Raw genomic sequence first — 114,040 nt, 5'->3', positions numbered from 1 at the left:
TGCACGCTGGCCGGAATTCAAGTGCGAGCGGGTCGCCTCGATCGAAATACTGCCTTTTGTGCGGAACAATCATCCCATTCTGGGGATAAACCCGACCAGCAAGGAGCCGCTGGTCCAGTTCGAATTCGTAGTGCCCTCATCTTCCGAACCCTACACATCGATCATTCAGCAGATGTACGAAAAAAGCGGTAAGCGTCCCGCTGACTGGATCCACATGACAGACTATTTTCAATTGGTTCGACGGATCGTTGCCACATCCGATGCTATCGGGATGGTTGCAAAACAGTTCACCGAGAACTCATGGTTTCGCGCCAATTTCGTGGCCTTGGAGGGAATCGGTTTATTCGATCCATTGACGCTTTGTTATGCTGTGCGTAGCCGCTGGCAGGTAAAACCGGCTGGCCGTGCGCTCGTCAGCCTTGTTCGTCAGGCATGGCGCACCGCATCATCGGATTAACGGCAAGGGGGCGGGGTGCGATCGGAAATCCGCTGCATCCGTCGCGATCAGCTAGAGCATTTCGCGCAGAAGTGGGAACCGGCTTTCCGGCAGGAAATGCTCTAGCAAATTGATCTTGGGCATTTTCCGAGTTGGCGGGTGATTCCACTCGCCTCGAAAATGGCCTAGAAGCTAATCGCCACTTCTCCGCCGATGACGCGCCCCCTGTTTAGCGGTGAAAGGCTTGCACCCGTGCCCCCGAAGGCCGCCGGCAAAGGTGTATCGCCGCCAATCGTCACCTCATTCAGGAGGTTTCGGCCATAGATGGAGAAGCGCCAGTGCTTGTTGTCGGTCGCCAATGTGAGGCTCGCATCGAGCATATCGGCGCCCTGAAGGAAGCCGACGTTGTTGTCGGTGAATGCCGCCTTGTCGCGATGCGTGAAGCTGACACGCGCCGTTGCTGTCCCCAATTCGCCAAGCTGCTGATCATAAGTCAGCCCCACGCCATAGGTCCATGGCGACAGCCTTGGCAATTTGAGCGCACGATCCACATCGTTGATGACGCCATCACCGCTGAGGTCGAACTGGACGTTGCGATACTGGCCATTCACGTAGCCGAGCTGACCCGAAATCACGAGGTTGGACAAAAGAAAAAACTGCCCCTCGGCCTCGACGCCTTTGATTGTGGCGTCGGCGGTGTTCCGTATGACCTGGCTGACGCCAAGCGGTCCGGGCAGGTTGATCTCGCGCTGCAGGTCCTTCATGCGATTGTAGAAGGCCGCCAGGTTGATCCGGTGGCGCCCGAATTGCTTCTTGGCGCCGAGTTCGAAACTGTCCTGGGTCTCTTGATTGAATGGCCCCGGCGGCACAGCGGGATCGGTGTTGCGCAAATTATATCCGCCGCTGCGGAACCCGCGCGTGTAAAGGCCATAAATCTGCGTGTCGTCATCCGGCTTCCACTGAAGGCCGATTTTCGGCGTAAACCCTCGCCATTTTGCCGCGTCGGCGAAATTGGTTGCACAGATCAGCGTGTCTAGATTGCAACCATTTGCGCGTAAGGCCGAGACCCGAACGGCTTTGCGTTCCCAACTATACCGCGCGCCGAGATTCAAGGTCAGCGTATCGGTGAAATGCCAGTCGGTCGAAGCAAAAATGCCCCATGTTGTCTGGTCTTGCGTACCCCCACCGGAAACGATCCGAGCACCGCCCAAAAGATTCCGCAGCTCGGCGTAACGAAGATCCTGGGAAAAATAGTATAGACCGGTTGTCAATTCGACGTCACCGAACCTTCCGGCATAACGAAGTTCGTCGCTGAGTTGATCCTGGTCGATTTCGAAAAAGGCATGAAAGAAGGACTGTGGTGTTCCATCGATATCAGCGCCCGCGGAGGATCGGAATTTCCGATAGCCAGCGATGTTGGTGAAGACGCCTTCGCCCAGACCGACATCGATGTTGGTTTCCACGATCGCCTGGTCCCATTTGGCATCATAGAAACCTGGGAAATTGATCGAAAACCTGAAGCTGTCGCGGGAAACAGCGCGTGACTCTGGACAGGGGCTCCATCGCTTTCGACATCGCCATGCTCATAGCGGAGATCCATTCGGAAGCGGTCGCCACCCTTGAGCGAAAGTGCCGGGCGAATGATAAGGTCATGTGATTTACCGAAGCTGCGATTGTCGAAGCGGTTGCGAAACCAGCCATTGTCGTCGCTGTAGTAGACGGCCAATTTGGCAGCCAAAACGTCATCGACGATAGGTCCGGTAACCGTGCCGCTTACGGTCTTTTTCAGTCCCGTTTCAATGGATAGCTTGGCTTTGGCTCCAAAATCGAAGCTGGGCCGCGTGGTCCGCACAACCACGGCACCGCCGGTAACGTTGCGACCGAAAAGCAAGCCTTGCGGTCCACGCAGAACTTCGATCCCCTCAAGGTCGAAGTTGTCCAGCACGACACCAGCGTTGATGCCGAGGTAAATACCGTCAGTGAAAACGCCTACGGTGGGGTCGATCGATGGGATCGTGCTGTTGATGCCGAGGCCCCGGATAGTGAAATTGGCATAGCCCGGTGCCGTACCCACATCCTCGAGCTGGACGTTGGGAACGTCGTAGCTCAGACTTTGAAGATTCTGGACGAACTTGGCATCCAGCTGCGCTTCACCAAAAGCCGTGACCGCCATCGGTACTTTCTGCACGCTTTCGCCATAGCCCTTTTTGGTGGCGGTAACGACAATGTCCTCAGCCAGCGCTTCCGTGGCGCTCCCGGTTTGGTCGTTCGCCTGGGGCGTTGCTTCCTGGGCAAATGCTGTTCCCGAGCACAACAACGCGGCAGAAGCCAATAGACATCCTCTCATGGCTGATCCTCTCTTCCCAGGAGATATTGTGTAGTTCATGCCGTTTGGCGGCATTTGAGGGCCGTCGTCCAATTCAATTCGCTGCAGAACTATTCCTGCTGCTCATCGATATCTGGCGGCAGCACGACGCCATCGGCAGCCCGACGGCCGCTCAAAAATATCATGGTAATTCATCGGGTTGATTACGCTCTCAGCGCCCGTTCTACCGCCTCAAGGCTGTCATTCAGCCCGAGCGGGTGCTCGGCATCCGTGAAGTCGACAATTCTACCCCAGTGCCGGGCGACATCATCGAGCGTGAACGCCCTGTCCGCTCCGAAGGCGTGCCCAAGCGCGCGCTCCCACCTAAGCTTGGCGATATAGCCGGCTCCAACTTCAAAAAGCCCTTTGGTTTCGCTGCAATTCTCGTGCGCAAGCCAACCGACCAATGGACTGATCGCTTCCGCTCTGAGATTGGCGAGAAACTCTTGTGGAAAGGCAGTCGCGGTCATACGCGATGCGGCGATTGGGGCGATCGTATTAACCTGGATGTTTCTGGACCGCCCCTCCTCCGCCAGCGCGTTCGCAAGCCCCAATATTCCGAGCTTGGCTGCGGCATAGTTGGCCTGACCGAAGTTGCCGTAGATTGCGGCTGCAGACGTGGTCATGACGATGCGGCCATAGCCCTTGTCGCGCAGTATCGGCCATGCTGCCTGCGTCACTGCCCGCGTCCCATTCAGATGGACCCGCTGAAGCAGTGTCCAGTCTTCGTCGGTCATTTTGTGGAAGCTCACATCGCGCAGGATGCCGGCATTGTTGATGACGACGTCAACGGTTCCGAAGTTGTCAACCGCGGCTTGGATGATCAGCGCGCCCTCCTCGACCGACGCATAATTTGCCACCGCCTGACCGCCCGTGGCTCGAATTTCGTCGACCACATTGTCAGCGGCTGTGGAGCAGCTGCCGCTCCCTTTCTCGTCGCCACCCAGATCATTCACCACCACCTTGGCTCCGCGCCCGCCAAACATCAGCGCGTACTGGCGCCCAAGTCCGCCTCCGGCTCCGGTCACAACCACTACCCTGCCATCGAAACGAAGCTCTTCGTCCATCGCTTGTCTGCCTCTTTTACCTGAGCGACGCATCTGCGCATTTGATCCTGTGCGAGTCAGGCACGCGGCTCCATTTCCGTCGACGCTGTCGTTTTCGTCTGAGCCTTACCGAAAGGCTTGAATGCCGGTCAGGGCGCGCGAAACAACAAGCTTTTGAATCTCCGTCGTGCCATCGGGGATGGGGCAAATGATCGCCTCACGCACCAGCCGCTCAACGATGAATTCGCGGGTGACGCCGTTGCCGCCATGGATCTGAAGCGCATCGCGCGTCGCTTCGATCGCCATTTCGGTGGCGTACCACTTGGCCATCGAGCATTCCGTCTCTGCGCGCGTGCCCGCCTGGACGAGGGATATTGCCCGGTGCGTCAACAGACGGGCTGCGTCGATCTTGGTCGCCATGATGGCGATCTTGTCGGCGATCAGCTGATGGCCGGCGATCTTCTTGCCATGCTGCGCGCGATCGCGAGCGTACGCGATCGCCTCATCCATTGCTCGCCGTGCGATGCCGATACTCCACATCGCCATATGGCAGCGGGCAATCTCGAACACTTGCAACGTATTGCGCAATCCATCGCCGACCCGGCCGATCGTGTTTGCCACCGGTACGCGGCAATCGGACAGGAATATCTGTGCAGTCGATTGGCCGTTGAGCGCCATCTTCTGGATATCGCGCACCTCATACTCACTCTCGTCACGATCGACCAGGATGTGAGTGACTTCATTTTCGCCAGTCTTGCACGTACAGATGAAGATGTCCGAGTAGGCTCCGTTGGTGATCCAGGTCTTTTCGCCATTGATGACCCAGAAATCGCCGTCTCGTACGGCGCGTGTCTTGATGGCGGCGACGTCCGAGCCGACATCGGGCTCCGAGATGCCGAGCGAAACGAACTTCTCGGCCGCGACGAGGTCGGCAAGATAGCGTTGCTTGATCGTCTCCGGGGCGAAGCGGCGGATGAGTTCTGCGCCAACCGCGTTGATGAAGCCGGGTATGGCCACATCGAGCGAGGAATAGGCGATCTCCTCGAAAATGAGCAGATGAGTGAGCCATCCCATATCAAGCCCGCCCCATTGCTCCTGATGCGGTGCGGTAATATGGCCATAGCCGGTCAGTGCTTGAGTCCATTCCTTCATGAGCGGTTTGGGGATGAATCGCTCCCCATGCCGGCGGATTTCCGGCTCAAGCTTGTTGTCGAGAAAGCGGCGGACGGTTTCCACCGCCATGCGTTGTTCATCGGACAGCTCAAAGTTCATATCGTGACCCCGTGTTTCCCTAGGCGCGCTCTGACAACTACCGGCCCAGGATCGTGACGGCGACCACCGCCTCTTCCACCCCGATGACACCTCCGCCGTTCTGCGCGATCGCGAACCGGGCATTCGGAACCTGTCGATCTTCCGCCTCGCCGCGCAATTGCAGCGCAAGCTCGTAGATTTGGCCGAGCCCGGTGGCGCCGATCGGATGTCCCTTGCATTCAAGCCCGCCCGACGTGTTTACCGGAATACGCCCACCCAGCGCCGTCTCACCGCGCTCTGCCGCGAGTCCGCCCTCGCCAGGCGGCGTCAGGCCGAGCGCCTCGATTTCAATGATCTCGCCAACCGCCGTGGCGTCATGCACCTCCGCGACGCCAATATCTTCTGGCCCCACGCCGGCCATCGCATAGGCCCGGTTCGCCGCAAGGCGGCTGACATGGTGGTCATAATCAAAGGGATCGCGCGCGGCGCCGGTTTGCAGCACAGACGCCAGGATTCTTAGCGCCCTGTCCGGGGCTGCCGACAGTTTGCGCCGACCGGCTTCGCTGCAGATGATCGCAGCGGCGGCGCCGTCGCTGATCGGGGAGCACATCGGCAGTGTGAACGGGTAAACGATCGGAGGCGCAGCGAGTACACTTTCGACGGTATATGGGAGGCGATACTGGGCAAGCAGATTGCGCGTCGAATGCATGTGATTTTTCGCCGAGACGGCCGCGATTTGCGCTTGCGTCGAGCCGTAGGTCTTCATGTGCGCGCGTGCCATCGCGGCGTATACATCCATGAAAACGCTGTAAGGCTGACTCGATGTCGTTCCTTCCGGAACATCGACGCCATTGCCCATGGCCAGCAGCTGCGCGCGGCCCGACTCGGTTTCATGCACGTCCCAAGCGCCATCGAATGCACTGAACATGAGCGCCTTGTCGGGCGAGTACATCTTCTCCGCGCCGAGCGCGAGTACGACATCCGCTGCCCCCGATCGAACATAGGCGGCGGCCATGTGCAAGGCCGTGGAAGCCGTCGCACATGCGTTTTCGACATTCACCACGGGAACGCTTGAGATGCCCATCGCTCGCGCCACGATTTCGCCGCGGATCATGTCCTGGCCCTCCATATGCCCCTGGACGCAATTGCCGAAGAAGATGGCTTCGACATCGCCGGCGGTGCATCCTGCGTCGGAAAAGGCCTGCGACGAAGCTTCGGCGCAGAGCATTTTCAGGCTCTTGTCGAACTGTTTTCCGAACGGGGTCATCCCAACCCCCATGACGAATATGTCGGTCATTCGTTGATCCATTCTTCCAATGTGTTCCGCATCCGATCAGGTCTCACCGGTCGGAAAAATCGGGCTTCCGCTTCTCCCGGAATGCCGCCAGTCCTTCGACAATGTCGTTGGACAAGGCGTAAGCAGCCATGGTTTCGAGTTCCTGACGCAGCCCGACTTCGAGCGAGCTATCCTGCGCAGCGCGGACTAGCTGCTTCATGTAGGCGAGCCCTGGCCGGCTCTTTTCTGCAAGAGATTCTACCAGCGCTTGCGCTGCCGCAATGAGATCCTCGGGAGCAACCAGTTGGGTCACGAGTCCGGCTTCCTTCATCTCGGCAGCCGAGATGGTCCCGCCGGTCATCATCAGATGTTTCGCACGCGCTTCGCCGATCTTCCTAGGGAGTCGAACCGACCCTCCACCGCCGGGCAACAGGCCGTAATTTGCATGGGCGTCGCCAAATCTGGCCGGGTGCGCGGCAATGACGAGATCACAGCACAACACCAGTTCCAAGCCGCCGGCGAGCGTAAGGCCGTTGACCGCCGCAATTATCGGAAGGCGCGACGTCTCGATCCTGTTAAAAGCCTGACCGAGCGGCGGCAGAAACAGATTTAAGCGTTCGGCGAGAGTTTGTCCGCCTGTTCCATCGCCAATTGCGAGCAGATCCGCGCCAGCGCAAAACGCCCGTCCGGCGCCGGTAAGAATGCAAGCGCGCACCGTCGCATCTGCTTCCGCTGCCTCGATCGCTGCGGCGAGTTCCTCGGCCAAAGCCAACGACAGACTGTTCAACGCTGCCGGCCGGTTGAGGGTCACCCAAAGCGCTGGGCCGCGTTGCTCAACCAGGATGTATTCATAGTCCATTGCAGTCTCCCGCGCGCCGGCAGGCGGTCACCGGAATAGAGGATGTGGCTAGGATGGCTGCGTCGGTCATGCCCCCGAAATGCGCCGGTCCTGGCCCGCCCAATAGGGCTCTCGAAGCTTTGAACGAAGCACCTTTCCGACATTGCTCAACGGCAGTGGCTCGGCGGTAAAAACGACCTTGCTTGGCTTTTTTTGCGGAGCCCAGACGCTGGCGCACCAAATCTATTATCTCGGTCTCCGTGATTTGTGCTCCGGGCTTGACACGCACCATTGCAAGCGGCGTTTCACCCCATTTTTCATGGGGCACGCCAAAGACCGCGACCTCGAGTACACCGGGATGGTCGGCAATTACGTTTTCGATTTCGGTGGGATAGATATTGAAGCCGCCTGACACGATCATGTCGTTGTTGCGATCGAGCAGATACAAAAATCCGTTTGTGTCGATCATGCCGACATCGCCGGTTTTGACCCAGCCATCTTCCATGCGCCGGGCGGTTTCCTCCGGATCGTTCCAGAATTCCTCCATCTGGCCATTTTCGAACCGTGCGACGATCTCGCCGGGCTCGTTTGGTCCCAGCACCTTTCCGTCCTCGTTACGGATTTCGATATCGGCGCCACTCATGGGACGTCCGACCGCCCGAATTGGGGCAGAACCTTCAAATTCGCCGAACCACTCGTTGGGCCCCATAGACGCGATGGGCAGGATTTCGGTCTGTCCATAGCCCGAATGAAGAACATGATTCCCGAATATCTGGCACGACTTGCGAAGCGTCGGCTCGGAGATCGGCGCTGAAGCACTCAGCAGAAACTTCAAATTCGGAAAGTGGCGGCTATATGCCCCGTCGTGATGCACTATGGCATTGAGCATGGTGGGGGCTACAAAGGCATGGCTGATCCGTTCCTGCTCGAGAGTGTCAAGAAAGGACGCTGGATCGAAGCCGTCCATCATCACGTTGCGGGCGCCGCAATACCAGGCCGGCACGAACAGGAAGCCCGATGCATGGGACAACGGGCCGACATGCAGAATGGCATCCCCTGGGGCCACTTGGGGGCCGATGCTGAAAAATGCGGCGGAGATCGTCATCCATGAACGGTGCCGATAGGCAACGCCCTTGGGTTTGCCCGTCGTGCCGCCGGTGTGGCGGATGACACAATAGTCCTCCGGCGCGACGACGGGATCAGGATCCCGGTCCGAGGCTGTCGCCAACCAATTCTCATAGTTGTGATCGCGGATAATGATCCGCTCAAGCGTCGGAGCTTGGGCATCCAGCCCCGCCAACTCCGAAGCCAATGCCTCATCGACCAGCGCCAACCGAGATCCGGTACTCGCGATCATATGGGCGTGCGCTTCACATCGGTTGCGCGCATAGAGAGGAACACGCGTATAGTTTCCAATGGCAGCCGCCAGTATGATGTCGGCGGCCTCGATGGAGTTCTTCTCCAGCGTAGCAATCCGGTCACCCGGTTGAAGGCCGCACTCCGCAAGAGCATTTGCGAGCTTCACGCCGCGCAACCAGGCTTCCGAGAAAGTCAACCGCCTGTGGCCGTGAACGAGAGCCTCTTGCTGGGCGAAATAACGTGCGGCGCGACGTATTTGCGTACGGACGTCCATCAGCCGCGCTCCTCTAAGGCGCTCGCCCACAATGGCGCAGTCGACACATAATAAACTGACATGCGATAGGCCTCTCCGGACTTCTTTTCGTAAGCATCTGTGTCTGCAGCATTGATCCAATCGTCCAATTCAATATTCTGCGATGCTATTCTTGCTGCTCATATTATCGTGCCGGATCATGTCGGCGGCTTTCTCGCCGATCATGATGCAGGTTGCATTGGTGTTGCCGTTGACGATTGATGGCATGATCGAGGCATCGGCCACGCGGATATTTGCGAGGCCGTGAACGCGCAGGCGGTTGTCGACCACCGCCATCTCGTCGGTGCCCATCTTGCATGTTCCCACCGGATGATAAGCATGATTGGCTTCTGCCCGGATATAGGCGTCGATCTCTTCATCAGTTTCAAGGTAGCGGTCAGGATAGAGAGGCCGTTTCATCATCGCCTTCATGCGATCCGAATGCAGGATCTCCTGCACGACACGGAAGGCATTGCGCAACGTCTTGAGGTCGTCGGGATGACTCAAGAGATTGAGGTCCATCTTGGGATCGGATTCGGGGTTTGAGTCATGTAAGGCAACCCAGCCGCGGCTCTTTGGGCGCCCAATATTGAGAATGATCGTATAGCCCCATTTCGTCATCAGCTTGTAGTCGCGCGCATGGTCGCGATAGGCGAGCGGCACGACATGGACCTGGCAGTCCGCCCGGTTCTGCCCCGGCGCGGATCGCAAGAAACCGCCTGCAGCCGTGGGCGGCGATGCCAGCCAGCTTTTCCTTTGCGTGAGATACTGGAATAGGTCTCGCACGGTCTTGAGCGCGCCAACGACATTGAGTGCGATCCCGAGCCGCTTCTTCGACTGGTAGACCAGCATCAGGTCAGGATGGTCGTGAAGATTCTGGCCGACACCGGGAATATCATGAATCACTTCGATTCCATGCTTCTCCAACTCATCACGCGGTCCGATACCGGAAAGCATCAACAGTTGGGGCGAATTATAGGCGCCGCCGCTGACAATGACTTCCTTTTCGCACGGGATCGTCTTCAACTGCCCGTCCTGGGAATACTCGACTGCCACCGCGCGGTTGCCCTCAAACCTGATACGATGGACGCGGGCATGTACTTCGACGCGGAGGTTGCCGCGCCTGCCCATCACCGGATCAAGGTAACACGCCTTCACGCTGGCGCGCTTCCCGTCCTTCACGGTAAACTGATAGATGCCGACACCTTCCTGGCTGGCACCATTGAAGTCCGGATTGGCTTGATGGTCCAGTCCAGTCGCCGCCTCGATGAAAGCATCATAGACATCGAATTCGCGCTTGCCGTTGGATACGTGAAGCGGTCCCGACGAGCCGTGAAACTCATCCTCACCGCGCTCATTATTCTCAGCCTTGCGGAAATAGGACAGGACATCGTTGTAACCCCAGCCGTCGTTGCCGAGTTCGGCCCAGTGGTCGAAATCCGACCGGTCGCCGCGGATATAGACCATCCCGTTCATACCGCTCGATCCACCCAGCATCTTCCCGCGCGGATTGTAGAGGCGGCGGTCGTTGAGCGCCTTTGAAGGGTCGGTGTTGAACCGCCAGTTGAGCGTATTGATCCGATAGTCTTGGATCAGCGCCGCAAAAGCGCCGGGCGTGGACACAAGCGGCGAGGTGCCTGGGCCGCCTGCCTCGAGCAGGCAAACGGTGACATCGGGGTCCTCGGACAACCGGCTGGCGATAACGCCGCCCGACGACCCACCTCCAATAATTACATAGTCAGCCATTTGCTTCCCTTGTCATTCGACCCATGCTGGCGACCCGGCGTCATGCAACATGCCAGCATCAACCGCCGCAGCCACGTCAGAGGATCTTTTCGAAGATGTTGAGTAGTCCTTCGGTCTTGCTCGAATAGGGTGGCAGAAGTTGACCAAGCAGGCTGAGTTTCGGCTGAGAGAACACCGGCTTGTAATGAGTGAAGCGCTCGAAACTGGCGACGCCGGTATAGGCACCGATGCCGCTCTGTCCGATGCCACCGAAAGGCAGCCGGCGCTGGAAGACGTGCATGACCGTGCCGTTGAGAGTCACGCCGCCAGCGTGCGTTTCGGAAATGATCTTGCGCCGTTCCTCACTTTCGTCGCCAAAATAATAGAGCGCCAGCGGGCGCTCATGCCGGTTTACGTAGCGAATGAGCTCGTCTTCGGAGCGATATGGCATGATCGGCAGGATCGGTCCGAAAATCTCCTCCTGCATCATCGCCATGTCATCGGTAACGTCGAGAACCGCCAACGGCACGATCCGATGCCGTTCAGGAAGCGTTCCATCGCCGTTGTCCGAGAGGTTGAGCACCGTCGCGCCCTTGGCTTCGGCATCATCGAGCAAACCTTGGAGCCGCGCGAACTGTCGGTCATTGATGATACTGGTGAAATCGGGGTTGCTTGCCGCGTTGGGGTAGCATTTGGCAACCTGAGCGCGGAGTGCGGCGACGAAGCTTTCCATCTGATCGACATGGACGAAGGCATAGTCAGCGGCGATGCAGGTCTGGCCGGCGTTGAGCAGCTTGCCGAACACTAAGCTTTCACAGACTTGTGCAAGCGATGCACCCTTGCCCACGATGGCAGGGCATTTGCCGCCAAGTTCCAGAGTAACAGGTGTAAGGTTGGCAGCCGCCGCTTCATAGACTTTGCGGCCAACCGCGGGTGAACCGGTGAAGAGAATATGGTCGAAAGGTAGGGCCGTCATCGCCTGTGCCATGTCGGGCCCGCCCTGGACAATCGCGAATTCCTCTTCGGCGAAATACCGGCGCACAAGCCGCTCGCTGGCTTCGGCGGCGTTGGCGGAAACTTCGCTCGGCTTTGCGATCACGCGGTTGCCGGCCGCCAATGCACCGGCCGCGCCAACGAATATGGTGCCGAGCGGATAGTTCCACGTGCCGAGAACGCCCACCACACCTAGGGGCTGGGGGACCAGGCGCGATGAACCGGGAAGGCCGAAGATGTCAGTCTTCACCCGCCGCGGCCTCAGCCACGTCTTCAGATTGCGGCGCGCAAATTTAATTTCCGATATGCCAAGCATCAGGTCGAGCAGGATAGTCTCGTAGCGGGATCGAATGCCGAAATCGGCGGCAACGGCATCGACCAATTCGTCTCTGTGCTGCTCAAATATCCGGCCAAGGCGCCCGAGCAGGTCCATGCGTTCTTCGTAGCTGCGCGAAACCTGCTCACGCGTCCCTTCGCGTTGGGTCGCGAAAATTCGTTCCAGCTCAGTTCTGTTCCGAGACGCATCCACGTTAAATCGTCCGGAGGCGCGCTGGCCGCTCGGCGCTGCTCGCCTGGGCGGTGCTTTCAGCTGCGCCGATCTCAGTGATCACAGCGCGCTCGATTCTGTACGCCGTGCCGATGAATGAGGGACCGTTGCCGGTGGAACGCATGATGGATGCTCCTCGGTCTGAAAGTCAGGTCGAAAAAATCGGGGGCAGCGGGCGGGAGAGGATGCCCGCCGCCCCCGTCGCAGCAGCGATCAGAACTTGACTGTCGCTTCGACGCCATAAGTGCGCGGCATGCCGCGGTTCAGATAATCGTAGCCGAACACGTTGAGGTTGAGGCCGTAGGTGTAGTAATATTTGTCGAACAGATTCTTCGCCCACAAGCTAACCGACATATTGTCGTGCGCATAGGTTAATCGCGCATTGGCGAGCCAGTAGCCCGGATTTGCGCATGTAATCGCCTTACCCGCGAGCGTTATGTTCGATCCCGCTGGGGGTGTATCGCACGGTGTCTGCCCATAATTCTTGAACGGATCAAAATAGTACTTGCCCATGTAGGACGCATCACCGCGCAAGGTCAGCTTGTTGGTGCCGTCATCGATCATATCCCAGTCGAATCCGGCCTGGAACGTAACCTCCGGCGCGTTCGGGAAGGGATTGCCGTTGACGTTCAATGTCGGGCTGGCCGGGTTTGCCGGATCGATCACATTGCCTTTGTACTTGCTGTTGAGATAGCCCAGCGAAGCATCGAAACGCAACGTATCGGCCACCTGCCAGGCGAGTTCGGCCTCGCCACCGAACAGGCGACCATTGGCGCTGCGCGTGAAGGTTGTAGCGCCGACCACCTGCGTTACTTGGTGATTCGAATACTCGTAGTAGAAGCCCGCGAGGTTAAGTTGGACGCGGCGATCGAACAGCCGGGTTTTGAGCCCCGCCTCATATGCATTCACCTTTTCAGGCTGGATATAATAGACTTGATTGACGCCCTGATAGGCAAGCCCGTTGAAGCTGCCGCTGCGGTAACCGCGACTGTACTGGAGATAGCCCATGATATCATCGGCGAACTCATAGCTGACATTGATACGGCCGGTTAGCCTGTTTGCCTTTTCGCGCTGCTCAAGCGGCGCGAGATTGGGGTTGTATGGATTGCTGTAGGGGATCAGGTTGACAACCGGCGTCGTACCGTCGAGCGCATAGAGGAAAGTGCTGCCGTTAAGGTAATTGACCTTATCCTGGGTGTAGCGTGCACCCACCGCCACGGTCAGCCGCTCGGTCGCTTTCCAGGTTACGTCGCCGTAGATCGCCTTCGAGGGGCGCGACACGTCAAAACGCTGTTCGCCGAGGATCGGGGTGAACGGAGGCGCGCCTGCCCCGGCGCAGCCCGCCGAAAAGCTACCCCCCATGCCGCCATTGCCCGTATTATTGATCGCGATGTCGGTCTGGAGTGCAATCAGCGAGCGTGCATCAAGGAAGCCGTTGGGATTGATCTCGATCGCGTCGCAGAATCCGGCATCGCCAGGCCCCAACGCCGGATTGGCGGCAAAGGCTGGGATATAGCGGATCGCGTCGGGCGTTCCGATTGCGGCGTTATTGTAGCTGCCCGGAAGACCGGCGCCAAGCAGCAGCGGCCTCAGCGCCCCGAAAAAGTCCGGGTAGTTGACCGTCTTGACCTTGTCCCTGCCATAATAAAGGCCGGCAATGATATCGAGGCGGTCGTTCGAATAGCTGAAACGCAGGTCCTGGTTGAAATTCTTGCTCGTCGACGTGTAGCCGATCGAGCAGAGATCGGCTGGGCCGCCATCGCAATCATCAGGATTGTTGATATAGTCGCCGGTGTCGTAGCCGGTAATCGAGGTGACGGAGAATTGGTCGCTGACATCCCATTTGATGTTGAGGGCTATCCCTTTCGACTTGCTGATGTTCTTACCTACCCGATCAACTGCGACCTCATTGTCACGCAGCAACCGCCCGCCTAGGAAAGGTTGCGGATCGTAACGCGAATAGCCGAGCGCATCCTGCCCGCCCGCGAGTTGACCACCTGCATAGGGCGCGGTGCCCCATGGATCGTCCTTCGCGGCATAGAGCTTCAAATTGATGTCGAGATCGGGATCGGGCCGGAAGCGGATCGAGATGCGACCGCCGATCGTATCGGTGGTCCCTAGGTCGCGCTCATTCCCAGGCAGTACATTGCGCTGCCAACCATCCCCTTTTGCAAAAGTACCGGCGACGCGGACGCCCAAGATGTCGGGAACCAGCGTCGCTTCAGCGGCGCCCTGCACCGTGAAAGTGTCGTAATTGGCATAGCCGGCGGTCAGATAGCCATTGGCCTCTCCCAGATCCGGCTTGCGCGTGAAGAAGCTGATCGCGCCACCCGTGGTGTTGCGACCGTAGAGTGTTCCTTGCGGTCCGCGCAGTACCTCGACCCGGTCGATGTCATAGAGTTGCAGGCCATGGCTCGCCCGGAAGCTCTGATAGACTTCATCGACATAGACGCCAACCGGCGACGCAGTGGAGGCGGAAAATTCGTTCGCCACTGAAATCCCGCGCAGCGAGAAATTCGGTTGGGTGCGACCATAGGGAGTGGTGACTTGCAGGCTGGGGATCGCGCCCATCAAGTCTGAGGTCTCCGTGATGCCGCGCGTGCGCAGCGTCTCGCCGCCTATGGCGGAAACGGCGGCTGGAACATCCTGCAAATTCTGTTCGCGCTTCTGCGCCGTGACGACGATTGTCTCAAGGCCACCTTCCTGCGCCTCGGGCTTTTCGCCCTGCGATGCAGCGTCCTGGGCATGTGCCGGCACTGCAAGCGCACACGCGATCGATAGCGCGGTGGCACAAAGCAAATTTGTCCTAAAGGCTGTGACCATGACTGTCCTCCCCACGGCATTTTTTGAGTTGGCGCCATTTGCCGCGCCTTGGGGCTCATCGTCCAATTCAATTTGTTGGCGAACTATTCCTCCCACTCATTGATTAAGGACTGATGAGCCTGCACCGCTGACGCTTCGTGGCGACGCAAATAACCCCATATATTTCATTGAATTAGTCACGCTGAGCGCGTCCATCGGGACGGATGCGCGCGTTCTGCTCGCCCCAATCGAGCCCTTCCAGACGATGTATCGGCGTAATTGGCGGTCCCGGCGGTTTCCCTTGTCGAGTTGCAAGGGGAATCAGCTATGATGAGATGTAGTGAGATACGGTTTCTTGGAGTTCATTCTACTATTCGCGGATGCATCTAAGTAGCTGATATTTCTAACAACTATGGCAGAAAACCGCGCCTCTAAATCGGCGGTTCTGACTTTTGAGGCTCATCGCGAAGCCGCCCGAAGGGGGCGTTGCCAATACGGCTGTCTCTGGTCGCTTGGTGGCAGGTGCTGGATGGGAGCGGAACAGCGCATGAATTGTGAGAACTCGATAGGATTCTTCTCGACATTCGACACTGCGGTTGCCGCGTCGATCACGTCGGCCCAGTCTTGGAGCATCCGCCTTCGCGGTGTGAGATAGAGCGCACTGTTGTAAGCGCCGCGCACCTCATCCTCGTCCTCGTGAGCGAGCGCCATCTCGATCCAATCCGGCTTGTAGCGTTCGGCTTCGTTCGCCCAGGTCGAGCCGAGCCCCCTAAACCCATGTACCGTCTGCCGATGGAGATACCCCATCCGATAACAGGCATAGATCATGGTGTTCTCGGAAATAGACTTTCCAGGCTTGGCTCCGGGAAAGAGGAACGCATCGTTCGTCGCCTGCAAGCGGCGCTGAACGATCATTGCGGCCTGGCGGGACAGCGGAACAAGATGCTCACGTTCCATCTTCATGCGCTCCGGCGACAGACGCCATAGCGGGTTCGGTCCATAGAGATCCTCGAACTCGTCCCTGGCCGCGAAGCGGGTTTCGCTGGTTCGGACCCATGTGAGCAAGGTGAACAGCAGCGCGTCACGGGTGATCTCGCGGCGGCGCGGCGTGTCCTCGCCGTCATAGGCGAAGATCGCTCGCACCAGCTTCGGAAACTCCGCGAGCGGCACGCGCGCCATGTGCCTGACGGGCGGCTTGGGCTTGAGCGCATCGTTGAGGCCGAGCGTCGGATCGATGGTCGCCCAGCCGCTCGCGATCGCGAAGCGATAGATCTGGCTGACGTTCTGCTTGAGGCGACGGGCGATATCGAGGGCGCCGCGCGCTTCGACCGCGCGGATCATCTCGAGAATCTCGGGCGGGTCGATTTCCGTGATCGGACGCTTCCCGATGACCGGAAAGACGTCGCGCTCCATCCGGTTGATGACGCGCAGGGCATGGGCCGAGTCCAGCCCTTCAATACGATTGGCGTGCCAGGCCCGCGCAATCTCTTCGAACAGCTTGAGCGCGGCCCTCTGCTTCTTCGCCCGCTTCCTGGCCTCGGCGGGGTCCTCACCCTGATCGAGCAGCCGCTTGGCTTCGGTCCGCTTCTCGCGGGCGATCGCCAGCGTGACGGTCGGATATTTGCCGAAGCTCAGCAGTTTTTCCTTGCCGTCGAAGCGGTATTTCAGGCGCCAGAGCTTCGATCCGTTCGGCTGGACGAGCAGGTGCAGGCCTTCTCCATCGGACAGCTTGTAGGGGCGCTGCCGCTTGGTGGCGTATTTGACCTCAAGTTCTTTCAAAGCCATCTGGGGGTATCGCCTGTTTTGGGGACAGCCGAAAAATACCCCCAAAATACCCCCAATCCAAATCGCCGTGGGTGGCCGCAGCCGGTCGCACCGGGACGCCGGCGTACGCAACGGGACGCGAAAAATATTTGATTTTCCTCGAAAAATGTCTGCCAGTGGCCTCAGTGGGTCACTGGTGGACAATCCGGGTTGGTAGCGGAGGAGGGACTTGAACCCCCGACACGCGGATTATGATTCCGCTGCTCTAACCAGCTGAGCTACTCCGCCATACCAGGCTCGCCACGCGCTCGGCGTGGCAGGCGGCGTCCTTTAGGTCGGGGTCGGCGCCTGGTCAACCTTGGAAATCGCCTGACCTTGCATCGAACCCGGTCAGCGCCCCTGCCCCGCTCAGCCGCGGAAAGGATAGTCGCGGATGAAGCGCCACAGGCCATCCTCGTAGGCGTAGAGACCCAGGCCGTGGAAACGGAACTGGCGGTGGTCGAGCGTAGGCCCCAGACTGGCCTGAAGGGCGCGTGCGGCCTCTCCTGTCACCTTGTTCTGGATGGTGATGTGGAGGCGCAGGCCTTGCCAATCCTGGCGCGTCAGCAGGCCGTGCATCCGCTCGGCGATCGCGCCATGAATTTCGACCATCCCCGGACTGTCGAGCGCGATGGCGGTGCCGCCGCCCAGCTTCATCAGGCCGGTGACGCGCACGTCGGGCGGCGGCCCGGCTGCCAGGCTTCCCAGCACTTCGCGCAGCTCCTGCTCGCAACTCGGCGGAAGCGCGTGAAACAGCGTGACGTGCGCGCGCAGCTTATTGCGCTCGGGCGGGAAATGCGCGCGCCGCAGGCCATCGGCCCAGGCCAGCACGTCGGGCGGCATTTCGGCCGTCACAAGCAGTGGAGTGCCTTGTGCCGTGCCGGGCGGCGGGCTCACACCTTGCCGGCCTGAAGCGCCTCCAGAACCTTTTCCGGGCTCGATTCGCCATAGGGATCCTCGTCGGTGCCGACATCGTTGATGCCGGGTTCCTCGAACCACGCGACGATCTCGTTGTCGTCCACCACCATCGCGTAACGCCATGAGCGCTGGCCGAAGCCGAGGTGATCTTTGTTGATCAGCATGCCCATGCGGCGCGTGAAGTCGCCGGAACCGTCGGGCAGGAGCTTGACCTTCTCCAGACCCAGATTGCGGCCCCACTGGTACATGACGAAGGCATCATTCACGGCGATGCAGTAGACATCGTCGATGCCGGCCTTGCGGAAATCATCGTAGAACCGCTCGAAAGCGGGGCACTGCTCGTTGCTGCAGGTCGGCGTGAAGGCGCCCGGCAGCGAAAAGATCACGATTTTCTTGCCGGCGAATTCTTCGCGCACCTTGAAGTCCTGCCAGCGAAAGGGATTGGGGCCCTCCACGCTTTCGTCGCGGACGCGGGTTTTAAGCGTGACATCGGGAATCGTGCGGTTGAGCATGGCGGACCTCCTGCAAGTGCTGGGACGATTGCGTCCTTCAAGTGCCGATCGGCCGCAAAGTTCCGCAAAAAACGCGAACGCGAAAGACGCTCGGGAGCGCCCGTCGCGCCGTCCCGGGCCCCGCCCAGGAAGGCGTTAAAGCTCCCCGCGCTTGCGGCGGATCGCGAACCACTTTTCGACGTTGCGGTTGTGCGCCTCGAGCGTGTCGGCGAAAGCATGCCCGCCGGTTCCGTCGGCCACCATGTAGAGCGCATTGGTCTTCGCCGGATTGAGCACCGCGGCGATCGACTGCTTGCCGGGATTGGTGATCGGGTGCTTGGGCAGGCCGACCATCGAATAGGTGTTGTAGTCGTTGACAGCCTGAATCTCGGACTGGCGGATACGGCGCCCCAGCGGCTTGCCCTTGGTGATCGGATAGATGATCGTCGGATCCGCCTGCAGCATCATGCCCTTCTTCAGCCGGTTCGAATAGAGACCGGCGACCATGCGGCGTTCGGAGGGCTTGGCGGTTTCCTTCTCAACGATCGAGGCCAGCGTGAGCGCTTCGGCCTTGGTCGAGACCGCGAGGTCCTTGCTCCGCTTCGCCCAGAGTTCGTCGAGCGTGCGGTTCATCGCCGCCTGCATCCGGCGCAAGACATCGGCGCGCGGCTCATCACGCTCGAAATCGTAAGTGCCCGGCAGGACGCTGCCTTCGTCAGGCACGGCAACCTCGCCCACCAATTGCGGCTGCGCCATCAGCCGCTCCTGGACCATGATCGAGGGCATGCCTTCCGGTACGGTCACGAAGCGGCGGATAACGTCGTCGCTCTGGATGATGGACAGGACTTGCCGCGCGCTGGCGTGCGCCGGAATGCGGAATTCGCCCGCCTTGATCGGCGAGCCGCCGCCGAACAACCGCGACCGCAGCTGAAAGCCGCGCGCCGAATCGATGATCCCTTCCTCAGCCAGTTTCTCCGAAACCGACGTGAGGCTGCCCCCGCTCGGCACGATGAAAGCCTGCTCCTTCTCGAGCGGTCCCGAACCGAACCAGCCGGATACGAACACGGCAGCCGCAATACCCAGCGCCAGTGCCAGAAGCACGGCCAGCAGGCAGCCGCGCCGCATCGCCATCAGTCAGGCTTTCGCATGACCAGGCTGGCGTTGGTGCCGCCGAAGCCGAAGCTGTTGTTCAGAACCGCGCGAACCTCACGCTTCTTCGCGGTGTGCGGCACGAGATCGACGCCCTGGCAGCTCTCGCTCGGATTATCGAGGTTGAGCGTGGGCGGCACGATCTGGTCGCGCAGGGCCAGAATGCAAAAGATCGATTCGACCGCGCCGGCGCCGCCAAGCAAGTGGCCGATCGCCGACTTGGTCGAGCTCATCGAGACGCCCGAGATGGCATCGCCGAACAGACGGCGGACCGCCCCGAGCTCGAGTTCGTCGCCGAGCGGCGTCGAAGTGCCGTGGGCGTTGATATAGTCGATGTCCTTGGGCTCCAGCCCCGCCTTGCGCAGAGCCATCGCCATCGAACGGTACGCGCCGGAACCTTCGGGATGCGGCGCGGTGACGTGATAGGCATCGCCCGAAAGGCCGTAGCCCAGCACTTCGGCGTAGATCTTGGCGCCGCGCGCCTTGGCTTTCTCGTACTCCTCGAGCACGACGACACCCGCGCCCTCGCCCATCACGAAGCCGTCGCGCGCGACGTCGTAGGGACGGCTGGCGCGCTGCGGTTCGTCGTTGAACGCGGTCGACAGCGCACGCGCCTGCGCGAAGCCGGCAATGCCGATCGGGCAGATCGTGCTTTCCGCGCCGCCCGCCAGCATCACGTCGGCATCGCCGTCGCGGATCATCCGCGCAGCATCGCCGATCGAGTGCGCCCCGGTCGAACAAGCAGTGACGACCGCGTGATTCGGGCCCATGAGCCCGTACTTGATCGAAACTTGCCCGGAGATGAGATTGATCAGCCGCCCGTGCACGAAGTGCGGGCTGACTCGCCCCGGCCCCTTGTTGGCCAGAACCAGGGATTCGCTCTCGATGCCGGGAAGCCCGCCGATACCCGAACCGATCGAGCAGCCGGCCATCAGCCGCTCCTCCTCGCTCATGTCGACGAGGCCCGAATCCTCGAGCGCCTGCCCTGCGGCATCGATACCGAAGACGATGAATGGATCGACCTGACGCTGGATCTTGTGATCGACCCGCTTGCTGGCATCGAAGCCATATTCGTGGTCGGCCGGCTTCACTTCGCAAGCGATGCGGCACTTTTGGTCGGAGGCATCGAACTTGGTGATCGGCCCCGCGCCCGACTTGGCGGCCAGAATGTTGGACCACACGGTCTCGACATCCGCACCCAGCGGAGTGACGAGGCCAAGGCCAGTGACGACGACGCGACGCATTGCTCTCTCCAGAAATACGACAGGCCCGCACCTCGTGGAAGAGGCCGAGCCCGCCGTTGTCTTTGACCTTGGTCCGGCCGGACGCTTCAGCAGCGTCGGACGGCCGGAGTAGCGGCCGAGCCGGGCCTGTTAGCCCTTGTTTTCCTCGATGTACTTGATCGCATCCGCAACGGTGCTGATCTTTTCGGCGGCATCATCGGGAATCTCGACGCCGAACTCTTCCTCGAAAGCCATGACGAGCTCGACGATGTCGAGGCTGTCCGCACCCAGATCATCGATGAAGCTTGCGTCCTCGGTGACCTTCTCGGATTCCACGCCAAGGTGTTCCACCACGATCTTCTTAACCCGATCGGCGGTATCGCTCATGTATTGGCCCCTTCTGAATGGGAGGTGATTTCGTGCCAAGCGCCCTAATGCGCAGGAAGTGCGCTGGCAAGTCTCGCGCGTAAAGTTGTCTGCAAGGCTTTTTCCAGACAGCGCCTAACCGGCTGCGGCAAGTGGTCCGCCCGCTCAGCTGCGATTATGCTCGCGAAGCTGACGTGCCCCTCTTTCGCGATCGTCGATCGCCTTGAGCCGGTCGCGCGCTTCGGACACGGACGCGACCGACAGCAGCCGTTCGTAGAGCGCGCGTGCCTGCGCATCGTCGCCCGCCGCTTCGGCGCAAAGCGCGACGTTGAACGCCGTGGCGATCTGCGTGGGGTTGGTCTGCGCCAGGTCCTGCCAGACCCGGCACGCCGCCGCCGGATCGGACTTGGTGAGACGCAGCGCCTGCTTGAACCGTTCGCCGTCGTCCTTCGAAAGCCCGTCGCGCTTTTCGAGCACGCGCACATCGTCGACGCGGTCATCGGGCGCGAGATCGTCACGCAGGGTCTTGGCGATGCGGCCCGCCAATTCGCGCGCGACCGACGAGCGCGAGGGCTCCTTGTCGTCGGGGCACACAGTGAGGGTCTTGCGTTCCGAAAGGTGCGAGCTCGAATAGAGCGGCTGCCCGTCGCGCGCGGTCAGACGCAGATCGGGCGAGAGCACATAATCAAGATTGCGGCAGTCAATCTTGCGATTTTCCTTGCGGACGCACTTGCCCTTCTCGTCCTCCTCGACGCAGACCTTCTTGCTGCGGGTGATTTTCGAGGTGCGCATGTCCAGCGAGGCGAAGCCGCGCAGCACGGCATCCGCGCCGGCGCCGTTCGGGATGACCTGGAACCAGGGACGCTGGTCGACGATGACGTCGTTCAGTTCGTCCTCGATCGCGAAAGCCAGCGCCGGGCCGTCGCGCCCGCCGAGGCTTTCCACTGCCAGTCGATTCACGAACGCCGCTTCGTCGGCACGAGCAGGATAAATGCCTGCCACTCGCAGAACTTCGGCCTGTGCAGGCATCGTTACCGTGACGGCCGCTACCAGACCGCAAACCCACGTCCTCATGGTCACCCCTCGCTATTCTCCCCTAGATCCAGAGATTTGCGATAAGCGCGGCGCGAGGTCAACGGTGAACGGGCGTTTGGCTTGGGGCGGTCCGGCAGTCTGTCAGATGATCGTCAGGCATGCCAATCCCGTCACGCTGAACTTGTTTCAGCATCCATGGTGCCTCCGGTCCGAACCTGAGCGGAACGCGAAATGGATGCTGAAACAAGTTCAGCACGACGGACGGGGGCGAGGAAGGAACCGAGGTCGTCTCGCGAACCCCGATCCCCGACCCCGCCTAACCGGCGTTGGGGGCGACGACGTTGCCCGAAGTATCCGAAGTGGCCGGCTTCACCGGCTCGACCACGCGCATGTGCAATTCGCGCAGCTGCTTCGTTTCGGCCGGGCTTGGCGCGCCCATCAAGAGATCCTCGGCGCGCTGGTTCATCGGGAACAGCGTAATCTCGCGCAGGTTCTGGACGCCGCACAGCAGCATCACCATGCGATCGACACCCGCGGCCATGCCGCCATGCGGCGGAGCGCCGTACTGGAACGCGCGGTACATGCCGCCGAACCGCTCCTCGACATCGGCCTTGGACAAGCCGACCTTTTCGAACGCCGCGACCATCAGGTCCGGGTGCTGGTTACGGATCGAGCCCGATGCCAGTTCGTAGCCGTTGCAAACCATGTCGTACTGGTAGGCCTTGATCGACAGCGGCTCTTGGGTCTCCAGCGCTTCCAGCCCGCCCTGCGGCATCGAGAACGGGTTGTGCGCAAAGTCGAGCTTCTTGTTGTCCTCGTCCCATTCGAAGAACGGGAAGTCGACGATCCAGCAGAAGCGGAACGCGTCCTTCTCGATCAGGTCGAGCTGTTCGCCCACCCGCGTGCGCGCCGCACCCGCGAGCTTGGCGGCCTGCTCTTCCTTGCCCGCCGCGAAGAAGGCGCCGTCGTCGGGGCCGAGGCCGAGCGCATCGAACAGCGCGGCCATCTTCTCGGGCCCGTGGTTCTTGGCGATCGGGCCGCCGAACTCACCGCCCTTGCGGGTCGCATAGCCGAGACCGGCGTGACCCTCGGACCGAGCCCATTCGTTCATCTCGTCGAAGAATTTGCGGCTCAGCCCCGCGGTGTTCGGCGCCGGAATCAAGCGCACGACACCGCCCGAGCCGACGATCTTGTCGAACAGGCCGAAGCCCGATCCCTTGAACTCATCGGTCACGTCGCGGATGATCAGCGGATTGCGCAAGTCCGGCTTGTCCGAACCGTAGTCGAGCATCGCCTTGGCATAGGGAATGCGCGGGAACTCGCCGGCGGGCGTCACCGTCTTGCCGTTGGCGAACTTTTCGAAGATCCCGGCCATGACCGGTTCCATCGTCTCCCAGATTTCCTCCTGAGTGACGAAGCTCATCTCGAGGTCGAGCTGGTAGAATTCGCCCGGCAGACGATCGGCGCGCGGATCCTCGTCGCGGAAGCACGGCGCGATCTGGAAGTAGCGGTCGAAGCCCGCCACCATCAGCAGCTGCTTGTACTGCTGCGGCGCCTGAGGCAGCGCAAAGAACTTACCGGGATGGATGCGGCTCGGCACGAGGAAGTCGCGCGCGCCTTCGGGGCTCGATGCCGTAAGGATCGGGGTCGAGAACTCGGTGAAGCCGATGTCCTCCATCTTGCGACGCGTCTCGCGGATGATCGCGGTGCGGGTCATGATGTTGGCGTGCAGCGTCTCGCGGCGCAGGTCGAGGAAGCGGTACTTGAGGCGGATGTCCTCGGGGTATTCCTGCTCACCCGCCACCGGCAGCGGCAGCTCCTCGGCGCGGCTGAGCACTTCGGCGGAGCGCGCGAAGACCTCGATCTCACCGGTCGGCAGGTTGGGGTTCACGGTCGCGGCGTTGCGCGCCTTCACTTCGCCCTCGATCGTGACGACGCTCTCGGTGCGCAGGCCTTCGAACAGCGCGAGCGCGGGGCTGTCGCTGTCCGCCACGATTTGGGTCATGCCGTAGTGATCGCGCAGATCGACGAACAGCACACCGCCATGATCGCGTTTGCGGTGGACCCAGCCCGAAAGCTTGACGGTCTGGCCGACCTCGGCCGCCGTGAGCGCGCCGCAGGTGTGGGTACGATAAGGGTGGGTCATGGTCTCGTGCAGCTTTTCGCGATGGATCGGATTGGGCAAGCCGAGGCCCCTAGTCGAGTGCCGTCGGGATTTCCAGTGCTGGCGAGCCCCAGGCGCCGCCCGGACCGCAACGGACACTGCGATCGAAAGGTTTGAGTAACTATTGCGCGTTACCCCACTTAAACCAAGCGGCTGCGATGGATGAACCATGCTTGCAGAAGCGACAATCGGAGACCTCGGCGAACGCGACTTTTTGCGGGAAATCGAGGAGCTGCTCCGCAACGACCGTACCGACGAAGCGCTCGACCGTATTTCGGAGCCAATGGCTCGGCATTGCCGACCGGGCGGAGTCTTGCCTGAAGCTCTGATCGACCTGAACGTCGCGGACATCGTGATCGGAGGCTGGGATGCGCTCGAGCCGCGGATGCGCCAGATCGATCGCGAAGGCTATCCCGTGACCGCGCTCGGAATCGAGATCACCGAACCGGCCCCGGGCTCCGAACCCGGATACCATCCTCTCATCGAGACCTGCTTCTATACCGACAGCGCCTATCCCTTCTCGGAGTGCGATCGCGAGGCGCTCCTCGAAGGCTATTCGTCTTACGGGACCGAATGGCAGGGATCTTGCGACGATTGCGACGCGACGATCACCGTGCGCGGACTTCACGAGCCCTATGCGGCAGTGGCAGCGCTGGGTGGGCGCATTCGCGATCCGGAACGCACCGCCAGCGAGGGCGAAATCCAGGCCTACATGCTTGGCGCGAGCTATCTGGCCGTGCTGGTGCATGCCGCTGTCCGCAAGGCGGTCGACGAAAAGGGCTTGCCGCGTCCGCTGGCGATCTTCGTCGCCGGAAACGGCAGCTATCCCGGATTCGATGCGCCGATTGCCACGCACTTCGACGTTGTGGGCGCGGAGCCGCCCCGTTCGACCTCCACAGATCCAGCAGCGTTCCGTCTCGACGATCGAAAGCAAAACGAGACAATAGAGGATGCCGCGCCGACAGACGGCGACGACACGCTAGATTTCGAACCGCAGCCCGACGAGGCGATGCTGGACCTCGGGAATGCGGACGACGCGCATCCCGACGAATTTTATGAACTGCCCGCGACGATGGGACATGTCAGCGGCAGTCAGTTGCGCAAACGCTTCGTCACCGACGAGTCGATCGCCCTCACGCAGGAGAGCGAGCCGGAGAGCCTGATCCAGCGCCTTCTGGGCAAGATCAAACCGCGAAGTTGAATCGGCTTCGCGTTAGGCGTAACGCGCCTGTCGCATGAAGATTCATCCGCTGATAACGACAAGCGACGAACTCGCCGCCCTTTGCGAACGCCTTGCCCGGTCCGACTTCGTCGCAGTCGATACCGAGTTTATGCGCGAGAACACCTATTGGCCCGAGCTGTGCCTGGTTCAGATCGCCAATACCGAGGAAGCTGCGGCGATCGATCCACTGGCAGACGGGCTGGACATGGCCCCTCTGCACGACTTGCTCACCGACAACGAGGACGTGCTCAAGGTTTTCCATGCCGGCGGGCAGGATGTGGAGATCATCTACAACCGCACCGGCCGCACGCCCCACCCGATCTTCGACACCCAGATCGCGATGATGGCGGTCAGCCAGTCGGAACAGATCGGCTACTCCAACCTCGTCGAATCGTGGCTGGGCATGACCGTCGACAAGGGCGCGCGTTTCACCGACTGGTCGCGGCGGCCGCTGACCGACCGGCAGATCGAATACGCGATCGGCGACGTTACCCACCTTTCCAAGATCTTTCCCAAGCTCCTCAAACGCCTGATGAAGACCGGGCGGGGCGAATGGCTGGATCAGGAAATGGAGAAGCTCGCCGATCCGGAAAACTATCGCAATGATCCCACGCAGGCCTGGCGCCGGGTCAAGGCCTCGGGCCGCAACGCGATGACGCTCGGGCGCTTGAAAGCGATCGCGCAGTGGCGCGAGCTGGAAGCTCAGGACAAGAACATTCCCCGGGGCCGCATCGCCCGCGACGAAACCATCGCGGACATTGCCAACCATCCCCCCAAGAAGCAGGCGGACCTCGCCAAAGTGCGCGGCCTTTCGCAGGGCTGGAAGGACAACGAGATCGGTAAGCGGCTGATGGCGACCATCGAAAACGCCTCCCCCCTTCCCGATGACGAGATGCCGACCCGCGCCCCGCGCGGCGCGCCGCTCGGCAAGGAAGGTGCGCTCGTGGCGGACCTGCTCAAGCTCCTTCTCAAGATCCGCGCGCGCGAAATCGACGCCGCCTCGCGGCTGCTGGCACGCAGCGAGGAACTGGAATTGCTTGCAGCCGGCGTGCGCAAGGACCTGCCGGTTCTGCAAGGCTGGCGCTACGACGTGTTCGGCAAGGATGCCCTCGATCTGGTCGAAGGCAAGCTCGCCTTCGCGGTGGAGAACGGCAAGCTCAAGATGACGCACGTCGACGACGTTAAGAACGACGACTAGGCAAATTCGCCATCCGGTCGGTCGCCGCTAAGTTTGTGCTTTCCATTGCCTAGGCAGGGTGACGGCCGCAAAACCTCAACGCCTATCTCTTGGCCTGGCCCGTCGGCTGCGGCATAGGCTCCGGGAATGACCGTCCACCAGCCCACGCTGAAGCAGCTGCAGTATCTTGTGTCGCTGCACGAGCACAATCATTTCGGGCGCGCAGCGGAGGCGTGTTTCGTCTCGCAATCGACGCTTTCAGCCGGTCTGCGCGACCTGGAAGCGCTGTTGGGCGTCGTGCTGGTCGAGCGGACCAAGCGCGCGGTGCGCTTCACCCCGCTGGGCGAGGCAGTGACGGCCAAGGCGCACCGCATCCTGCGCGAGACCGAGGAATTGTCCGAGCTCGTCCAGTCGAGCGGCAAGCCGCTCTCGGGCGAAGTGCGGATGAGCGTGATCCCGACGATCGCGCCGTTTCTGCTCCCGCGCATGCTGCCGCGCCTGCGGCGTGAACGCCCCAACCTCAAGCTGTTCCTGCGCGAGGAGCCCAGCGCCGCCGCGATCGAATCGCTGCACCACGGCCGCGCGGACTGCGTGCTGCTGGCCCTCCCCTACGCGACTGGCGACGTCGAGAAGGAAACGATCGAGCTCGATGCCTTCTACGTCGCCTTCCCCAAGGACGACCCGCGCGACCCGCCCGACGAAATCGCGCCTGATGGGATCGACGAGCACCGGCTCCTGCTGCTCGAGGACGGACACTGCCTCAAGGACCACGCGCTGGCCGCGTGCAACCGGCCCGAACTGCGCGCCAGCGCGACGATGATCGGCACCAGCCTGCACACGCTGGTGCAGATGGTCGACAATGGCCTGGGGCTGACGATGCTGCCCGAAATGGCGATCGACGCGGGGATCCTCGCCGGCACCAATGTCGTCGCGCGTCCGCTCGTCTCGAACAATGCCAATCGCGAAATCGCATTGATCTGGCGGCGCAATTCGCCGCGCGCCGACGAATTCCGGCTGCTCGCCGACGAACTGCGCGCGGGCTGAGCGTCAGCCGACGGCGGAAGGTTCGGCCCGCGCCGAGTGCCTGTCCAGCCGCAGCGCTAACAGGAACACGCCAAGGCCGGTCAGCGCCAGCAATGCGCCGATCCATCCGCTGGCGGTAAAGCCGTAGCCTGCGGAAATCGCCAGCCCGGCCAGCCATGGTCCGAGCGCGTTGGCGACGTTGAAGGCGCTGTGATGCGCCGCCGCCGCGAGCGCTTGAGCATCGCCGGCTACGTCCATCAGCCGCGTTTGCAGCACGGGGCCAAGGCCGCCGCTGCAGCCAACCAGGAACATCGAGAGGAGCAGCGACCACAAGTGTCCGGACATGAGCGGGAACAGCGAAAGCGTCACCGCGCTCCACAGGAACACCGCGATCGCAGTCTTTTCCAGTGCGACGTCGGCGGCCTTGCCTGCCACCAGGTTGCCCACGGTCATACCCACGCCGAACACGCAAGCGACCAGCGGCACGTAGGCCTCCGATTCGCGCGTCACCTCGATCAGCGTCGAGGCCGCATAAGTGTAGACCGCGAAGAGCCCGCCGAAGCCGATCGCACCCGACAGCAGCGTGAGCAGTACTTGCGGATTGCGGAACGCGCCCAGTTCGCTCAGCGGGCTGACCGCGGCGTGCGGTTTGCCGCGCGGGGCGAACACGGCGACCAGAGCCATGGTGACGAGCGCCAGCACGGCCACCACCACGAAGCCCGCTCGCCAGCCCAGCCACTGGCCCAGCGCATTCGCCACGGGCACGCCGATGATGGTGGCCACGGTCAAGCCCAGGAAAGTTCGCGAAACCGCTCGCCCGCGCTGATCGATCGGCACCAGCGAAGCCGCGACGAGCGAGGCGATGCCGAAATAGGCGCCATGCGGCAGCCCACTGATGAAGCGGAAGACGAGAAGGCTGGTGTAGCTGCCGGACGTGGCGCTCAGCCCGTTGCCGAGCGCGAACAGGGCCATCAGCGCAATCAGCAGAGTGCGTCGCGAAACGCGGGCGGCCAGCACCGCGATGACCGGCGCGCCGACGACGACGCCAAGCGCATAGGCGCTGATCGCATGCCCCGCCTGGGGCTCCGAAATGCCGAGATCTGCCGCGAAGAACGGGAGCAGGCTCATTGCCGCGAATTCGGTCGTGCCGATCGAGAAGGCGCCCATCGAAAGGGCCGCGATTATGAGCCACGGCGAGGCGGCGCGGGAATTCTGGTCCAAGGGAGGCTTTCGGTTTTGCAGTGCAGCAAGCTTGAAGGGTCGCAGATGGGACACCCTTGCCGTCAAATCCAGAGCCGGAGAACCGCTTTCCCTCGCACCTGCAAAAGATTGGGCGCAATCAGCCCGCTTCGACGCCGCGCTCGGTATAGTCGATGCGGATCCGCACCCAGGCCCCGACCTGAAGCTTGGAATTGATCTTGGGCGGGATCACCCGGAACTGCCACGCCGCTTCCTGAACGGCGCGGCCAAAACCCGATCCCCGCGGGGATTCGTCGATGATCTGGCAATCCTCGACTCGGTAATCCTCGATCGTGCGGCAGGCGATCACGCCCCAGCCGGTGTGCGCCCCCGAACGTGGCAAATAGCCGGCAAGCTGCGCATCGGTCGGTCGGCGATACCAGTCGGCATTGTAGAGTCGCACTCCGCCCGGTCCCTCGCCCGGACCCTGCATGGCGCGGCCCTGCCCGCCGCTCCCGTCGCCTTGCGCCACTTGCGCTCCTCGTTGCGGCAGCGCGCCGATGTCGGCAGCCGCCGCCTGCTTGCGATCGAGCCGGATGAACCCGGGAATGTCGTCGAAACTTTCCGCCCGATCCTCGCGCTTATCCGTAAGCTTGGGCGCTTTCGGCAGCGCGGGCGGCGGGGTGCGAGCGGTTTCGACGGCCTGCTCCGCCTGTGCCTTTTTCTTGGGTTCTGCTTTCTTCGCGGTCGCCGATGCGGTTTCGCCCGTCGCGAAAGTCGCGAGATTGGGGCGGCGCGTCTTGGACGGCGCGTGGGCCTGGAAAACCACCGCCAGCAAGGCAAGCAACGCCATCACGGCCAGCGACAGCGCGATCGATACGGCCCGCTGACGCGGCGATCCCGGGCGATATCCGGATGCTAGGGGTGGCACGGCGGCATCCATGGCAGCGATCGAAGTTATGCCTGCGATGGCGGAGGCCTTCGCCATGCCATCGCCGGGCCTTTCAGTCCATGTGCTTCAAGCCGGCGCGCAAATAATCCCAGCCGGTTATCAGCGTCAGCACTGCCGCCGCCCACAAGGTCGTGAGGCCAACGGTATGCGGCAAGTTCACCACGATCGGGCCGAGATCCAGATTCCACCACGGCGTCGCCCGCCCCAGGATCAGCGCCCCCAGCGAAATCATCTGGAACGCGGTCTTCCATTTGGCCAGCTTCGATACCGGCACCGAGACGCGCAACGGCCCGAGGAATTCGCGCAACCCGGAAACCGCGATCTCGCGCATCAGAATCACCAGGCCGGCGATCACGTGCGCGTCGCCCACATAGGGCCCGCGCAACACGCCTTGCGCGGTCAGCACCAGAATTACCGCCGCCACCATGATCTTGTCCGCGATCGGATCGAGAAACATGCCGAGCCGGGAGACGGCACCGTTGGCACGCGCCAGATAGCCGTCGAAATAGTCCGTGACGCCCATCAGGCAGTAGAGCGCGAAAGCCAGCCCATAGCCGAACTCCCAATCCGGCCACCACAACAGGAACGCCAGCAGCGGCACTGCGAAAATGCGCGAGAGAGTCAGCAAATTTGGCAAGGTCAGCATGTTCTAAGGCCCATAGCCGCGAAACCCTGCTCGGATAAAGTGCCGGCAGGGGTTGTGCCGGGCCAGAGTCGCATTAAGTGTCGCGCCGATACTGCACCCGGCCCGCGAATGCACGGCCCGATACGAGACCGATGACAACCTCGACAAAGCTGATCCGGGCCAGGCGATTCTTTCCTTTGTTCGTCACCCAGGTCCTTGGCGCGTTCAACGACAACCTGTTCAAGAACGCGATGGTATTCTTCGTGGTGTACTCGGTCTACAATTCCGAGACGTCGGAGATGTGGTTCAGCGCGATTGCATCGGGCATTTTCGCCGCACCCTTTTTCCTGTTTTCCGCGCTGGCCGGCCAGCTTGCCGATATGCGCGACAAGGCCAGGATCATCCGCATCGTCAAGCTGTGCGAGATCGGCATCATGTTGGTCGGCGCCACCGGACTGGTCCTGGCATGGCAAGGGCTCGCGGTCGAAAGTGCCGCGATTCCGCTGCTGCTGCTCGCGCTGTTCGCAATGGGCGTCCATTCGACGTTCTTCGGTCCGATCAAGTACGCCATCCTGCCGCAGCATCTCCAACCGGAGGAAGTGCTCGCCGGCACCGGTCTGGTCGAGGCCGGCACGTATCTGTCGGTGCTGGCGGGCACGATCGTCGCGGGGTGGATCGGGGTCGAACATGCCGCCGCGCTCGTCCTGGTCATCGCCGTGATCGGCGTCGTGACGGCGCGCAGCGTGCCCTCGGCGCCGCCGCTCGGAGCCATTGTCCCCGTCGACTACAATATTTTGCGATCCTCGCTGCGGCTGATCCGCGCGACCCTGCATGACCGCCGCGTGTTCCTGGCGATCGTCGCGATCAGCGTGTTCTGGGCGATCTGCACCATTCTGTTCGTACAGTTTACCCCGCTCGCCAAGAACGTTCTGTTCGCCAGCAAGGAAGTGGCCAGCCTGTTCCTCGTCATTTTCTCGGTTGGCGTCGCGATCGGCTCGCTGTCGATCAACACCCTGCTCAAGGGATCGGTATCGGCGCGCTATTCGCCGCTGGCAGTGATCGCGATGGGCGCCTTTCTAGTGCTGTTCGAGGCGATCTGCAGTGGCTGGCGTGTCGCCGATGAAACGCGGATGCTCGATGTCGCGAGCTTTCTGGTCCACCCGCTGGCGCCGATGCTGCTGATTGCCCTGCTCGGCATTGCCGTCTCGGGCGGAATGTTCGTGGTGCCGCTCTACGCCTTCCTGACGACTTTCGTCGAACGGAGCCAGACGGCGCGGACGATCGCTGCGAACAACATCGTCAATTCGGGCGCGATGACGATCGGCGCGATTGCGGCGGGGCTGCTGAGTCTGTTCGGGGTAGCGGTGGTCAAGCAGTTGCTCGTCGTCGCGGCCTGCTGCCTCATCTCGGCGTGGTTCGGCTACATGCTGCTGAAGGCGGAGCGGGAAGCCGCGACCGCCTGAGATTCACATGATGAACGTGGTGATCGCCACGAGGCTGCAGCAATAAGTAGTCAGGAAGCTGCGCCAGCCGCCGGACGTGAGCGCCGCGCCACTCCGCCGCATGCCTCCGTCGGCGTTTTCGACCGGCCCGCCGTGGCGGACGTGTGGCGGGAGGGACCGCAGGAACCAGTGTCTTGCGGATTCGTCGGTCAGGACCAGGGCACGTCGTTTTTGACTCATGCCCAAATGTTAAGAGATTGTTTACCTTTGTGCCAAGGCCCGCGGCCGGCTTATCCCGATACGGGACGTCTCGGTAATTCCGAGAGATCGCTCGGAACTTGATACGGTTCGCGGCAAATCACGGCTCGCTTCAAACGAAAAGGGCCGCCCAAGTGGACGGCCCTTTTCATTGGTATGCTGCTGGCGTCAGACTTTGTCGCCGAGCGCACCCTTGACTTCGCCCTTGACCTGCTGGGCTTCGCCCTTGCGCTCCTGAGCGCGGCCTTCGGCATCGAGACGCGGATTGTTGGTCGCTTCGCCTGCAGCCTGCTTCGCGTTGCCGGCTGCTTCGTTGCCGAGACCCTTGGCTTTGTCCTTGAGTTCACCCATGATTTATCTCCTTGCAATCGCGAGCGAAAATTCACTCGCTGCTTGCAATGAGGAACGGGCGAGCGCCCCATTTTGTTCCGTAATCCCGGCGATAAACTGGCTCAGGGCGGTCAACCGTTCTCCCGCTTCGACAGGGCGATGATGTACTTCCATTCCTCCGCGGTAATCACTGCCACGGACAGGCGGGAAAGCTTGATCAGTTCGATTTCGGTCAACTCCGGATCCGCCTTGATCTCTTTGAGCGTGACCGGCCGCGCGAGTTTGCGCACCGGCTTTACCTTGACCGCGGCCCACTTGCCTTCGGGATCGCTCGGATCGGCCAGACCGGCTTGGCTGATCTCGACGATGCCGACGATCTCCTTGCCGATGTTGGAGTGGTAGAAGAACGCCTCGTCGCCGACCTTCATCGCGCGCAGATTGTTCGCCGCCCGATGATTGCGCACGCCGTCCCAGGTGCCTTCGCCCTCGGCGACGAGATCGTCCCACGAGTAGGCGTCGGGCTCGGATTTCATCAACCAGTAGCTCTTTGCCATGCATCGCCCTTCGTTTTTGACTAGAGGAGGGTCGATAGACGATTCACCCGGAACAGGGCCACCATGGAACTTGCAGAAATCCCCGTCCTCAGCCTCGAGCGCGACAAGGACGTCCTTCCCGCCGAACTCGGCGCCAGCTTTCGCCGCTACGGCTTTGCGATGGTGCGCGATCACGGCATCGATCCCGGCCTGATCGCGCGCGCCTGGGACCTGACCGAGCAGTTCTTCGCGCTGCCGGCAGAGGAGAAGCAGCGCTACCACATCGCCGGCAGCGGCGGGGCGCGTGGCTACACGCCGTTTCGCACCGAAGTGGCCAAAGGGGCCTCGGTCAGCGATCTCAAGGAATTCTGGCACGTGGGCCGCGATCTGACGCCGGGACACCCCCTCGCGCCGACGATGCCGCCCAACGTCTGGCCCGAACGGCCCGAAGGCTTTCGCGAGACCTTCACCGAACTCTACCACGCCTTCGATACCGTGGGCGTGCAGCTTCTGCGGGCCATCGCCGTCAATCTCGGTCTTCCCGAAACATGGTTCGACCCGACCGTGGATGACGGCAACTCGGTGATGCGGCTGCTGCACTATCCCCCGGTGATCGAGAACCAGGACGGCGCAATCCGAGCCGGCGCACACGAGGATATCAACCTCATCACCCTGCTACTCGGCGCGCAGGAAGCGGGCCTGGAATTGCTCGGCCGCAATGGCGAGTGGCTTTCGATCGCACCGCCTGAAGGCGCGATGGTGGTCAACATCGGCGACATGCTGCAGCGCCTAACCAACGACGTGCTGCCTTCTACCACCCACCGGGTCCGCAATCCGAGTGGCGAACGGGCGCGCTACAGCCGCTATTCGATGCCGTTCTTCGTGCACTTGCGCAGCGATTTCGTGTTCGAGACCTTGCCGCAATGCATTTCGGCAGACAGCCCGGATCGCTATCCGGAACGGATTACGGCGGACGACTACTTGCAGGAACGCCTTCTCGAAATCGGCCTCAAGTCCTGATTCCCGGCGCTTTGCGCGCGATTTAACGGATATTTCAGTCCCGCTACGGTAATTCACGCATGAAACCACTGGGGCTCATGATTTGGATACGAAGCCGACACAGGCTGCTGGCGCGCCGCGAGAGAGTCTCGAAGGAGACGAAGCCGACCGTGATGTAATCGCGATTTGCATCGTCGCGGCGGCCATCATCCTGTTCGTGGGGATCGGTGCCACGGTCGGCCCGCAAGTGCTCGATTCGCTGCTCGGCCGCGGGCGCGCTCCGGATGCCGCTCTGGTCGATGCCTTTCTGCTGAATATCGCACTCATCATCTTTGGCTGGTCGCGCTATCGCGAGCTTTCCGAGGAAGTAAGCCGCCGGCGTCAGGCCGAACAACAAGCGCGCCTGCTTGCTGAAACCGATCCGATGACCGGATTCCTGAACCGCCGCAGTTTGGATGGCTCGGTCGAACGCGCGATCGAACGCGCCCGCGAGGACAACCAGTGCGTCGCGATGCTCATGCTCGATCTCGACAATTTCAAGCAGGTCAACGACACCAACGGCCACCAGACCGGTGACGAACTGTTGCGCGAAAGCGCACGGCGCATTGCCGAGGTGGCTCCGCCCGGCGCGATCCTCGCGCGGATCGGGGGTGACGAATTCGCCCTGGCATTCCCATTCTCCAGCGATCGCCTGGATCTGGTCGAACGGATTGCCTCCCGGCTGGTCGATCGTATCGCCCAGACCACGCAATGTGGCCCGACTCTGATCGACGTGACCGCGTCGGTCGGGATCGCGCGATCCGACCTCGCGAAGATGGGCGGCAAGCTCAAGAACGATACGCAAGGCCTGCTTGAGATGGCCGATATCGCGATGTATCACGCCAAGCGCGCGGGCCGGAATCGCTACTGCTGGTTCGAAGGCTCGATGGCGGACGAGATCCGTTTCCGCTTCGCGATGGAATCAGGCATTCGCGCCGGCGTGCCGCGCGGCGAGTTCGTCCCGTACTACGAACAGCAGATCGACCTGCAGACCGGCGAACTGACCGGCTTCGAAATGCTCGCGCGCTGGAATTCTCCCGAATTCGGGATCGTCTCGCCCGAGATCTTCATTCCGATCGCCGAGGAAATCGGTACCATCGCCGACCTTTCGGAAAGCGTGATCGCGCAGGCACTCGATGATGCCCGCGAATGGGATCCGTCGCTGACGCTCGCGGTCAATGTCTCGCCCGTGCAACTGCGCGACCCCTGGTTCGCGCAGAAGCTCCTGCGCCTGATGACCGCGAAGAACTTTCCGCCCGACCGCCTGGAAATCGAGATCACCGAAAGTTGCCTGCTGGAAAACGTCGCGCAAGTGCGCGCGCTCATCAGCAGCCTCAAGAACCAGGGCATCACCGTCAGCCTGGACGATTTCGGCACCGGCTATTCTTCACTCGCACAGCTGCGCAGCCTGCCGTTCGACCGGATCAAGATCGATCGCAGTTTCGTCAGCAACGTGACCGAGAGCGAGGATAGTGCCGCGATCGTGCATGCCATCGCCATGCTGGGACAGGGCCTGAGATTGCCGATCACCGCCGAGGGGATCGAAAACAGCGAGGTTCTCGAACATTTGCGCGCCTACGGGCCGCTCAAGGGTCAGGGCTTCTTCTACGGCCGCCCCTGCCCGGCCGCCGACATTTCGGAAATGCTCCGCGCACGAGGCCGCGTCACCGGCGGCGATGCGGCCATCGAGCCCCGCTCCGCTGTCGCTGCCGAAGCAAAGGCCGATGAGCCCGCGCTGCGTCACGCGGCCCAGTAGCGGACATTCCCCCCGTGCACTGGACCTTCGGCGGTCCAGCGCATAGATCGCCGGTATGGCGATCACGTTCACCAAGATGCATGGCCTCGGCAACGACTTCGTCGTGCTCGATGCGCGTGTGCAGCCGCTTCCGGCGATGACGGGGCCTTTGGCTGCCGCGCTCGCCGACCGGCGCACCGGCATCGGCTGCGATCAGCTGATCGTCGTCGAGCCTTCCGAGCGTGCCGACTTGCGCATGCGCATCTTCAATGCCGACGGCAGCGAAGTCGAGGCTTGCGGCAATGCGACCCGCGCGGTCGGAGTCCTCGAAGGCAGGCCGGCGCGGATCGAGACGCTGGGCGGCCTCCTCTTTGCAGAGCCCGATGCTGCCGGCATAGCGGTGGACATGGGCGAGCCGCGCTTCGATTGGGATGCGATCCCGCTCGCCTATGCGATGGACACGCTGACGATGCCGGTCGGCTGGGGCATGCTCGATGCGCCGGTCGCGGTAAATGTCGGCAATCCGCACGTGATCTTCTTCGTCGCCGATACCGATGCCGTCGACCTTGCCGATCTCGGCCCGCAGATCGAGCACGACCCGCTGTTTCCCGACCGCATCAACGTCAACGTCGCGACTGTCGTCTCGCGCCAGGCACTTCGCCTGCGCGTGTGGGAACGCGGCGTGGGCGAGACCCGCGCTTGCGGCACCGGTGCCTGCGCCACCGCCATCGGTGCCATGCGGCGCGGTCTCGTCGACCGCGAAGTCACCGTCTCGCTTCCCGGCGGCGATCTGGCGATTGGCTGGCAGGCCGACGGCCGCATCCGCATGACCGGCCCTGCCACGATTGCCTTCTCCGGCAGCTTCGAGCCGGCGGACTACGGAGTCGCGGCTTGGGTGTGACGGTGCATTCGCTGGGATGCCGGTTGAACCTCGCCGAAAGCGAGACGATGCGCCGCATGCTCGCCACGTCCGAGAACCTCGTCGTGATCAATTCCTGCGCGGTCACCGCCGAGGCGGTGCGTCAGACCCGGCAGGCGATCCGCCGCGCCCGGCGCGCGCAACCCGACGCGCGGCTGCTGGTGACCGGTTGCGCCTCCGAGATCGAGCGCGAGGCGATTGCCGCCATGCCCGAGGTCGATGGCCTCGTCGCCAATGCCGCGAAGCTCGATGCGCGTGCCTGGAACGTGCCGCATGTCACCCAGGCTCCTGCCGTTTCCGAGCGCTATTCGCGAGCTTTCGTCCAGGTCCAGAACGGGTGCGACCACGCCTGTACCTTCTGCGTCATTCCCCGTGGCCGTGGACCTTCGCGGTCGCGCAGTGTGGCGGAGGTGAACGCAGAGATCGCCGGGCATCTGGAAGCAGGATGCCGTGAAGTCGTGCTCACCGGCGTCGATCTGAGTTCGTGGAGCGTCGAGGGCGCGCGGCTAGGCGATCTCGTCGCCGCCATTCTCGCAGCGTTCCCCCAGCTGCCCCGGCTGCGCTTGTCCTCGATCGACGGAGCCGAGATTGACCCGCTGCTGTTCGACCTGGTCGCCGGCGAGGCCCGGGTGATGCCGCATCTTCACCTCTCGCTCCAATCGGGCGACGACATGATCCTGAAACGCATGAAGCGTCGCCACTCCCGCGACGACGCGATGGCGCTGGTCGCGGCCCTGCGCGTGCGGCGCCCGGACATCGCCGTCGGCGCGGACCTCATCGCCGGTTTTCCCACCGAGGACGCCGCGATGCATGAGGCCAATCTCTCGATCATCGCCGAGCTCGGCATCGTGCACGGCCATATCTTCCCCTATTCACCGCGCCCCGACACGCCAGCCGCGCGCATGCCGCAAGTCGAACGGGGCACGGTGAAAGCGCGCGCCGCCGAATTGCGCGAGGCCGTGGCGCGCGAACGCGGGCGCTGGCTCGAGGATCTTGTCGGCCGATCGCTCTCGGTCCTTGCGGAACGCGACGGAACCGGCCATTCGCCCTGCTTTGCCCCGGTGCGCCTCCCCGATGGCGTGGCTGCGGGCACGATCGTAGACGTGACGCCTGCCAGGGTGCTCCAAGGAATGCTTCAGCCATGAACGAACCTTCCGCCACCGACCCATGGTCGCAGCGGCTCTTCGGCGGCTTCCGCAAGACGTCCGAACGCCTGTCGCAGAACCTGGCCGGAATCGTCGGCGGCTCGCGCCTCGACGAAGGCCAGCTCGACGATCTCGAAGACGCGCTCATCATGTCCGATCTCGGCCCCCGCGCCGCATCGCGCATTCGCGCCAGGCTCGCCGATGCCAAGTTCGGCCCCGATGCCGACGAGCGCGCGGTGATGGAAGTGGTCGCGCGCGAGATTGCCGAGATCCTGCGCCCGGTCGCCAAGCCGCTCGATATCGTCGCGTTCCCTCGCCCTCAGGTGATCCTCGTGATCGGGGTGAACGGCTCGGGCAAGACGACGACGATCGCCAAGCTCGGTCATCTGTTTCAGGAACAGGACTACGCGGTGATGCTGGCGGCGGGCGACACGTTCCGCGCCGCCGCGATCGGTCAGCTTGCGGTCTGGGCCGATCGGCTGGGCGTCGGTCTCATCAAGGGCCCCGAAGGCGGCGATCCCGCCAGCATCGTCTACGATGCGGTGAAAGCCGCGACCGATCGCGGGACCGACGCGCTGATCGTCGACACCGCCGGGCGGCTGCAGAACAAACGCGAGCTGATGGACGAATTGTCGAAAATTCGCCGCGTGCTGGGTCGTCTCAATCCCGAAGCGCCGCACGACGTGGTCCTGGTCCTCGATGCGACCAACGGCCAGAACGCACTCGCCCAGATCGAAATCTTCAAGGAGGTGGCCGGCGTGACTGGTCTCGTCATGACCAAGCTGGACGGAACCGCACGCGGCGGCGTGCTGGTTGCCGCGGCCGAACAATACGGACTGCCGATCCATGCGATCGGCGTCGGCGAAAAGATTGATGATTTGCGCCCCTTCGACCCCGACCTCGTCGCGCGCGTCATCGCGGGGATCGCCTGATGAGCGCTGACGATACCAAGGCGGCCGCAAAGCCCAAGTCGTCCTGGGTCAACCTGCTGGTCGACTTCGGCCCGCTGCTGGTCTTCTTCCTCGTCTATCGCCATTACGCGCCGGCGGACAACGAGAATGGGCTCGGCATCGTCGTCGCCGTCACCAAGTCGACCATCGGCTTTATCATCGCGACGGTCGTCGCCCTGATCGTCTCGAAATGGCGGCTGGGGCGGATTTCGCCGATGGTCTGGCTTTCGAGCATCCTCATCATCGGCTTCGGCGGCGTGACGGTTTTGCTGCACGATCCGTTTTACATCCAGATCAAGCCGACGGCGATCTATCTGCTGTTCGCGGCAGTGCTGTTCATCGGCCTCGCCAAGGGCAAACCGATGCTGCGCTTCCTGCTGGAATCGGCGTTCGAAGGGCTCGACGAGGAAGGCTGGCTCAAGCTTTCGCGCAACTGGGCCGTGTTTTTCCTGGTTCTCGCCGTGATCAACACGGTGCTGATCTACACGGTCAGCTTCGGGACCTGGCTCCAGGCAAAAGTCTGGGGTTTCACCATCCTCTCGTTCCTGTTCACCTTCTCGCAGATCCCGATGGTCTTGCGCCACGGAATGGGTGCGGAAGGCGAAAAGGAAGTCCTGCAGAACCCGCCGGTCGACTGAGCGGGCCTACTTCAGCTTGGGGAAGAGCTGCTTCTCGCAGAAGTCGATGAAGCCTTCCTGATCGGGCCCGACGCCGAGCAGGACGATGTGATCGTATCCGGCATCGATCCACTGATTGATCGCCTCAAGATGCTTTTCGGGGTCGGGGCCGCAGGGGATCTTCTCCGCAATATCCTCGGGCCGCACGAACTTCGTCGCCGCATCGAACCCCGCGACATCGCGCAGCTCGCTGTTCACAGACCAGTCGAAGGCGCTGAAGGCGAAGCGCTCGTGCGCAGTCTTGATCGCCGTTTCGACGTCTGCGGCATAGGACATCCCGGCCTCGCCGTAAGACGGGCCATCCTTGCCCTTCGCCTTACGAAATCCTTCGATGAATTCGGCCTCGGGACTTGTTGCCATGATCCCATCGGCCACTTCGGCCGCGAGCGCGACGGATTTCTTGCCACTGACGCCGAGTGTCACCGTGATCGGCTCATCCGGCAGATCGTAGAGCTGTGCATGATCGAGCGAGAAGAAGTCGCCCAGATGGCTATGCACTCCGCCCGACCAGAGCTTGCGCATGATCTCGACCGCCTCGGCGAGCATGGCGTGCCGTTCGGGCGTCGAAGGCCATAGTTCGCCCGTCACGTGCTCGTTCAACCGTTCGCCCGCCCCGACCGCAAGGCTGAAGCGGTTGTCGCTCATCACCGCGATCGTGGCGGCGGCCTGCGCGATGATCGCGGGGTGATAGCGGATGATCGGGCACGTCAGCCCGGTGGTGATTTCGATGGTCTGGGTCGCATGGGCGATAGCCCCCAGCACGCTCCAGGCGAACGGCGCATGGCCCTGCGCCTCGTGCCAGGGATGAAAGTGATCGCTGATGGAGACGAAGTCGAACCCCGCCCGTTCCGCACGCACCGCATTCTCGACGAGCGCCTTGGGCCCGTGCTCCTCGGTCATGAGTTTGTATCCGAATTTCGTCATGGCAGCCTCCGCATTGCGTCCTGCCTTTGGCAATGCACAACGGCTGCAATGGTTCTCGAGAGCCAGTTGCCCTTGTGAGCAGGCAGGGCACTCAGCCCTCCTGCGTCCAGCTCTTAGATCTCCAGCTGGCTGCCGAGTTCGACCACGCGGTTGGTGGGCAGGCGGAAGAATTCCATTGCGCTGGCCGCATTGCGCATCATCCAGGAGAACAGCTTCTCGCGCCAGATCGCCATCCCCGGCCTGGCGGACGGCAGCAGGGTCTGGCGCGAGAGGAAGAAGCTGGTCTTCATCATCTCGAACGGACCACCGCAGATGGTCGTGCCCTTGAGCGCGGTCGGAATGTCGGTTTCCTGCATGAACCCGTACTTCATCGTCATGCGGTAGAAGCCCTCACCCAGGCTCTGGACCTCGAACCGCTCGGTCTCTTCGACGTAAGGCACATCCTGGATCGCCACGGTCAGCACCACCACGCGCTCGTGCAGCACCTTGTTGTGCTTGATGTTGTGCAGCAGCGCGGACGGCACGCCGGCATTGCTCGAGGCCATGAAGATCGCGCTGCCCGGCACGCGGGCGGCACTGCCATGGGCGCTCTTGGCGAAGACGTTGAGCGGCAGCGCCGCCTCGGTCATGCGTTCGCGCATCAGCCGGCGACCCTTGGCCCAGGTCGTCAGCAGGGTGAAGACGATGCCGCCGATCATCAGCGGGAACCAGCCGCCATCGGCCACCTTGGCGAAGTTCGCCGCGAAGTAGGCACCGTCGACGATGAAGAAGACAAGCACCACGGGAATGGCCACCCACAGCTTCCAACGCCAGATCATGGTCAGAAGCACGGTCATCAGACACGTATCGATCAGCATCGCGCCGGTCACCGCAATGCCGTAGGCCGATGCGAGGTTCGACGAGTTCTGGAAGTAGAGCACCAGCACGATCACGCCGGTCATCAGCGCCCAGTTGATCGAGGGAATGTAGATCTGGTGGTATTCGTCCTCGCTCGTGTGGCGAGTCGAAAGGCGCGGAATGAAGCCCAGCTGGATCGCCTGGTGGGTGATCGAGAACGCGCCCGAGATCACGGCCTGGCTGGCGATGAACGTGGCGCACGTGGCCAGGATCACCAGCGGCAGTCGCAGCGATTCCGGCGCCAGGTTGAAGAAGGGATTCTCCATTGCCTCGGCCGCGGAAACATCGTCGAGACCGATGATCATCGCCGCCTGTCCGAAGTAGTTGAGCAGCAGGCAGGGCATCACGAAGGCGAACCACGAAAGCCGCATCGGCCCGCGTCCGAAGTGCCCCATGTCCGAATAGAGCGCCTCCGCGCCGGTCACGGCCAGCACGACCGAACCCAGCGCCAGGAACCCGAGCATCTTGTCGGTCAGGAAGAACTGCACCGCGTACCACGGGTTGAGCGCCACGAGGACGCCCGGCATCTGGATGAGATGATAGATCCCCAGGACGGCCAGCGTCAGGAAGTAGATCGTCATCACCGGCGCGAACAAGGCACCGACCTTGGCGGTGCCGCTGCGCTGGATCATGAACAGCGCGATCAGCAGGACCAGCGCGATCGGCAGCACCAGCGGACCGAGCCGGGATTCGACCACCGTCAGGCCCTCGACGGCCGACAGCACCGAAACCGCGGGCGTGATCATACTGTCGCCATAGAACAACGCGGTCGCGAACACGCCGAGCAGCACGGCAATGCCGGCATAGCGCGACTTGCTGAGGCGTCCGGAAATCAGCGCGACCAAGGCCAGGCTGCCGCCCTGCCCCTTGTTGTCGGCGCGCATCAGTACCGAAACGTATTGCAGCGAGACGACCAGCGTCATCGACCAGAAGATCAGGCTGACGACACCGAGAATGTGCAGATCGTCGATCGCCAGCGGATGCGGGCCGACGAAGGTTTCGCGAAACGCGTAGATCGGGCTGGTGCCGATGTCGCCGAAGACCACGCCGATGGCGCCGAACGCGAGCTTGCCCACGTTCTTGCTGCGCTGCGCAGCGTGCCCCGCCGGCTCAACCGTGTCGGTTGCCGGATCGACGATCCGCGCCCCCGCCCCGCCGTCGGCGGACGTGCTGTCAGACATTGCTCGGGTTCATGACGCGGGTTGGCATAGGCCTTCGCTTCTGCGGATTCGGCGCGGTTAGCAGCATCAGAAGCACCGCACAACGCGCATCACGGTACCTGTCCCGCACCGGCTGTCCCCATCATGGACTGCTGTGCCATCAGCTGGTCGAGCCGGCCCATCTTCTCGAGTATGTCCGCGCGCAACGGGATGCCTTCCGGCAGCTTGCCCAGCAGGTCGGCCCAGATCGTCTTCGCTTCGGCAAACCGGCCGGACTGGGCCATGGCGAGCCCGAGGAAGTACGGCGGGCCGGCACTATCGGGCTCCACCAGCATGGCTTGGCGATAGGCGTAAAGCGAGGCAGGCGTCAGCAGACCGTCGGAATGCGCGACCAGCGAATTGCCCAGCGCCAGCCAGGCCTCGCCGTTCTTGGGATTCGCCTCGACCACCCCGCGCAGCACCGTGGCGGCATCGGCAAAGCGACCATTGCGCGCATAGCCATCGGCAATGCTGACCATCGAGTCGCGCGACAGCGGCCCTTCGTCCGCGACTCGGGTGCGCGCCTCGACGAGGGCGGCGGGATCGGTGAAGACCTGCTCGCCACCCCTCTTCGGCGCGCTGGGCTGATCCGGGCTGCCCTGAAAGCCATAGCCGGCAATCCCGAACAGCAGTGCAGCGCCGAGCGCTTCCCACGTCACACGCGGCGCCTTGAGCACGAAAGCGAGCAGCGCGAAGGCAACGATTGCCAGCAGGAACAGCAGCACCCAGCTCACGGCTTGCTCTCCCGCGCGAAGCGCCGGCGCAGCAACAGCACCGCGAGCGCGATCAAGACCAGCGGCAGCGCGAACAGCGGCCAGGTGAGCGAAGTGATTCGCGGCTCGTAGCTGACATAGTCGCCATAGCGTTCCATCAGCCAGTCGCGGATCTGGTCCGGGGTTTCGCCAGCGGCGATCCGTTCGCGCACCAGCGAGCGCATTGAGCCGGCGATCGGCGCATCGGAATCGGCGATCGACTGGCCTTGGCATTGCAGGCAGCGCAGCGCGACCATCAGATCGTGCGCGGCCTCTTCCTTTGCGGGATCGTCGAGCTGGCGATAGGCGTAAGGCGCGGTCTGCTCTTCCTGGGCGGCGAGCGGGACCGCCGAAACCATCAGCATGAGCAAGGCGAGGAGCGCTCTCATCGGCGCGCTTCCTCGAGCTTTTCGAGGATCATCGGAATCTGCTCGGCCCTGATCTCACCGATGTGCTGGTAGCGGATCACGCCCTTGCCATCGATGACATACGTCTCCGGCACGCCCGAAGAGCCCAGCGCAAGCTGCACTTGTCCATCGTCATCGGCGCCAATTCGCTGAAACGGGTCGCCGTAACGCGCGAGGAACTGCTTCAGGTCTTCCGTCCGATCCCGCACCGAGATGCCTTCGACCGGCACGCCCATCGCGGCCAGCCGTTCGAGCTGCGGCGCCTCGACCCGGCATGGCAGGCACCAACTGGCGAACACGTTGACGAGATGCGGCTCGCCGCCCTTGAGATCGGCACTGGCGAGGCCGGGGCGTCCGGGAAGGCCGGGCGGCAGATCGAACTCGGGCATCGGCTTGCCGATCAGGGTACTGGCGACATCGCGCGGTGCCGGCCGATACAGCCCGATCATGACCAGCGCGATGAAGCCCAGGAACAGCGCCAAGGGCAACCAGATCATCCAGCGGCTGGGCTTGTTCGCCGCGCTTTCGGGTTCGCCGGTCATCGGCCCTGCCTTTCGCGGCGATAGGCGATCTTGTCGCGCGCGACGATCCGCTTCACATCGCTCCAGGTGCGACCGATCACCGCGAGCACGCCGCCCAACGCGATCAGAACCCCGCCGTACCAGATCATCGATACGAAGGGTTTCCACCACAAGCGCACTTGCCAGCGGCCCGGGCCGCTCGCGGCGGGCGTCTCGCCGCCAAGGACGGCATAGAGCTGGCCGTTCCAGCGCGTGAGCAAGGCGGATTCGGTCGTCTGCTGGGGCGGCGACCAGAAGCTGCGCGCCTGCGGCAGGATCGTCGTGCCGCTGCCGCTTTCGTAGCGCGCCACCATCCGCGCCTCGAGCGCGGTCCAGTTGGGTCCCGCGACCGGCTCGACCGCTTCCAGCCGCACCTTCCACGGCCCTATCTCCGTGCTGTCGCCAGCCCGCATCGCGACGAGACGCTCGACCGAAAAGGCGCTTTCGCTGGCCATCCCGAACAAGGCGACGGCGATGCCGAAGTGCGCCACCACCATGCCCCAGGTCGCCAGCGGGGTGCGGCGCAAGTTGCGGCCGCGCAATGGCACCAGGCTGGCGATGGCGAGCGCCGGTGCGAGCGCCAGACCGAGGAACGGCAACACCTTCACATCGCTGAAGATCAGCAGCGCGACGACCGCGACGGCCAGCACGGCCGCCGGGATCAGCAAGATTTTGCGCACGCGGCCCAGCGAATCGCGCCGCCACCGCAGCAGCGGCCCCACCGCGAGGACCAGCAGCATGGGAATGAAGAAGATCGCGCCCATCGGATTGAAATAGGGCGGGCCGACCGAGACCTTGGTATCGAACGCTTCGGTCACCAGCGGATAGAGCGTCCCGAACAGCACGATGCCCAGGATCGCCGACAGCGCGACGTTGTTGACCACGAGCGCGCTCTCGCGGCTGACCGGCGCGAAGCGCTGTCCCTCGGTCACGGTTCCGGCGCGCAGCCCGAACAGAACCAGCGCGCCGCCGATGTAGATCGCGAGCAAGCCGAGAATGAAGCTGCCGCGTTCCGGATCGACGGCAAAGGCATGCACGCTGGTCAGAATGCCCGAGCGCACGAGGAAAGTGCCGATCATCGACATCGAGAAAGCGACCACGCCCAGCATCACGGTCCAGGCGCGCAAGGCGTTACGCGAAGCGAGCACGCTGGCGGAATGGAGCAGTGCGGTCGCGGCGAGCCAGGGCATCAGCGACGCGTTCTCGACCGGGTCCCAGAACCACCAGCCGCCCCAGCCAAGCTCGTAGTAGGCCCAGTACGAGCCTGCGGTGATGCCCAGCGTCAGGAAGATCCAGGCGCCAAGCACCCAGGGCCGCATCGCGCGGGCAAAGGCCGGGCCCACCTCGCGCGTGATCAGCGCGCCGATCGCGAAGCTGAAAGCGATCGAAAGCCCGACATAGCCGAGGTACAGCGTGGGCGGATGGAAGGCGAGACCGAGGTCCTGCAGCAGCGGATTGAGGCCGTTGCCTTCGACCGGCACGACCGGCAGCCGCTCGAACGGGTTCGACGAGATCAGCAGGAAGGCGTAGAAGCCCAGGCTGACGAATGCCTGCCCGGCGAGCGTCGCCAGCATCGTGCGCTCGGGCAAGCGGCGCTCGACCAGCGCGACGAAGCCGCCGGCAAGGCTCATCACCGTGACCCACAGCAGCATCGAGCCTTCGTGATTGCCCCAGGCGCCCGCGATCTTGAAGATCAGCGGCTTCATCGAATGCGAATTCATCGCGACCAGTTTCACCGACAAGTCGGTGTTCGCGAACACGAGGATCAGCGCGACGAAGGCGATGAGCGTCAGCAAGCCCTGAACCACCGCGACGGGCCGCACGGCGCCCGCCAGCGGCGCGCCGCGTTCGGTCAGCGCCAGCGATCCGGCAATCAGCTGGAACGCGGCCAGCGCGGCCGCAAGCCACAAGGCGGCTAGACCGAACTCGGCGGTCATTGGGTTTCCGCCACCACGCTCTTGGCCTGGGCCTTGGTCATGGCCTCCATTTCGCGCGGCACGTAGTTCTCGTCGTGCTTGGCCAAAAGATTGGTGGCGACGAACGTGCCATCGGTGCCCAACGTGCCTTCGGCAACCACGCCCGACCCTTCGACGAACAGCGAAGGCACAATGCCCGAGAAGCGCACTGGTACGCGCGCCTCGCCATCCTGCACCACGAAGGCGATGGTGACGCCGTCGGACTCGGTCCGCAGGCTGCCCTTTTCGACCATCCCGCCCAGCCGCACGCCGCGATCGGGCGCGGGCGGGTTGGCGACGATCTCGCTCGGCACGTAGAAATAGCTCGCCTGGTTGCGCAGCGCCCAGATCGCCAGCAGCGCCGCCGCGATCAGCACGACGAGCGCAATGCCCAGCAGCACCAGCCTCTGATGCTTCGGCTTGAGACCGCCCGCGGCATGCGTCGCCATCAGCGTTCCCTGCTCTTTTCACGGCGCGCTTCGGCGCGGCGCATCGACCACCACGCCCAGGCCACCATGGCCAGCGTTCCGACGATGCCGATGGCATAGGCTGCCCAAACGAAGGCCCATTGATCGAGGGTTTCGCGCATCAGCCTTGCGCCATCGCCTTGCGCCGCAACCGCGCCTCGGCCTGAATGTCGGCTAGGATGGCGCGCATCCGCGCCAGGATCACCCCGGCAAAGATCAGCGTGAACCCGAACGTTGCAATCAGCAGAGGCCACAGGAACGCGGGGTCGATCGCGGACTGGCCCATGGTGATGCTGGGCGGCTGGTGCAGCGAGTTCCACCAGACCACCGAGCGATTGATGATCGGGACGTTTACCGCGCCGACGATCCCGAAAATCGCCGCGACGCGGCCGCTGCTACCGCCCTCACCCCGCGTGGCATCCGCAAGTGCAATATAGCCGAAGTAAAGGAACAGCAGCACCAGCATCGACGTGAGCCGCCCATCCCACACCCACCAGGTGCCCCAAGTCGGCCGCCCCCAGATCGATCCGGTTGCAAGGCACAAAGCGGTGAACACGGCGCCCGGCGCAGCCGCCGCGCGCGCGGCGATCCCCGCCAGCGGATGGCGCCAGACGAGCTCGACCAGGCTCGCACCCGCGATCGTCGTCCAGCCCGCCATGCCGAGCCAGGCGGAAGGCACGTGAATGAAAAGGATCCGCACGGTATCGCCCATCAGCCGATCGGCCGGTGCGAAAAACAATCCGTAAGTGAGCGCAGCAGCCGTCAGAACCAGTCCGACGGCGAGGCACAACGGCGTCAGCCAGCGGGCAATGCGCAGAAAACGGGCCGGGTTGGCGAAGCCGTGCATGACAAGCCCGCTTCTAGTCTCCGCGCCGCCACTAGCAAGCCCCCGCCGCGCCGCCCCGTCGGGAAATCGACAGGGTTTCGCTAAGAATTACCGTCCGATCAGCCGCTGGGCCATGGCATCGGCCACTTGATCTGGCGAACGCCCGCTCGCGCCGGCCTCTTCCCAGATCGTATTCAAACGCACCGGTACTTCCTCGACCTTGGCATGAACCTCGGCGATGTCGCATGGCTTGCCGTCGCGACGGGCGAGATATTCGAGCGTGACCGCGATGATGCCGCCGCCGTTGATCACGTAGTCGGGCGCATAGAGCACACCGCGCTCCGCCAGCATCGGGCCGTGTTCCGGCCGCGCCAGCTGATTGTTCGCACCACCCGCCACGATCGGCGCCTTGAGCCGGGCAATCCCGACATTGTCGAGGATCGCGCCCAGTGCGTTGGGGCTGAATACGTCGCATTCGACGTCCATGATCGCTTCGGCGGCGACCGTCTCGGCGCCCAGTTCGCTGGCGAGTGCCGCCGCGCGGTCCGCATCGACGTCGGCCAGAGTCAGCCGTGCGCCCGCTTCGGCAAGCAGCCGTGCGGCCCCGCCGCCGACGCTGCCAATGCCCTGCACCGCAACATGCACGCCCTTGAGGTCGCGCCCCAGCTTGTGTGCCACCGCGGCCTGGATCCCCAGGAACACGCCCTTGGACGTGAACGGCCCCGGATCGCCGCCGGCGGCCTCCGCATCGGTCGATGGCAGGCCGGTCACATAGCTGGTGCGCTTTGCCACCGCGACCATGTCGGCTTCCGTGATGCCGACGTCCTCGGCCGTGATGTAGCGCCCGCCGAGCGCTTCGATCGCATCGCCGAATGCCGCGAGCATCGCGGGGGTCTTCGCTTTGTCGGGTCCTGCAACGATAACCGCCTTGCCGCCGCCCACCGGCAGGCCCGCCATCGCATTCTTGTAGCTCATCCCGCGCGACAGCCGCAGCGCATCGCGCATCGCGCCTGCCGGCTCCGCATAGTGCCAGAACCGGGTTCCGCCCGCGCCAGGGCCGAGGTGAGTCGAATGCAGCGCGATAATCGCGGTCAGCCCGCTTGCCCGGTCATGGACCAGATGCACGAGTTCGTGCTCGTCGAAATCGGGTTCGGTCCAGAAGGCAGGCACGCGTCGCTCCCAGTCATCAACGCATACGCGTGCTGGGGCATTGATGGGGCGATCGATGGGGTTCGAACCCACGACCTCCGGTACCACAAACCGGCGCTCTAACCAACTGAGCTACGATCGCCACACAAGCCTGCGCGCATGCAGGAGGCGCGCTGTTAGGCAAGCCCGCCCGACGCTGCAAGCAGCGATTGGCGAGGGCGAGCGCTCTCGCACAAGGAGGCTCTGTTGCAAAGCAAAAAGTTGCCCGGCAGCGAGCCTGCGCAATTATATTACGTGCGGGAAAAACGCAGTTCGATGTCGGGGCCAAAGTGCGAATCGGATTGACCCCCGCCAAGGCGAAGCTTGGCCACGCCATGGGCGAGAATGTTCAGGTCGTGGCCCGCAGTTCCCTGCAGCGCGCCCGCTTTCCCCAAAGCGGATCAGGTATTAGAAGGCCGACATGGACTCGAATCCCGAATCGAACCGGCCCGATACGATGTTTTGGACCGGCCCCTTCGCGGCGCAACCCAACGTTCGGGTGCGTCCGGAAGCTCGCCCGGTCGAGCCAGGCGAGGCTTCGATCGATCATCTCGCAGCACAAGCCATGCAGCGCGTCCCCTCGCCGCGTATCGAAATGTTCGTGAAGCGCGAATTTCTCGATGCCGACGAATGCCGCGATCTGATTGCGCTGATCGATGCGCAGCGACGGCCATCAACGGTGGCCAACCACAATGGCGACAACTATTTTCGCACCAGCGAAACCTGCGATTTGTCCTACGATCACCCGCCAGTGGCGTCACTCGATGCCAAGCTCGCGCAGATTTCGGGCATCGATCCGATTTACGGCGAGCCGCTGCAAGGCCAGCGCTACGATGTCGGGCAGGAGTTCAAGGCTCACACCGACTACTTCGATCCGCAGCAAGCCGATTACGAAAAGTACTGCTCGGTCGCTGGCCAGCGCACCTGGACCTTCATGATCTACCTGAACGACGTAGAGGCCGGCGGCGCGACGCGGTTCAAAGTCATCGACAAGATCATGCAGCCCGAGCGCGGCAAGTTGATCGCCTGGAACAACCGCCGGCCGGACAAGAGCCCCAACCCCGCGTCGCTGCATCATGCGATGAAAGTGCGGCGCGGGGTGAAGCACGTCATCACCCGCTGGTACCGCGAGAAGCCCTGGGGCTGAACCTCGCGGCAACAGCGGCGCCAGATCACATCGGCTTGGCGACCACCGCGCAAGCCACGCGATCGCCGGCATCGCCGGAAGGCTGGCTCATGTAATCGTCGGCCTTGGCGTGGATCACCAGTGCGGTGCCGTCCTGATCCCAGATCGAGTTCGGCGCGTCCTTGTCGAGGCTCACGCCGGTGTTGAGGACCTGAGTCATGATCATGCCGGAATCGTCCGCATATTGATTGGGCATGTCGCCGCCATGCGGGCCGCCTTCGACCATCAAGCCATGCTGGTCGTTGCCGGGATTGAAGTGGCCACCCGCCGTCGTGAACTTCTGGGCGGCGTCGCACATGCCCTTCTGGTGCAAGTGAAATCCGTGCTCGCCTTTCTCCAGGCCCATGACGTGCGCGGTCACCAGGACGCCCGCCGGGGTCTGTTGCAGCCTGACCATGCCGATTTCCTCGCCCGAGGTATCGATCACCGAGGCGGCGACCTCTTCGCCTTTCATGTCATGGCCGCTCATGTCGTGGCCGGTTTCGTGATGATCGGCGATTGCCGGGCCGGCGCCGAACATGGCGAGGGCTCCGAGGGTTAGCATCGAGGGTATCTTGCGCATCGTCGTCTCTCCTTCGGGTATGGTATCGAAAGCCGGTCACGCCACGATCGTTCCCATTGCCCTCATTCCCATGACAGCGGTTTGGCCACGTCCTCCAGGGATCTGCGCTCGGCATCGATGCCGATGACGCGCGCCACGCCTGCTGCGACAAGCATCAGCGCTGCGCCCAGGACGTAGCCCAGCAGGACCTGATCGCGCGAGCCGCTCTCGATCAGCGCGCCGAACAACCAAGGCGCCGCCACACCGCCGAGCCCCGTGCCCAAGGCATAGAAAATAGCGATCGCGAACGCGCGGATCTCGAGCGGGAACGATTCCGCCACGGTCAGGTACGCAGCCGAGGCCGCGGCGGACGCGAAGAAAAACGTGACGCTCCAGCACAGCGTCTGGGTCGTCGCGTCGAGCAGCCCGGCGCGAAACGCGAGACCGCTTGCCAAGAGCAGTAAGCCCGAGGCGGAATACGTGAGCACGATCATCGGCCTCCGGCCCCAGCTGTCGAAAAAGCGGCCGAGCACCAGCGGGCCAAGCACGTTGCCCGCGGCGAACGGCAGAATGTACCACCCGACCGACGGCGCCGGCACGTCATAGAAGTCGGTCAGCATCATCGCGTAGGTGAAGAAGATCGCGTTGTAGAAGAAGGCCTGCGCAATCATCAGCGTCAGGCCGTAGACGACACGGCGCGGGTAGATCCTCACCATCGTGCGCGCGACTTCGGCCAGGCTCGTCGCCGATCGGGGAGTGACTTTAGCGGCACGCGTTTCGACAGGGGGCAGAGCTTGGCCCTGCGCGGCCACCCTGCGCTCGATGTCGGTCACGATCGCATCGGCTTCCTCGAGCCGTCCGTGGATCGCCAGCCAGCGCGGACTTTCAGGAATGAAGCGTCGCAGCCAGATGATCACCGCACCAATCGCGGCGCCGAAGAAGAACGCCACGCGCCAGCCCAGATCGGGCCCGAAAACGCGCGGATCGAGCACGACCAGAGTCGCCCCGCTTGCAAGGGCGGCTCCGATCCAGAAGCTGCCGTTGATGACCAGATCGGTCCAGCCGCGCCGACGCGCCGGGATCAGTTCCTGGATCGCGGAATTGATCGCGCTGTATTCGCCGCCGATCCCAGCCCCGGTCAGAAAACGCAGGACGAAAAGGCTGGGCAAGTCCCAGGCGAAAGCAGTTCCCGCGGTCGCCAGCAGGTAGAGACCGAGCGTGACCGAAAACATCCGCTTGCGGCCCATCCGATCGGTCAGCCAGCCGAAGAACAACGCACCGGTGACCGCGCCCGCCAGATAGGCCGAATTGGCGAGCCCGACTTGCGAGGCATCGAGCCCCAGGCTGGCTTCGTCGCGCCAGGCCGCCGCCACCGATCCCGCCAGCGTGACTTCCAGCCCGTCGAGGATCCAGGTGATGCCCAGCGCCACCACGACAAGCCAATGAAACCGGCTCCAGGGCAGGCGCTCCAGCCGTGCGGGAATGGCGCCTGCGCGCTCGGCTTGGTGTTGCGAGATCGGCCTCGTCCCCGTCTGATGATGGAGCCATTAGAATGGATGAACCGGTAGCCTAGCGGCAGCAAGGCTCGGTGCAAGTCTCGCGGGCAAAACCCTAAACAAGGTTAACCCCGGGAAAAGGATGCCGCGTGACGGAGCCTTAACCCGCATCAGCGAAACAGGAGGACGGCGCATTCTATCGACGAGGACGGAAAGACTTTAAATGAACTATCCCCTGGCCCGGTTCGAAGCCGAACCGGACACCGACGAGAATCGCCGCCGAGAACCCCGCTTCAACGCCGTCTCAGACGCCACCATCACCAACATGACGGGTAAGACGGCCTCGACTTTGCTGATCGACATTTCGCTGCACGGAGCCTGCATTCGCTGCGACGCGGCATGGTTGCGGCCAGGCTCGTTCGTGAAGATCGCGATCACCGAGGACGACGAACTCGATGCCGTCGTGCGCTGGGTGCGTGACGGCTCGGCGGGGATGGAGTTTCTCAATCCGGTTCCGGCAAACCGCGAAGCCTGGCGCGCGATGATGGACGCCGAAAACTTCTAAGCGGTTCCGCATTCCAATCGGTTGTGCAGGCGCGCCCTGCGATCGCCCTCGAACGCGAAAGGGGCGGACCTTGCGGTCCGCCCCTTTTCGGTTTCCGTCTGATCGGAAACTCAGCCCTTCTTGAGCGAAAGCCCGCCGAAACGCTTGTTGAACTGCGCGACGCGGCCGCCATCCTGGATCTGCGCCTTGCCGCCAGTCCAGGCGGGGTGCGTCGTCGGATCGATGTCGAGCACCAGCGTATCGCCTTCCTTGCCCCAGGTGGAGCGAGTCTGGAACGTGGAGCCGTCGGTCATCTGGACCGTAATCGTGTGATAGTCGGGGTGGGTATCAGCCTTCATCGCGAATCTCTCTGCTTGGCCGGTTCCGACCGGCCTGCTCAAACGAAGGCGGGCGCATAGCCGGAGAGGACCGATTTGTCCAGCGTTGGAGTCTTTAGATGAACGCAAACCGCATCCGCGGTTTGCCGCGGCACCAGCCCACGCCCCCACCCGACCTCCCACTCAAGTATACTACCGATGGGAGGTCGGGTGGGGGCGCGGGCCGGTGCCGCAAGGTCCGCCCGGATGGGCGGACCGCACCAAACGAAGACTCGGCCCGATGCCGCGGGCAACCTGCGGATGCAGGTTGCCAATGGCAAAGACTCAAATCTTTCTCAACTATCCGCGATCATCGCGGTGAAGTTCACTTCGCAAGTGACTTTATCCGCAATCGAGGCCTTGCCCCAGAACTTGCAGACGCGGCTGCGCTTCTGGACGAAGCCGACGCGCAGATCGAGCAAGTGGCCGGGCTCGACCGGGCTGCGGAACTTCGCATCCTCGATCGCCATGAAATAGACCAGCTTGCCCGACCCCGCGAGGCCGAGGCTCTCGATCGCCAGGATACCCGCGGCCTGCGCCAGCGCCTCGATCTGGAGGACGCCGGGCATGATCGGACGGCCCGGGAAGTGGCCCTGAAAGAAGCCCTCGTTGAAGCTCACCGCCTTGACCGCGTGAATTTCCTGCTCGCCGATCGCGGCGACGCGATCGACGAGGAGCATCGGATAGCGGTGCGGCAGAGCGGCGAGGATTTTCGGGATGTCGTATCCCGTTTCGGCGCCCTTGCCGCTTTCTGCGTCCGCCATCAGCGGCCCTGAGGCTGAGTCGTGGTCGCCGCGGGTGCCGGCGCCTGGCCTGCCGCCGCAGCCTGCTGCGCGCGGGCCTCACGGATCTGACGCGGCTCCCATCCCGCAGGCGGAACGATCTGCGCCGACGGGATCATGGTGTTCAGCTCGGTCAGGATGTCCTGATTGAGGTTGTAGGCCGAAGCGTTCACCGCGACGATCGCCTGCGGGTTCAGCAGCAGCGAGACCTTCTTCTTGCCCATCGCGGCCTTCACCGCCTGGTCCAGCTTGTCCTCGATCTGCTCGGTCACGTAGGCGCGCGACATCGCGACCGGCTGAAGGATGCGCTGCAGTTCTTCCTGTCCGCTTTCCTGCATCCGCTGGATGGTGGCGGCCTGCTGCTGCAGCGAGGCCTGGTTCGGGTTCGCCGCCTGGCTATCGGTGTTGAACTTGGTGACCAGCGGATTGAGCTGCGCGGAGATCGCGTTGCGGCGCTGTTCGGCCTGGTCGATCTGCGCCTTGTACGTCGTCTGGCGCTGCGTCTCGGCCGTCTTGAAGGCGTTCGAGTTGGCGATAACCGCATCGAGGTTGGCGATGGCGAGGCCCTGCACGACCGTGCCGGTGGCCTGAGCGAGGACAGGCTGCGCGGTGAGTGCGGTACCGGCCGCAAGGGCCGCAGCGAGCGCCGTTTTCAAAAGCATTTGCATCAGAATTGGGTTCCCACATTGAAGTTGAAGGCCTTGGTGTCGTCACCGTCTTGTTTGACGAGGACCTTCGAGAAGTTGATCCGGAAAGGACCAAACGGCGAATTCCAGTTCACACCGATACCGATCGCGACGCGCGGCTTCCAGGTATCGCCGACGAAGAACTCCTGGAACGGGGCAATGGTATTGCCGCGCGCAGTATTAGCGTTGGTGCCAAGGCACGCTGGCGGCGTCGGGTTGGTCGGGCTGGTGACGACGCTGACCGAAGTCGCCGAGCAGTTCGCGTCGACAGTGTCGACCTGCGTATAGAGCGCTTGCCCCGCATCGTTGCGTTCGGGGATCAGCGTCGAGGTCGCGACGCGATCGAGCGTCGGGCGTGTCACGCCCCAAACCGCACCAGCATCGACGAAGATCGAAGGGCGCAGCCCCAGTTCGCGCACGCCCGAGCCCAGCGGGATCTCGAGTTCGGCGCGGCCGAGGTAGTAGTACTTGCCGCCCAGCGCGTCGTCGGCCCAGTCGCTGCGCTTGTCCGAAAAGCCGTCGCCGCTGTTGCCATCGATGACGCCGTCGCCGTTGCTGTCGATATAGGGCTTACGCAGCACGCGCGGACCCACGCCGCGAATGTCGAAACCGCGAATCTGCGGCTCGCCGAGATAGAACCGATCGGTCAGTCGGACATCGTCGACACCATCGATATTGCGGTTCTCGAAGGACTTGATCGCCCCGCCCTCACCGTTGATCGAGAAGACGAAGCCGGCGCCAATCGGCCAGTACTTCGAGGCCTTGGCAGTGAGGCGCCCGTACTTCACCGAACCGCCGAGCCCGGCGAAATCGGCACTTACCGAGGCAAGCAAGCCCCGCGTCGGCCGGATGCGATTGTCCAGCCGGTCGTAGATCAGCGAGGCGCCCAGGATCGAGCTGGTGCGCTTGCCGATCGCCTCGCACAGATAGCGCCCGGCGAGCAGCGGGTCGCACTGGTTCGGCCCGAGCCGATCGGAGAAGAAGATGCCGCGATCCAGCGTCACGTCATCGTAGTTGAGCGTGTAGCGCATGACGCCGGTCAGGTATTCGGTGAGCGGCAGACCGGCGCGAATCTGGAAACCCGTCGTCGCCTGGCGATAGGTCGTGTCGCGGCTGTTGGTGAAACGGAAGCTGTTGAAGTCGCGCCGGTAGACGTCGACGCCCAGCGACACGTTGCGATCGAACACGTAGGGTTCGGTAAAGCTGGCCTCGACGCTCTTGGTATAGCGCGAATAGCTGCCTGAAAGGCCGATCGTCTGGCCACGCCCGCGGAAGTTGCGCTGCTGCACCGAAGCCTGGAAGATGAAGCTTTCGAGGCTCGAGAAGCCCGCCGAAAGCTGCAGCTGGCCGGTCGGCTTTTCCTCGACGTTCGCTTCCAGCAGGATGCGGTCGGGCGCAGAGCCAGGCTTCTGCTCGACCTCGAACTTCTCCTGGAAATAGCCCAGCGACTTGATGCGATTGGACGAGCGGCGCACTTGCAGCGAGTTGAACGCGTCGCCTTCGGCCAGACGGAACTCGCGGCGCACGACCTTGTCCTGCGTCAGCGTATTGCCATTCACGTCGATCCGCTCGACGTAGACGCGCGGCGCTTCCTGGATCACGAAAGTCAGACCCATGGTAAGGTCTTCCTTCGAACGATCGTACTGCGGCCGCACGTCCGCGAAGGCGTAGCCGAAAGCGCCCGCTGTCTCGTTCAGCTTTTCGATCGTGTCTTCGACGAGCTTGGCGTTGTACCAGTCGCCCTTCTTCATCGGCAGCTGCTTGGCCAGCGCCTCACCGCTGAAATCGCGCAACTGGCTATCGACTTCGATGTCGCCAAATTTGTAGCGATCGCCTTCTTCCACCACGTACGTGATGATGAAGTCCTTCTTGTCCGGCGTCAGCTCGGCCACGGCCGAGACGACGCGGAAATCGGCGTAGCCTTCTGTCAGGTAGAATTGGCGCAGCTTCTGCTGGTCGAAGGCCATGCGGTCGGGATCGTAGCTGGTGCTTGAGGAGAAGATCTTGGTGAGACCCGTCTCCTTGGTCACCATCTCGCCGCGCAGCTGGCCGTCGGAGAACTTCTCGTTGCCGATGATGTTGATCTGGCGGACCTTGGACTTGTCGCCCTCGGAAATCTCGAAAACGATGTCGACGCGGTTCTGGTCGAGCATGACCATCTTCGGCTCGACGGTCGCGGCGTAGCGGCCCTGACGCTTGTAGAGCTCGATTATGCGCGCAACGTCGGCGCGGACCTTGGAACGCGTGAAGATCTGGCGCGGCGCGACCTTGATCTCGGGCAGGATCTTGTCGTTCTTGATCCGCTTGTTGCCCTCCAGAATGATCCGGTTGACCACCGGGTTCTCTTTGACCTGGATGGTCACGAAGCCGTTGTCGTTGGAGATCTGGACGTCGGCGAACAGCTCGGTCTCGTAGAGCGTCTTGAGCGCCTGGTCGGCGGCCGCGGCCGTGTAAGGCTGCCCCGCGCGCAACTGGACGTAGGAAAGAATCGTCTGTGGTTCGAGGCGTTCGGAACCAACGACCTGCACGACCTTTATGGTATCGCCCTGGGGCGTTACCGTCGGCGCGGTCGCTTGTGTTTCAGCGGTCGCCTGCGCTTCAGGTGGCTGAGCCGGGTCCGGGGCCGAGGCCGCGGCATCCTGAGCCTGTGCGACGACCGGCAGGCTGGCAAGGATCGTAGTCCCCAGCAAGGCTGCAGCAAGTCGCGACTTTCGCGCGGCACCGAAACTGCGAGCCGTATCCAATCCCATCATTCGAAGCCGTTCCCGTACACACCTTGCGCGGAGCCGTTCCCCTCCGCACTGGAGTAGGCCGCCTCCCCGCCAGCAATCGCCGCCCTCTGCCTGATGGGCAACGGCCAATCAAGCAGACAATCCGGGCGGAACTGTGATCGCTAGGAAATTCCTTGCGGCTATCCCCCGAAAAACGGGAGCGTAGCCAGATCGTTGAAGGTCACCACCAGCATGAGCGCCAGAACCAGGGCCACACCGGTCCGCACCGCCCATTCCTGACTGCGCTGACTCAGCGGTTTCCGGCGAACTGCCTCGGCCGCGTAGAAGGCGAGGTGTCCTCCGTCGAGCGCCGGAATTGGCAGGAGATTGATGAATGCCAAGTTAATCGAGATCAGCGCGACGAAGCCGACAAACTGGAACCAGCCCAGCGTGAACTGCTCGCCGGAGTACTTGGCGATTTTGATCGGTCCGCCCAGCTCTTTCACCGATCGCTCACCCGTCACGATCTGGGCGATGCCGGAAGCCATCATCTTCATGACGTCGAAGCTTTGAGTGAAGCCGAGCTCGACCGCCTTGATCGGATCGACTTGCACGACATCAATTGCGCCTGACCCTGCACCGATACCGAGTCGGCCGATGCGCGCCTCGTTACCGAAGCGATCGCTTTCGAGTTCCGAACGTATCTTGACCGGAATCGCCAGCTCGTCACCATCGCGCGATACCGTAATCACCACCGTGCGCCCCGGATACGGCACGACATATTGCGGGATCTCGGTGAAGCTCTCAATCGGGTTTCCGTCGATCGCGACGATCCGGTCGCCCAGGCGCACGCCGGCTTCCTGCGCCGCCGATTGCTCGGAGAACTCCGCCACTTCGGGCACCGCGACAGCGCGGCCGAGAGCGAAGTTGAAAGCCGCGAAAATCGCCACTGCGAACAGAAGATTGGTCAGCGGCCCTGCCAGCACGATCAGCGCGCGCTGCCACAAGGGCTTGGTCTGGAATTGCATGGCGCGATCGGCGTCGGACACCGAGGGATCCGCAGGTGCCGGCGCGCTCGACGGGTTCATGTCACCGGCGAACTGGACGTAACCGCCCAGCGGCAAGGCGCACAGCTTCCAGCGGGTGCCGCGTTTGTCGGTATAGCCAGCCAGCTCCTTGCCGAAGCCGACCGAAAAGGCATCTGCCTTCACGCCGAACCAGCGGCCAACGAGATAGTGACCAAGCTCGTGGATGACGATCAACGGCCCGAGCACGAGTGCGAAAGCGAGGATCGTCGTCAAAAGTGAGGGTGCGGCCATCAAGTCAGGCAGTCTCCATCAGCAGGCGCGCCCGCGAGCGCGCCTCGCTATCGACCGCGAGGACATCGTCGAGCGATGCCGGCGCGGAAGGAGCATAAGTTTCAAGGACATTGGCGACATGTGCCGCAATCCGGGTGAACCCAATCTGACCAGCCAGGAATGCCGCGACCGCGACTTCGTTGGCCGCGTTCAGCACGGCCGGTGCTGCGCCGCCCGCTTCCGCCGCCTCACGGGCCAGACGCGTGGCCGGAAAACGAACTTCGTCGGGCGCGGCGAAGCTGAGCGTGCCGATCGCGGCGAGATCGAGCGGATCGCACGTCGTGTTCATCCGCGCGGGCCAGGCGAGCGCCGAAGCGATCGGCACCCGCATGTCCGATGGACCGAGCTGCGCGAGCGTCGAACCATCGCGGTATTCCACCATCGAGTGGATCACCGATTGCGGGTGGACGAGAATGCGCAGTCGATCGAGCCCGACGGGGAACAAGTGAAACGCCTCGATCAGTTCGAGACCTTTGTTCATCATCGTCGCCGAATCGACGCTGATCTTGGCGCCCATGTCCCAGTTGGGATGGCGCACCGCTTCGACCGGAGTCGCGGCCGCGAGGCGTTCCTCGCTCCATTCGCGGAACGGTCCGCCACTGGCGGTGAGCGTGATCCAGCGCACGTCGGCCAGATCGTTACCGGCGAGGCACTGGAAGATGGCGTTGTGTTCCGAGTCGACCGGCAGCAGCGTGGCGCGGTGGCGCGCGACCGCGGCGGTCATCACTTCACCGGCGGAGACCAGCGCTTCCTTGTTGGCCAGCGCCACGGTGCCGCCCTGCTCGATCGCGGCCATGGTCGGCGCGAGCCCGGCGCAGCCGACAATGCCCGCGACGGTAAGGTCGACCGGACGCGCCGCAGCCTCGATCAGCGCGGCCTTGCCTGCAGCGGCTTCGATACCTGTGCCGGCGAGCGCGTCGCGCAGTTCCCCGAGGCAGCGCTCATCGCCAACCACGGCAATCTCCGCCTCGAACTCGCGTGCCAGCTGGGCTAACTCGGAGATACTGGATTGTGCGGTGAGCGCGACGACGCGCCACTTGCCCTTCTCGCTTCGCAGAAGGTCGGTCGTCGACGCGCCGATCGAGCCCGTCGCGCCGAAGATCGAGATCGAACGCTGGTTCACGAAGCCCCTATTACGCGTGAAATCATGAAGACGGCCCCAATCGCAATCGACACTGATAGCAGACCGTCCACCCGGTCGAACAGCCCCCCGTGACCAGGCAGCAGCCGCCCGGAATCCTTCACTCCCGCGCGGCGCTTCATCCAGCTTTCAAAGAAGTCCCCGGCTTGCGCGACGATGGCGGTCGCACTGCCGGCGGCCAGCAACGCCAAGACGCCGCCGACGGTCCAGTCGATGTACACGCGATTGCCTTCGCCCATCGTCACGATCAGCAGCCACATCACCAGACTGGCGCCAAACGCGCCGCCGATGAGCCCGGCCCAGGTCTTGGAAGGCGAGATCCGCGGCGCGATCTTGGGGCCGCCGAACGTCCGCCCCGAGAAATAGGCGAAGACGTCCGTCCCGATCACTGCACCCAGCAACATCAAGACCGAAAAGATCCCCGCCTGCGAATCGCGCAGCGCGATCAGCACTGCTGCCCCGATCGCGCAATAGATCGCCCCGAAGACGCGCCACAGATTGCGCCGCGTGCCTTTCTCGCGAAACAGCAGCACGAGCACCGACCATTCGAAATAGACGCCGATCGCGACGGCAGCGACGAACAGCGTCCACACGATGCCGCCGAGCCACAGCGCGGTGCCCGAGATGGCCAGCATGACGACCGCCGATCCGGCACGGCGCGGCAGGTCCGACGTGCGCACCGAGAGCGGCACGGTGACGTAGGTCTTGATGCGATCACGCTTCCGGGGCCTTTCAGCGTCCACCATAGCGGCGCTCCCTGCGCGTGAAGGACTCGAGGGCCTGGGCCAGATGATCGGCAGTGAAGTCCGGCCAGAGGGTCTCGGTAAAATAGAGTTCGCAGTAAGCCGCCTGCCACAGCAGGAAGTTCGACAGCCGTTCCTCGCCCGAAGTCCGAATGAGCAGATCGAGCGGCGGCAAGTCGGCCGTATCGAGTTCCGCCGCGATCGTCTCGGGCGTGATCGCGCCCTTGGCCGCCGCCTTGGTCGCCGCCCGCGCGATTTCGTCGTGCGCGCCGTAATTCAGCGCCACCGCGAGGATCGTGCCGGTGTTGGCCGCCGTTCGCGACAGCGCCCCTTCGATCAGTTCCACCACATCGGGACGGAACGCCTTGTAATCGCCGATGATCTTTAGGCGGATGCCGTTTTCGGCCATCTCGTCGAGGTCGGAAAGGATGAAGCGCTTCATCAGCGCCATGAGGTCGGAGACTTCCTCGTCCGGGCGGCGCCAGTTCTCGGTCGAGAAGGCGTAGATCGTCAGCGCTTCGAGCTCGAAATCGCGCGCGCCGCGCACCAGCCGCCGCACCGCTTCGACGCCGCGCTGGTGCCCCAGTGCGCGCGGCAAGTGGCGCTTCTTCGCCCAGCGCCCGTTGCCGTCCATGATGATGGCGACGTGCCTGGCCTTAGTGCCGTCCTCTCCCATCCGACAAACCGCCCCTCAGAGCCTTACTGGCTCAGGATGTCCTTTTCCTTGCGGGCGAATTCCTCGTCGACGGCCTTGATCATCTCGTCGGTGAGCTTCTGGACCTCGTCCTCGCCGCGCTTCTTGTCGTCCTCGGAAATTTCCTTCTTGGCCTCGTCTGCCTTGAGCGCTTCGTTGCCGTCGCGGCGCACGTTGCGGATCGCGACCTTGGCTTTTTCCGCATACTGGCCTGCGAGCTTGGCCAGTTCCTTGCGGCGCTCCTGCGTCAGGTCGGGGATCGGCAGGCGAATGGTGTTGCCGTCGTTGATCGGGTTGAGGCCAAGGCCGGCCGATCGGATCGCCTTTTCCACGGGGCCGACGTTGGACTTGTCCCACACCTGCACCGAGAGCATGCGCGGTTCGGGCGCGGAGACGGTCGCGACCTGATTGAGCGGCATCTGCGCGCCGTAGACCTCGACCGTCACCGGATCGAGCAGCGTGGTGTTGGCGCGCCCGGTACGCAGACCCGAAAGGTCATGCTTGAGCGCTTCCACTGCGCCTTTCATCCGGCGTTCGAGATCGTCCTTGTCGAATTTTGCCATGATTCAGGCTCCTTTCTGCACGATCGTCTTGGTTCCCTCACCCGAGAGCACGCGGGCAAGATTGCCCTTCTCCCGGATCGAGAACACGACGATCGGTATCTGGTTATCGCGGCACAGCGCCACGGCCGACGCGTCCATGACTTTGAGGTTGTCGGCCAGCACGCGGTCGTAATCGACCGTGTCGTAGCGCACCGCATCGGGATTGCTCTTCGGGTCCGAATCGTAAACCCCGTCGACGCTGGTGCCTTTGAGCAGGGCGTCGCACTGCATTTCCGCCGCACGCAGAGCGGCGCCGGAATCGGTCGTGAAATAAGGCGCGCCCACGCCGGCGGCGAAAATCACCACGCGGCCCTTTTCGAGGTGGCGTTCGGCGCGGCGACGGATCACCGGCTCGCACACCTGGTCCATCTGCACCGCCGACTGCACCCGCGTATCGACGCCGAGCTGTTCGAGCGCGTTCTGCATGGCGAGCGCGTTCATCACGGTCGCCAGCATACCCATGTAGTCCGCCTGGGCACGGTCCATGCCACGAGCGGCGCCCGCCATGCCGCGAAAGATGTTACCCCCGCCGATCACCAGGCACAGTTGCAGTCCGGTGTCCTTCGCCGCCTTCACTTCGCGCGCCAGCTCGGCCACGAATTCGGGATCGATCCCGAACTGCTGGTTGCCCATCAGGACTTCGCCCGAGAGCTTCAGGAGAATGCGCTTATAGGCTGGCTGAGGCATGCAGGATTCGAAACTCGCTGGCGGGGACGGGGCTGCCCCGCATTAGGAGCGCGCGGCGCGGATGCCAAGGGGGATGCCAAGGCTGCGGAAAACGAAAAGGGGCCGAGAGCTTCGCTCCCGACCCCAATCCTGACGTACTGGCCCGAAACGGGACCCCGGCCGCCGGCCTGGGGCCCGCGACCAGAGGCGGGCGATCAGCCCTGGACGGCTGCCGCGACTTCGGCGGCGAAGTCGCTGACTTCCTTCTCGATGCCTTCACCGAGCTGGTAGCGCACGAAGTCCTTGAGGACGATCTTGCTGCCCGCTTCCCTGCCGGCCTGGTCGACGACCTGCTGCACCGGAGTCTTGTTGTCCATCACGAAGACCTGGCTGAGCAGCGCGTTTTCCTTGGCGAACTTGGCAACCGCGCCTTCGACCATCTTTTCCTGGACGTTCTCGGGCTTGCCGCTCTCGGCCGCTTTCTCGGCCGCGACCTTGCGCTCACGCTCGATCATCTCGGGATCGAGATCCTCGGCGTTGAGCGCCATCGGGAAGGCGGCGGCGATGTGCATCGCCAGCTGCTTGCCGAGATCTTCGAGAACGTTGGCGGGAGCCTCGCTCTCGAGCGCGACGAGCACGCCGATCTTGCCGAGGTTGGGCGCAGCGGCATTGTGCATGTAGGGCACGACCACGCCCTGCGAGACGGTAACCGTCTTCATCCGGCGGATCTGCTGGTTCTCGCCGATCGTCGCGACGTTGTTGGTGAGCGCGTCTGCCACCGTGGTGCCGCCCGGATAGGACGCGGCCTTCAGCGCTTCGACGTCATCGCCCGACACGCCCAGAGCGGCCTGCGTGGTGTTGCGCACGAAGTCCTGGAACTGCTCGTTCTTGGCGACGAAGTCGGTCTCGGAATTGACCTCGACGGCCACGCCCTTGGTGCCTTCGACGGCAACGCCGACAAGACCCTCGGCCGCGGTGCGGCTCGACTTCTTGGCGGCAGCGGCAAGGCCGCGCGCACGCAGTGCGTCGACGGCGGCTTCGAAGTCGCCGCCGGTTTCGTCGAGCGCCTTCTTGCAGTCCATCATGCCGGCGCCGGTGCGCTCGCGCAGGTTCTTCACGTCAGCGGCGGTGTAAGCCATCGCACATTTCCTCTTTCATAAACTTGCAGTCGCGCGCCGGGCCCATGGACCCAGCGCGCGACAATCTCGTGACGGTGCCCCGCATAGGCGGGGCACGTAGAGCGATCAGGCCTCGGCGGTCGCCGTTTCGGCGGCAGGCTCGTCGAGCGCGCCCATGTCGATGCCCGAATCCTGCTGCGCACCGCGGCCACCCTTGGTCGCGGCCTCGGCCACGGCTTCGCAGTACAGGCGCACGGCGCGGCTGGCGTCGTCATTGGCCGGGATCGGGAACGCGATGCCCTGCGGATTGACGTTGGTGTCGAGCACGCCAACCACCGGAATGCCGAGAACATTGGCTTCCTTGATCGCGAGATCTTCCTTGTTGGCGTCGATCACGAACATCACGTCGGGAATGCCGGCCATGTCGCGAATGCCGCCAAGCGAAAGCTCGAGCTTGTCGCGTTCGCGCGTCAGCTGAAGGATTTCCTTCTTGGTCAGGCCGTGGGTTTCGCCCGAAAGCTGTTCCTCAAGGCTCTTGAGGCGCTTGATCGACTGGCTGATCGTCTTCCAGTTGGTAAGCATGCCGCCCAGCCAACGGTGGTTGACGAAGTGCTGACCGCAAGCGCGTGCCGCTTCGGCGATCGGCTGCTGTGCCTGGCGCTTGGTGCCGACGAACAGCACCTTGCCGCCGGCCTGGACGGTCGACGAAATGAACTCGAGCGCACGCGCCATCAGCGGCACGGTCTGCGACAAGTCGATGATGTGGATGCCGTTGCGGGCGCCGAAGATGTACGGCTTCATCCGCGGGTTCCAGCGGTGGGTCTGGTGGCCGAAGTGGGCGCCGGCCTCGATCAATTGCTGCATGGTGACGACGGGAGCCGCCATAATACGTTCCTTTCCGGTTGCGCCTCGAGTGAGGCGGCCTCTGGGATGCTGGAACCGTGCGGAGATCCCGCTGCGGCACCGGTATGGGTGCATCCCATGTGAATTTGCCGGGTATTCGTCACAGCGCGAATCGCTGCGACAGGCCCGGCGGCGCGGCGATAGCGGCATGAGATCGAGAACGCCAGCTTCAAATCGTCGCACGCGAACCTCGGTTCATCACGCGAAGCTAACGAATTGGGAACGAAATACGCGAAAATCCATTAAATTCAAGTAGCTGCCGACTGCTGACTGGCCGTCGAACGAGCGTGGTCCGGGCAGCAGATCGACGCCTGTTTTGCCGAATCGCCGTGCAGCCAGGTTTGCGGGAATGACAGGAAGTCTTTATGAACATGCTGGTTATGGTTCTGTTCCTCGGAGCGACCGCGTCCGCGCTGACGCTGTCGTGGATGTCCATCAGGGACGAACTTGGCGCTGTAGCAAGTCTGTGGGCGGCTGTTCGCCAAAGTGAACGAGAACAAGCGATTACCATCACGTATCCGGGCCAGGCATCCCTGTCGGATGGCATGGTCGCGTCGCAGCGCAGCTTGCGCCCCCACCGCCCGCGCTCGACGAAGGTGCCGTCGCATCGTCTGCACGCGTTTTCGCGGCTCCGCCGCGCCGCCTGAAACCAGCGCGGCGTAAGGCAAACGGTGGTCAGCCTCACGGCTCTGAGCAAATAACGCTTGACGCGAATAGAACAAAAAGAGAACAAGTGCCCTCTGGAACATTGGTAGAACGAATCGCGTTCCGCCGCAAGCAGGAGGCCTTCCATGACCGCACTTCTCGCCATCGCTTTTCCGCTGAGTTGCCTGCTCGCGCTGAAGCTGGCCCTGGGTTCGATGCGAAACGAGTGGTCGGCTGCCGCCCATGTCGTGAGCCGGGCCCGGGCAGAGGTGCGGCCGGTCTATGTGCGGCGAACCGCATCGGCCGTCAGTCGGGATCGAGCTGCAACAGGGCCGTGGGCGGTGCGGGCGCTCGGCTGTTGATCGCCCATGTGAGCGTCTGACCGGCTCCCCCGGCCTTCTTCGGCCCTTCGTCGGTGTTGTTGGCGAGGATCGGCGCATCGGTCGTGATGGTGAACGTACCATCGACGATCGGCGCAGGCGCGGGAGGATCCTCCGATTCGGTCTTAGATGCCATGGCGCCCGCCATCCGCGTGCCCATTGCCATCGCGCCGCCCAGAGCGTTCATGCCGCCGCCTGGAGCATAGCCTGGCGCATCGATCCGGACGCTTCCGTCCTTGCGCGGCGAAATCATCACCAGCGCATTGGCCCAGGCAAAGCCCTCGATGCTGGGAAAGACGAAATCGTGGTCGAGTTGCCCGGCCAGATCATATGCGACGTCGAACGTGCCGGCGCCCTTGTAGTCGACACGTCGCCACCCTTTCTGGCGCCGCAGCCGCTCCGCGATGACCTCGGGAGCCTTGGGATCGTCGAAATCGAGCCCGCCCATCATGGCCGCTGCGGCCGCGGATGATTGCCGCTCGCGTCGCTTCTGAGCCGCCCATGCGTCGCGCTGCTGCGCGATCTCCTCGCGACTACAGGGCCGCGTTTGCCCGGTTTCGGCATCGCTGCACGGCTTGGCCACGAATTCGCGATCCCGTTCGGACTTCATCAGGGGCAGAAAATAGAGCTCGCCCGAATAGGCGAAGCGGAACTGGCCATTGCGTCTTACGTCAAGTGACGAGGTGAACCGCCCCGGAGCAAGCAGACACGCCGCGAGCAAAGCGGTCAGCAAGACGACACCGGCCCGGGATGCTGCACGGCGTAAAGCAGTTCGATCCATCCCTATTTTCCTCCTTACTCCGCTTCGCGAGTCGCCACCGCGTAGAGCGCGACTGCGGCCGCATTGCTGACGTTGAGGCTCTCCATCGCTTCGCTGATCGGCAGCCGCGCCAGCGCATCGCAGTGCTGCGCGATATTATGGCGCATACCTTCCCCTTCCGCGCCCAGGACCAAGGCGACCGGTCCCTGAGGCAACGCCGAAGCCAGCGTCGCCTCGGCCTCTCCGGCAAGCCCGATCCGCCAGTATCCCGCCTCCGCGATCTCCTCGAGCGCCCGCGCGAGATTGACCACCTTGACCCAGGGCACGATCTCCAGCGCCCCCGAAGCGGATTTCGCGAGCGCGCCGGATTCGGGCGGCGCATGACGATCCTGGGTGACGATCGCACAGGCATCGAATGCGGCAGCCGAGCGCAGAATTGCGCCGACGTTATGCGGATCGGTAACCTGATCGAGGATCAGCAGCGGTCGCCCCGCCCCGGCATCGATCACGTCGGCCAGATGGAGGTCGTCGAGCGGATCGCATTCGAGGACCAGCCCCTGATGCGGCGCATCGCGCGCGACGAGACGCGCCAGATCGGGCGCTTCGGCCCATTCGATCGGAAAATCGTCCGGCAATTCGCCGTTGAGCGAATCGACGCCCTCGCGAGACGCCCAGAGCTTGTGATGGCGCCTGTCGGGATTCATGAGCGCCGCCTCCACAGCGTGCCGACCCCACAGCCGCACCATCCCGCGCGAGCCCCGGCCGCTGCCGCGCCCGCCGCGCATGCGCCCTGCCCTCCCTCTGAGCGCCCGATCGGGTTTGCCTGATCCGCGCTTCGTCATCTTTTGCCCCTTATGCACCGTGGCTGGTCGTGATTGAGCCCCGCTCCTGCCAGTCACCCCATTGACAGGCAAGGCTCGCTTCGCCATGAGCGCGCCTTCTCGGCAGGATCGCTCCCTTGGGAGCATGCGGAAAGCGCCCCGGCGCCGCCCGCGAATTCCTTCTAACCGGTGTGGACAGGTGGCCGAGTGGTTAAAGGCAGCAGACTGTAAATCTGCCCGCGCAAGCGTACGTTGGTTCGAATCCAGCCCTGTCCACCACCCCCCTTTCTCACAACATCTCCGAAAAGCTCCAGCCTTCCCCACACTGCGGCGCCTTGGAATGGTCTCCAGAAATGTGAGAACGAAAACGGGCGAACTCACGGCGGTAGCGGTCAAGGCTGCCATGGTGAAACCGGGCACCTATCAGGACGGTGACGGACTTTTTCTGAGGGTTGGGAAAACTGGTGCGGCTTCCCGGCTCGGACGACTTCAGCGCACTTGCTGTTTGCAGGCCCGGGCGCCGAGCGGGATGCGGCCGATTTACGGATGTGGATCGGGACTGCGGACTGTCCCGGGATCGCCGAGGTCGCATTCGAGCAGATCCCGGTCCCAATCGGCCAGGCTGGCCGCCGCCACGTACGTGCTCCGCAGGAATGCCAGTAGAGCTGCGTCCCCATCCTCGGCGGTCCGCACGGCCTCATAAGGCAGGATGAACTCGCCCAGGTCGGTGTTCCACGATGCGGCCGCCGGCCGCACCTCGGCATCGGCGAAACCGTCCGGCTCGGGATAGATGTACGCATAGAAGGCGGCGTTCTCGGTTCCGTTGCCGCCCGGCCAGAACCCGGCGGACGACACTTCCCGATCATAGGCTTCCTGGGCGACTTCGTCGGGCATCGCGGGGACCCCGCCGGCGTGGAGCGGCGCTCGCCGCCCGGAGAAGCGCGTGACCGCGAGGTCGAAGCTGCCCCAGAAAAGATGGACGGGGCTGCACTTGCCGAGGAACGCGGTGCGGAATCGCTTGAACACCCGGTCGATCGAAAGAAGCGCCTGATGGTAGCGCTCGACCGCGTCGCTGTCGTACGGGCGTTCGACATGGTCCTCGTCGAACGGCACCGGCGATGGCACCTCGTTCGGGTGCCGATCGTAGCGCGCGTTGCCGCCCAGTTCGGTAATCATGGCGGTAAAGGTATCGTAGAACTTCGCCACTGTCGTCGGTGTCAGCGCGAACGAAGCGGTGCGCCCGTCGCCGCCGGTGCCGACAACCTTATGGCTGATGAAATCGAAGACGATCTCGATGCCCGGTCCGTCGGGAATGAGCGACGTGGTCAAGCCACGCGGGGTGACGTAGAACGTCGCGTGCCAGGAGTGGTTGACCCACGGGGTCCGCGCCAGCCGGTACTTGCCGACGATCTGGGTGTAGAGTTGCAGGGCAGAACACGTTTCCTGCCATTGCGCATAGTCCAGCTTGGGCCAATTCGTGTGCAAGGCGACGTTCTCCTGCGGCGAAAGCTGGCCGCTGCGAACTGGCGGCTGCAACCGGCTTCTCATAATCCAGGCGGCGGGGTGTCAGCCTTTTAAGCAGCCCTGTGGGGTTCGCAAATGGGCGAACGGCGTTCGCGCCAGATTTGTTGCGTCACCCGGCGACGCGAATCAATACTGCAATCGACTCGCAACAATCCGGTTTTGCTAGGCCACAATCGTTCGATCCTCTATATATCGAGTGTAGACAAGACGCGGTTCCAACGGTGCAAAATGCGACCGTGCGGCTTGGTGGAGAACGTTCGATGTCATTCGTCCGCTTGAAAAAGAAACGAAGCCGCTGAACCGACAAGGTGCGTCGCGCGTCTTGCGTCAGGGGCTCCTTTCTACCCGCTTGAACCGCCTTTATTGGTTCAGGACTTCATCAAAATAGATCGAAAACGCAGTTCGACTGGTGGTCGGGCTAGCCTTTTCGCTGTCAGCACGACTTTCGGTCCGCATGGCGAAGGCCGGGTCAGGCGCGCGCTCGCGCCCTGCCTGTGTCCGTTCGCCCTGCGCCAAAGCGGAGCCGTGCTCGCAGCCAATCGTCAAGGAGATTTGAAATGGATGGCGTATTCAATGGCTTGATGGGCATCGGTGCGATTGCTCTCGGCGCGGTCGTCTTGCTGATCGTGTTCGGGATCATGCTGGCGCGGCTCTATCACCGTGCCAGCAAGGAGATCGCGTTCGTGCGAACGGGTGTCGGCGGCGAGAAAGTCGTGATGAACGGCGGCGCCCTGGTGCTGCCGATCTTTCACGAGACGATGCCGGTCAACATGAACACGGTGCGCCTGGCGGTCGAACGCAAGAACACCGATGCGTTGATCACGCTCGATCGGCTGCGGATCGATGTGAAGGCCGAGTTCTACGTTCGGGTTCGACCCGACGCCGGGGCGATTGCCATGGCCGCGCAGACGCTGGGTGCGCGCACGATGAATCCGGAAGCGTTGAAGGATCTCGTCGAAGGCAAGTTCGTCGATGCCTTGCGGTCGGTTGCGGCCGGGATGTCGATGAACCAATTGCACGAACAACGGGCCGACTTCGTCCAGAAAGTGCAGCAGGTTTCGTCGTCGGATCTGGCGATGAACGGACTGGAGCTGGAATCGGTCTCGCTGACCGGTCTCGACCAGACCTCGATCGAGCATTTCAACGCCAACAATGCGTTCGACGCCGAAGGCCTGACCAAGCTGACCGAGCAGATCGAGTTGCGCAAGAAAACCCGCAACGACATCGAGCAGGACACCCGGGTCCAGATCGAAAGCAAGAACCTGGAGGCCGAACGGCAGTCGCTGCAGATCGAACGCGACAACGAATTCGCCCGGCTCGAGCAGGAACGCGAGATCGAGATGCGCCGGGCCGAGCAGTCGGCTGAAGTCGCGCGGGAGCAAGCGGCGCGTGGCCGCGAGGCGGATGAGGCGCGGATCGAGGCCAAGCAGCAGGTCGAATCCCGGCAGATCGAGGCCGATCGCACGATCCAGCAAGGCAGGATCGCGCAGCAGCAGGCCGTCGAGCTGGCTCGTCAGGAGCAGCAGATCGCGATTCAGAACAAGAGCCGCGAGGAAAGCCAGGCCAAGGCCCAGGCCGACGAAGCCCGTGCCAAGGCCGTGGCCGCCGAGGAGCAGGTTGCGACCAGCCGCGACACCGAAATTGCGGAGAGGGCCAAGCGGATCGAATTGATCGAGGCGTCGAAGGAGGCAGAGCGTCAGGCGATCTCAGTCAAGGTCCAGGCCGAAGCGGACAAGGATGCTGCGTCCAATCGCGCCGAAGCCGCGAAGCGCGAGGCCGAAGGCGAAGCCGAAGCCGAGAAGCTGCGGGCCGAGGCGGCACGCGTACGCTTCGAGGTCGAGGCGGCAGGGCAGCGCGCCGTCAACGAAGCGGCGAACCTGCTGTCTTCGGACCAGGTCTCGCTGCAGATGAAACTCGCCTTGCTCAAGGTCCTGCCTGAGATCGTGCGCGAAAGCGTGCGGCCGATGGAAGCGATCGATTCGATCAAGATCGTCCAGGTCGATGGACTCATCGGCAAGGCGGGCAAGGGTGGCGAGACGGGCGCATCGCAGGCCGGCGGCTCGGGCAACCTTGCCAACGATGCGGTCTCGGCTGCTCTCGCTTACCGGGCGCAAGCGCCGGTGATCGACGGGCTGATGAAAGAGCTCGGGCTCAACGGCGCCTCGCTCGAAGCGCTGGTCGGGCAAATGCCGTCCGCGACCAAGGCCACGTCCGATGAAGGCAAGGCCACGGTGCAATGAACGGAACTGGGCGGTCGCGTCTCCGGCGCGACCGCCCTTTTCTGACCCTCGTCGATCCGCACAAGATATCGTGCGCCAATGATGGAGTTTGATGTGCTCGAGTTGCTGACCTCGACCGGGAACACGCCCTTTTCGGTTGCCCTTGCGGTCGTGGTTTTGCTCGCAGCCTTGCAGGTCGTCGGCCTTGGCGATCTCGCAGCCGGCGATGTCGACGTCGATGTGGATGGAGACATGCCCGTCGATGCGGGATTGATGTCGCTCGTCGGGCTCGGGCGAATTCCGTTTCAGATGTGGCTGATGATCCTGCTCAGCCTCTTCGGTGTGGTGGGCCTCGTCGGACAGTCCGCGCTGGCGCAAATGACCGGGTCCGCTTTGTCGCCATGGATCGCCGGTCCGGTTGCAGCGGCCATCGGCTTGGCAGGGACGGGCTATGTGTCGCGGCCGCTGAGCCGCATCCTTCCTCGCGACGAAACCACGGCCATCGATCTGTCCGCGCTGATCGGTCGCGAGGCGCAGATCGTCATCGGCACGGCGAGACCGGGCCACCCGGCGCGCGCCAGAACCACCGATCATTTCGGCCAGGTCCACCACGTGATGGTCGAGCCGGACAATCCGGGGCAGGCCTTCGTCGAAAACGAGAAAATCCTACTGGTCCGCCGCGATGGTGACGTGTTCAAGGCCATCACGCGGGGCGATCACTATCTGCCAAGGCTGGACTGACCCTGCGCCGACCGGAGACGCGGAGAGCCCCGGTATGACGACAAGACCAGTCCCAACTGAAATACGCACCTCATGCCTGCACACTGCACACATGGGCCACAACCCTATCGTCGGCGATAGGGTCGCCGCGCGCAGCGGATGGCCCGAAGTCCGGGCATTCCGCCATTGCGGGTCGCGCGCGAACCCCCTACATCCCATGAATGCCCGGAGAGATCGTCGATAATCAAGGCCGGGGCGAAGCCAGCTGGAGTTGGCCTGCGATCCATCCAGAGGGTCGCAAGTTCGGAGCCATTCCGGCGATTGCCTGCCTCATATTTCTCGTTTTGGGGTGGCCCTGGCTGGCCTGGCCCTTTGCCATCCTGACCGTGTGCGTGCTCGCTTTCTTTCGCGATCCCATTCGCGTGACGCCGACGAGCGACCGCTTCGTCGTCGCCCCGGCAGACGGCCTGGTGACTCTGATCGGCAAAGTCCCCCCGCCACGCGAACTGACGCTCGATGACGGCAGCGGACAAGGCGCGCTCGCCGCGAGCGAGGTCACCCGGATCTCGATTTTCATGAGCGTCTTCGACGTCCACATCAATCGCGCGCCGATCGGCGGCACCGTGCGCCGCGTGATCTACATCCCCGGCAAGTTCTTGAATGCCGATCTCGACAAGGCCAGCGAAGAGAACGAGCGGCAGCATATCCTGATCGAGCGAAGTGACGGTCGGCAACTGTGCTTCACGCAGATCGCGGGCCTCGTTGCCCGCAGGATCGTGCCTTTCATCAAACCCGGCGACATTCTTGCCGCGGGGCAGCGCGTCGGGCTGATCCGCTTCGGCAGCCGTGTCGACGTCTATTTGCCAGCCGGCACAGAACCGAGAGTGATACTGGGCCAGAAAATCGTAGCGGGTGAAACGGTGGTCGCTGAAATCGGCGAAAGTCCTCTGCTTCAGGGTGTAAACCAATGATGCCAACTTCCCATGAACCCGACATCGCCGACAGCCCCCTGGACGAAGCGCCAGAGGACGTTTCGCGCGGACGTCGGCTCGCAAGGGGCCTGAGCGCGCGTGCGCTGGTGCCCAATGCGATCACCGCTGCAGCGCTGTGCGCGGGCCTGACCGGTATCCGCTTCGCGATTGCCGGCGATTTCGAGAAATCGGTGCAGGCAGTCATTCTGGCGGGGCTGCTCGACGGGATCGACGGCCGCGCCGCGCGGTTGCTGAAAGCGCAGACCCGCTTCGGCGCCGAGTTGGACAGTCTCGCGGATTCGATTTCCTTTGGCGTGGCCCCTGCCCTGATCGTCTATCTGTGGGCCCTGCGCGATCTGCCCAGCATCGGCTGGATCGCGTCGCTCGCCTTCGCGATCTGTTGCGTGCTGCGTCTCGCCCGCTTCAATTCGCGGCTCGACATGCAGGACCAGCCGCACAAGCTGGCCGGCTTCCTGACCGGAGTTCCGGCCCCACTCGGAGCGGGGCTGGCCTTCCTCCCGCTCTATCTGTGGATCGCCAGCGGCGTGAGCGAGTTCGCCAATCCCGTTGCGGTCAGCGCCTGGATGGTGCTCATCGCGTTTCTCATGATCTCGAGCCTGCCCACGCTGAGTTGGTCCAAACTCAGGCCGCCCCGCGACGTGCGGATCGGATTTATTGCGATCATCGGCCTGCTGGCTGCGGCTCTGCTTACCGAGCCCTGGCTCACGCTCGCCTTGCTGACGCTGGGCTATGTCTTGCTGATTCCGCTGGGCATCTGGCTCTATTCGCGCAGGCAGAAGCGCGGCAGCCACTCCGCCACGCAACCGAGCAGTGACGCGCAAACGCCGCAAGCTTCGGAGTAATCGCCACGAACGGTGACGGGCGGGCATCGATTCGAAATCGGTCCGCCCGCGCCGGTAAGCACGCTGCGTGCCGGTCGTGCGAGACCGATGGCGTCGGGTCTGCCTTGATGGTTTGCCGGATCGCTCCGGCGCGAGACCTAGTTGACGGCGTCTTTCAGACCTTTGCCAGCCTTGAACTTCGGCTGCGTGGAAGCCGCGATTTCCATCGGCTCCCCGGTCCGCGGATTGCGACCCGTGGAGGCCTTGCGCTTCGACACCGTGAACGTGCCGAACCCGACCAGCCTGACGTCGTCACCCTTCTTCAGCGTTGCGGTAATGGAATCAAAGACGCTCTCGACCGCTTTCGTCGCGTCGCTCCGGGTCAGGCCGCTGGAGTCCGCGACAGCGCTGATGAGATCGTTCTTGTTCATTGCCACATCCCCTTGCCAACTTGAAAGCGACGCCGTCGGAATCGCCTGCCTCAAAGGCAAATTGAAACTGATTTCCCGACGATGTCAAAGTCAAATCCGTAATGGACGTTGCACGCGCGAGAATTGCGTTATCAAACCATTGTCGAGACAACATGGGGCGTCGCAGCAAAGCCGCGACGCCCCATATTCTAAACTTTAGTTTACTAACTTGCCCTCAGTGAGCAGTGGGCGCGGGTGCTTTACCAACCATGGCCGGAGCGGTCGACTGGCTCGCCAATTCGTCCGCTTCGGTCCACTCGATGGGAGTCAGCGGCTCGACCAGCGCCTTGGCCAGCACCTCGTCGACGTGGCGGACGGGAATGATCTCCATCCCCTCCTTCACGTTGTCCGGGATCTCGGCCAGATCCTTGCGGTTCTCTTCCGGAATCAGCACGGTCTTGATCCCGCCGCGCAGCGCCGCCAGCAGCTTTTCCTTGAGCCCGCCGATCGGCAGCACGCGTCCGCGCAAAGTGACTTCCCCGGTCATCGCGATGTCCTTGCGCACGGAAATGCCGGTGAGCGTCGAGACGATCGAAGTGACCATCCCGATCCCCGCCGAGGGGCCGTCCTTGGGCACTGCGCCTTCGGGCAAGTGGATGTGCACGTCCTTGTGCTGGAACACCGACGGTTTGACGCCGTAGGCGGGCGAGCGGGCGCGCACGAAACTGAAGGCGGCCTGGATCGACTCGCTCATCACTTCGCCGAGCTTGCCGGTCGACTTGATCGCGCCCTTGCCGGGAGTCAGCACGCTTTCGATCGTCAGCAGTTCGCCGCCCACTTCGGTCCATGCGAGGCCGGTGACGGCGCCCAGCTGGTGCTCCTCTTCGGAGACGCCGAAGCGGAACTTGCGAACCCCTGCGAAGTCGGCGAGGTTTTCGGGCGTCACCGTGACCTGCTCGGCCTTCTTCTCGAGGATCTGACGCAGCGATTTGCGCGCCAGACGCGCGATTTCGCGTTCCAGCGTCCTCACGCCGGCCTCGCGCGTGTAATAGCGGATGAGGTCGCGCAAGGCGTCCTGAGTCAGCGTGAATTCGTCCGGCTTGAGGCCATGCGCCTCGATCTGCTTGGCGATCAGGTGCCGCTCGGCGATCTCGACCTTCTCGTCCTCGGTATACCCTTCGAGACGAATGATCTCCATGCGATCGAGCAGCGCCTGCGGCAGGTTGAGGCTGTTCGCGGTGCACACGAACATCACGTCCGACAGATCGAAGTCGAGTTCGAGGTAGTGATCCTGGAACTTCGCGTTCTGTTCGGGATCGAGCACTTCGAGCAGTGCAGACGCCGGATCGCCGCGGAAATCCTGCCCGAGTTTGTCGATCTCGTCGAGCAGGAACAGCGGATTGGACTTTCCGGCTTTGCGCAGATTGGTGACGATCTTGCCCGGCAGCGAGCCGATGTAGGTCCGGCGGTGGCCGCGAATCTCGGCCTCGTCGCGCACGCCGCCCAGCGACTGGCGGATGAATTCGCGACCCGTCGCTCGGGCGATCGACTTGCCGAGCGAGGTCTTGCCCACGCCCGGAGGGCCGACGAGGCACAGGATCGGCCCCTTCAGCTTGTTGGTGCGCGCCTGCACGGCAAGATACTCGATGATCCGGTCCTTGACCTTGTCGAGCGCGTAGTGATCGGCATCGAGCACCTCTTGCGCTTCGGAAATGTCGCGCTTGAGCTTCGACTTCTTGCCCCAGGGCAGATCAAGCAGGACATCCAGATAATTGCGGATGACCGTGGCTTCGGCGCTCATTGGCTGCATCGACTTGAGCTTCTTGAGCTCCGACGTCGCCTTTTCGCGCGCTTCCTTGGAAAGCTTGGTCTTCTCGATCTTTTCCTGCAGCTCGGTAATCTCGTTGCCGTCCTCGCCTTCGCCGCCGAGTTCGTTCTGGATCGCCTTGAGCTGTTCGTTGAGGTAATATTCGCGCTGGGTCTTTTCCATCTGCCGCTTCACGCGGCCGCGGATCTTGCGCTCCACCTGCAGGACGCCGAGTTCGCCCTCCATGAACGAATAGACCATTTCCAGCCGCTTGAGCGGATCGGATTCGGACAGAACCGCCTGTTTGTCGGCCACCTTGGCGGACAGCTGCCAGGCCACCGTATCGGCCAGCTTGGCGGCATCATCGATATCGCCGAGCTGCTCGCCCGCGTCCTGCGAAAGCTTCTTGTTGAGCTTGGCATATTCGCGGAACTGATCGATCACGGTGCGCATCATCGCCGAGACCTCGGTCCCCGAGGCGCTGACCGGATCGATCCGCTCGACATCGGCGATGAGCATCTGGCCATCGTCCGATTCTTCCGCGCGCAACGCGCTCAGACGCGCGCGGTCCTGCCCTTCGACGAGCACACGAACGGTCCCGTCGGGCAGCTTGAGCAGCTGCAGGACGCTGGCGATCACACCGGTTTCGTAGAGGTCGTCCCGGTCGGGATCGTCGCAGCCGGGATCGAGCTGGGCGAGCAGGAAGATGTCCTTCTCGCCGGACATCGCCGCCTCGAGCGCGGCCACGGATTTCTCGCGGCCGACGAACAAGGGCACGACCATACCGGGAAACACGACGATATCGCGCAAGGGAAGAAGGGGAAGAGAGGTCACGGGCAAATCCATTGTCTGAAATGCGTTGAATGAACAAAACGCATTGAAGTCATCTAACCGGGATTATCCGGCTTCTTCCGGAATATGGTGCGGGTCCGGCAGGCTCGCAATGCCTCCGTGCGCAACGCCTGTGGACGCCTTGCCTACGGTTCGCTTCACTCGAAGGTGAAATCGACCATCATATCGCCCGAGATCGTTTCGAGCGCGGTGCGCACCGCTTCGCAATCGCTCGAATGGGGCACATGCGCGTGCACCTTGCCGCGGAACAGCAGTTCGCCCGACCAGGCGCCGTGCTCGATCTCGGTATCGAGTTCCTCGATATTCACGTTCAGACCCGCGAGCAGCCGAGTCAGTTCCGCAACGATCCCGGGCCGGTCCTGCCCGACCAGTTCGATCAGCAGCGGAACGCCGTCCGGCGGCGTCTCTTCGCCCGCCGGCACGAGCGAGACCGCAAGCCCGTCGGTGTCGATCGCCTGCACCGCCCGCTCGAGGCGACCCGCAGCGTCCGGCGTGATCTCGACCAGTACCGACCCGACGTACATGCCGCCGAGGCGGCTGAGATGGCTTTCCAGCCAGTTGCCGCCGGCATCGAAGATCGCATCTGCAACGGCCCGAGTGAGGCCGGGGCGGTCGCTGCCGCTGACAGTCAGGATCAGGCGCACGCTCATCAGACGATCGTCCCGATCAGAACGGCAGCTTGAAGCCGGGGGGCAGGCCCATACCCTGCTGTGCCTTGGCCATTTCCTCGTTGGCGACGCTGTCCGCCTTGACCCGCGCATCGTTGTAGGCGGCCGCGACGAGATCTTCGAGCATCGCCTTTTCGGAGGGCTGAATCAGGCTGTCGTCGATCGCGACGCCGACCACCCGGCCCTTGGCGGTGCAGCGGATCTTGACCAGCCCGCCGCCCGAAAGCCCTTCGATCTCGATCGCGTCGAGCTTCGACTGGGTTTCCGTCATCTGCTTCTGGATGCTCTCGGCCGCCTGCTGGGCGGCGGCGATCATTTCTTCCATGCTTTTCATCAGCGTCTCCATTTTCCGCGGCCGCCCTGTGCGGCTTCGCGCTCATCTTCGATCAGTTCGGCCTCGGGAAAGGCCGCGAATGCCGCTTCGACCAGCGGCGCGCGGCGGACGGCCTCCGCTCGTGCGGCGCCGGCGGCTTCCTCACGCTCGACCAGAGTCGGCGCGCCCTCGCCCGCGACTCGTTCGACTTGCCAGCGCTCGCCGGTCGCTTGCGCCAGGCCCTCGCGCAATTGCGCGGCGATGTCCTGTGTAAAGCCCGGTGGCTGCGCAAATCTGAGCAGGCCCGGCTCGAGCGTGACGACGCGGACTTGCATGCGCATCACGCCTGCCAGCGAAAGGCTGCCGCGCTGCTCGACGCGATCGACCAGCGCTTCCCAGGCGGTCTCGGACCGCGCGACGGGGGCCGGATCGCTGCCCGCAGGCGTGGGAGCGACTTGCGGAGCGGCGCGCGCCAGCTCCTCCATCCGCCGCGCGAGCTTGCCGGGATCCGGCAAGTCGGCCGCATGGAGGATCCGCAACAAGGCCATCTGCACCGCGACCAGCGGATCGGGCGCCGACTTCACCTCCTCGTGCCCCTTGAGCAGCAATTGCCACATCCGGTGCAACTGCCCGGCCGATAGCCGCTGGGCCCACTCGCCGATCGCATCGCGCTCCTCGGCGGACAAGGCATCGGGCTCCCCGCCGCCGACTTGCGCGACCGTGATGCGGTGCGTCAGATCCATCAGCCCGCGCACCAGCGCGAGCGGATCGACGCCCAGCGCGAATTGCCGCGAGACCAGTTCGAGCACCGCCGCTCCGTTGCCGCCGAGCAGCGCGGCCAGCAACTGGCGCTGCACGCTCTTGTCCGAAAGGCCGAGCATGTCGCGCACGCGCGCCGCCAATACGCGGCCATCGCCGTCGAGATCGGCATGGGCGATGGCCTGATCGAGAATCGAAAGGCCGTCGCGCACCGATCCTTCGGCCGCGGCGGCAACCATCGCCAGCGCCTCGTCCTCGGCACCGACGCCTTCGGCTTCGCAGACGTGGGCGAAATGGTCCGCCAGCATCGGCGCGGGAATGCGGCGCAAGTCGAAACGCTGGCAGCGCGACAGCACCGTCACCGGAAGCTTGTCCACTTCGGTGGTCGCGAAAAGGAACTTCACGTGCGCCGGCGGCTCCTCCAGCGTCTTGAGCAGCGCGTTGAACGCGTTGCGCGAGAGCATGTGGACTTCGTCGACGATGTAGATCTTGTAGCGCGCCGAAACCGCGGCGTAGCGAACCGCCTCGATGATCTCGCGCACGTCGTCGACACCGGTGTTGCTCGCCGCGTCCATCTCGATCACGTCGATGTGACGGCCTTCGGCAATCGCGACGCAGGGCTCGCATACGCCGCAAGGATCGATCGTCGGGCCGCCCTTGCCGTCAGGGCCGATGCAGTTGAGCGCCTTGGCGATGAGCCGCGCAGTCGAAGTCTTGCCGACGCCGCGCACGCCAGTCATCAGAAAGGCATGCGCCAGCCGGTCGCGCTTGATGGCATTGGCCAGCGTGGTGACCATCGCCTCTTGCCCGATCAGCTCGGAGAACGTCTGCGGCCGGTACTTGCGCGCCAGCACGCGATAGGGCTGAGCGGCGGGTTCGGCTGCCCGGACGGGTTCCGTCGGGATCGTCGCGGCCGGTTCAGGAGCCGGAGGAGTCAAATCGGCGGGCGCGGCCTGTTCCTTCACGCGGCTCGCGGGCGGCGGCGCGGGTTCGCCGAACATCGAGGATTGTCCTGCGGCCTCCAGTTCGGCGGCGCTGGGCGAATCGCTCTGATCGCCGTCATCCGGCTCGCCCCCGTCGTTCCAGGGCGGCGTATCGCCGAACATGTCGCCAGAATCGTTGATCGCGTCGTCCATCACCGCGCGAAGGTAGGCCTTCCCGCCGCGCTTGTCAGCGGCGCCGTCCCAATAATGCGCGAGGAAAAGGAGCCGGCCGACCCGCCGCAACCCGTTGTGGCTGCTTCCTTCCGGACCTGACCAGGTTGGCGGACGCAAGCGTCCGACCGACTCCCGGTCGCGCATATGGCGAAGCCGGACGCAGGACGCAAGTGGGCAGGACGCGCGGTGTCAGCGATGCCTGGCGGCACGACTCAGCGAAAGTTGTCTGCGTAAGCCTGGATCTTGAGGCGGCGCGGCGGGGTCGCGTGAACCACGGCCGCGATGCCGTAACGATCCGCATAAGCCTGCGCATCAACCTGGGTCGGAAACGTCAGGCGGATCTGCTGCTTCATATCGCCGGACCCGGCCCAACCCATCAGCGGATCGGGCTGCTTGGCTTCTTCGGGCGCGAACTCGAGGACCCACTGGTCCATCAGCGCCTTGCCCGACTGCATGGCGTTCTTCGGTCGCTGGTAGATGCGTGCACTCATGTCGCCAGCCATGCCCACGAAACGGGCTCCAAATCAAGTCCGTTTGGTGCGTTCGAAGGCATTTCGCGTCTTCAGGCTGGGATCTTCGGTCCAAGGCTCGTCGGGCCAGCGATGGCGCGGATAGCGGCCTTTCATCTCGCGCTGCACGTCGCGCCACGAGCCGCGCCAGAAGCCGGGCAGATCGCGAGTCGACTGGATCGGGCGGCCTGCGGGCGAGGTCAGCTTGAGCAGCAGCGGCTGAGCCGGATGGCCGAATCCGGGATGCGAATCGAGCCCGAACAGCGCCTGCACCCGCACTTCGACCGAAGGCCCCGCCTCGTCGTCGTAGTCGATCGCGTGGCGGGTTCCCGCCGGGCTGACGAATTCGCCCGGCGCAATCCGCTCGATCGCCTGCTGCGCGTCCCAGTCGAGCCGCGCGCGAAGCGCTTCGTGCAGCGCTTGCGAATCGATCGCGGCCAGGCTGCGCACCACCAGCGGAGCGAGCCATTCCTCCACGTTTTCGCGCAGCGCCGCCTCGCTCAACGCCTCCGCCCCGGCATAGGCGGCGCGACGCAGCAGCTTGCGGCTCGCGGGCGAAAAAGGCAGCAGGTCCAGCCCGTAATCGCGCACCCGATCGAGCAGAAACGCGCGCACGGCGTCGGCATCGGGCGCGGGATCGGGTCCGCTCGCGAGCACGATCGCGCCGAGCCGACGTTCGAGCCGCGCTTCGACGCGGCCTTGATCCTCGTTCCAGCGCAGGACCGAACGGCGCTCGATCCGGTCCGCGAACCAGTCCTCCACCTCGCGCGTCTCGAGAGTGAGCCCCGAAAGGATGCGCGCGCCGCGCGCCTGCCCTTGCGCGTCACCGATGACCAGCCACTCGGCAGACGCGAGCGGCGAGGCCGGATCGAGCTGATAGCCACGCCCGCCCGCGCTCAGCCAGGTCTCGCCGCTGCCATCGCGGCGCCGCGCCAGCATGTCGGGATAGCCCAGCGCGAGAAGAACGCCGGGAGGGACGCCGCCCTGCCCGTTCGCATCCGGCTGTCTCGCGTCCTGGCCGAGGAGCCCGAGCGCGCGCCGCTCCCACCCTTGTGCGAGCTTGCGCGCCGCGTCCGCTCGTGCCGACCGATCGCCGCTCCAGCGCGACAACCGGCGCGACAAGTCCGCATCCTGGCCACCCAGCCCGCGTTCCTGCAACAGCAGCGCGAGCCGCGACGCCTGCCGCGCTTCCCCCAGCCGCGCGCCTTCCAGCACCATCACCGCTTGCGCCGGGCTCATCGGCAAGTCCGCCGCTTTCTCGCCCAGCGGAGTGATCCGCGCTTCAGCATCGAGCACACCGAGGCCCTGCAGCGTGCGAGACGCAGCCGCCATCGCCGCGGGCGGCGGCGGATCGAGCCATGCGAGCGCGGCGGGATCGCTATTGCCCCACTTTGCGAGTGTCAGCGCGAGCGGGGCGAGGTCCGAAGTCTCGATTTCCGGCGGATCGAACGCGGCACGCCCGGCGTGGGCGGCTTCTTCCCACAAGCGATAGGCGACGCCCGGCCCCTGCCGCGCCGCGCGGCCGGCGCGCTGGTCGGCCGAGGCGCGACTCGCGCGGTGCGTCACCAGCCGCGTCACGCCCGCCGCCTTGTCGAATTCGGCGCGCCGCGAAAGGCCGGGATCGACGACCACGCGGACGCCATCGAGCGTCAGCGATGTCTCGGCGATCGCCGTCGCCAGCACGATCCGGCGACGGCCTTGCGGATCGCGGCGGATCGCGGCGCGCTGCGCCGACGGATCGCACTGACCGTGAAGCGGCAGGACGAGCGCGCCCGGCAGACGCTGGGTCAAGCGTTCGGCAGTCCGCTCGATCTCGCGCACGCCTGGCAGGAAGGCGAGAATATCGCCCTCCTCCTCGCGCCACGCCGTAAGGATCGCCGTGGCGGTCGCATCCTCGGGACGTTCGCCGGGCGCGGCGCCCAGCCACCGGATCGTGAGCGGATGGGCCTTGCCCTCGCTTTCGATGACCGGCGCCTCGGCGAGCAGCGCGGCAAAGCGCGAGCCGTCGATCGTGGCGGACATCACCAGCAGCCGCAGATCGGGCCGCAGCACTTCGCGACTCTCTATGGCGAGCGCGAGGCCCAGATCGCTGTCGAGGTGGCGCTCGTGCGCTTCGTCGAACAGCACTGCCGAGACGCCGGGCAATTCGGGATCGGCCAGAATGGTGGCAACGAAGATCGCCTCGGTCATCACCAGCACGCGGGTCCGCTCGCTGCGCCGCGTGTCGAGCCGCGTCGCATAGCCGATCGTGCCGCCCGCTTCCTCGCCCAGCGCGGAGGCCATTCGCTCCGCCGCGGCGCGCGCCGCAACTCGCCGGGGGGACAGCAGAATGACGCGGTCGTCGCACCATGGACGGTCGAGCAGAGCGGGGGCCACCGCGGTCGTCTTGCCCGCACCCGGCGGCGCAATCAGGACGGCAACGCCCGATCCATCCAAAGCTTCGAGCAATGACGGCAACACGTGCGTGATGGGAAGCGCGGTCATGGCGAGCCCCTTAGCGGTGCGCGGTCCCCCGCGCCACGGCGGGCTGCAAGGCGGTTAGCGTTAGCCAGGTTTTAACTATCAAAGGCTAATCCACTGCCATCCATGGGGGAGCACCGGATTAGTAGGGGGAACCGGGGACATGACATTGAGACAGGTACTTCGAGTTGCCGCTGGCATCGGCTTTTCGGTTCTGGCGACAATGGTGTTCATGATGATCGTGAGCAGCTTGCCGGGCTACGAAATCCCGGGACGCTTCTTCACGCTCAGCATGGCGTGCGCGGCCAGCGTCTCCGCGCCGGTCACCTTGCTCTTCGTCTATCAGGAAAACCGTATCCGCAAGCTGCATTCAGACCTGGAACGGGCCTATGCCAGTCTCGAGCGCACCGCTCGGACCGATCAGATGACCGGAATTGCCAATCGCGATACCTTCCTGACCAGAGTCTCGTCGCGCCTCGCCTCCCGCGACGGCTGGCTGATCGTCGCCGACGCGGACGATTTCAAGCAGATCAACGATACCTATGGCCATCCCGTCGGCGATCGGGTGATCGCCGCGATCGGCAAGGCGATCCGCGGCTGCGTGCGTGGCAATGACTTGTGCGGGCGCCTCGGCGGCGAGGAATTCGGGATCTTCATCGATTCGGACGATCCGAACGCCGCGCTGGCCGCTGCCGAGCGCATCCGACTGGCCGTTTCCGCGCTTGATTTCGCGGTCGCTCCCGGCCGCTCGATCTCGCCGACCATCAGCCTCGGGTTCGCCCGCGCTGCGAAGGGCCAGCTCGATCAGTCGCTGCGCGATGCAGATGAAGCCTTGTATGCGGCCAAGCGCTCAGGGCGTAACCGCACCGTTCGCCACGATCCCGCGCCTGTGCTTCGCCTCCATACCGCCTGAGACGTTGCGGGACGGCATGCCGGGTTTTCAGTAGCGGCGCGAAACCACGAAACGCGCCGCTTCGACCATCGCCGCGCGGGCTTCGCTCGGCGGGAAACAGGCGATCGCATCGATCGCACGCTGCGCATAGTGCCGCGCCCGCTCCCGAGTGGCGGCCACGGTCTGGTGACGCTCGATCAGCGTCACGGCATGCGCAAGGTCCTCGTCTTCCGCACGGAAGCCGGCGATGGCATCCTGCCAGAAGCGCCGTTCCTCCTCGTTGCCGCGCGCGTAGGCGAGAATGACCGGCAAGGTCATCTTGCCTTCGCGAAAGTCGTCGCCGCGCGCCTTGCCGCTTTCGAAGCTATCCGAATCGTAATCGATCGCGTCGTCGACCAGCTGGAAGGCAATGCCGATATTACGCCCGAAAGCATCGAGCGCCATTTCGTCCGCTTCGCTGCGTTCGGCGACGACTGCGGCGATGCGAGTCGCGGCGGCAAACAGCGCGGCCGTCTTCGAACCGATTATCGAGAGATAGCGCTCCTCGCTCGTCTCGATGTGGCGCTGCGCGGTGAGCTGTTCGACTTCGCCTTCGGAGATGATCGAAGACGCGCGCGACAGGATCTTCAGGACCTTGAGGCTGCCGTCCTCGACCATGAGTTCGAACGCACGCGTAAACAGGAAATCGCCCACGAGCACGGTGGCGGGGTTGCCGTAAACGATGTTCGCGGCGGCCTTGCCGCGCCTGAGATCGGACCCGTCGACCACGTCGTCATGCAGCAGCGTCGCGGTGTGGATGAATTCGACCGCGGCGGCGAGTTTGTGCTGGCGCGTCCCCTGATAACCGCACAGCTCCGCACCGGCCACCGTCAGCATCGGGCGCATGCGCTTGCCACCGCCCGAGATGAGATGGCCCGCAAGCGCCGGAATCAACGGCACCTCGCTCTGCATCCGTTCGAGAATCACCGCATTGACGCGATTCATGCCGGGGGCAGTGAGGGACAGGATCGGATCCAGCGAAGGCTGGCCGTCGCGCGGACGCAAGGCAACGATATCGGCGCTCATTGGCGATGCGCATGGAGCCTGGCGCGAGGCATGGCAAGCCCCCTTGGGGCCAGTTGCCCTTTGCGGCATACCCGTCGTCGTCGCCGTCGCCCTTCGCGCAATTGGCACGCAAGCCGGCCCGTGCTAGCGACGCGCCGCCATGATCGATCCCGCACAAGAACCCGATCCGGTGCTCGCCGGCTACCGCGCCAGCATCGACAACATCGATGCCGCGCTGATCCATATTCTGGCCGAGCGCTTTCGCATCACCAAGGCGGTCGGAGCGTACAAGGCGCAAACCGCGCTCCCGGCATCCGACCCGGGACGCGAAGAGCGGCAGATTGCGCGCCTGCGCAAGCTGGCCGAAGACGCCAATCTCGATCCCGAATTCTCCGAGAAGTTCCTGCGCTTCATCATCCAGGAAGTGATCCGCCATCACGAACAAGCGCGGGCAGGCGAACCGACGGCTTGATCTCGGGTGCTTGACGAGGGCCGCGCTACTTTGTGAACACAAGCTGCGCTGCGAGCGACGAGCCGTGGCCTTCCCGCGACCATGTGGCCCTCGACCGTCTTGAACCGGGGGAACGGCTGCCTGCCTGCACCGTTCTGGCTTCATAACAAGGAAGCAACTGGTCGCAGGAGTCCTGAATATGTCCGGCAACACCGTCACTCTCGTTCTGGCTATTCTCGTAATCGCGCTGATCGCCGCCGCCGTCTTCCTTTGGCAGCGTGGCCGTGCGCGCAGCGACAAGCTGAAAAACCGGTTCGGTCCCGAATACGATCGCACCGTCTCGAACGTCGGTGACGAGCGCAAGGCCGAAGCGATTCTTGCAGAGCGCGAGCGCCGCGTCTCCAAGTACACCATCCGCCCGCTCGATCCGACGATGCGCGATCACTTCGTCGCGACCTGGCAGAAGGTCCAGGCGCAATTCGTCGACGATCCGGCTTACGCGGTGACACGTGCCGACGATCTTCTGGGCGAAGTCATGACCGCGCGCGGTTATCCGATGACCGACTTCGATCACGCCGCCGAAGACCTTTCGGTGGATCACGCAGAAGTCGTGCAGAATTATCGCAAGGGTCACGAGATCAGTGTTCGCCACCGGGCGAGCGAGGCCAGCACCGAAGAGCTTCGCACCGCGATGATCCACTTCCGCGCGCTGTTCGACGACCTCGTCAACGAGCCGGACATGACCGGTCATCACCCGAACATTCAGGAAACCACTCCGAACTGACTCGCGCGCCGAAACCTCGCACGGTCGCTCGGCTCTGAGTATCGCGCCCGAGATCAGGCCGCGGATCGCGGCAGCGCGACTTTCACCAGCAGGCCGCCCAGGTCCTCGCTTTCGTCGAGCTCGACCGTACCGCCGTAAATCTCGGCGACGTCGCGAACGATCGCGAGGCCGAGTCCAGTCCCCGGCTTGCCGGTATCGAGGCGCGCGCCGCGATCGAAAATCCGCTGCCGCGCGCTTTCCGGGATGCCGGCGCCATCGTCCTCGACCCAGATTTCGCAGAAGGCCGGATCGTCGCCGGCATCGACCGTGACGAAAACACTGCCGCCGCCGTACTTCGCCGCGTTCTCGACGAGATTGCCGAGGATCTCCTCCAGATCCTGCTTTTCGAGCGACACCGTCGCCTCGGCATTGCCCGCCAGATCGAAACGCGCGGTCTCGTGCAGCCGTTCCACCGCGCGCAACACGGCTTCGAGACTGGACCAGACGCTGGCGCGCGACATGCCCGCAGCGCGCCGGCCGACCGCCCTGGCTCGCGCGAGATGATGGTCGATCTGGCGACGCATGACGGCAGCTTCGCGAATCACCGTGTCGGCGAGGTCGGGCGACTTCGCCGTCGCCGCGTTCATCACCACCGTCAGCGGCGTCTTGAGCGCGTGAGCCAGGTTCCCCGCATGGGTGCGGGCTTCCTGCGCCTGCTTGTCGGTATGCGCGAGCAGCGCGTTCAGCTCGTCGACCAGCGGCTGCACTTCCTGCGGCAGCGGCTCGTCGAGCCGGCTGGCGCCGGTCTTGCGCATCCGCGAGATGCCGCGCCGGACGTGGCGCAAGGGGAACAGGCCGTACCAGGTCTGCACGCCGGCCATGAGCAGCAGGCCGAAGCCGAGAATGACGAAGGAATAGAGCAGAATCGCGCGGAACGACTTGATCTGATCGTTCAAGTCCTCGCGGCTGGCGGCGACGGTGAACATCCATTCCGTGTCGCTGCCCGGCAGAATGATCGAGCGTTCCATGACGCGCAGTTCCTCGCCCCTGAACTGGCGCGAATCGTAGACGTGCGGCTGAGCGTCGAAGTGATCCTCGGGGGTTTTCAGGCTGCGATCCCACAGCGAGCGCGAGGGAAAATCCTCGTGCCCCGGCGCGTGGATCTGCCAGTAGAGCCCGCTGTTGGGCTCGAGGAAGCGCTGATCGCCGAGCGGGCGGTTGAAGAACACCTCACCGTCCGGGCCGATCTCGGCCGAGCCGATCATGCCGGTGAGCATGTAGCCCAGCTGCTCGTCGAAATTGCGCGTGACCAGCCCGGTCAGCGTCCGATCGAGGGCGACGCCACCGAGCAGCAGCAGGATGCAGATCCACCCCGCCGCGATCAGCATCATGCGCCGCGCGAGCGAGCCGGTGCTGCCTCGCTTGCGACGCGCGCCCGCTACGCTCTCGGGCGTCTCCGCCGGATCCGCGGAATCAGCCGCGGGGAGCGTCGGCGGGATCGTCGAGGCTGTAACCGAGGCCACGGATCGTGGTGATGACGTCGGCACCCAGCTTCTTGCGAATGCGCGTCACGAAGACTTCGATGGTGTTGGAATCACGATCAAAATCCTGATCGTAGATATGTTCAATCAATTCGGTGCGGCTGACGACCTTGCCCTTGTGGTGCATCAGGTAGGACAGCAGCTTGTACTCCTGCGCCGTCAGCTTGACCGGCTCGCCCGCGAGCGTGACGCGGCCCGACCGCGTATCGAGCCGCACGTCGCCGGCAGTCAGTTCGCTGGAGGTATTGCCCGAAGCGCGCCGAATCAGGGCGCGCAGCCGCGCGATCAGCTCTTCGGTCTGGAACGGCTTGGCGAGATAATCGTCGGCACCCGCGTCGAGCCCCGCGACCTTGTCGGACCAGCTGTCGCGCGCGGTCAGCACCAGGACGGGGAAATTGCGGTTCTCCCGCCGCCACATGCCGAGCACGGTCAAACCATCAATCTCGGGCAAGCCGAGATCGAGGATCACCGCGTCGTATTCCTCGGTCGAACCCAGAAAATGCCCGTCCTCGCCATCCACCGACAAGTCGACCGCGTAACCGTTCTGCTCGAGTGTGGTCTTGAGCTGGTTGCCGAGCGTTGGTTCATCCTCGACGATCAGGATGCGCAACTGAACATCTCCCCTATGTGCATTCTTGCCGAAATGGGGGGAAACGGCCGCCGAATCAAGCGACCTGCTTCGGCGCCGCCCTTAACGGGTCTGCGAAAGGACCCGCCCCGTGCGCGCATCGACATCGACGAAGTAGACCTTCCCCTTGTCGATGAACTTGAGCCTGTAAGCCATCGCCGCCGGGTCGTATTCCGGACCCAGGTACTGCATGCCAGACATGCGCGGCACGATTTGCCGCTCAATATCGCGTAGCGAGCGCACGTTGCCTGCTTCGCGTTCGCGACGCACCTCGCCTTGTTCACCTCCCTTGTCCGCATGGGCGGGAACGAGCGGAAGCGCCATCGAGAGCGCGAGAAGAGCAGTCCAGTATTTCATGATGCCGGGATGCATAAGCATCTGGCATTGAACAAGCACTGAATAGAGCGACCAGCATGGCTTCAGGCGATCACCGCGTCATTTCGTACTTCGCGAGGATGGTCGCGGTGGTGGCGACCTGACCCGGTTCGACAGGCGAGACGTCCTTACGCGACGCCGTCACGACGATCGGACTGGGAACATCGCCCCCAAAAACCTGGCTTTGCACGTTCTCCGAAACTTCGAGCAGTTTCACACCGGCAAAGCCTGCGCGCCGCGCGTAGTCCATGGCCAGCGTGCGGGCTTCGTCGAAAGCGAGGCCGCGCGCCTCGCGTTTCTGGGTCGCATCGTTTTCAAGGCGGAAACTGGGGCCAAAGAAGTTGTTCGCGCCGCCATCGGCCATCGCGTCGATCACCGCGCCCATGCGCTCGATGTCGCGGACCGTCACGGTCACCTGATTGCTGGCGTCATAGCCGACGAAGCGAGGCTCCTGGCCGTTATTGTAATGCGCGTATTGGACATTCAGGTTGAAGTTCGAAGTTTGGATGTCCTCGCTTCTGATTCCTGCCGCGCGGATGCGTTCGATCAGCGCATTCATCTTGCGTGCGTTCGATTGCAGCGCGCCCTTCGCGGTGGGCTCGCGCGTGGTCACGCCGGTGCCGATCGTGCCGATGTCGGGCTTGGCCATCACCGATTTGCTGACGCCGATCTCCACCACCGGACCTTCGCTTGTGATCTGCACTTCGGCCGCGCGCGCCATGATCGGGGCGGCAAGCGGGCTGGCGGCGGCGAGCAGAAGCAGGACAGCGGTTCTCATTAGGCACTTTCGCTTTGGCAAGGGGACCTCAAAAACGCCGCTCCAGTCGCCCGGTTCCCTGGTGTTCTGCGTCGCATCGCTTGCCAAGCCGACCATCCCGCTTGTATCGGCGCTTCCATGGCGACACCACCGATCCTCAGCTGGGAGGGCCTCGGCCTGATCCAGGGCTCGGGCTGGCTCTTCCAGGACCTTGACCTGCACATCGGCCTGCGCGACCGGCTCGCGCTGATCGGACGCAACGGCGCGGGCAAGACGACCCTGCTCAAACTGATCGCGGATCAGGTCGAGGCGGACCGGGGCAAGCGCTCGGTACAGCCGGGCACCAAGGTCGTGACGCTGGAACAGGACCCGTTCTTCACCGGCTACGACACCCTGCTCGATTTCACCCTGTCGGGTGACGACGCGCCGCCGCAGCACGCGGTCGAGGCCATCGCCGATCAGCTCGGCATAGACTTGTCGCGCGAAGCGGACAGCGCCAGCGGTGGCGAGCGGCGCCGCGCCGCCTTGTGCCGCGCGCTCGCCTCCGAGCCCGACCTGCTGCTGCTCGACGAGCCGACCAACCACCTCGACATCGCCGCGATCGACTGGCTCGAATCTTGGCTGCTGCGCTATGCGGGCGCGTTCGTCGTCATCAGCCACGACCGCACGTTCCTCACACGGCTGACCAAGTCGACACTGTGGCTCGATCGCGGCAGCTTGCGCCGCAAGGACGTGGGCTTTGGCGGCTACGATGCCTGGGAAGAGCAAGTCTACGCCGAGGAAACCCGCGCGGCCGAAAAGCTCGACGCGCGGCTCAAGCTCGAAGCACACTGGCTCGAGCGTGGCGTCACCGCACGGCGCAAGCGCAACCAGGGCCGGCTCGAGAAGCTATGGGAAATGCGCGCCCAGCGTGCCGCGATGATGAGCCCGCAAGGCGCGGCCAAGCTCGCCATCGTTGCCGACGATACCAAGACCAAGTCGGTGATCGTCGCCGAACACGTCACCAAGCGCTTCGATGACCGGACCCTCATCCGCGACTTCAACTTGCGCATCCAGCGCGGCGATCGGATTGGTCTGGTCGGCGCCAACGGCTCGGGCAAGACCACGCTGCTGCGCATCCTCACCGGCGAACTCGAGCCTGACGAGGGTGAGGTCATGCTGGCCAAGACGCTCGTCGGCACCGTGATCGATCAGCAGCGCAGCTTGCTCTCGCCGGAAAAGAAGCTGCGCGACGTGCTGGCCGAAGGCGGTGACTGGATCGACGTGCGGGGCGTGAGGAAGCACGTGCAGGGCTACCTCAAGGAATTCCTGTTCGACCCCGGACTGGTCGATGCCAAAGTCGGCACGCTGTCGGGCGGTGAGCGTTCGCGTCTGCTGCTGGCGCGCGAATTTGCGCGAATGTCGAACCTGCTCGTGCTCGACGAGCCGACCAACGACCTCGATCTCGAAACGCTCGATTTGCTGCAGGAAGTCATCGCCGATTACGACGGCACCGTGCTGATCGTCAGCCACGACCGCGACTTCCTCGACAAGACGGTCACGGTGACACTGGGCCTCGACGGGTCCGGCACGGTCGATATCATCGCGGGCGGCTATGCCGACTGGGAAGCCAAGCGCAAGACGCGCAATCAGCCAGGGAAGTCGGACAAGAAGGACAATGCGCCGGCCCCCGCCCCGCCCAAGCCCAAAAGCACCAAGCTCAGCTACAAGGATCAACGCGACTACGATCTGCTGCCCGCGCGGATCGAGGAGATCGACGCCGCGATCGCGCGCGACGAAGCCGCGCTGGCCGACCCCGATCTCTACACCAAGGATCCGGAGCGCTTCGCCAAGCTCACTGAAGCGCTGGACAAGAGCCGCGCCGAAAAGGACGCCGCCGAGGAACGCTGGCTCGAACTCGCGGAGCTGGTCGAAGGCTGAGCTGGCGCGGCGGGCCTCCCGCCGCGCGATGGAAGCCTGCCTTGGCACACGGGCATGGGCCGAAAGCGTCGGTGGCTGAACTCTTGGCAAGCGACCATGCCTGCCCCAAGATGCCGCCAATTGCCGCAGGGGGAACTCGACCAATGACTGGACTACAATCGCGTGCATGGCGGGCCGCCGCCCTCGTTTCGCTGGCGCTGACGACCGCGCCGGTCGCAATGGCGCAGGATATCGGCCAAGCCGTGTCCGCCGATTATGACGCCAAGCTCGAGGCGCTGTTCCTCGATTTCCACCAGCATCCCGAGCTTTCCAACATGGAAACGCGCACCGCCGGCATCATCGCCAAGGAACTGCGGGCAGCAGGCGCCGAAGTGACCGAAGGCGTCGGCGGCACCGGTGTGGTCGGTGTGATGCGCAACGGCGCCGGACCGACGGTGCTGGTCCGCGCGGATATGGACGGCTTGCCGCTCGCCGAGCAGAGCGGGCTCGCCTACGCCTCGAAAGTGACTCAAGTCGATGGCGATGGCGTCGAACGACCAGTGATGCATGCCTGCGGCCATGACGTGCACATCACCTCGCTGATCGGCACCGCGCGGCGGCTGGCGGCGATGAAGGATCGCTGGTCGGGCACCGTCGTGTTCATTGGCCAGCCTGCCGAAGAACGCGTCGCCGGCGCCGAAAAGATGCTCGAGGACGGCCTCTACAAGCGCTTCCCCAAGCCCGACATGGCGCTCGCCTTCCACGTCGGCGCGCCGCTCGCGACGGGCAAGATCGAGATCGCGCCGGGCCTCACGGCATCGAGCTCGGACTCTGTCGACATCACCATCCACGGCGTCGGCACGCACGGCGCCTATCCGCATGCCGGCAAGGACCCGATCGTGATGGGCGCCGAGATCATCATGGCGCTGCAGACGATTGTCTCGCGCGAGATCTCCCCGCTCCAGCCTGCCGTCGTCACGGTCGGCTCGTTCCATTCGGGCACCAAGCACAACATCATCTCCGACCGCGCCGAGCTGCAGCTCACCGTCCGCTCCAACGACAACGCCGTGCGCGACACGCTGATCGCCGCGATCGAGCGGATCGCTAAGGGCGTCGGGCGGATGAACGGCTTGCCGGAGGAGATGCTGCCCGAGGTCAAGGTCATCGAATCGACCAAGGTCACGATGAACGATCCCGCACTGACCGAACGCGTCGAGCAAGCCTTCGCCACGCATTTCGGCAAGGACGCGCTCGTCACCGATTCGCCGCAGACCGGCATGGGCGCGGAAGACTTCGGCGCCTTCGTGATGCCCAATACCGATGTTCCGGGCCTCTACTTCAACGTCGGCGGCACCCCGCAGGCCGAACTCGATGCGCTGGAAAAGGCCGGCAAGCCCGAACCCGCGCACCATTCGCCGACCTTCAAGATCGCGCCCCGCGCCTCGGTCACGCTCGGCACCGAGGCCATGACCGTGGCGGTGCTGGACTTGCTCTCACCGAAGGCGGTGGCGGCGAACTGATCGGCCCTTCTCGTCGTGATTAATCCCTCGCGGGGTGAAACTTCTCGGTGTCGCTGCGGTTGAATGGTCTTCGGGAGCTCAGTCCCGCCGATGCCATTCAGGAGACCGCATGCAACCGCCCCTTCGTTACAGTCCCAACGTCGAAGTCATCGAGGAGAACGAAAAGGAAGTCGTCGACGAACTCTGCGACACCTTCGACACGATCCTCGAGACGACCGCAAAGGACTATGGGCACGCCGTCAGAGCGGTCCACGCCAAGGCGCATGGCGTGCTCGAGGGCCAGCTGACGATCGATGACAACCTGCCGCCCGAGCTCGCCCAGGGCCTCTTCGCCAAGCCCGGCGTTCACAAGGTTCTTGCCCGGATCTCGACCAATCCGGGCGACATCCTGAGCGACAAGATTTCGCTGCCGCGCGGGCTCGCGATCAAAGTGCACGATGTCGAGGGTGAGCGACTTCCCGGCGCGGAAGGCACCGCGCAGGACTTCGTGATGGTGAACAGCCCGGTTTTCATGGCGACGAGCGCCAAGAAGTTTCTCGGCAACCTCAAGTTGCTCGCCCAGACCACCGATCGCATGGAAGGCGCCAAGGTCGCGCTGTCCACGGTGCTGCGGGGCCTCAATTCGGCGCTGGGCAAGGTCGGCATTGAGACGAGCGCGCTCGACGGACTGGGCGGCGCACGCAACGTCGATCCGCTGGGCGAAACTTATTATTCGACGACCCCGTTCCGCTATGGCGACTACATCGCCAAGTTCAGCCTGGTTCCGGTGTCACCCGAATTGATCGCCTTGTCGGGCGACGAGGTGGACGCCTCCGATGACGACGATGCCATCCGCACCCGCGTCCGCAAGGACATGCAGACGATCGACGGGACCTGGGAACTGCGCGTGCAGTTGTGCCGCGATCTCGATAAGCAGCCGGTCGAGGATCCGACCGTCGAATGGAGCGAGGAGGATACGCCGGCGCAACGCGTCGCCGTTCTCACGCTACCGCATCAGGACAGCTGGGAGGAGGATCGCGTCAAGCAGCTGAACGACGAGATGCGCTTTTCGGTCTGGACGGGTCTCGCCGCCCACCAGCCGCTCGGCAACGTCAATCGCGCGCGCAAGCCGGTCTACGAACACTCGTCCGGATTTCGCCAACGCTTCAACGGCTGCCCGATCCACGAGCCCAACGGGACTGCCTGATCCGGCAGCCCCGCCCGGGCTCGTGCCTCGTGTCCGGGATCAGGACTTCAAACGCTCCGCGATGCGCTGATCCACCCGCCGCTCGAGCAGTTCGAGCGGCATCAGCCCTTCGGTCAGGATCTCGTGGAACCACGGCAGGCTGAACTTGTCGCCCAGCTTCGCCTGCGCGCGCTGGCGCAGTTCCAGCCACTTGTTGTGGCCGATCTTGTAGCTGCACGCCTGCCCCGGCGTGACGCAGTAGCGCTGGATTTCGCTGAGGCTGCGGCCCTGCGTCAGCCCGACGTTGTCGATGAAGTACTGCGTCGCCCGCTCGCGGCTCCAGCGCTTCGAATGGATGCCGGTATCGACCACCAGCCGCGCGGCGCGGAACAGGAACGACTGGAGATAGCCTACCCGTTCGATGTCCTCGTAGCCGCCCAGTTCGTCGGCGAGTTGCTCGGAATAGAGCGCCCAGCCCTCACCGTAGGCGGAAATGAACAGCGTGCGCAGCAGAAGCGGCGTGCCTTCGGCATTGCCGGCGTAGCTCAGCTGCAAGTGATGGCCGGGAACGCCCTCGTGATAGGTCAGCGAGGGGAGCTGATAGCGCGGGCGGTCCTTGGTGTCCCTGAGGTTGATCCAGTAGATCGCCGGGCGCGAACCATCGAGCGGCGCACGATAGTAGTAGCCGTTGGATGCGCCCTCCTCGATCTCGGGCGGCACGCGCCGGATTTCGAGCGGCTCGTTGGGCACATCGGCGAACGCCCGCGGCAACCGCGCCTGCATGCCCTGGTAGCTCTTGTTGAGGTCGGCGAGCATCGCCGCGCGGCCCTCGTCGGTATTGGCATAGAGCTGGTCGGGGCTGGTGTTGAGCGCGGTGAGCTTGTCGCCCACGGTCGCGCCCGTCATGCCGCGACGCGTCAGGATTTCACTGAGCTGCGCGCTGATCTGTGCCACTTGCTCCAGGCCGATGCGGTGGACCTCGTCCGGCGAAAGGTCGGTGGTGATGCTGTCGCGCAAGGCCGCCGCGTAGAGCGCTTCGCCTTGCGGCAGCCGCCACACGCCATCGCCCTCGGGAGTCTGCCCGTGCAAGTCTTCGAGCAGCGCATATTGCCGGTCGAGCGCGGGATAAACTTCGCTCTCGACGATCTTCGCCGCGCGTGTGCGCCAGTCACCGGCGATGTCCTTCGCCTGCGCCCGCTCCGCCAGCGAATCGACGAGGCCCGAACTCGCCGCCGGCTGTTCGCGCAGCGTGCGCATCTGCTTCATCGCGAGGTCGAGCGACCAGCCCGGCGCGATAATGCCGCGCGGCGCGATCGACCGCTGATAGGCACTTTCCTCGTCCAGCACGCGCGCGAACTCCGAAAGCCGCGAGAGATAGGCCTCGGCGTCGGCCGGGGTTTCCACCGTGTGCTGCGTGTTGAGGAAGTCGGGGACTGAGAAGTAGGCCCCGCCGCGCTGGGTGATCGGATAGGGATTGCGCACCGAGCGCAAATCGAACGGTTCGGAAATCAGGCGCTGACGAAAGACCCAGGCCGCGACGTCGCGCTGGTTGCGCGCCATCGTGCCGAGTCCGGCGGCATCGATCGCCTCGATCCGTGCGAGCGCCTGCTTGTTGAAAGCGACGCGCCTAGCATACGCCGCGTCGCTTTCGTCGTCGAGCTGCGCCTTCAAGGGCGCCCGCGCGCCCTTGTCGAGACCGTAGCTCGTCGCGGCTTCGGGCGACATGTCGATGCCCTGCTCGAACAGATTGTCGAGCAGGCGGGCGAGGTCGGCTTCGGTGGAGGTGGCGGAAGAGGTTGCGGCCAGGGCCTGGAAGGGCCCGGCCGCGGACACGGCCATGACGCTGGCAGTGGTGGCGAGAAAATCGCGACGCTTCATATTAGTTGCTCAGCTCCGAAATCTTGTTTCGGCCATCGTGCCCGCTGGCCGGGCGCGTCGCAAGCCCGGATGTCAGGCGATCCGATAGAACGACGCCACGCGGTCGAGCGCGATCCGTAGCACGACCTTGCCGCTGCGCGCCGGCCACGACAGGGCACGCTCGGCATCGGGAAGCCCCTCGCCGGCGCACACGACGCGCCACAGGATATCGGACAGCCCCGCGCCCGCCGCGGCGACGGCGGCATCGAAGCGCTGCCTGGCTGCCAGCTGGCGCTCGGTGTCGCTCAGGCCGCTGTCCGGGCCACCTCGCGTGCGCACCGGATCCCAGCGCATGGTCACGCGCGGGCTCAGTTGCGCGCGCTCCCAGTCCGCCCGCAACCGCTCGGCGGCGTCGTACTGGCGATCGTCGATGTGCCCGCGCGCGTGAAGCCAGGTGAGCGGAGATTCTGCGAGATTGACTGTCGCGGTCCGGCGCGGCTTGCGGGAGCCTGACTGCCGGCGTGGGCCTTCATCGGTCAGTTCGCGTTCGACCAGCACTCGCTTCATTGTCCGACTCCTGCGCTATCAACGCCATCGGCTTGCCAGATCGGCATTGTTGTAGGAAAGACCTGCAACCGTATTGGTTAGGAGAAGCACACGTGCGCAATCGCATCCGCGACATACGCCGTGCGCGGGGGCTGACGCTTTCGCAAGTCGCGGCACGGTGCCAGCCGCCCACCACCGCGCAGACCGTGGGCCGGCTCGAAACCGGCATGCGTACGCTCTCGCTCGAATGGATGAACCGCATCGCCGCCGCGCTCGAGGTCGAGCCACGCATTCTCCTGAGCGATGTGGACAGCAGCGTTCCGCAAGTGATCGCAAGGCTTTCGGAGCGCGGCATCGAGACGCTGGCGACGCCCTTCGATGCGGTCATCGATCAGGGCGTCGACGCCCTCGTTCTCGAGATTGGCGAAAGCTGCGGCGAATACCGCGCGGGCGACCGCTTGTGGCTGCGCCGGATCGCGCCGGGCGAAGAGGCCCGCCACGTCAACCGCGACGCCTTGGTCCCGCTCCCCGGAGCCGAATTCGCGTTCGGTCGTTTGTTCATCCGTGACGGTAGCCGCATCGGCCTGCTACCGCCCCAGAGCGGTCAAAGTCAGATCGTGATCGACGATCCGCCCTGGATCGCCGTGGCCCACATGCTCGTCAGGATGGTCTAGCCTTGCGAATTCTTTCCCTATCGACCTTGTTTCCCAACCCGGTACGCAAGTCCTTCGGCATCTTCGTCGGCAACCAGATGCGCGCGGTCGTGGCGCGCAGCGACGTGGATCTCACCATGATCAGTCCGATCGGCGTGCCGCCCTGGCCGCTCTCGCTGCGCGAACCGTATGCGCAGCTGCGCAAGATCCCCGACCAGACCGACGATGTCGGCCTGCCGGTGCACTATCCCAAGTTCCGGCTCTATCCCAAGATCGGCGGCGATTCGAACCCCGGCCGGATCGTCGATGCCGTACTGCCGCTGGCGCGGCGGCTGCACGAGCAGAAGCCGTTCGAACTGGTCGATGCGCAGTTCTTCTTTCCGGACGGCCCCGCAGCCGCCGCGGTCGCACGCGATCTGGGCATTCCTCTCACGATCAAGTCGCGCGGCGGCGACATCCACTATTGGGGCAAGCGCAGCTCGGCGCGCGCGCAAATGCTCGAAGCGGCGCAGCAGGCGGCAGGCATGCTCGCCGTCAGCGAGAGCCTGCGCGAAGATATGATCGCGCTCGGCATTCCGGCGGACCGCATCGCGATCCACTACACCGGTCTCGACCGAGAGCTGTTCTACCCCATAGAGCGCGGCGCCGCGCGCGCGCTCGTCTCTGCGCTGCCCGATCTCGGCATCTGGTCGCAAGGCCCGCTGCTGGTGACCCCCGGCGCGCTCATCCCGCGCAAGGGGCAGCGCTTCGCGATCACCGCGCTCACGCATTTGCCGACGGCTCGGCTGGCGATCGCGGGCACGGGCGAGGACGAAGCGGAACTGCAACAGCTCGCCAAAGATCTGGGCGTTGCCAACCGCGTGCATTTTCTCGGTCTGGTCGCACACGATCTGCTGCCGCAATTGCTCTGTGCCGCGGATGTGGTGGTGCTGCCCTCGTCCAGCGAGGGCCTGGCCAATGTCTGGGTCGAGGCGCTCGCTTGCGGCACGCCGCTGGTCATTCCCAACATCGGCGGCGCATCCGAAATCGTTCGCGAGCGCACCGCCGGTCGCTTGGTCGACCGCGATGCGAAATCGATCGCCGATGCAGTGGCCGATATCCTCGCCGATCCCCCCGCGCAGACCGACGTCGCGGCGCACGCCAACGATTTCAGCTGGAGCGTGAACGCCGGCAATCTCGTGCGCTTCTGGCGCGACGTCCTCGAGGGCAAGCGCGTCGGGCTGGAATAGACGCGCCTCGGGTCCGAGCCGTTAGGCTCAGACGCCGCCGCGTTCGCGGGCGAGCCGTTCCTGCCGGTCCATGTCGCTTTCCTTGGGCACAAAGCTGTCGGTGCTGACCTTGAGCCAGATCAGGATCGGCGCCGCCATGTAGATCGAGCTATACGTACCCACGAAGATACCGAGCACGATCGCCGCGGTCAGGCCGAACAGGCTCTCGGGCCCGAAGAACAGCAGCGGGATCAGCGCGATCAGCAGCGTCAGCGAGGTCATCACCGTGCGGGCCAGCGTCTCGTTCACCGACAAGTCGAGCAGCTCGACGATCGGCATCCGGCGGTATTTCTTCAGGTTCTCGCGGATCCGGTCGTAGACGACGATCGTGTCGTTCAGCGAATAGCCGATGATCGCCAGGATCGCGGCGATGATCTGCAAGCTGAATTCGAGCTGGAACAGCGCGAACATGCCCAGCGTGAGCGACACGTCGTGGAACAGCGCGAACAGCGCGCCGACGCCGAACTGCCATTCGAACCGCACCCAGATGTAGAGCGCGGTCGCCGCCATCGCCGCGAGTAGCGCGTAGACCGCCTTGTTGCGGAATTCGCCCGAGACCTTGCCCGACACCGTATCGATGCCGTCGACGCGCACATCGGGATGGTTCGCGCGCAGCGCCGCGACGATCTGGTTGCTGATGCTTTCCGCCATGCCCGGATTACCCTCGGCCTCGGGCGGCAGCTTGGTGCGGATCGAAACCTCATTGGGCGCGCCGAAGCGTTGGATCACGGGATCGCCATAGCCGAGCGCGCCGACTTGCTCGCGCAATTCGGCGACGGGGGCTTCCTGCTCCTGGGTGAAGGCGACGCGGATTTCCTGACCGCCGGCGAAGTCGACGCCGTAGTTCAGGCCCTGCGTCAACACCAGCGCCCAGCTGGCGGCGATCAGGATCACGCTGACGATGTAGAACGGCACCCGCCACTTGAGGAAGTGGATGTTGGTGTTTTCGGGAACGAGCTTGAGCAGTTTCATGAGGGCGATCCCGGCCTACACGTTGAGTTCGGTGGGCCGCGCCTTGCGCAGCCAGGCGGCGACCCACATCCGCGTCAGCGAAACGCCGGTAAAGACGCTGGTGAACAGGCCGATGATCAGGACGACCGCGAAGCCGCGGATCGGCCCGGAGCCGAACAGGAACAGCAGCACGCCGGCGATGAAGTTGGTGACGTTGGCGTCGTAGATCGCGCGGCTGGCTTCCTTGTACCCGTTCTCGACCGCGGCGACGACGCGCCGCCCGCGTTTGCGTTCCTCACGCATGCGCTCGTAGATCAGCACGTTGGCATCGACCGCCGCGCCGATCGTCAGCACGAAGCCGGCGATGCCGGGCAGCGTCAGCGTGGTGTTCATCAGCGCCATGATGCCGAGGATCATCAGCACGTTGAGCACCAGCGCGAACGTGGCGTAGACTCCGAACCGCCCGTAGCTCGCGATCATCAGGAAGACGACCAGCAGCGAGCCGACGCCCATGGCGCCCAGCCCCTTCTTGATCGAATCGGCGCCGAGATCGGGCCCGACGGTGCGCTCCTCGACCACGGTCAGGTCGACCGGCAAGGCGCCCGAACGCAGCGCGATGGCGAGCTGGTTGGCGGTCTCGACGTTGAACCGGCCCGAAATCTGCGCGCTGCCGCCCAGAATCGGCTCGTTGATGTTGGGGGCTGACAGCACCTTGCCGTCGAGAATGATGGCGAAGGGCCGATTGACGTTCTCGCTGGTCAGCTTGGCGAACTTGGCGCCGCCCGCCTGATCGAACGTGATCGAGACGACCGCCTCGTTGGTCTGCGGATCGAAGCTCTGGCGCGCGTCGGTAAGGTTGTCGCCCTTGATCCCGCCCAGGCGGCGCACCGCGATCGCGGCGATCCCGCCATTGTCCTGCGGATTGGCGTAAGGCACGATCTCGCTGCCCGGAGGCGCGATGCCCTGGGCCACGTCATTGGGCGCGGCGGTCGGATCGACCAGCTTGAATTCGAGCTTGGCAGTCTGGCCGAGCAGGCTCTTCAGCTGTTGCGGATCCTGCAGGCCGGGGACCTGCACGACGATGCGGTCTTCGCCCTGGCGCAGGATCGTCGGCTCGCGGGTACCGATCGCGTCGATGCGCTTGCGCACCACTTCGATCGCCGATTCCATCGCGTTGGACACGGCCTGTTCGAGGCCTTCGCTGGTCGGCGTGAGAACGAACCGGCTGCCGTCGATCACTTCGATCGTCCAGTCGCGCTGGCCGGTGAGGCCCGCGCCGTAAGTCAGCGGCTCGATCTCATCGCGCGCGGCATCGACTTGCGCCGGGTCGCGCAGCATGAACGAGAGTTTGCCGCCGCGGCTCGAGATATCGCCGATGCGGATTCGCGGATTGGCGAGGCGCAGCCGGCCACGAACCGATTCTTCCATGTTCTCGATGCGCTGCTGCGCGATCTGCGACTTTTCGGCTTCGAGCAGGATGTGACTGCCGCCGGCTAGGTCGAGGCCGAGATTGATGGTGGGATCGGGCAGCACATCGGGCCAGCGCAAGTTGGCGACCGAGAACAGCGATGGGATCGCGCAAGCAACGGCCAGAAGCGTGATGCCCCAGAACCAGAACCGCTTCCACGCAGGAAAGTCGAGCATGACGCGCGCGCTCAGTCGTTCGCCGGCGCCGCGCCCTTGGGCGGGTTCACGTCGGTGATCGTGTGCTTGACGGCCTTGACCCGCACGCCCTGGGCGATTTCGATGTCGGCATAGTTTTCGTCCACGCGGACGACTTTGCCGACCAGACCGCCGCCGGTGAGCACTTCGTCACCTTTCTTCAGCGCGCTGACTTTCTCGCGATGCTCTTTCTGGCGCTTCATTTGCGGACGCAGGATGAGGAACCAGAAGATCACACCCATCGCCACGAGCGGAAGGAACTGCATCCAGGCGGGAGGCGCCTGTCCGGCCGTTCCGGCGGCAGCGAGGAGGTCCAGGACCGTTTCGTTCATGGTGCGAGCGGACTTTCGTGTGTTTTTGCGTTTTTATAAAAAGGGCGGCACGCCGCCTGTCTGCGCGGGCGGTTAGCAACAAAGCACAGCAGAGGCAACGCGCCCGCGAATGGGCCCGGTGGATCGCGCGCCCGTCAACCGGCCCTTGCGCTTGCCGAACGGCCCGCTTATAGGCCCGCTCCTCGGTCGGGACGTAGCGCAGCCTGGTAGCGCATCACACTGGGGGTGTGGGGGTCGGAGGTTCGAATCCTCTCGTCCCGACCAAATTCTTCCGACATCATCGGCAGCGAGCAGAGCCCCCCGCGGGCTCTGCTTCGTCGTGCCGTGCGCAAACCGGCCGTCGCTTGCGGCCCCGGCCCGACGCGGCGCGCTAGTCTTCCGGCTGCAAGCGGGCGCCGACGGCGTCGAGGCGTGAGAGCATGTCGCGGTCGAAGGCGGCGGGCGGGGTGACCACCGCGCCTTCCAGCGCGCGGTCAATCGGGCTGGGATCGCGGTGTTCGGGCAAGGCTTCGGCCAGCGCGCGCAGCGATTCTCGCACCTTGGCGACGTTAGCCTGCATCACCGCCAGGATATCGCTGACGGCAACGCCGGCCTCGTCGTCACGCCAGGCGTCGTAGTCGGTGACCATGCCGAGCAGCGCGTAAGGCAACTCCGCTTCGCGCGCGAGCCTGGCTTCGGGCATTCCGGTCATGCCGATCACGTCCGCGCCCCAGCCGCGATACATGCGGCTTTCGGCGCGAGTCGAGAACTGCGGGCCTTCCATCGCGAGATAGCAGCCGCTTTCCTGAATCGTGCCACCGGCCGCCCGAATCGCCTCGACGGTGAGCGCGGACAAGCGCGGGCACACCGGATCCGCGAGCGAGACATGCGCGACCACGCCGCTATCGAAGAAACTGCCCTCACGCGCCGTCGTCCGATCGATGAACTGGTCGGCGGCAACGAAGCTGCCTGGCGCCAGTTCCTCGCGCAGCGATCCCACCGCGCAGATCGCCAGAACATCGCTCACGCCGCAGCGCTTGAGCACGTCGATGTTGGCGCGGTAATTGATCGCGTGCGGCGGAACCGTGTGACCCGCGCCGTGCCGTGGGAGAAAGGTGAAGCGCACGGTGCCGATGCGCCCCATGGTGACGAGGCCCGAAGGCTCGCCAAAGGCGCTGGCTACGGCGATCTCCTGCGCGTCTTCCAGGCCGATACCCCCGGCAAGCCCGGAGCCGCCGATCACGCCTATGTGCCAGAACGGCGGTTTCTCAGCGTGCAAGGATGCCTGCCATGATGATGTCGACGGTATGCTCGCGATAGCGGTCGCGCAGCTCCTCGGTCAGAGTATCGGTATCGAAACAGTATTTCATCACCAGCCGCGTCGCAAAGAACCGGTCCACCGCGCCGGTGACGGTGAAGTAGAACAGTTGCGGATCGATGTCACGAAACACGCCCGCGCGCACGCCATCGCCGATCAGGTTCTCGTACGCGCGGTAGATCGGCGAGAGGTAGCAATCGGCGATGCGGCGTGCCCCGGTCTCGTCGCTGTCACGCACCATCCGCATGGTGAGGCGATTGAGATAAGGCACGGCATAGAAGGTATCGGTCACTTTCGAGATGTGCCGCCGCAGCTTCGCCTCGGGGTCCATGTCGTCCTTGGCGACGAGCGCGTCGACGCTGGTCACGATCGCCTGCCAGTCGCGATCGAGCAGCGCATTGAGCAAGCCCGCCTTGTTGCCGAAGTAATATTTCACCAGCGCCGAATTCAGCCCCGAGCGCAGCGACAGTTCCGACAGCGAAATATCGACGGTATCGCCGTCGCGCATGATCGTGCTCGCCGTTTCCAGCAAGAGATCCCTGGCCCCAGGCGGCGCAGCGATCGGAGCCACAGGCGCGGGGCCGGTCAGCGGGGCGCCATCCGGATGGCACCGTCGAGGCGCACCGACTCGCCGTTCATGTAGTCGGTTTCGATCATGAAAAGCGCGAGCTTGGCGTATTCCGCCGCCTTGCCCAGCCGCTTGGGGAACGGCACCGAGGCGGCGAGCGCATCCTGCACGTTTTGCGGCATGCCCGCCATCATCGGCGTCTCGAAGATGCCGGGCAGGATGGTGTTGATGCGGATGCCTTCGCTCATCAGGTCGCGCGCGATCGGCAAGGTCATCGCCAGCACGCCACCCTTCGAGGCAGCATAGGCGGCCTGCCCGATCTGCCCGTCCTGCGCCGCGACCGAGGCAGTGCTCACGATCGCGCCGCGCTCGCCGTCCTCGCCGAGCGGGTCGAGCGCGGCCATCCCGGCAGCGGAATGGGCGATGCAGCGGAACGTGCCGACGAGGTTGATCGCGATCGCCTTTTCGAAATAGCCGAGGTCATGCGGCTTCTTGGCACCGGTCTCGCGGTCCTTGCCGACGGTTTTCATGGCCGGCGCGATCCCTGCGCAATTGACCAGCACTCGCTCCTGCCCGTGGGCGGTGCGCGCTTTTTCGAAGCCCGCGAGCGTGCTCGCTTCGTCGGTGACGTCGACCTCGCAGAACACCCCGCCGATCTCTTTCGCCATCGCTTCGCCCGCCTCGGTGTTGAGATCGAACAGCGCGACTTTCACGCCTTTCGCGGCAAGCGCCCGCGCGGTCGCGGCGCCGAGCCCGGATGCGCCACCGGTCACGATCGCGGCGATGGATGAATCGAGCTGCATGGTCGGAGCGGTCCTGAAGTTGCGGGCGCGGTGCGCTTGTTTAATTTAAGCAGCCGGTTAAATGCCCTGCCGCGCGGGGTCAATCGTATCGTCCCGCGCAAACGGATCCGAGCCGATCATAATGCCGCGAAGAGCACGCCGTCTGCGTCTGCTTGAACCGGCAGGGGCGCGATGCTAGCTGCGCGTCGGTACACTGGGCGCTTCCAACTGCCCTCCAGATACGAAGGACAACCATGTCGGTCGATACCGCAACCGTCGCGAAAATCGCTTCGCTCGCCCGCATCAAGGTCACCGAAAGTGAGCTCGAGGCGATGGTGCCCGAACTGAACGGCATTCTGGCGTGGGTGGAGCAATTGGGCGAAGTCGATGTGACAGGCATCGAGCCGATGACCGCGGTCATTCCCAACACGCTGCGCCTGCGCGACGACGCGATCGATGCCGATCCGCTCACCGGCGGCGGCAAGCGCGACGACGTGCTGGCGAACGCGCCGGCGGCCGAGCACGGCTTTTTCGGCGTGCCGAAAGTGATCGAATGACCGCAAATCATTCGATCATCCCCGACAGCCGCGCGGCGGCGACCGATCGGGGATCCAGAAACCCAATTTTGACAAGCCCCCTGCCCGCTCGGGCTGAGCTTGTCGAAGCCCATCGCGCCAATGCCCTTCGACAGGCTCAGGGCGAGCGGAGTTCTTAAAGATGACCGACCTCACCGACCTCGGCGTTGCCGCCATCCGCGACGGTGTCGCTTCGGGCGAATTCACCGCCGTCGAAGTGGCCGAAGCGTTCAACGCCAACGTCGCCGCCGCGCAGGACGCGCTGAACGCCTTCATCGTCGCCACGCCCGAAAAGGCGATCGAGGCAGCGCAAGCGATCGACGCCAAGCGTGCCAAAGGCGAAGCGCTTGGCAAGATGGGCGGCGTGCCGATCGGCATGAAGGACCTGTTCGCCACGCGCGGCGTGCAGACCACGGCGGCCAGCCACATGCTCGAAGGCTTCGTGCCCGAGTACGAAAGCACCGTGTCGCAGAAGCTGTGGGACGCGGGCTGCGGCATGCTGGGCAAGCTCAATCTCGACCAGTTCGCGATGGGTTCGTCCAACGAGACCAGCTATTTCGGCAATGTCATCAACCCGTGGAAGCGCAACGATGGCGGCAACGCGTCGCTGGCCCCCGGCGGCTCCTCGGGCGGATCCTCTGCGGCGGTTTCGGCGCGGCTGTGCCCGGCGGCGACCGGTACCGACACCGGCGGATCGATCCGCCAGCCCGCCGCCTTCACCGGCATCACCGGCATCAAGCCGACGTACGGCCGTTGCAGTCGCTGGGGCATCGTCGCCTTCGCTTCCAGCCTCGACCAGGCCGGGCCGATGGCGCGCGACGTCACCGACTGCGCGATCATGCTCGAGACGATGGCGGGATTCGATCCCAAGGATTCGACCAGCCTCGACAGGCCCGTCCCCGAGTGGGAAGCGAACCTTTCAGGCGACCTCAAGGGCAAGAAAGTCGGCATCCCGCGCGAATACCGCATGGACGGCATGAACGCCGACATCGCCAAGTCGTGGGACGACGGCATCGCCTGGCTCAAGGACGCGGGCGCCGAAGTGATCGACATCTCGCTGCCGCACACCAAATATGCGCTGCCCGCCTATTACATCGTCGCCCCCGCCGAAGCCTCGAGCAATCTCGCGCGCTACGACGGGGTGCGCTACGGCTTGCGCGACCTGCCCGACGGCGCCGGCTTGCAGGACATGTACGCCGCCACCCGCGCGGCGGGCTTCGGCCCCGAGGTCAAGCGCCGCATCCTGATCGGCACCTACGTGCTCTCGGCTGGCTTCTACGACGCCTACTACACGCAGGCGCAGAAGGTCCGCACGCTGATCGCGCGCGACTTCCAGAACGCGTTCACGCAAGTCGACGTGATCCTCGCCCCCACCGCGCCGAGCGCCGCCTTCGGCCTCGGCGACAAGAGCGACGATCCGCTGGCGATGTACCTCAACGACGTCTTCGCCGTGCCCGCCAGCCTCGCCGGCCTGCCCGCGATGAGCGTCCCCGCCGGCCTCGACAGCGCCGGTCTGCCGCTCGGCCTGCAGATCATCGGCAACATGTTCGACGAACAAGGCGTCCTCAACGCGGGCCTCGCGATCGAGCAGCGGGCCGGATTTGCAGCCAAGCCGGAAAGGTGGTGGTAAGATGAGCAGCTATCGCATCCAGGGTGCCACCGGTGAGTGGGAGGTCGTGATCGGCCTCGAAGTCCATGCCCAGGTCACGTCGCAGTCGAAGCTCTTCTCGGGCTCGGCGACGGCTTTCGGAGCAGAGCCCAATTCCCAGGTCAGTCTGGTTGACGCGGCGATGCCCGGCATGCTGCCCGTGCCGAACCGCGAGTGCATCCGCCAGGCGGTGCGCACCGGCATGGCGATCGAGGCCCAGATCAACAAGTGGAGCCGGTTCGACCGCAAGAACTACTTCTACGCCGATCTGCCGCAGGGCTACCAGATCAGCCAGCTCTATCACCCGCTAGTGGGTGAAGGCTCGATCGAGATCGTGCTCGACGAGAAGGACCCCGAAAACTCCACCAAGACCATCGGCATCGAGCGCATTCACGTCGAGCAGGACGCAGGCAAGCTGATGCACGATCAGCACCCGACGATGAGCTACGTCGACTTGAACCGTTCGGGTGTGGCGCTGATGGAAATCGTCAGCCGCCCGGACATGCGCAGCCCCGCCGAAGCCGGCGCGTACCTCAGCAAGCTGCGCACGATCCTGCGCTACGTCGGCTCGTGCGACGGCAATATGGACCAGGGCTCGATGCGCGCCGACGTCAACGTCTCGGTGCGCCGTCCGGGCGAAGAGTTCGGCACACGCACCGAGACGAAGAACGTCAATTCGGTGCGCTTCGTCATGCAGACGGTCGAGCACGAAGCGAACCGGCAGGTCGATGTGCTCGAAAGCGGCGGCACAATCGTACAGGAAACCCGCCTGTTCGATCCGACCAGCGGCACCACCCGCTCGATGCGCAGCAAGGAAGACGCGCACGATTATCGCTACTTCCCCGATCCGGATTTGCTACCGCTCGTGCTCGACGACGCGTTTCTCGAGGATTGCCGCAATTCGCTGCCCGAGCTGCCCGACGCCAAGCGGCACCGCTACGAAAGCGAGCTGGGTCTTTCGCCCTACAACGCCGCAGTTCTGACCGCCGACGTCGAGACCGCGCGCTGGTTCGAGCTTCTGGTCGCCGAAGCCGCGACCAAGGCGAACAAGCAGCCTGCCGACGTCGCCAAGCAGGCGGCCAACTGGCTGACGTCCGAACTGTTCGGCGCGCTCAACAAGCTGGGCGTCGACCTCGCCTCCTCGCCGGTGACGCCTGAAAAGGGCGGCGAACTGCTGGCGCTGGTGGCCGACGGCACGATTTCTGGTTCGATCGCCAAGCAAGTGCTCGAAAAGATGCTCGAAACCGGCGACGGCGCCGCCGCCATCGTCGAGCGCGAAGGCCTTAAGCAGACCACCGACATCGGCGCGATCGAGGCGGTGGTCGACAAGGTCTTGGCCGACAACGCCGACAAGGTCGAGCAGTACAAGGCAGGCAAGGAAGCGCTGTTCGGCTTCTTCGTCGGCCAGACGATGAAAGCGATGCAGGGCAAGGCCAACCCGCAAGTGGTGAACGAGCTGCTGAAGCAGAAGCTGGGGTAATTGGCCGAAACGGCCACACTACCAACGCACTCACCCCCAAAGCTCTCACCATCGTCACCCCGGACTTGATCCGGGGTCCCGCTCCTACGCGTCGCGCCTGAGCAAAGCGGGATCCCGGGTCAAGCCCGGGATGACGGGATCGCGGTGACTGCCCCCGCTTGCGGTCCCGCGTTCGCGGGAATGACGAAGGTGACTGGTCAGGGTCAGAGAGGCCCCCTTACCCCTGGCGGGTGCCCTTTACCGGGAAGCTGCCCATGAACCCGGCCTTCACCGTGCCGTCCAGCGCATCGCCGGCGACGGTCGCTTCGCAATCGAGCGACAGCGGCATCGGCTGGGTGAGTTTCATCGACCAGAACAGCGTGCCGTTTTCGATGCGGCCGTCCGTGACCGCCATCGAGCCGAGATCGCCCGAAACGGTTCCGGTGAAGCGCTCCCCGTCGTCGCCGGGCATCACGGCGAACACGAAGTTCTGATCGCCGAGCGGGGTCTTCGCGGTGCAGTTGTAGGTGCCTGCCAGATTCATTGTCATTATTCCGTTTCCAATTCCGGGTCGTCGCCCTCGCCCGTGCTGGGCGCCTCGCGCACTTCGACCGGCAGGCCGATCCCCGTCAGCTGCGGTTCGACGATCTGACGATCGCCGACCACGACGAAGGTCATGTCGTCGGGCGAGAGATACTGGCGTGCCGCGGCATCGAGATCGGCCTTGCCGGTCTCGCGGTAAGTCTTGGCCAGCGTTTCGTAATAATTGTCGGGCCGGCCGAGGCGATAGCTGACGCGGATGCCCGAGGCGACCGCGGCGTTGGTCTCGAACTGATCGGGCAGGCTGAGCAGGCCGCCTTCGGTCACGCGCTGGAGCTCTTCATCGGTCACCGGCTGCGTGCCGGGCAGCGCCTTCATGTCCGCGATCAGCGCCTTGATCGAATCGCCCGTGCGATCGGCCTGCACCGGGGCGACCACCACCAGCGTGCGCGGACCGGTCGACGAGGTGATCCCGGTGGAGACACCGTAGCTCCAGCCCTTATCCTCGCGCAGGTCCGCCATGAGGCGCGAGAGCAGACCATCGCCCAGCACCTGATTGGCGAGCTCCATCCGCTCCAGGCCTTTGGTCGTGCCGGTCACTGGCAGCACGCGGCCGCCATAGATCACCGACTGCGGCGAATTGGGCCGGTCGATCAGCACGATACGCGGGGTCGGCTTCGGCACGGCCGCCGTAAGATCGAGCTCCGGCTTCTTGCCTTTGGGGGCTTTCCAGTCCCCGAAGGCCTTTTCGAGCAGCGGCTTGATCTGGGCTTCGGTAACGTCGCCGACCACGGTGATGCGCGCCAGGTCAGGCCGTAGCCACTTGTCATGCGCGGCGCGCAAGGCCTGCGGCGTCAGGGAAGCCAGAGACGACGCATCGCCCAACCCGTCCGCCGGCTGCGCGTAAGGGTGCGAGCCGTAGAGGATCGGCATCAGCGAGCGATAGGCCAGGCTGTTCGGCGTCGCTTCGGCGCGCGCCAGACTGGTGAGCGCCTGCTGCTTTACCCTGGCCACGTCGGCCGGGCGGAAAGCGGGCTGGCGCAGCAGCTGGGCCAGCAATTCGAGCGAGGGCTCGATATTGGCGGTCAGCGCGCTCAACGTGGCGCTGCTGGTATCGACACTGCCCGAGAACGAGATCGCGGCACCCAGCCGTTCCTGCGCCTCTGCGACCTCGGTCGCGTCGAGATCCTTGGTGCCTTCCTCGAGCAGGCCCAGCATCATCGCCTGGGTGCCCGGCTTGTCGAGCGCGTCGGCGGCATAGCCCGCGGTGAAATCGACCGCGACGATCGCCTTGGGCACCGCGGTGCGCCGCGCGAAGGACACGGGGATGCCGTTCGACAAGGTGAAATGCTGCACTTCGGGAAAATCGAGGTCGTCCACGGGCTGAACCGGCGGCGCTGTCCGCTCGGGGGCGGCGGGCAGCGGTGCGGGCGTGGCTTTGGCGTCGGCCGGCGGGGCAGGACGGGTGTCTTCGTCACCCCAGCCGCCCATCGTCGCGCCATCCTCGGTGCGTTCGCCGGGCACGACATCCAGCTCGAACACCGGACGGCTCAGCCACGCGTTCAAGGCGCTGCGGATCTGCTCGGGCGTCAGCGCCGCGATGGCGGCGAGCCGCTTCTTGTAAGCCGCCGGATCGTCCGAATAGAGCTCACCTTCGGCAAGGGTCGCGCCCTTCCCGCCCATGCCACCGACCACTTCGAGCGCGCCGATCTCGCCCGACAGCGTGCTGACCACGGCACGGCGCACTTCGTCCTCGCTCGGCCCTTCCTTGAGGTAAGTGTCGATCACTTGCTGCAGCGCGGCTTCGGCCTTGGCGCGATCGACGCCGGGCTTCACGTCCATCAGGATCTGCAGGAAGCTCGCTTCCTCGAACACCTGGTCGTAGGCGGAAACGGCGACCGCCAGTTCCTGTCCACGGACCAGCTCGTTGTCGAGCCGCGAGCTGGCAAGACCGCCCAGAATATGCATGCCGATTTCGAGCGCGGGGGTCGCGGGGTGGTTGAGGCCGGGGCCCGTCCAGTTCTGAGTGAGGCGCGTGACCGGCACGCGATCCGTCATCGTGCGCGCCGTCGGCTTGGCCAGCGTGACCGGCCCGGCCTCTACCGGCTGCACTTCGGGCCCGCGCGGAATCGCGCCGAACCACTTTTCGACCTTGGGCCGCGCGGTGGCGGCGTCGATATCGCCCGACAGCACCAGCACCACGTTGTTCGGCGCATAATGATCCGTGAACCACTGGCGCACATCGCCCAGCGTCGCTGCGTCGAGGTCCGCCATCGAGCCGATGGTCGAATGGCGATAGGGATGGCCCACCGGCAGCAGCCCGTCCGATTCGGCGTAGCTGGTGAGGCCGTAGGGCTGGTTGTCGCGCTGGCGCTTCTCGTTCTGAACGACGCCGCGCTGTTTATCGAGCTTGTCCTGCGTGACCGCAGGCAGGATGTAGCCCATCCGGTCGCTTTCGAGGAACAATGCCAGATCGAGCGCGCCGGTCGGCACCGTTTCGACGTAATTGGTGCGATCGAGCCACGTCGAACCATTGGTCGGCGCCCCCACGGCTTCGAGCGGAATATCGAAGCTCGGCACATTGGCCGAGCCGCCGAAGAACAGATGCTCGTAAAGATGGGCAAAGCCGGTGCGCCCGCGCGGCTCGTTCTTGGAGCCGACCCGATAGTAGGTCGTCACGCCCACGATCGGTGCCTTGCGATCGGTGTGCACGATCACGGTCAGGCCGTTGTCGAGCACGAACTTCTCGTAAGGAATGTCGACCGCCCCGATCAGCTCGGACGGCGGCACGCCTTGTGCCGTAGCCGTTGCGCTGCTGGCCGCGGATGGGGCATCGGCGGCAAAGGCCGCGGGCGGGAATGTGACGAGAGAAAGCGAAAGCGCCCCAAGGGCGGTGGCGGTGAGTCTGCGCATGGGCTGCCTGTCTAGCAGGGTTTCCGGTCTACGCCAGAGCTTCGCTGACACGCGCACGGATCAGCCGCGCGGACGCAATCCGCGTGGGACGCTGGCCCGCTCGATGAGGTGGAACGCGCCTTCGATCAGCAGCGCCAGCGCGGCGGCGGGGATCGCGCCTTCGAGGATCGTCGGCGTGCTGTTGAGGCGAATGCCGGTGAGGATCGGCTGGCCGTAGCCCCCCGCGCCGATCAGCGCGCCCAGCGTCGCCAGCCCCACTGCGATGACGGCGGCGGTGCGGATGCCCGCCATGATCGTGGGCAGCGCCAGCGGCAGTTCGATCCGCCGCAGCTTGGCCCAGGGGGAAAGGCCGAGCGCATCGGCACTTTCGCGCAAGCTGCGCGGGATGCCCATCAGTCCCGCATGTACATTGCGCACGATCGGCAGCAGCGAATAGAGGAACAGCGCGGCGATCGTCGGCTTGGCGCCGATGCCGAGCAGCGGGATCAGCATCACGAACAGCGCGAGGCTGGGGATCGTCTGCAGCAGACCAGTCGCGGGAATCACCAGCCCGCCCGCGCGCGGGCTACGCGCGGCGAGGACGCCCAGCGGGATCGCGACGACCAGCGCCGCGCCCAGAGCGATCGCCACCAGCGTCAGGTGCTCGATCGTGCGCTGCGCGATCCTGGCGACGAGGCCCCGCCCCGCCGAAGCCGTCGCCTCCTGCCCCAGCGCGGCGCGCGCGGCATCGGTTTCGCTCGCGCCGTCGATCACCACCATGCGGTTGAGCTGCTGCATCCGCGCCTCGTCGATGGTCCCGGCAAGGCCATCGAGCACGGCGATCGCCTTCGGATCGAGCCCCACGCGCATCACGAAGACCGCGTCATACGCCGGGAAGAACGCGCGGTCGTCCGCGAGCAGGAACAGCCCGTCGGCGGCGATCTCGGCATCGGTGGTGTAGACATCGATCACGTCGACTTGGCCGTCGCGCAGCGCGCGATAGGCCAGGTCGTGGTCGATCCCGCGCACCGCAATGGCGTCGAGGCCGTAGGCGGCCGACAGCGCCCGCCAGCCGTCGGCGCGGTCAACGAATTCGTTGGAGACGGCGACGCGCAAGTTCGGATGGCGCGCGAGATCGGAGATCGAACGAAGGCCGTATTTCTTCGCTACTTCCGGGCGCATCGCCAGGGCATAGCCGTTCGAGAAGCCGATCGGTTTGGACAGGCGCAACCCTTGTCGGGCCAGCGCGGCGGGCAAGTCCGCATCGCTCGCCAGCTTCTCGCCCGAAAGGATCTCGAAGCGCAGCGTGCCGGTGTATTCGGGATAGAGATCGACCTCGCCCGCGCGCACCGCATCGAACAGGATGCGGCTGCCGCCCAGCTGCCGGCGATGTTCGGCCGGGATGCCGGCGTCCTCCAGCGTGATCCGTGCGATCTCGCCGAGGATCACGCTTTCGGTAAAGGCCTTGGAGCCGACGGTTTCGGCATGGGTGGGCGATACGTGCATCAGCGTCGCGATGGCCCACCCCGCTGCGACTAGCTTCGCTATGCTCAGCAAGTCTCGCAGCCCCTCCCGCAGGCGGGAGGGGTAAGGAGTGCACACCTTCTCCCCTCCCGCTTGCGGGAGGGGCCGGGGGTGGGCCAAGCGCCGGGCATTCCTCAAAGCGCCTCCTCCGCCGCGATGAACTCCGCCACGAAATCGTCCGCCGGGTTCGCCGCCAAGTCATCGATCGGGCCGCGCTGGACGATCCGGCCATCGCGCATCAGTACGGTCTCGCCGCCGAAGAAGCGCGCTTCGCCCAGTGCGTGCGTGACCATCACCACCGTCTTGCCGAGCTTCGCGACAATCTCGCGCATGTCGCTCGCCAGTCGCACCCGCGTCACCGGATCGAGCGCCGACAGCGGCTCGTCGAGCAACAGCACTTCGGGATCGAGCATCAGCGCGCGCATGATCGCGACGCGCTGGCGCTGGCCGCCCGACAGTTCGCGTGGAAACCGCTCGAGTTGATCGGCATCGAGCGCGACGAGCGCGGCAAGCTCGCGCATGCGCGCCACGATCCGGTCTTTCTCCCAGCCCAGTTCGCGCGCCATCAGCGCGACGTTGGCGCGGGCGGTGAGATGCGGGAACAGACCGCCGTTCTGGATCACGTAGCCGAGCTGCGGCCGCAGCGCGCGCCAGTCGGGGACCGGTTCGCCCCGGAAGCTCACGGTGCCGGTGTAAGGCGAAAGGCCGATCAGGCAGCGCAGCAGTGTCGATTTGCCCGATCCGGACGGCCCCAGCAGCATCAGCGTATCGCCCGCGCCGATCGCGAGGTCGGTGGGGGCGAGAGCCTCGACGGCTCCGTAACGGACCGCGACCTGTTCGAGCCGGTACATGCGCAGGCCAGCATAGTCCCTTGTCGGGGTCTGGCAATTCGCGTGTCCGTCCCCACCTTCGCGCTGCGCCGTTTACCCAGTAGATAGGATCATAGAGATTGGCGCTGCGCAAACACGTGATTATCCGTGCGTATGCGTGCGAAGGCGGTCCGATGACGGTGTCAGAGGCGGTTTCGACGGTCTTTCGCGAGGTGCCTCACTGGTCAAAGATACCATAGACCTCTTCGCGGATGCGCTTCAGTATTGCCTTCGAATCGAGCGCGCAAACAGGTGATTGGCCGAGCGAAGTCCCGGCGTCCTCAATCGCTTCATCGATCTTGGCGCGAATGCTGTCTTCTAGACGGCGGCGATGTTCGCTCGACTTCTTTTGCGCACCAACGGTGCCGGAAAGAGCGTGGGCGAGTTCCATCAAGCTTTTGCTATCGATGTCGCCATCTTCGAGCATCTGAAAGGCCGCAGTCTTGATCATCTCTCCGATCATCACAGTTGCTTGATCAGGACCTCCAGTCCCGATCTGCTGGACTAGTTGGCGGGAGATTTTCTGTACTTCGTCCAGGCGCTTGAACTGGACGCTCTTGCGGAGCGAATAGCGCGACCACGCGCCTCGACCAATCGGCGGGATGCCTCGATCCGCCAGACGCTCATTGAATTCCGTCAGAATGACAGCCTGTGGCAATCGATTTTCACGGAGCTGTTGCAGTGCCCATACAATGTCCGGCTCCGCCTCAACCGGCAGCATGTCTATTGACGATAGCCTTCCGCGACCGCGTCGGCGCGTTCCCGCATGACTATTCGGTTGAGATATGCGGGGCACTGCTCAGGTTCACTCGCCTGAAGAGCCTCTGAGAGGGCTCTCAGAGGCCAATTCACCGCGCTTACGGAGCCGTTCCAGTAGACGTTCGGTCGAGTGCTCCGAAATGCCGAGGCGGCTGGCCATCGCCGGGAGTGTCATGCCCTCCGCGAAATAGCGCCTTATCCGCAATTCTCGTGCTATTGGCACCCGTATGTGAGCAGGTGCGCAAGCGTCGGACAAGCTGTTGGCCGCCCGGCGACCGATTATCGACGTGAGAGCGTGGAAGCCGCTAAATCGGCGCGGTATGTAGAGCCTCTGCCCACCAAATTGCTCCGACAGCAGAACCATGCTCGCTTCGCCGATCGCATCGACTAGAATGGTGCAAAGCGACCTCATTTCGCACCTCTCGCCACATTTCGCTCCCGTCGAAACAGCTTATCGACGCCAGTTTCCGTCATGCAAAGCCGAGTGGCAATCTGGCCAGCACTCAGCCCCTGCGACTTGTAATGATGAGCACGAAGGGTGCGAAAAATTCCGATGCGAAGCATTGCGGGAGCGAACTGCTCGGACATCAGCTCAGCTGCATCGCAACCGATAGCGGCGCTCAGAACATTCTTTTCCCTCACACAGATGGGTATGTATACGCGCCTGCCGCCAAGCGTTTCTGCAAGCTTGACGGTAAGCTCCTCGCCAAGGAGCGCCAAAATCTCATCACTGAGATCGCTGCTCTTCCGCGATTTGCGCGAAGGTACGATCGGTCGAGATGAGTGCGAGACACCATCGATGCCGCTCATGTCGTTTCCTTCGTGGGAACGGGTGCTTCTGAGATGGTGCCGGTTTTCTGGACAGGGTGTTAAGCTACTCCCGACCTGATGGATTGGTACGGGAATGAAGACGACGAGGAAGCGCTACAGCGCCGATTTTAAGGCCAAGGTCGCACTGGAAGCGATCCGGGGCGATCTGACGCTGGCGGAGCTGGCGGC

106 protein-coding genes, 4 tRNA genes and 1 other RNA gene (1 of these 111 cut by a window edge) are annotated in these 114,040 nt (G+C 64.1%); 31 read left to right on the top strand and 80 right to left on the bottom strand.

Features of this window, described 5'->3' with window-relative positions; translation table 11 throughout:
* Positions 1-457, top strand: partial view of a LysR family transcriptional regulator gene (locus tag GQO94_RS07380; RefSeq protein ID WP_026108914.1) — the 3' portion only. 593 nt of this gene lie to the left of the window's left edge; 457 of the gene's 1,050 nt are visible here — the last part of the coding sequence; its start codon lies off the left edge, out of view; it ends in the stop codon at positions 455-457.
* Between the two features lie 164 nt (positions 458-621).
* Here GQO94_RS07380 and GQO94_RS20985 read toward each other — a convergent pair whose 3' ends face one another.
* The 19 genes from GQO94_RS20985 to aspS form a co-directional block, all read right to left on the bottom strand.
* Positions 622-1,809, bottom strand: coding sequence for a TonB-dependent receptor (locus GQO94_RS20985; protein ID WP_231679523.1), 1,188 nt, complete (start codon positions 1,807-1,809; stop codon positions 622-624).
* The gene (locus tag GQO94_RS20980) at positions 1,704-2,768 is read right to left on the bottom strand and encodes a TonB-dependent receptor plug domain-containing protein (protein ID WP_231679520.1); all 1,065 of its coding nucleotides are present in this window, start codon (positions 2,766-2,768) and stop codon (positions 1,704-1,706) included. Before GQO94_RS20980 ends, GQO94_RS20985 begins: the two co-directional genes overlap by 106 nt.
* A gap of 197 nt (positions 2,769-2,965) precedes the next feature.
* A complete protein-coding gene (locus GQO94_RS07370; RefSeq protein WP_011415065.1) occupies positions 2,966-3,868 on the bottom strand; it encodes an SDR family oxidoreductase in 903 nt (300 codons plus the stop codon).
* Between the two features lie 105 nt (positions 3,869-3,973).
* Positions 3,974-5,242: an acyl-CoA dehydrogenase family protein gene (locus GQO94_RS07365; protein ID WP_232332821.1), complete on the bottom strand. Its 1,269-nt coding sequence runs from the start codon at positions 5,240-5,242 to the stop codon at positions 3,974-3,976.
* Entirely contained in the window at positions 5,157-6,395 is a 1,239-nt protein-coding gene (locus tag GQO94_RS07360; RefSeq protein ID WP_011415063.1) for a thiolase family protein, read from the bottom strand. The genes GQO94_RS07365 and GQO94_RS07360 overlap by 86 nt, the downstream gene beginning before the upstream one ends.
* 43 nt (positions 6,396-6,438) lie before the next feature.
* Positions 6,439-7,233 (bottom strand): enoyl-CoA hydratase/isomerase family protein, encoded by a 795-nt coding sequence (locus tag GQO94_RS07355; RefSeq protein WP_011415062.1) that lies wholly within the window; start codon positions 7,231-7,233, stop codon positions 6,439-6,441.
* On the bottom strand, positions 7,223-8,845 hold the full coding sequence (locus GQO94_RS07350) for a class I adenylate-forming enzyme family protein (RefSeq protein ID WP_232332820.1): 1,623 nt from the start codon (positions 8,843-8,845) through the stop codon (positions 7,223-7,225). Before GQO94_RS07350 ends, GQO94_RS07355 begins: the two co-directional genes overlap by 11 nt.
* A gap of 129 nt (positions 8,846-8,974) precedes the next feature.
* Complete coding sequence (locus GQO94_RS07345) at positions 8,975-10,609, bottom strand: GMC family oxidoreductase (protein ID WP_156840529.1); 1,635 nt, start codon at positions 10,607-10,609, stop codon at positions 8,975-8,977.
* Between the two features lie 76 nt (positions 10,610-10,685).
* Positions 10,686-12,110: an aldehyde dehydrogenase family protein gene (locus tag GQO94_RS07340; protein ID WP_157228455.1), complete on the bottom strand. Its 1,425-nt coding sequence runs from the start codon at positions 12,108-12,110 to the stop codon at positions 10,686-10,688.
* Between the two features lie 231 nt (positions 12,111-12,341).
* Positions 12,342-14,885 (bottom strand): TonB-dependent receptor, encoded by a 2,544-nt coding sequence (locus tag GQO94_RS07335; RefSeq protein ID WP_136176541.1) that lies wholly within the window; start codon positions 14,883-14,885, stop codon positions 12,342-12,344.
* Positions 14,886-15,389: 504 nt separating this feature from the next.
* Entirely contained in the window at positions 15,390-16,898 is a 1,509-nt protein-coding gene (locus tag GQO94_RS07330) for a tyrosine-type recombinase/integrase (RefSeq protein ID WP_231736599.1), read from the bottom strand.
* Between the two features lie 7 nt (positions 16,899-16,905).
* Positions 16,906-16,982, bottom strand: a tRNA-Met gene (locus GQO94_RS07325).
* 120 nt (positions 16,983-17,102) lie between these two features.
* A complete protein-coding gene (locus GQO94_RS07320; protein WP_232332819.1) occupies positions 17,103-17,630 on the bottom strand; it encodes a 2'-5' RNA ligase family protein in 528 nt (175 codons plus the stop codon).
* Positions 17,627-18,163 carry a peroxiredoxin gene (locus GQO94_RS07315; protein WP_156840528.1) on the bottom strand — a complete coding sequence of 179 codons (537 nt, stop codon included), beginning with the start codon at positions 18,161-18,163 and terminating at the stop codon, positions 17,627-17,629. The genes GQO94_RS07320 and GQO94_RS07315 overlap by 4 nt, the downstream gene beginning before the upstream one ends.
* A gap of 135 nt (positions 18,164-18,298) precedes the next feature.
* Entirely contained in the window at positions 18,299-19,273 is a 975-nt protein-coding gene (gene mltG, locus GQO94_RS07310) for an endolytic transglycosylase MltG (protein ID WP_156840527.1), read from the bottom strand.
* Entirely contained in the window at positions 19,273-20,535 is a 1,263-nt protein-coding gene (gene fabF, locus GQO94_RS07305; RefSeq protein ID WP_156840526.1) for a beta-ketoacyl-ACP synthase II, read from the bottom strand. Before fabF ends, mltG begins: the two co-directional genes overlap by 1 nt.
* A gap of 129 nt (positions 20,536-20,664) precedes the next feature.
* The gene (locus GQO94_RS07300; protein WP_156840525.1) at positions 20,665-20,901 is read right to left on the bottom strand and encodes an acyl carrier protein; all 237 of its coding nucleotides are present in this window, start codon (positions 20,899-20,901) and stop codon (positions 20,665-20,667) included.
* 144 nt (positions 20,902-21,045) lie between these two features.
* Complete coding sequence (locus tag GQO94_RS07295) at positions 21,046-21,960, bottom strand: tetratricopeptide repeat protein (protein ID WP_198045860.1); 915 nt, start codon at positions 21,958-21,960, stop codon at positions 21,046-21,048.
* 271 nt (positions 21,961-22,231) lie between these two features.
* The gene (gene aspS / locus GQO94_RS07290; protein ID WP_156840653.1) at positions 22,232-24,061 is read right to left on the bottom strand and encodes an aspartate--tRNA ligase; all 1,830 of its coding nucleotides are present in this window, start codon (positions 24,059-24,061) and stop codon (positions 22,232-22,234) included.
* A 187-nt stretch (positions 24,062-24,248) separates the two neighbouring features.
* On the opposite strand from aspS, the gene GQO94_RS07285 reads away from it, so the two are divergent.
* The 3 genes from GQO94_RS07285 (at position 24,249) to GQO94_RS07275 (ending at position 27,522) form a co-directional block, all read left to right on the top strand.
* Positions 24,249-25,280, top strand: a complete 1,032-nt coding sequence (locus GQO94_RS07285; RefSeq protein WP_156840523.1) for a hypothetical protein — start codon at positions 24,249-24,251, stop codon at positions 25,278-25,280.
* Positions 25,281-25,314: 34 nt separating this feature from the next.
* Positions 25,315-26,499, top strand: coding sequence for a ribonuclease D (gene rnd / locus GQO94_RS07280; RefSeq protein WP_156840522.1), 1,185 nt, complete (start codon positions 25,315-25,317; stop codon positions 26,497-26,499).
* A 126-nt stretch (positions 26,500-26,625) separates the two neighbouring features.
* Positions 26,626-27,522 (top strand): hydrogen peroxide-inducible genes activator, encoded by an 897-nt coding sequence (locus GQO94_RS07275; RefSeq protein WP_156840521.1) that lies wholly within the window; start codon positions 26,626-26,628, stop codon positions 27,520-27,522.
* A 3-nt stretch (positions 27,523-27,525) separates the two neighbouring features.
* On the opposite strand, the gene GQO94_RS07270 is transcribed toward GQO94_RS07275, so the two are convergent.
* The 3 genes from GQO94_RS07270 to pgsA all read right to left on the bottom strand — a co-directional run bounded on the left by GQO94_RS07270 (position 27,526) and on the right by pgsA (position 30,278).
* Entirely contained in the window at positions 27,526-28,722 is a 1,197-nt protein-coding gene (locus tag GQO94_RS07270; protein ID WP_408636601.1) for an MFS transporter, read from the bottom strand.
* A 118-nt stretch (positions 28,723-28,840) separates the two neighbouring features.
* Complete coding sequence (locus GQO94_RS07265) at positions 28,841-29,668, bottom strand: hypothetical protein (protein ID WP_232332818.1); 828 nt, start codon at positions 29,666-29,668, stop codon at positions 28,841-28,843.
* 16 nt (positions 29,669-29,684) lie between these two features.
* The gene (pgsA, locus tag GQO94_RS07260) at positions 29,685-30,278 is read right to left on the bottom strand and encodes a CDP-diacylglycerol--glycerol-3-phosphate 3-phosphatidyltransferase (protein ID WP_156840520.1); all 594 of its coding nucleotides are present in this window, start codon (positions 30,276-30,278) and stop codon (positions 29,685-29,687) included.
* A gap of 131 nt (positions 30,279-30,409) precedes the next feature.
* Here pgsA and GQO94_RS07255 point away from each other — a divergent pair, with 131 nt between their 5' ends.
* The gene (locus GQO94_RS07255) at positions 30,410-31,720 is read left to right on the top strand and encodes an MFS transporter (protein ID WP_156840519.1); all 1,311 of its coding nucleotides are present in this window, start codon (positions 30,410-30,412) and stop codon (positions 31,718-31,720) included.
* Positions 31,721-31,723: 3 nt separating this feature from the next.
* On the opposite strand, the gene GQO94_RS07250 is transcribed toward GQO94_RS07255, so the two are convergent.
* The 3 genes from GQO94_RS07250 to GQO94_RS07240 all read right to left on the bottom strand — a co-directional run bounded on the left by GQO94_RS07250 (position 31,724) and on the right by GQO94_RS07240 (position 32,841).
* Positions 31,724-31,939 carry a hypothetical protein gene (locus GQO94_RS07250; RefSeq protein WP_156840518.1) on the bottom strand — a complete coding sequence of 72 codons (216 nt, stop codon included), beginning with the start codon at positions 31,937-31,939 and terminating at the stop codon, positions 31,724-31,726.
* Between the two features lie 186 nt (positions 31,940-32,125).
* Positions 32,126-32,308 (bottom strand): CsbD family protein, encoded by a 183-nt coding sequence (locus GQO94_RS07245; RefSeq protein ID WP_156840517.1) that lies wholly within the window; start codon positions 32,306-32,308, stop codon positions 32,126-32,128.
* Positions 32,309-32,418: 110 nt separating this feature from the next.
* Positions 32,419-32,841 carry an EVE domain-containing protein gene (locus GQO94_RS07240; protein ID WP_156840516.1) on the bottom strand — a complete coding sequence of 141 codons (423 nt, stop codon included), beginning with the start codon at positions 32,839-32,841 and terminating at the stop codon, positions 32,419-32,421.
* Positions 32,842-32,904: 63 nt separating this feature from the next.
* On the opposite strand from GQO94_RS07240, the gene GQO94_RS07235 reads away from it, so the two are divergent.
* From GQO94_RS07235 to GQO94_RS07210, 6 genes are all read left to right on the top strand, one after another.
* Positions 32,905-33,840, top strand: coding sequence for an isopenicillin N synthase family dioxygenase (locus tag GQO94_RS07235; RefSeq protein WP_156840515.1), 936 nt, complete (start codon positions 32,905-32,907; stop codon positions 33,838-33,840).
* Positions 33,841-33,922: 82 nt separating this feature from the next.
* Positions 33,923-35,614, top strand: a complete 1,692-nt coding sequence (locus GQO94_RS07230) for a putative bifunctional diguanylate cyclase/phosphodiesterase (protein WP_156840514.1) — start codon at positions 33,923-33,925, stop codon at positions 35,612-35,614.
* A gap of 55 nt (positions 35,615-35,669) precedes the next feature.
* The gene (gene dapF / locus GQO94_RS07225; protein ID WP_156840513.1) at positions 35,670-36,494 is read left to right on the top strand and encodes a diaminopimelate epimerase; all 825 of its coding nucleotides are present in this window, start codon (positions 35,670-35,672) and stop codon (positions 36,492-36,494) included.
* On the top strand, positions 36,485-37,657 hold the full coding sequence (locus GQO94_RS07220; RefSeq protein ID WP_156840512.1) for a MiaB/RimO family radical SAM methylthiotransferase: 1,173 nt from the start codon (positions 36,485-36,487) through the stop codon (positions 37,655-37,657). The genes dapF and GQO94_RS07220 overlap by 10 nt, the downstream gene beginning before the upstream one ends.
* Entirely contained in the window at positions 37,654-38,589 is a 936-nt protein-coding gene (ftsY, locus tag GQO94_RS07215) for a signal recognition particle-docking protein FtsY (protein WP_156840511.1), read from the top strand. The genes GQO94_RS07220 and ftsY overlap by 4 nt, the downstream gene beginning before the upstream one ends.
* Positions 38,589-39,245 carry an inner membrane-spanning protein YciB gene (locus GQO94_RS07210; protein WP_156840510.1) on the top strand — a complete coding sequence of 219 codons (657 nt, stop codon included), beginning with the start codon at positions 38,589-38,591 and terminating at the stop codon, positions 39,243-39,245. The genes ftsY and GQO94_RS07210 overlap by 1 nt, the downstream gene beginning before the upstream one ends.
* 6 nt (positions 39,246-39,251) lie before the next feature.
* Here GQO94_RS07210 and GQO94_RS07205 read toward each other — a convergent pair whose 3' ends face one another.
* The 11 genes from GQO94_RS07205 to GQO94_RS07160 form a co-directional block, all read right to left on the bottom strand.
* Positions 39,252-40,208 carry a TIGR03557 family F420-dependent LLM class oxidoreductase gene (locus GQO94_RS07205; RefSeq protein ID WP_156840509.1) on the bottom strand — a complete coding sequence of 319 codons (957 nt, stop codon included), beginning with the start codon at positions 40,206-40,208 and terminating at the stop codon, positions 39,252-39,254.
* Positions 40,209-40,321: 113 nt separating this feature from the next.
* On the bottom strand, positions 40,322-42,286 hold the full coding sequence (locus tag GQO94_RS07200) for a potassium transporter Kup (protein ID WP_156840508.1): 1,965 nt from the start codon (positions 42,284-42,286) through the stop codon (positions 40,322-40,324).
* A gap of 89 nt (positions 42,287-42,375) precedes the next feature.
* On the bottom strand, positions 42,376-43,038 hold the full coding sequence (locus tag GQO94_RS07195; RefSeq protein ID WP_156840507.1) for a tetratricopeptide repeat protein: 663 nt from the start codon (positions 43,036-43,038) through the stop codon (positions 42,376-42,378).
* Positions 43,035-43,445 carry a cytochrome c-type biogenesis protein gene (locus tag GQO94_RS07190; protein ID WP_156840506.1) on the bottom strand — a complete coding sequence of 137 codons (411 nt, stop codon included), beginning with the start codon at positions 43,443-43,445 and terminating at the stop codon, positions 43,035-43,037. Before GQO94_RS07190 ends, GQO94_RS07195 begins: the two co-directional genes overlap by 4 nt.
* On the bottom strand, positions 43,442-44,005 hold the full coding sequence (locus GQO94_RS07185; protein ID WP_156840505.1) for a DsbE family thiol:disulfide interchange protein: 564 nt from the start codon (positions 44,003-44,005) through the stop codon (positions 43,442-43,444). The genes GQO94_RS07190 and GQO94_RS07185 overlap by 4 nt, the downstream gene beginning before the upstream one ends.
* Positions 44,002-45,960, bottom strand: coding sequence for a heme lyase CcmF/NrfE family subunit (locus GQO94_RS07180; RefSeq protein WP_156840504.1), 1,959 nt, complete (start codon positions 45,958-45,960; stop codon positions 44,002-44,004). The genes GQO94_RS07185 and GQO94_RS07180 overlap by 4 nt, the downstream gene beginning before the upstream one ends.
* Positions 45,957-46,427, bottom strand: coding sequence for a cytochrome c maturation protein CcmE (gene ccmE, locus GQO94_RS07175; protein ID WP_156840503.1), 471 nt, complete (start codon positions 46,425-46,427; stop codon positions 45,957-45,959). Before ccmE ends, GQO94_RS07180 begins: the two co-directional genes overlap by 4 nt.
* Positions 46,427-46,567 (bottom strand): hypothetical protein, encoded by a 141-nt coding sequence (locus tag GQO94_RS20775; protein WP_198045859.1) that lies wholly within the window; start codon positions 46,565-46,567, stop codon positions 46,427-46,429. Before GQO94_RS20775 ends, ccmE begins: the two co-directional genes overlap by 1 nt.
* Positions 46,567-47,292 (bottom strand): heme ABC transporter permease CcmC, encoded by a 726-nt coding sequence (ccmC, locus tag GQO94_RS07170; protein WP_156840502.1) that lies wholly within the window; start codon positions 47,290-47,292, stop codon positions 46,567-46,569. Before ccmC ends, GQO94_RS20775 begins: the two co-directional genes overlap by 1 nt.
* Before the next feature lie 87 nt (positions 47,293-47,379).
* Positions 47,380-48,441 carry a Glu/Leu/Phe/Val family dehydrogenase gene (locus tag GQO94_RS07165; RefSeq protein ID WP_156840501.1) on the bottom strand — a complete coding sequence of 354 codons (1,062 nt, stop codon included), beginning with the start codon at positions 48,439-48,441 and terminating at the stop codon, positions 47,380-47,382.
* Between the two features lie 44 nt (positions 48,442-48,485).
* Positions 48,486-48,562 (bottom strand) — tRNA-His (locus GQO94_RS07160).
* A 462-nt stretch (positions 48,563-49,024) separates the two neighbouring features.
* On the opposite strand from GQO94_RS07160, the gene GQO94_RS07155 reads away from it, so the two are divergent.
* The gene (locus GQO94_RS07155) at positions 49,025-49,606 is read left to right on the top strand and encodes a prolyl hydroxylase family protein (RefSeq protein WP_156840650.1); all 582 of its coding nucleotides are present in this window, start codon (positions 49,025-49,027) and stop codon (positions 49,604-49,606) included.
* A gap of 25 nt (positions 49,607-49,631) precedes the next feature.
* Here the strand turns inward: GQO94_RS07155 and GQO94_RS07150 are convergent, their stop codons facing one another.
* Together GQO94_RS07150 and GQO94_RS07145 are read right to left on the bottom strand one after the other, a co-directional pair.
* Positions 49,632-50,207, bottom strand: a complete 576-nt coding sequence (locus tag GQO94_RS07150; RefSeq protein ID WP_156840500.1) for a superoxide dismutase family protein — start codon at positions 50,205-50,207, stop codon at positions 49,632-49,634.
* Between the two features lie 62 nt (positions 50,208-50,269).
* Positions 50,270-51,616 (bottom strand): MFS transporter, encoded by a 1,347-nt coding sequence (locus GQO94_RS07145; RefSeq protein ID WP_232332817.1) that lies wholly within the window; start codon positions 51,614-51,616, stop codon positions 50,270-50,272.
* A 289-nt stretch (positions 51,617-51,905) separates the two neighbouring features.
* On the opposite strand from GQO94_RS07145, the gene GQO94_RS07140 reads away from it, so the two are divergent.
* The gene (locus GQO94_RS07140; protein ID WP_156840498.1) at positions 51,906-52,247 is read left to right on the top strand and encodes a PilZ domain-containing protein; all 342 of its coding nucleotides are present in this window, start codon (positions 51,906-51,908) and stop codon (positions 52,245-52,247) included.
* Positions 52,248-52,357: 110 nt separating this feature from the next.
* Here the strand turns inward: GQO94_RS07140 and rpmE are convergent, their stop codons facing one another.
* From rpmE to rpsB, 12 genes are all read right to left on the bottom strand, one after another.
* A complete protein-coding gene (gene rpmE / locus GQO94_RS07135) occupies positions 52,358-52,585 on the bottom strand; it encodes a 50S ribosomal protein L31 (RefSeq protein WP_156840497.1) in 228 nt (75 codons plus the stop codon).
* Positions 52,586-52,899: 314 nt separating this feature from the next.
* Positions 52,900-53,367, bottom strand: coding sequence for a 3-hydroxyacyl-ACP dehydratase FabZ (gene fabZ / locus GQO94_RS07130; RefSeq protein ID WP_156840496.1), 468 nt, complete (start codon positions 53,365-53,367; stop codon positions 52,900-52,902).
* Complete coding sequence (locus GQO94_RS07125; RefSeq protein ID WP_156840495.1) at positions 53,367-54,053, bottom strand: OmpH family outer membrane protein; 687 nt, start codon at positions 54,051-54,053, stop codon at positions 53,367-53,369. The genes fabZ and GQO94_RS07125 overlap by 1 nt, the downstream gene beginning before the upstream one ends.
* The gene (gene bamA, locus GQO94_RS07120; protein ID WP_156840494.1) at positions 54,053-56,824 is read right to left on the bottom strand and encodes an outer membrane protein assembly factor BamA; all 2,772 of its coding nucleotides are present in this window, start codon (positions 56,822-56,824) and stop codon (positions 54,053-54,055) included. The genes GQO94_RS07125 and bamA overlap by 1 nt, the downstream gene beginning before the upstream one ends.
* A gap of 158 nt (positions 56,825-56,982) precedes the next feature.
* Complete coding sequence (gene rseP, locus GQO94_RS07115) at positions 56,983-58,101, bottom strand: RIP metalloprotease RseP (protein WP_156840493.1); 1,119 nt, start codon at positions 58,099-58,101, stop codon at positions 56,983-56,985.
* A 4-nt stretch (positions 58,102-58,105) separates the two neighbouring features.
* Positions 58,106-59,263, bottom strand: a complete 1,158-nt coding sequence (gene dxr, locus GQO94_RS07110; protein ID WP_156840492.1) for a 1-deoxy-D-xylulose-5-phosphate reductoisomerase — start codon at positions 59,261-59,263, stop codon at positions 58,106-58,108.
* Positions 59,260-60,027, bottom strand: coding sequence for a phosphatidate cytidylyltransferase (locus GQO94_RS07105; RefSeq protein WP_198045858.1), 768 nt, complete (start codon positions 60,025-60,027; stop codon positions 59,260-59,262). The genes dxr and GQO94_RS07105 overlap by 4 nt, the downstream gene beginning before the upstream one ends.
* Positions 60,014-60,700: a polyprenyl diphosphate synthase gene (gene uppS, locus GQO94_RS07100; RefSeq protein WP_156840491.1), complete on the bottom strand. Its 687-nt coding sequence runs from the start codon at positions 60,698-60,700 to the stop codon at positions 60,014-60,016. The genes GQO94_RS07105 and uppS overlap by 14 nt, the downstream gene beginning before the upstream one ends.
* A 23-nt stretch (positions 60,701-60,723) precedes the next feature.
* Positions 60,724-61,281 carry a ribosome recycling factor gene (gene frr / locus GQO94_RS07095; RefSeq protein WP_156840490.1) on the bottom strand — a complete coding sequence of 186 codons (558 nt, stop codon included), beginning with the start codon at positions 61,279-61,281 and terminating at the stop codon, positions 60,724-60,726.
* A gap of 3 nt (positions 61,282-61,284) precedes the next feature.
* Positions 61,285-62,007, bottom strand: a complete 723-nt coding sequence (pyrH, locus tag GQO94_RS07090) for a UMP kinase (protein ID WP_156840489.1) — start codon at positions 62,005-62,007, stop codon at positions 61,285-61,287.
* A 194-nt stretch (positions 62,008-62,201) separates the two neighbouring features.
* On the bottom strand, positions 62,202-63,125 hold the full coding sequence (gene tsf, locus GQO94_RS07085) for a translation elongation factor Ts (RefSeq protein WP_156840488.1): 924 nt from the start codon (positions 63,123-63,125) through the stop codon (positions 62,202-62,204).
* Positions 63,126-63,230: 105 nt separating this feature from the next.
* Entirely contained in the window at positions 63,231-63,989 is a 759-nt protein-coding gene (gene rpsB / locus GQO94_RS07080) for a 30S ribosomal protein S2 (protein ID WP_156840487.1), read from the bottom strand.
* 383 nt (positions 63,990-64,372) lie between these two features.
* On the opposite strand from rpsB, the gene GQO94_RS07075 reads away from it, so the two are divergent.
* Positions 64,373-64,654, top strand: coding sequence for a hypothetical protein (locus GQO94_RS07075; protein ID WP_156840486.1), 282 nt, complete (start codon positions 64,373-64,375; stop codon positions 64,652-64,654).
* 304 nt (positions 64,655-64,958) lie between these two features.
* Here the strand turns inward: GQO94_RS07075 and GQO94_RS07070 are convergent, their stop codons facing one another.
* Both GQO94_RS07070 and rlmB read right to left on the bottom strand, forming a co-directional pair.
* Entirely contained in the window at positions 64,959-65,813 is an 855-nt protein-coding gene (locus GQO94_RS07070) for a hypothetical protein (protein ID WP_156840485.1), read from the bottom strand.
* Between the two features lie 14 nt (positions 65,814-65,827).
* Positions 65,828-66,634 (bottom strand): 23S rRNA (guanosine(2251)-2'-O)-methyltransferase RlmB, encoded by an 807-nt coding sequence (gene rlmB / locus GQO94_RS07065; protein WP_198045857.1) that lies wholly within the window; start codon positions 66,632-66,634, stop codon positions 65,828-65,830.
* A gap of 172 nt (positions 66,635-66,806) precedes the next feature.
* Between rlmB and GQO94_RS07060 the strand changes: the two genes are divergently transcribed.
* A tRNA-Tyr gene (locus tag GQO94_RS07060) sits at positions 66,807-66,892 on the top strand.
* Between the two features lie 261 nt (positions 66,893-67,153).
* Here the strand turns inward: GQO94_RS07060 and GQO94_RS07055 are convergent.
* A complete protein-coding gene (locus tag GQO94_RS07055) occupies positions 67,154-68,149 on the bottom strand; it encodes a DUF5996 family protein (RefSeq protein WP_232332816.1) in 996 nt (331 codons plus the stop codon).
* Positions 68,150-68,694: 545 nt separating this feature from the next.
* Between GQO94_RS07055 and GQO94_RS07050 the strand changes: the two genes are divergently transcribed.
* The 4 genes from GQO94_RS07050 (at position 68,695) to GQO94_RS07035 (ending at position 72,910) form a co-directional block, all read left to right on the top strand.
* Positions 68,695-70,377 carry a flotillin family protein gene (locus GQO94_RS07050; RefSeq protein ID WP_156840483.1) on the top strand — a complete coding sequence of 561 codons (1,683 nt, stop codon included), beginning with the start codon at positions 68,695-68,697 and terminating at the stop codon, positions 70,375-70,377.
* A 78-nt stretch (positions 70,378-70,455) separates the two neighbouring features.
* Complete coding sequence (locus tag GQO94_RS07045) at positions 70,456-71,097, top strand: OB-fold-containig protein (protein ID WP_232332815.1); 642 nt, start codon at positions 70,456-70,458, stop codon at positions 71,095-71,097.
* Between the two features lie 200 nt (positions 71,098-71,297).
* Positions 71,298-72,047 (top strand): phosphatidylserine decarboxylase, encoded by a 750-nt coding sequence (locus tag GQO94_RS07040; RefSeq protein ID WP_156840482.1) that lies wholly within the window; start codon positions 71,298-71,300, stop codon positions 72,045-72,047.
* The gene (locus GQO94_RS07035; RefSeq protein ID WP_232332814.1) at positions 72,044-72,910 is read left to right on the top strand and encodes a CDP-alcohol phosphatidyltransferase family protein; all 867 of its coding nucleotides are present in this window, start codon (positions 72,044-72,046) and stop codon (positions 72,908-72,910) included. Before GQO94_RS07040 ends, GQO94_RS07035 begins: the two co-directional genes overlap by 4 nt.
* Before the next feature lie 137 nt (positions 72,911-73,047).
* Here the strand turns inward: GQO94_RS07035 and GQO94_RS07030 are convergent, their stop codons facing one another.
* From GQO94_RS07030 to hrpB, 8 genes are all read right to left on the bottom strand, one after another.
* The gene (locus GQO94_RS07030; RefSeq protein ID WP_156840481.1) at positions 73,048-73,320 is read right to left on the bottom strand and encodes an HU family DNA-binding protein; all 273 of its coding nucleotides are present in this window, start codon (positions 73,318-73,320) and stop codon (positions 73,048-73,050) included.
* A gap of 214 nt (positions 73,321-73,534) precedes the next feature.
* On the bottom strand, positions 73,535-75,952 hold the full coding sequence (lon, locus tag GQO94_RS07025) for an endopeptidase La (protein WP_156840480.1): 2,418 nt from the start codon (positions 75,950-75,952) through the stop codon (positions 73,535-73,537).
* 143 nt (positions 75,953-76,095) lie between these two features.
* A complete protein-coding gene (locus GQO94_RS07020) occupies positions 76,096-76,608 on the bottom strand; it encodes a glycine cleavage system protein R (protein ID WP_156840479.1) in 513 nt (170 codons plus the stop codon).
* A 16-nt stretch (positions 76,609-76,624) separates the two neighbouring features.
* Positions 76,625-76,960, bottom strand: coding sequence for a YbaB/EbfC family nucleoid-associated protein (locus GQO94_RS07015; RefSeq protein WP_156840478.1), 336 nt, complete (start codon positions 76,958-76,960; stop codon positions 76,625-76,627).
* On the bottom strand, positions 76,960-78,804 hold the full coding sequence (locus GQO94_RS07010) for a DNA polymerase III subunit gamma/tau (protein WP_156840645.1): 1,845 nt from the start codon (positions 78,802-78,804) through the stop codon (positions 76,960-76,962). The genes GQO94_RS07015 and GQO94_RS07010 overlap by 1 nt, the downstream gene beginning before the upstream one ends.
* Positions 78,805-78,896: 92 nt before the next feature.
* An RNA gene (ffs, locus tag GQO94_RS07005) (signal recognition particle sRNA small type) lies at positions 78,897-78,991 on the bottom strand.
* 76 nt (positions 78,992-79,067) lie between these two features.
* Positions 79,068-79,346: an ETC complex I subunit gene (locus tag GQO94_RS07000; protein ID WP_156840477.1), complete on the bottom strand. Its 279-nt coding sequence runs from the start codon at positions 79,344-79,346 to the stop codon at positions 79,068-79,070.
* A 33-nt stretch (positions 79,347-79,379) separates the two neighbouring features.
* Positions 79,380-81,848: an ATP-dependent helicase HrpB gene (gene hrpB, locus GQO94_RS06995; RefSeq protein ID WP_156840476.1), complete on the bottom strand. Its 2,469-nt coding sequence runs from the start codon at positions 81,846-81,848 to the stop codon at positions 79,380-79,382.
* A gap of 139 nt (positions 81,849-81,987) precedes the next feature.
* Between hrpB and GQO94_RS06990 the strand changes: the two genes are divergently transcribed.
* Complete coding sequence (locus GQO94_RS06990) at positions 81,988-82,737, top strand: GGDEF domain-containing protein (protein ID WP_156840475.1); 750 nt, start codon at positions 81,988-81,990, stop codon at positions 82,735-82,737.
* A 27-nt stretch (positions 82,738-82,764) separates the two neighbouring features.
* On the opposite strand, the gene GQO94_RS06985 is transcribed toward GQO94_RS06990, so the two are convergent.
* Positions 82,765-83,781 (bottom strand): polyprenyl synthetase family protein, encoded by a 1,017-nt coding sequence (locus tag GQO94_RS06985; RefSeq protein ID WP_156840474.1) that lies wholly within the window; start codon positions 83,779-83,781, stop codon positions 82,765-82,767.
* Between the two features lie 139 nt (positions 83,782-83,920).
* On the opposite strand from GQO94_RS06985, the gene GQO94_RS06980 reads away from it, so the two are divergent.
* Both GQO94_RS06980 and GQO94_RS06975 read left to right on the top strand, forming a co-directional pair.
* Complete coding sequence (locus tag GQO94_RS06980; RefSeq protein WP_156840473.1) at positions 83,921-84,232, top strand: chorismate mutase; 312 nt, start codon at positions 83,921-83,923, stop codon at positions 84,230-84,232.
* A gap of 178 nt (positions 84,233-84,410) precedes the next feature.
* Entirely contained in the window at positions 84,411-84,995 is a 585-nt protein-coding gene (locus GQO94_RS06975; protein ID WP_156840472.1) for a hypothetical protein, read from the top strand.
* A 53-nt stretch (positions 84,996-85,048) separates the two neighbouring features.
* Here GQO94_RS06975 and GQO94_RS06970 read toward each other — a convergent pair whose 3' ends face one another.
* From GQO94_RS06970 to GQO94_RS06955, 4 genes are all read right to left on the bottom strand, one after another.
* The gene (locus GQO94_RS06970) at positions 85,049-86,365 is read right to left on the bottom strand and encodes a sensor histidine kinase (protein ID WP_156840644.1); all 1,317 of its coding nucleotides are present in this window, start codon (positions 86,363-86,365) and stop codon (positions 85,049-85,051) included.
* 82 nt (positions 86,366-86,447) lie between these two features.
* A complete protein-coding gene (locus GQO94_RS06965) occupies positions 86,448-87,125 on the bottom strand; it encodes a response regulator transcription factor (RefSeq protein ID WP_156840471.1) in 678 nt (225 codons plus the stop codon).
* An 81-nt stretch (positions 87,126-87,206) separates the two neighbouring features.
* Entirely contained in the window at positions 87,207-87,500 is a 294-nt protein-coding gene (locus tag GQO94_RS06960; RefSeq protein WP_156840470.1) for a PepSY domain-containing protein, read from the bottom strand.
* Between the two features lie 70 nt (positions 87,501-87,570).
* Positions 87,571-88,296: an SIMPL domain-containing protein gene (locus GQO94_RS06955; protein WP_198045856.1), complete on the bottom strand. Its 726-nt coding sequence runs from the start codon at positions 88,294-88,296 to the stop codon at positions 87,571-87,573.
* A gap of 117 nt (positions 88,297-88,413) precedes the next feature.
* Here GQO94_RS06955 and GQO94_RS06950 point away from each other — a divergent pair, with 117 nt between their 5' ends.
* The 3 genes from GQO94_RS06950 (at position 88,414) to GQO94_RS06940 (ending at position 92,880) form a co-directional block, all read left to right on the top strand.
* Positions 88,414-90,195: an ABC-F family ATP-binding cassette domain-containing protein gene (locus tag GQO94_RS06950; RefSeq protein WP_156840468.1), complete on the top strand. Its 1,782-nt coding sequence runs from the start codon at positions 88,414-88,416 to the stop codon at positions 90,193-90,195.
* Between the two features lie 143 nt (positions 90,196-90,338).
* Positions 90,339-91,694, top strand: coding sequence for an amidohydrolase (locus GQO94_RS06945; protein ID WP_156840467.1), 1,356 nt, complete (start codon positions 90,339-90,341; stop codon positions 91,692-91,694).
* A 109-nt stretch (positions 91,695-91,803) separates the two neighbouring features.
* Positions 91,804-92,880 carry a catalase family protein gene (locus GQO94_RS06940; protein ID WP_156840466.1) on the top strand — a complete coding sequence of 359 codons (1,077 nt, stop codon included), beginning with the start codon at positions 91,804-91,806 and terminating at the stop codon, positions 92,878-92,880.
* 39 nt (positions 92,881-92,919) lie between these two features.
* On the opposite strand, the gene GQO94_RS06935 is transcribed toward GQO94_RS06940, so the two are convergent.
* Positions 92,920-94,737 (bottom strand): DUF885 domain-containing protein, encoded by a 1,818-nt coding sequence (locus GQO94_RS06935; RefSeq protein WP_156840465.1) that lies wholly within the window; start codon positions 94,735-94,737, stop codon positions 92,920-92,922.
* 72 nt (positions 94,738-94,809) lie between these two features.
* Positions 94,810-95,283 (bottom strand): DUF6456 domain-containing protein, encoded by a 474-nt coding sequence (locus GQO94_RS06930; RefSeq protein WP_156840464.1) that lies wholly within the window; start codon positions 95,281-95,283, stop codon positions 94,810-94,812.
* 92 nt (positions 95,284-95,375) lie between these two features.
* Here GQO94_RS06930 and GQO94_RS06925 point away from each other — a divergent pair, with 92 nt between their 5' ends.
* The gene (locus tag GQO94_RS06925) at positions 95,376-95,936 is read left to right on the top strand and encodes a helix-turn-helix domain-containing protein (protein WP_156840463.1); all 561 of its coding nucleotides are present in this window, start codon (positions 95,376-95,378) and stop codon (positions 95,934-95,936) included.
* 2 nt (positions 95,937-95,938) lie between these two features.
* Complete coding sequence (locus tag GQO94_RS06920) at positions 95,939-97,144, top strand: glycosyltransferase (RefSeq protein WP_156840462.1); 1,206 nt, start codon at positions 95,939-95,941, stop codon at positions 97,142-97,144.
* A gap of 27 nt (positions 97,145-97,171) precedes the next feature.
* Here GQO94_RS06920 and secF read toward each other — a convergent pair whose 3' ends face one another.
* From secF to yajC, 3 genes are read right to left on the bottom strand one after another with little or no spacing between them, the layout of a single operon-like run.
* On the bottom strand, positions 97,172-98,155 hold the full coding sequence (secF, locus tag GQO94_RS06915) for a protein translocase subunit SecF (protein WP_156840461.1): 984 nt from the start codon (positions 98,153-98,155) through the stop codon (positions 97,172-97,174).
* Positions 98,156-98,170: 15 nt separating this feature from the next.
* Positions 98,171-99,778: a protein translocase subunit SecD gene (secD, locus tag GQO94_RS06910; RefSeq protein WP_156840460.1), complete on the bottom strand. Its 1,608-nt coding sequence runs from the start codon at positions 99,776-99,778 to the stop codon at positions 98,171-98,173.
* A gap of 11 nt (positions 99,779-99,789) precedes the next feature.
* Positions 99,790-100,128: a preprotein translocase subunit YajC gene (gene yajC / locus GQO94_RS06905; protein WP_156840459.1), complete on the bottom strand. Its 339-nt coding sequence runs from the start codon at positions 100,126-100,128 to the stop codon at positions 99,790-99,792.
* A gap of 187 nt (positions 100,129-100,315) precedes the next feature.
* Here yajC and GQO94_RS06900 point away from each other — a divergent pair.
* Positions 100,316-100,392, top strand: a tRNA-Pro gene (locus GQO94_RS06900).
* A 106-nt stretch (positions 100,393-100,498) separates the two neighbouring features.
* Here the strand turns inward: GQO94_RS06900 and mtnP are convergent.
* The 3 genes from mtnP to GQO94_RS06885 all read right to left on the bottom strand — a co-directional run bounded on the left by mtnP (position 100,499) and on the right by GQO94_RS06885 (position 102,796).
* Positions 100,499-101,386 (bottom strand): S-methyl-5'-thioadenosine phosphorylase, encoded by an 888-nt coding sequence (gene mtnP / locus GQO94_RS06895; protein ID WP_156840458.1) that lies wholly within the window; start codon positions 101,384-101,386, stop codon positions 100,499-100,501.
* Positions 101,376-101,933: a TetR family transcriptional regulator gene (locus GQO94_RS06890; protein ID WP_156840457.1), complete on the bottom strand. Its 558-nt coding sequence runs from the start codon at positions 101,931-101,933 to the stop codon at positions 101,376-101,378. The genes mtnP and GQO94_RS06890 overlap by 11 nt, the downstream gene beginning before the upstream one ends.
* A gap of 77 nt (positions 101,934-102,010) precedes the next feature.
* Positions 102,011-102,796: an SDR family NAD(P)-dependent oxidoreductase gene (locus tag GQO94_RS06885; protein ID WP_156840456.1), complete on the bottom strand. Its 786-nt coding sequence runs from the start codon at positions 102,794-102,796 to the stop codon at positions 102,011-102,013.
* Positions 102,797-103,029: 233 nt separating this feature from the next.
* On the opposite strand from GQO94_RS06885, the gene gatC reads away from it, so the two are divergent.
* The 3 genes from gatC (at position 103,030) to gatB (ending at position 106,478) form a co-directional block, all read left to right on the top strand.
* Entirely contained in the window at positions 103,030-103,332 is a 303-nt protein-coding gene (gene gatC / locus GQO94_RS06880; RefSeq protein ID WP_156840455.1) for an Asp-tRNA(Asn)/Glu-tRNA(Gln) amidotransferase subunit GatC, read from the top strand.
* A gap of 160 nt (positions 103,333-103,492) precedes the next feature.
* On the top strand, positions 103,493-104,980 hold the full coding sequence (gene gatA, locus GQO94_RS06875; RefSeq protein ID WP_156840454.1) for an Asp-tRNA(Asn)/Glu-tRNA(Gln) amidotransferase subunit GatA: 1,488 nt from the start codon (positions 103,493-103,495) through the stop codon (positions 104,978-104,980).
* Between the two features lies 1 nt (position 104,981).
* Complete coding sequence (gene gatB, locus GQO94_RS06870; RefSeq protein ID WP_156840453.1) at positions 104,982-106,478, top strand: Asp-tRNA(Asn)/Glu-tRNA(Gln) amidotransferase subunit GatB; 1,497 nt, start codon at positions 104,982-104,984, stop codon at positions 106,476-106,478.
* Positions 106,479-106,695: 217 nt separating this feature from the next.
* Here gatB and GQO94_RS06865 read toward each other — a convergent pair whose 3' ends face one another.
* The 6 genes from GQO94_RS06865 to GQO94_RS06840 form a co-directional block, all read right to left on the bottom strand.
* Entirely contained in the window at positions 106,696-107,001 is a 306-nt protein-coding gene (locus tag GQO94_RS06865; protein WP_156840643.1) for a hypothetical protein, read from the bottom strand.
* Positions 107,002-107,006: 5 nt separating this feature from the next.
* On the bottom strand, positions 107,007-109,910 hold the full coding sequence (locus GQO94_RS06860; protein ID WP_156840452.1) for a M16 family metallopeptidase: 2,904 nt from the start codon (positions 109,908-109,910) through the stop codon (positions 107,007-107,009).
* Positions 109,911-109,970: 60 nt separating this feature from the next.
* The gene (locus GQO94_RS06855) at positions 109,971-111,446 is read right to left on the bottom strand and encodes a glycine betaine ABC transporter substrate-binding protein (RefSeq protein ID WP_232332813.1); all 1,476 of its coding nucleotides are present in this window, start codon (positions 111,444-111,446) and stop codon (positions 109,971-109,973) included.
* 101 nt (positions 111,447-111,547) lie between these two features.
* Positions 111,548-112,264 (bottom strand): ATP-binding cassette domain-containing protein, encoded by a 717-nt coding sequence (locus GQO94_RS06850; protein ID WP_156840450.1) that lies wholly within the window; start codon positions 112,262-112,264, stop codon positions 111,548-111,550.
* A 196-nt stretch (positions 112,265-112,460) separates the two neighbouring features.
* Positions 112,461-113,003 (bottom strand): phage protein Gp27 family protein, encoded by a 543-nt coding sequence (locus tag GQO94_RS06845; RefSeq protein WP_198045855.1) that lies wholly within the window; start codon positions 113,001-113,003, stop codon positions 112,461-112,463.
* 446 nt (positions 113,004-113,449) lie between these two features.
* Positions 113,450-113,851 carry a hypothetical protein gene (locus tag GQO94_RS06840; protein ID WP_156840448.1) on the bottom strand — a complete coding sequence of 134 codons (402 nt, stop codon included), beginning with the start codon at positions 113,849-113,851 and terminating at the stop codon, positions 113,450-113,452.
* Positions 113,852-114,040 lie beyond the last annotated feature (189 nt).

The organism is Novosphingobium aquimarinum, assembly GCF_009746585.1.
Lineage (GTDB): Bacteria > Pseudomonadota > Alphaproteobacteria > Sphingomonadales > Sphingomonadaceae > Novosphingobium > Novosphingobium aquimarinum.
The sequence above is the reverse complement of the archived record's forward strand: the minus strand, read 5'-3'. Positions and strand labels throughout refer to the sequence as shown.

Bases quoted from the DNA above. Each gene is read 5' to 3' on its own strand.
- GQO94_RS07370 (WP_011415065.1), bottom strand. From the start codon at position 3,868: ATGGACGAAGAGCTTCGTTTCGATGGCAGGGTAGTGGTTGTGACCGGA.
- GQO94_RS07365 (WP_232332821.1), bottom strand. From the start codon at position 5,242: ATGCCCGGTTCGCGATCGCGCAGAACGGCGGAGGTGTCATCGGGGTGG.
- GQO94_RS07360 (WP_011415063.1), bottom strand. From the start codon at position 6,395: ATGACCGACATATTCGTCATGGGGGTTGGGATGACCCCGTTCGGAAAA.
- GQO94_RS07355 (WP_011415062.1), bottom strand. From the start codon at position 7,233: ATGGACTATGAATACATCCTGGTTGAGCAACGCGGCCCAGCGCTTTGG.
- GQO94_RS07350 (WP_232332820.1), bottom strand. From the start codon at position 8,845: ATGGACGTCCGTACGCAAATACGTCGCGCCGCACGTTATTTCGCCCAG.
- GQO94_RS07345 (WP_156840529.1), bottom strand. From the start codon at position 10,609: ATGGCTGACTATGTAATTATTGGAGGTGGGTCGTCGGGCGGCGTTATC.
- GQO94_RS07315 (WP_156840528.1), bottom strand. From the start codon at position 18,163: ATGCTCAACCGCACGATTCCCGATGTCACGCTTAAAACCCGCGTCCGC.
- mltG (WP_156840527.1), bottom strand. From the start codon at position 19,273: ATGGCGATGCGGCGCGGCTGCCTGCTGGCCGTGCTTCTGGCACTGGCG.
- fabF (WP_156840526.1), bottom strand. From the start codon at position 20,535: ATGCGTCGCGTCGTCGTCACTGGCCTTGGCCTCGTCACTCCGCTGGGT.
- GQO94_RS07300 (WP_156840525.1), bottom strand. From the start codon at position 20,901: ATGAGCGATACCGCCGATCGGGTTAAGAAGATCGTGGTGGAACACCTT.
- aspS (WP_156840653.1), bottom strand. From the start codon at position 24,061: ATGACCCACCCTTATCGTACCCACACCTGCGGCGCGCTCACGGCGGCC.
- GQO94_RS07285 (WP_156840523.1), top strand. From the start codon at position 24,249: ATGCTTGCAGAAGCGACAATCGGAGACCTCGGCGAACGCGACTTTTTG.
- rnd (WP_156840522.1), top strand. From the start codon at position 25,315: ATGAAGATTCATCCGCTGATAACGACAAGCGACGAACTCGCCGCCCTT.
- GQO94_RS07275 (WP_156840521.1), top strand. From the start codon at position 26,626: ATGACCGTCCACCAGCCCACGCTGAAGCAGCTGCAGTATCTTGTGTCG.
- GQO94_RS07265 (WP_232332818.1), bottom strand. From the start codon at position 29,668: ATGGCGAAGGCCTCCGCCATCGCAGGCATAACTTCGATCGCTGCCATG.
- pgsA (WP_156840520.1), bottom strand. From the start codon at position 30,278: ATGCTGACCTTGCCAAATTTGCTGACTCTCTCGCGCATTTTCGCAGTG.
- GQO94_RS07255 (WP_156840519.1), top strand. From the start codon at position 30,410: ATGACAACCTCGACAAAGCTGATCCGGGCCAGGCGATTCTTTCCTTTG.
- GQO94_RS07250 (WP_156840518.1), bottom strand. From the start codon at position 31,939: ATGAGTCAAAAACGACGTGCCCTGGTCCTGACCGACGAATCCGCAAGA.
- GQO94_RS07245 (WP_156840517.1), bottom strand. From the start codon at position 32,308: ATGGGTGAACTCAAGGACAAAGCCAAGGGTCTCGGCAACGAAGCAGCC.
- GQO94_RS07240 (WP_156840516.1), bottom strand. From the start codon at position 32,841: ATGGCAAAGAGCTACTGGTTGATGAAATCCGAGCCCGACGCCTACTCG.
- GQO94_RS07235 (WP_156840515.1), top strand. From the start codon at position 32,905: ATGGAACTTGCAGAAATCCCCGTCCTCAGCCTCGAGCGCGACAAGGAC.
- dapF (WP_156840513.1), top strand. From the start codon at position 35,670: ATGGCGATCACGTTCACCAAGATGCATGGCCTCGGCAACGACTTCGTC.
- ftsY (WP_156840511.1), top strand. From the start codon at position 37,654: ATGAACGAACCTTCCGCCACCGACCCATGGTCGCAGCGGCTCTTCGGC.
- GQO94_RS07210 (WP_156840510.1), top strand. From the start codon at position 38,589: ATGAGCGCTGACGATACCAAGGCGGCCGCAAAGCCCAAGTCGTCCTGG.
- GQO94_RS07205 (WP_156840509.1), bottom strand. From the start codon at position 40,208: ATGACGAAATTCGGATACAAACTCATGACCGAGGAGCACGGGCCCAAG.
- GQO94_RS07200 (WP_156840508.1), bottom strand. From the start codon at position 42,286: ATGTCTGACAGCACGTCCGCCGACGGCGGGGCGGGGGCGCGGATCGTC.
- GQO94_RS07190 (WP_156840506.1), bottom strand. From the start codon at position 43,445: ATGAGAGCGCTCCTCGCCTTGCTCATGCTGATGGTTTCGGCGGTCCCG.
- GQO94_RS07185 (WP_156840505.1), bottom strand. From the start codon at position 44,005: ATGACCGGCGAACCCGAAAGCGCGGCGAACAAGCCCAGCCGCTGGATG.
- GQO94_RS07180 (WP_156840504.1), bottom strand. From the start codon at position 45,960: ATGACCGCCGAGTTCGGTCTAGCCGCCTTGTGGCTTGCGGCCGCGCTG.
- ccmE (WP_156840503.1), bottom strand. From the start codon at position 46,427: ATGGCGACGCATGCCGCGGGCGGTCTCAAGCCGAAGCATCAGAGGCTG.
- GQO94_RS20775 (WP_198045859.1), bottom strand. From the start codon at position 46,567: ATGCGCGAAACCCTCGATCAATGGGCCTTCGTTTGGGCAGCCTATGCC.
- ccmC (WP_156840502.1), bottom strand. From the start codon at position 47,292: ATGCACGGCTTCGCCAACCCGGCCCGTTTTCTGCGCATTGCCCGCTGG.
- GQO94_RS07155 (WP_156840650.1), top strand. From the start codon at position 49,025: ATGCAGCGCGTCCCCTCGCCGCGTATCGAAATGTTCGTGAAGCGCGAA.
- GQO94_RS07150 (WP_156840500.1), bottom strand. From the start codon at position 50,207: ATGCGCAAGATACCCTCGATGCTAACCCTCGGAGCCCTCGCCATGTTC.
- GQO94_RS07140 (WP_156840498.1), top strand. From the start codon at position 51,906: ATGAACTATCCCCTGGCCCGGTTCGAAGCCGAACCGGACACCGACGAG.
- rpmE (WP_156840497.1), bottom strand. From the start codon at position 52,585: ATGAAGGCTGATACCCACCCCGACTATCACACGATTACGGTCCAGATG.
- fabZ (WP_156840496.1), bottom strand. From the start codon at position 53,367: ATGGCGGACGCAGAAAGCGGCAAGGGCGCCGAAACGGGATACGACATC.
- GQO94_RS07125 (WP_156840495.1), bottom strand. From the start codon at position 54,053: ATGCAAATGCTTTTGAAAACGGCGCTCGCTGCGGCCCTTGCGGCCGGT.
- bamA (WP_156840494.1), bottom strand. From the start codon at position 56,824: ATGATGGGATTGGATACGGCTCGCAGTTTCGGTGCCGCGCGAAAGTCG.
- rseP (WP_156840493.1), bottom strand. From the start codon at position 58,101: ATGGCCGCACCCTCACTTTTGACGACGATCCTCGCTTTCGCACTCGTG.
- GQO94_RS07105 (WP_198045858.1), bottom strand. From the start codon at position 60,027: ATGGTGGACGCTGAAAGGCCCCGGAAGCGTGATCGCATCAAGACCTAC.
- uppS (WP_156840491.1), bottom strand. From the start codon at position 60,700: ATGGGAGAGGACGGCACTAAGGCCAGGCACGTCGCCATCATCATGGAC.
- frr (WP_156840490.1), bottom strand. From the start codon at position 61,281: ATGGCAAAATTCGACAAGGACGATCTCGAACGCCGGATGAAAGGCGCA.
- pyrH (WP_156840489.1), bottom strand. From the start codon at position 62,007: ATGCCTCAGCCAGCCTATAAGCGCATTCTCCTGAAGCTCTCGGGCGAA.
- tsf (WP_156840488.1), bottom strand. From the start codon at position 63,125: ATGGCTTACACCGCCGCTGACGTGAAGAACCTGCGCGAGCGCACCGGC.
- rpsB (WP_156840487.1), bottom strand. From the start codon at position 63,989: ATGGCGGCTCCCGTCGTCACCATGCAGCAATTGATCGAGGCCGGCGCC.
- GQO94_RS07075 (WP_156840486.1), top strand. From the start codon at position 64,373: ATGAACATGCTGGTTATGGTTCTGTTCCTCGGAGCGACCGCGTCCGCG.
- GQO94_RS07070 (WP_156840485.1), bottom strand. From the start codon at position 65,813: ATGGATCGAACTGCTTTACGCCGTGCAGCATCCCGGGCCGGTGTCGTC.
- rlmB (WP_198045857.1), bottom strand. From the start codon at position 66,634: ATGACGAAGCGCGGATCAGGCAAACCCGATCGGGCGCTCAGAGGGAGG.
- GQO94_RS07050 (WP_156840483.1), top strand. From the start codon at position 68,695: ATGGATGGCGTATTCAATGGCTTGATGGGCATCGGTGCGATTGCTCTC.
- GQO94_RS07045 (WP_232332815.1), top strand. From the start codon at position 70,456: ATGATGGAGTTTGATGTGCTCGAGTTGCTGACCTCGACCGGGAACACG.
- GQO94_RS07040 (WP_156840482.1), top strand. From the start codon at position 71,298: ATGCCCGGAGAGATCGTCGATAATCAAGGCCGGGGCGAAGCCAGCTGG.
- GQO94_RS07035 (WP_232332814.1), top strand. From the start codon at position 72,044: ATGATGCCAACTTCCCATGAACCCGACATCGCCGACAGCCCCCTGGAC.
- GQO94_RS07030 (WP_156840481.1), bottom strand. From the start codon at position 73,320: ATGAACAAGAACGATCTCATCAGCGCTGTCGCGGACTCCAGCGGCCTG.
- lon (WP_156840480.1), bottom strand. From the start codon at position 75,952: ATGGATTTGCCCGTGACCTCTCTTCCCCTTCTTCCCTTGCGCGATATC.
- GQO94_RS07020 (WP_156840479.1), bottom strand. From the start codon at position 76,608: ATGAGCGTGCGCCTGATCCTGACTGTCAGCGGCAGCGACCGCCCCGGC.
- GQO94_RS07015 (WP_156840478.1), bottom strand. From the start codon at position 76,960: ATGAAAAGCATGGAAGAAATGATCGCCGCCGCCCAGCAGGCGGCCGAG.
- GQO94_RS07010 (WP_156840645.1), bottom strand. From the start codon at position 78,804: ATGTTCGGCGATACGCCGCCCTGGAACGACGGGGGCGAGCCGGATGAC.
- GQO94_RS07000 (WP_156840477.1), bottom strand. From the start codon at position 79,346: ATGAGTGCACGCATCTACCAGCGACCGAAGAACGCCATGCAGTCGGGC.
- hrpB (WP_156840476.1), bottom strand. From the start codon at position 81,848: ATGACCGCGCTTCCCATCACGCACGTGTTGCCGTCATTGCTCGAAGCT.
- GQO94_RS06990 (WP_156840475.1), top strand. From the start codon at position 81,988: ATGACATTGAGACAGGTACTTCGAGTTGCCGCTGGCATCGGCTTTTCG.
- GQO94_RS06985 (WP_156840474.1), bottom strand. From the start codon at position 83,781: ATGAGCGCCGATATCGTTGCCTTGCGTCCGCGCGACGGCCAGCCTTCG.
- GQO94_RS06980 (WP_156840473.1), top strand. From the start codon at position 83,921: ATGATCGATCCCGCACAAGAACCCGATCCGGTGCTCGCCGGCTACCGC.
- GQO94_RS06975 (WP_156840472.1), top strand. From the start codon at position 84,411: ATGTCCGGCAACACCGTCACTCTCGTTCTGGCTATTCTCGTAATCGCG.
- GQO94_RS06970 (WP_156840644.1), bottom strand. From the start codon at position 86,365: ATGATGCTGATCGCGGCGGGGTGGATCTGCATCCTGCTGCTGCTCGGT.
- GQO94_RS06960 (WP_156840470.1), bottom strand. From the start codon at position 87,500: ATGAAATACTGGACTGCTCTTCTCGCGCTCTCGATGGCGCTTCCGCTC.
- GQO94_RS06955 (WP_198045856.1), bottom strand. From the start codon at position 88,296: ATGAGAACCGCTGTCCTGCTTCTGCTCGCCGCCGCCAGCCCGCTTGCC.
- GQO94_RS06950 (WP_156840468.1), top strand. From the start codon at position 88,414: ATGGCGACACCACCGATCCTCAGCTGGGAGGGCCTCGGCCTGATCCAG.
- GQO94_RS06945 (WP_156840467.1), top strand. From the start codon at position 90,339: ATGACTGGACTACAATCGCGTGCATGGCGGGCCGCCGCCCTCGTTTCG.
- GQO94_RS06940 (WP_156840466.1), top strand. From the start codon at position 91,804: ATGCAACCGCCCCTTCGTTACAGTCCCAACGTCGAAGTCATCGAGGAG.
- GQO94_RS06935 (WP_156840465.1), bottom strand. From the start codon at position 94,737: ATGAAGCGTCGCGATTTTCTCGCCACCACTGCCAGCGTCATGGCCGTG.
- GQO94_RS06930 (WP_156840464.1), bottom strand. From the start codon at position 95,283: ATGAAGCGAGTGCTGGTCGAACGCGAACTGACCGATGAAGGCCCACGC.
- secF (WP_156840461.1), bottom strand. From the start codon at position 98,155: ATGAAACTGCTCAAGCTCGTTCCCGAAAACACCAACATCCACTTCCTC.
- secD (WP_156840460.1), bottom strand. From the start codon at position 99,778: ATGCTCGACTTTCCTGCGTGGAAGCGGTTCTGGTTCTGGGGCATCACG.
- yajC (WP_156840459.1), bottom strand. From the start codon at position 100,128: ATGAACGAAACGGTCCTGGACCTCCTCGCTGCCGCCGGAACGGCCGGA.
- GQO94_RS06890 (WP_156840457.1), bottom strand. From the start codon at position 101,933: ATGCGCGACGGCGATACCGTCGATATTTCGCTGTCGGAACTGTCGCTG.
- GQO94_RS06885 (WP_156840456.1), bottom strand. From the start codon at position 102,796: ATGCAGCTCGATTCATCCATCGCCGCGATCGTGACCGGTGGCGCATCC.
- gatC (WP_156840455.1), top strand. From the start codon at position 103,030: ATGTCGGTCGATACCGCAACCGTCGCGAAAATCGCTTCGCTCGCCCGC.
- gatA (WP_156840454.1), top strand. From the start codon at position 103,493: ATGACCGACCTCACCGACCTCGGCGTTGCCGCCATCCGCGACGGTGTC.
- gatB (WP_156840453.1), top strand. From the start codon at position 104,982: ATGAGCAGCTATCGCATCCAGGGTGCCACCGGTGAGTGGGAGGTCGTG.
- GQO94_RS06865 (WP_156840643.1), bottom strand. From the start codon at position 107,001: ATGAATCTGGCAGGCACCTACAACTGCACCGCGAAGACCCCGCTCGGC.
- GQO94_RS06860 (WP_156840452.1), bottom strand. From the start codon at position 109,910: ATGCGCAGACTCACCGCCACCGCCCTTGGGGCGCTTTCGCTTTCTCTC.
- GQO94_RS06850 (WP_156840450.1), bottom strand. From the start codon at position 112,264: ATGTACCGGCTCGAACAGGTCGCGGTCCGTTACGGAGCCGTCGAGGCT.
- GQO94_RS06845 (WP_198045855.1), bottom strand. From the start codon at position 113,003: ATGCTGCCGGTTGAGGCGGAGCCGGACATTGTATGGGCACTGCAACAG.
- GQO94_RS06840 (WP_156840448.1), bottom strand. From the start codon at position 113,851: ATGAGCGGCATCGATGGTGTCTCGCACTCATCTCGACCGATCGTACCT.